Source organism: Pseudidiomarina xizangensis, from assembly GCF_052541995.1.
The window spans coordinates 1,203,934-1,319,276 of sequence record NZ_JBOBQA010000001.1 but is presented as its reverse complement, the minus strand read 5'-3'; the positions used below and the strand labels follow the sequence as shown (position 1 = coordinate 1,319,276).

Here is a 115,343-nt window from a genome sequence, read left to right as displayed (position 1 = left end):
GCTCATCATTACCACGGAAATAGCGAATCTCAAGCTCCGTTTCAGGAGTCGTAGTTGATATCAAGGCTAACCCGTCTGCCGCAGATGAAATCTGCTGGCCAGCGATTTCAACAATGTAATCCTCTGGTTTAAGCCCTGCGCGGTCTGCTGGGCTGTTGGGGTCAACACCGGTAATGAAAATTCCAGGTTGTTGGTATACCTGAGCGGCAGGAGTGTCGCCGGTATTGATGCCCAAATAACCTCGTACCACCTCACCTTCTTCAATCAGCGTTTTCATAATGCTGCGTGCCAACGAATAAGGTACTGCGAAATAGATACCTTCGACACCTTGCCCCGCTGGGCCGCGGAACTGTGCGTTGTTGATACCGACCAAGTATCCCTCGCTATTGACCAAAGCGCCACCAGAAGCCCCTTCATTAATGACAGCATCCATTTGCATCAGATCGGCATGACTATTGATCACGCCCATGCGCCCGCCAGATGCACTCACAATACCCTGGGTAATGGTTTGCCCAAGATTAAGTGGGTTGCCAATTGCCAGCACTACATCTCCGACATTTGAACGAAGCTGATTGTCCTGAGGAATGACGGGAAGGTTATCGAGTTCAATACGCAACACCGCAAGATCGGTGATGGGGTCGACCCCGATCACTTGCGCACTGGTACGGCGGCCGTCTTGCAACGCGATCTCGATGGAGCTGACGTTCGCTACGACATGCGCTGCGGTTAAGATATGTCCAACGTTGTCCATAATCACGCCTGAACCTAAGCGCAAAACTGTACTCGGACGGCGGCTATAATATGAGCCACGAGTTTCACTTAGACTATAAATATTAACGACCGCAGGTGCAGCCCGGTTAACTGCTTTTGCAAAGCTCATCGGTTGATTGCTTTGCTGCGGAGCAAGCTGCCAGTTCTTCAACAACGGCTGCAACCAAATGACCAATGCCGCAACCACCAAGCCAAGTAGAATTGAGCGTAAGAGATAACTAAACCAATTTTTGGGCTGGGTCGATCGCGTCATTTTTCTTCCATTAATGTGTTGAGCAGAGTTGATCAGGAGTTAGTGAATAAGCATACCACTTCTGAAAAAAAGAAGGCAGCTTTGTTAAGCTGCCTTTAGAACGTGCGCTGTGTAACTCATTTGGTCTAGAAGATATATGGGGTTAACCACCACGTAAAACAAGATACAAGGATGAATTACCGCGGCGAATATTCAGTGCTACAACTCCGCGCGCGCTGTCCAGAGCAGTTCTTAATTCACTCACCGATGCTACGGATTGACGGTTAACTGCCATGATAACGTCATCTTTACGCAGCCCGTAACGCGCGGCCATTGATCCCTCGACGAGGTCAGTAATCAGCACGCCACCGCCGTCGTTTGCCGCTAAGGTTGCGCCTTCCAGGGCAGGGTGCAAGTTAGCTGCCACAACTGCCGTTTCCTCAGCGCTCAAGGTGACAGCAAAATTACGTTCATCACCGTCGCGTAACACAGTTAACTCGATAGGTTTGCCAACTCCCATGGTTTTTACCCGAGCACTCAGGTCTGAGAAGCTTTTAACTTTCTCTCCGTCGACCGCAACGATCACGTCGCCCGACTGCAAACCTGCTTGGTCGGCTGCACTGTCAGGCAGAACTTCGGCAATAAAAGCACCTTGTTTGGCTTTTAAGTTCAAGGCTTCGGCAATATCTGCAGTCAGGTCATTGCCGCGAACACCTAACACACCGCGGCGCACTTCACCGAATTCAATCAGTTGCTGGACGAGTGCTAACATCATGTCTGAAGGAATGGCAAAACCGATACCAATGTTGCCGCCGTTAGGACCTAAAATAGCGGTATTGATACCGATCAGCTTGCCGTTCAGCGTTACCAGAGCACCACCAGAGTTACCGCTGTTTATCGCGGCGTCAGTTTGAATAAAGTTTTCGATTTCTTCGATACCCAAACCACTGCGGCCTAGCGCACTAACAATACCTGAGGTAACAGTCTGGCCAAGGCCGAAGGGGTTACCAATGGCCACTACAAAGTCACCGACACGCAGATCTGCCGAACTACCAATCTCGATTTCGGTAAGATCTTCACCATCTTTAATCTTTAGGAGAGCAATATCAGAGTTGGCGTCGGTACCTATAACTTCAGCATCAAATTGGGTGCCATCTTTTAAGGTAACCAAAATTTCCGAAGCGCCGTCGATAACATGATTATTAGTTACCACGTAACCTTTGTCTGCATCAATAATCACACCTGAACCCAAGCCGCGGAATGGCCGCTCTTGTACTTGCTCCCGTGGACTATTTGGGCCAAAGAAAAAACGGAACATATCGGGAACACGCTGCCGAACTTCGCGACTGCCTTTCACTGATATGTTGACGACTGCAGGAGTAACTTCTTCCAGCATAGGCGCCAATGTTGGCGTTTCATCCTTGTCACTAAAAAAAGGAATATTCGCCTGAGCGGGACTCAGTGCCAATAGACTTGTCAGGGTAATAACTGCAAAGAGTTTCATTCTCATAGGGTTCAGACTCCATTATTCAACACGACTTTATTCAACACAACGTTGCGTGCAAGTAAAGACCGACCCTATGGAAATAAGTTCAGCTTAGAGATGTTTCAAGATGTTTTTTGTTTTGACGACGAAAAAAGTCCACTCTTCTTGTCTGAATAGTCTTGAGGAGGTTGTTCCGCTGCTTCCTTCTTGGCCTGACGACTATCGTTCTGTAACTTGCTAGCCATACGCAGTTGGCGCATGGTGTCTTCAGCGAAGAACGGCAAACTTGGCTGTGTTTGTTCCTGTTGCAGCAATTCTGAACTGTGCTGCAAATAAGCTTTAAGCTTGTCTTGAGTCTCTTCGAGTTGCTCAACGAGCGCGCTGGCAGTGGAAAAGTGTTCTGCAACTTCTTGCTGATAAGCCGCTAACTGCTCGCGGCTTTGTTGTACTTCTGCAGTTAACCGCGCCTCGTCAGAGTGTTCTTTGAGCCAGTACCAGGCTACAAAAAAACCGAAAACAGCTCCTGCTAGCACTAACAGAATGCCAATGATTGCATCCATAAAAACTCCTTAAAAACACAATTCGCATGATAAACTAGTACCCCATAGCATAATGCAGAATAGGGTCGAAGTGGTAGTGACAACGCAAAACATCACCCCATTAAGTAAATACGAAGCCGATATAGCGAGTGGAGGATTCAGTCCTGACGCGGCGCAACGCCGCGCCGTTGAAGCGTTGCAGCGGTTATATGACGATTTAGTCAGTTATCGTGCGCAGCCGAAGGGTAGTTTTCTTTACAAGCTTAAAAGCCTTTTCGGCGCCACCAAACCGGCTCCCAAAGGGCTCTATTTTTGGGGTGGCGTAGGGCGTGGCAAAACCTATCTGGTGGATACTTTTTACGAAACTTTACCGTTTGAGGAAAAGTTACGCGTACATTTCCACCGGTTTATGCATCGCGTCCACAAAGAGTTAAAACAACTCAAAGGGCAGAGTGATCCGTTGCCGATTATCGCAGACAAACTGGCGAGTGAGACTCAGGTGATTTGTTTTGATGAGTTTTTCGTGCAAGACATCACCGACGCCATGATTCTTGGCACCTTAATGCAAGAACTCTTCAGTCGCGGAGTGGTGCTGGTAGCGACATCGAATATTGTGCCGGATGAGCTTTATCGTAATGGTCTGCAACGCCAACGTTTTCTTCCAGCGATCGCTTTAATCAATAAGCACTGTGAAGTGATCAACGTTGATAGCGGCATTGATTATCGCCTCCGCACCTTGAGCAAAGCAGAAATTTACCATGCGCCGCTGGATGATGAGGCAGACGCTAACCTACAACGCTACTTCACCGAGCTTGCTCCAGACCATTGCAGCCGCAACACTGATGGCACAATTCGAATTAATGGTCGTGATATCCCGGTTCGTCTCGAGTGCGATGATGTAGTGTTGTTTGAGTTCGAGGCTATTTGTGGTGGCCCACGCTCGCAAAACGATTATATTGAGCTGGCGCATCTGTATCACGCCGTACTCGTCAGCAATGTGCCGCAATTAGACGCAAATAAAGACGACGCCGCTCGCAGATTCATAGCCCTGGTTGATGAATTCTACGAACGCCGGGTAAAATTAATTTTATCTGCTGCGGTTCCATTAGAAAATATTTATGCTGAGGGTAGGCTAGAGTTTGAGTTCCGCCGTTGTATTTCACGACTGCAAGAAATGCAAAGCCACGACTATCTCGCGCAAGCGCACAAACCTTAGAAAGCAAAAGCGTTATTCGCTATTAGCTGTTTGATGTTAGTTGAAAGAACAAAAAGCAAAGCGCCTTTAACGAACATCGAACAGCAAATAGCCAACATCACTCTTGTTTTTCTGGTTGGTTTTCCCTATAATCCGCGCAGCCCACGTTACAGGTACAACTAACCAGTGAGTGGCGATGCCACAACGGTTGTTGTGGTTCGCGGGGAAGCCCGGAACTACTGTCGTGAACCTTTAATTAAGAGTATGTTTCAATGAAGACATTTGTTGCAAAACCAGAAACTGTACAACGTGACTGGTATATTATTGACGCCGAAGGTAAAACTTTAGGTCGTTTGGCGACTGAAGTCGCCCGCCGTTTACGCGGTAAACATAAGCCTGAGTACACGCCTCACGTCGACACTGGTGATTACATCATCATCGTTAACGCTGAGAAAGTGGCGGTTACTGGCCGTAAGGCACAGAACAAAATCTATTATTCACACTCTGGGTATCCAGGTGGTATCAAGGAAATCAGCTTCGAGAAGTTGATCGCCAAGGCACCAGAAATGGTCATTCAGAAAGCGGTGAAGGGTATGTTGCCTCGTGGTCCACTAGGTCGTGCCATGTTCCGTAAACTGAAAGTATATGCAGGCACTGAGCACAACCATGTTGCTCAACAGCCTAAACAACTTGAAATTTAAGACGGAGCACTAAGACAATGGCACAGAATCAATACTACGGTACTGGTCGTCGCAAAAGCTCAACTGCACGCGTTTTCTTGCGTCCGGGCAGCGGCAACATCAGCATCAACAACCGCACTTTAGAAGAATACTTTGGCCGTGAAACGGCACAAATGGTTGTTCGTCAACCGTTAGAGCTGGTCGACATGGTTGAGAAATTCGACTTATACATCACCGTTTCTGGTGGTGGTTCAAGTGGTCAAGCTGGCGCTGTGCGTCACGGTATCACTCGTGCGCTTATGCAATATGACGAAACTCTACGTGGCGACTTACGTCGTGCGGGTTATGTAACTCGTGACGCACGTGAGGTTGAACGTAAGAAAGTTGGCTTGCACAAAGCACGTAAACGTCCACAGTTCTCGAAGCGTTAATCTATCGTTCACGAAGCTGTACGTTACAGAAATACAAAACCCGGCCTTTGTGCCGGGTTTTTTGTGTTTATCCTTGTAAAAATCAGGGTATTTCTTTATCATCTGAAAGCATTTTTTTGCCGTTCCCCTGTGCCGGTCGGTGTAGGTGGATCTAAAGCAGCAGCTAATTACTGACTTCACGGCAATGTCCCGTGAAGCGTCCAAACTGGAGAGTAAGTGGATGAGCAATGCGCCTGTAGATAAAGGCCGCCGTCGTTTTCTGACTGTCGCAACCTCTGTGGTTGGTGCAGCAGGCGCGGTGGGTGTTGCTGTTCCTTTCATAGCGTCTTGGAACCCGAGTGCGAAAGCTAAAAACGCGGGTGCCCCTGTGGAAGTGAACATCGGAAAAGCCGAGCCGGGCCAATTGGTTCGCGTGGAATGGCGTGGTCAGCCTGTGTGGGTGGTGCGTCGGACGCCGGAAATGTTGGCGAGCCTTGAAGGCTTGGCAGATCAACTTCGTGACCCTAATTCAGAAGAGCCTCAACAGCCTGAGTATGCAGCAAATCTGTATCGCTCACGTAAAGAAGAGTTTTTCGTGGCAGTAGGTATTTGTACTCACTTGGGATGTTCACCGCAGTACTTGCAGGACGATTTCGCTGCGCAAGTTGAAGGTGTGAATGCCGGTTTCTTCTGTCCATGTCATGGGTCAAAGTTCGATATCGCTGGCCGTGTTTTCGAAGGTGTACCTGCACCTTACAATTTGGTTGTGCCTCCGCATTACTACATGAATGAAAACACCATCTTGATAGGCGAAGACGGGGAGCAAGCCTGATGAATAAGTTTATCGCATGGATTGACGAACGTATTCCGATGACCAAGACGTGGAACATCCACCTTGCGCAATATCCGGCTCCGAAAAACTTTAACTTTTGGTACTTGTTTGGCGTGCTCGCCATGTTGGTATTGGTTAACCAAATCCTGACTGGAATTTGGTTGACGATGAACTACGTGCCTTCTGCGGAGGGGGCGTTCGCTTCGGTTGAGTTCATCATGCGTGATATCGACTACGGTTGGTTATTACGTTATATGCACTCTACGGGGGCCTCAGCATTCTTTGTTGTGGTCTACCTGCACATGCTTCGCGGCATGATGTATGGCTCGTACCAGAAGCCACGCGAACTGCTGTGGGTCTTTGGTATGTTGATCTTCCTGGTATTGATGGCAGAAGCCTTTATGGGTTACCTGCTGCCATGGGGACAAATGTCCTACTGGGGTGCGCAGGTTATTATCTCGTTATTTGGTGCGATTCCGATTATCGGTGACGACTTGACGCTTTGGATTCGTGGTGACTACGTCATCTCGGGCGCGACATTGAACCGTTTCTTTGCTTTGCATGTCATTGCTTTGCCGCTGGTTTTGGTTATCTTGGTGTTCTTGCACATTGTTGCACTGCACGAAGTCGGCTCAAACAATCCAGAAGGTATCAACATCAAGAAGCCTAAGGGCTCGGTACCTGATGAAGAGAAGCCGAAATTCAAATTCCATGAGCGGTTTACCAAGAAATACGACATTGTCGATGCTTTCCCATTCTTCCCTTATTATGTGGTGAAAGATCTGGTTGGTATTGGTATTTTCTTGTTCTTCTTCTGCTACGTGATCTTCTTCGCGCCAGCTATGGGCGGCTTGTTCCTTGAGCCACCAAACTTTGAGCCAGCGAATTCGTTGAAAACCCCTGATCATATTGCACCGGTTTGGTACTTCACGCCGTTTTACGCAATATTACGGGCGGTACCAGAGAAGCTGCTTGGGGTCATTTTGATGTTCGGTTCGATTGCTGCGCTGTTCGTATTACCGTGGCTTGACCGGGCGAAAGTGCGTTCAATCCGTTATCGTAGCGGCTTCCACAAGCTTAATCTGACGGTGTTCGTGATTAGTTTTGTGGCACTGGGCTACTTGGGTCTGAAACCAGCAACGGAGGTGTATACCTTCTTTGCCCGAGTCTTCACCTTCTTGTACTTTGCGTTCTTTATTTTACTGTTCTTCTACAGTAAGAATGAAAACACGAAGCCAGTTCCAGAGAGGATTACTAAGTGATGAAACAGTTTCTTAAAACGACTCTGCTGGTAGCCGCAACCCTATGGTCAGTAGCAAGCTTTGCTGCTGACCCAACGGTACCACTTGATGAAGCTAAAGTTGATTTGCACAACAAAGCCTCGTTACAGCGTGGCGCGCAATTGTTTATGAACTATTGCCTTGGTTGTCACTCTATGGAGTATCAACGCTATAACCGCACTTTTGAAGACTTAGGTATTCCGGAAGATATTGGTCAAGCGAACCTTCAGTTTACTGGTGAGAAGATCGGTGACCTGATCACTAATGCGATGCCGGCGGAATCGGCAGGTAACTGGTTTGGTACTGCTGCACCTGATTTGACCCTGGTTTCCCGAGTGCGTGGTGCTGATTGGATTTACACTTATTTGCGTTCATTTTATGTGGATGAATCTCGTCCATTTGGTGTGAACAATGCAGTTTTCCCAAACGTGGGTATGCCTCATGTTTTGGAAGAATTGCAGGGTATCCCACGTAAGACTACCGAAAAACGAATGATCGACGGCGAGATGAAAGACGTTTACGTTGGAATAAAATCTGACGGCAGCGGAATGTTAAGTCCGTCTGAGTACGATCAAGCTATGCTCGATTTAACCAGTTTCTTGGTATATACCGGCGAACCGATGTTGCTTGAGCAGCGTCGTATGGGTTGGTATGTCTTCGGGTTCCTATTAGTCTTTACAATTTTTGCGTGGTTCTTGAAACGCGAATTCTTTAAAGACGTGAAGTAATGATGGAGAAAGACATGTCGGTTGCGGCAAATAAACGGTCAGTGATGACTTTATATTCGGGACGTAATGACTTACGTAGTCATCAGGCTCGAATCGTGTTGGCAGAAAAAGGCGTGGGTGTCGAAATCACCTACGTCGACAACGATCATATACCGGAAGATCTGTTGCAGCTCAATCCTTATCCGGATGCGTTGCCAACTTTGGTAGATCGTGAGTTGGTTCTGTACAACGCGCACATCATCATGGAGTACCTTGATGAACGTTTTCCGCATCCGCCATTGATGCCAGTGTATCCTGTTGCACGCGGTACAAGCCGCTTGATGATGTATCGTATCGAACGTGATTGGTATGCCCTTGCTGATGCTATCGTTAAAGGTGGTAAAGGTGTTGAGGCTGTGCGTCAAGAGTTGCGCGAGGGTATTCTGGCACTTGCGCCTATTTTTGCAGATACACCTTACTTTATGAGCGAAGAATTCACCTTGGTGGATTGCTACTTAGCACCGCTGTTGTGGCGTTTGCCGAGTTACGGAATTCAACTCGAAGGCGCTACAGCAAAAGCGGTAAAAGCCTACATGTTGCGTGTCTTTGAGCGTGATTCTTTCCAGGAGTCCCTCACGGATATCGAACGGGATCTAGGCCGGTGAGTGAGTTGACGGCAATGTCGGCACGTCGCCCGTACATGTTACGGGCGGTGTACGAGTGGTTGGTTGATAATCAATTAACACCCCACCTTGTTGTTGATGCGGAGTCACCCGGTTGTCAGGTGCCGCGTGAGTTTGTTCAAGACGGGCAAATTGTGCTCAATATCGCCCCAGGTGCTATCGACAATCTGCAATTGCTTAATGACTGTGTTGAATTTAACGCACGATTTTCGGGTAAACCTCAGCGCGTGTTTGTGCCGATGATCGCTGTGAGTGCGTTGTACGCTCGTGAGAACGGCGCAGGGACAATCTTTGAAGAGGAACCGCAGTTAGAAAATCAATCGCCAGAGCCGCCGCCAGAACCGCCAACTCCAGGCGGAAAAAAACGCCCCAGCCTCAAAGTTGTTAAATAAAACAGAAAAAGCGTTAACTTGTTTAAAGCCAACAGCGAAGGGCGCATAGCGAACATCGAGTTAACGGGTTTCGAAGGCGTCGATGACGCGTTTCACGCCGTTGGTATTACGGGCAATATCGATCGCCGCACCTGCCATATTTCGATCAACCAAGCCCATTAAAAAGACTTCACCATTCTCGGTGACAACTTTAATTTTATTGGCGTCGACAGTTTCATCAGTGACAAACTTGGCTTTGATCTTACTGGTTAGCCAACTGTCGTTACTAATAGTTTTCATACCAATGACAGGCGCGATTCTAAGTTCGTTGTGCACGCCTTGTACACCTTCAACAGCGCGGGTAATACTGGCAGCTAAGCCAGCCAGACTGGATTGCGAAACCTGACCAATCAACAATACTGAACGATTGAATGAGACCACTTGAATACGGGTTCCGGATAAACGGTCCTCGCTTTTCAGGCTGGTGATAACTTTAATTTCAATCGCCTGATCGTCGACCTGTGTGCCGACGGTACGTGAATCTGTAGCTGATGAAATGCCAATTGCAGTGGCGCCAACGAGAGCCGCTGCACAACCGGAAAGTCCAAGGATTGCGACAAAACTAAGAAGCGGTAGGCTTAATCTGTATTTCACGAATCGTCCTCCTGAGGAAAGATTTGCTGTTCGGCAAGACTGCATAACATGTTGACCAGCTGTAGTAGGTGTTCACTCACACGTGCGGCGTTGCGCGATGGTATACGTACTTCGACATCGTCGGGACCGAGCAAGCCGACGACATCCTGGTCGGCGTCATTGGTAAGCGCAATGATGAGCATATCACGGCTAAGAGCTGCTTCCATGGCTCGGCTTACACGCGGCGCCTCGGCGCCAGCGTTAAGTACCAGCAATAAATCACTGGGTTGTCCGACAGCGAGAATTTGTTGGGCAAAAATTCCTTCGTGATCACTCGCGCCATAGTCGGCGTGTAACGCGTTCACCGGAAAAGGCGGGCGCTCAAATTGCAACCCTGTCAGCATGATATGCGCGAAATGGCGCGCACTTGCATGGGCCATACTTTCGCCACAGCAATAGATTTTCTGGCCTCGTAATAAAGAGTCTACCAATAGCTCTGCGGCTCGCATTAAGGGCTCTTGCAGCTGATCTGCAGCGGCGATCTGGGTCTGGATGCATTCTGTGAAAATTGCTTTTACCGGCTCTTGCATACGTCCTCATTAAAAAGCATCTTGCAACCAATGCAGTTGCGAGGGTTGCTGACAAATCGCAATAACATCAAAGCGCAACCGGGTCTGATGTTCGTCAAGTTTGTGTGATAGTAAATAAAATTGAGCACTACGTCGAACCCGTTGACACTGTGCCGAAGTAATTTGCTCAACCACTGTGGCAAAATCTTCATTAGTTCGATATTTGACCTCGATAAATACCCAATGTTCACCGTCGCGCATGATGATATCGATTTCACCCAGATCACAGCGGAAGTTGCGTTCAACTAGCGTGAGCCCGTGCCGGGTTAAGTGTTCTACCGCTTGCTCTTCACCGGCGTTGCCCTGCGCTTTTGGTAGCATTTCAGTCGGCTACTGCGGCGGGTTTGACAATATGGCCGTCGTAACGCGCCCAATCGAGCTCGCGCGCGATACCGGTTGGCTGGCGCTGCAGATCCCCGGTTAATCCGGCAATGCGGAAACCAGGTAGTGCTTCCATCGTTGTTAGATTTTGGGTAAGTAACACAGCGTCGTGGCCAAATGCCGCAAGCCGTGCGAGATTATAATTCCAATGTCGGCGGATCTGTAAAAGCTCGCTTAACCTTGGGTATTCAGGATGATTAGGTAATAGCCAAGGAACCTCGGTAAAGCGCACGTCATCAAGATCATTTTCGCTGAGCTGATCACCGCGAATATGACTGGCAGAGGTAGCGAATACTGGAATAGGCGTCATGAATGGCGCGATATTTACGTCAATAAAAGGTTTTAATAAACGATTCTGTTCAATGGTACCGGGCAGGAAGATCGCATCAATATCGTCACGACTGCGCGCTTGCGCATCCACGAGTATTTTACCCGCGGTTATTTTAACTTCCCAAATCCGTGCTTCGCTTGCGGTAACCCCAAGTTTTTCCTGTACAACATTTTTCATATCGTCAGTGGTGCGATAGACCCCACTTTCGACTTTAGCATCGGGCTGTTTTGCGAGAAAGTAATCGCGGAAAACGTTAATCGCTTCTTGTCCGCGATTGCTGTCTGCTGCCAGAATTAACGGACGCTTCACACCGCGATCAACCAAAGTTTCTGCCACTTGGCGTATTTCCATTTCTGGCGCCAGTGCGTACCACAAATCGGGCTGTGCCATCAGTTGGTCAACAGTATTTAAAGCTATCCAGCGCACATTGGTGTTGGCCAAAGCGGCATTATCAATCTTCCCAATTTGTTCGCGCAGCAGCGGGCCGAGAAGTGTATCTGCTTGCAGTTTTTGCAGCTCTTCACCGAGGTTCGCATAATTGAAGGTTGAACTGTCGCGAACCGTAATCGAAAGTGACGGCTGGTCTTCTAAGGCCATCACCATACCATCAAGCACGGCTTGTCCTTGCTCAGCAAAAGGGCCAGAGAGCGGTAGTAGCACCAGTGCATGGTGCTCAGTTTCGGCGTGCTGGAGTTGTTCGCGTAGTTGAACCGCCAGCGCATTGGCTTCGTGCTTGGGATAACTTAATTGCCAGCCTTGAATGGCACTGGAGTCACTGGCGTCAGCTTGTAAATGGGCGGCGCGAAGTAAAGCCAACCAAGCTTCGGCATCGCCACCCGAAGCTGATAAATCTGAATGATGCTGTGCACTTCGTAAATACATCCAAGACCGATCGGGAGCTGTTTGTGCAGCCCCAAGAGCAAATAAGTCGAGTTGATATTGCGCAGCTTGTTGCGGGTGGTGCAGCTGCCAGGCTAAGTCGCGAGCAAAACGCAGCGCATCTACCTGTTGTTCGCTGTTCTGTCTTGCGTCACTTGCCAGCAGCTCAGTTAAGCCTTGTTGTGCTTCACGTAACTGCCCCTGACTGGCAAGCCACTGTAACGTAGAAAGTTTGTACTGGCGTTGCTGTGTTGGCGATAAGCTCGCTACCGAAGGCGCTAATTGACTTAGCAGCAATGCGCTGGTCTGCCACTGGTTCTCACGTTGCAGTCGTTGCACCTGAGTCAACAAATAGCGTCGTTGTGCAGCTGCACTCGGCTGCTCCGTCAGGTCTGTTAAAATCAGCTCTAAGGTTTGCGCCGTAACAGCAGCCTCTGGCTCGCTGAAATTAGGCACTTGTGTTTCAGCATCAGTTACGTTGTCAGCCCTGTTAGATGGCGTCGCGCAAGCCACCAAACTGCAAACAACGATGCACAGGGCTAACTTCTTTGGCACAATAGCAAGGTTCACCAATTTAACACTCACACTTGGTTCGACTGTAAAGGTTTAACATAGGCATACTATAAACCTAGCGGTGCAGTGACACAACGCAACAGAGTGAATCTTACAAGGGGTTAACATGCCGCAATCAGCACCAGGCATTCTTTATATTGTGCCTACACCCATTGGCAATCTTGGCGACTTATCGCCACGCGCGCAGCAAGTGCTGAGTTCGGTAGCAGCGATCGCTGCCGAAGATACCCGCCATAGCCGACAGCTATTACAGCAATTTGCGATTAAAAATGAGGTTTTTGCGCTGCATGAGCATAATGAGCGCGAACGCTCAAGCAAGGTCATTGAACGACTTGAAAGCGGTGATTCCATTGCTTTAATTAGCGACGCAGGTACGCCGTTAATCAGTGACCCTGGCTACGTGTTAGTACAGCAGTGTCGCTTGGCTGGGGTTAAAGTCATTGCCTTGCCAGGTCCTTGTGCAATCACTACAGCGCTATCGGCTGCGGGACTCCCTACAGATCGTTTTACGTTCGAAGGCTTTTTACCGGCGAAACCGCAACAACGGCGGAAAACACTCAACGCATTACTTGAAGAGCCCCGCACCATGGTGTTTTATGAATCACCACATCGTATCCTACATACATTGCAGGACTTACTCGAGGTCATAGGTGGCGACCGACCGTTAGTGCTCGCACGTGAGTTAACGAAGCAATTCGAGACCTATCTGAGCGGCAGCATCAGCGAGGTACTGCAGCAGGTTGAAGCTGACCGTAATCAACAACGTGGTGAGTTTGTGCTAGTACTAGCAGGAGCCCCAGTGCAAGAATCTGCGGCGGACGAACAGGCGGCGTTACGCACCGTGCAACTTTTGCGTAACCACCTGCCGTTAAAAAAAGCTGCTGCCTGCGCTGCCGAAATTCATGGTGTACGTAAAAACCAGTTGTACCAACTAGCGTTAGACGCCGATAACACGTAGAATGCGCCGCAGAGTTAGCCAGACAATCGCTGCTTGCGCAAGCAAGGGGAGGAAAGTCCGGGCTCCACAGGGCAGGGTGCCAGATAACGTCTGGGCGGCGCGAGCCGACGACCAGTGCAACAGAGAGTAAACCGCCGATGGCCTGCGTAAGCAGGATCAGGTAAGGGTGAAAGGGTGCGGTAAGAGCGCACCGCGCGGCTGGCAACAGTTCGTGGCACGGTAAACTCCACCCGGAGCAAGGTCAAATAGGGGTTCATTGGCGCGGCCCGCGTTGAACCCGGGTAGACTGCTTGAACGCTAGAGTGATTTAGCGGCTAGACGAATGATTGTCCACGACAGAACCCGGCTTATCGGCTAACTCGCTGATTAAAATGTTTGGTAAAGTCAATTAAGGTGTTCAGGCGCATACTTTGGCCGTAATAGAAACCCTGCTGGAAGTGACATTTTTTGCTTTGCAAGAATTCAACTTGGGCACGGGTTTCGACACCTTCGGCGACGACCTGCAAATCCAATGTGTGGGCAATTCGAATCAGTACCTCAACCAAAGCTTTTTGCTGTTTATTTTCCGGCACACCTTTCATAAACGCGCGATCAATTTTTATGACATCAATCGGATAAAAGCGCAAATAGTTCAGACTCGAATAACCGGTACCAAAGTCATCAATGGCCAAATGCACACCGGCACTGCGCAGTGTACGCAAACTTTCAACCTGGCGTTCTTGATTACGCATCAGCATCGACTCGGTGATTTCAAGCATCAAACTTTCGGGTGGCATGTTCGCCAACTCGAGCGCAGCGAGCCAATCGCCGGCAACATCTTTGTCGTTAAACTCACGCGGCGAGCGATTTACAGCTATGGTGAGATTCAATCCTGCGTCTTGCATGCGTTGCCAATCATGAATCACCTGCTTTAACACAAACTCACCTAACCAAACAATAGACCCGGTCTTCTCGGCGATAGGAATGAATTCACTCGGTGGAATTTCTCCGCGTTGCGGATGGTGCCATCGAATTAACGCTTCGCAACGGGTCAGCAAGCCAGTGGCTGTATCGATAACGGGCTGATATTCGACGTGGAATTGATCGGTCTCAAGCGCGTTAATCATCTGGTGGTGCAGAGCAATGTGTTGTTCGGTATTTTGCTTCAAATTTTCATCATAGAACGAAACTGACAACGACCCCGTCGATTTAGCAGCGTACATGGCTAGTTCTGAACACTTGATCAGTTGTTGTGCCTGCATCGCGTCATCAGGATACATGGCGATACCGACACTGGCGGTTACGTTAATATGATTCTGCTCGATATAGGCGGTATTGAGTAAGTCACTAACAATCGCTTTGGCGCGTTGTTCGGCCTGAGTACGCGTCTGCGTATCAGCGAGCACTACGGTGAACTCATCACCACCGACGCGGGCAAGTACATCATGCTTGCGCAATGAGTGACGAATTTGTTTGGCAACATGTTGCAATAGTGCATCACCAACGTCTTGACCGAGGGCATCGTTAATATCGCGCAGGTGATCTAAATCAAGCATAACCAGCGCAAACTGGCGCTGCTGCTGGTCGCAGTAATGAATACATCGCTCAAGTTGTTGTTGAAAGTAGTTGCGGTTTGCCAGCCCAGTTAGGGGATCAAAGCGTGCCTGATAACTAATGGTGTGCACGGCACGCCGTAACCGGTGTTGGGTTAAAATTAATGTGGCAAAGGCAGCAACGATAAGCCCAGTAAAAACCAGGCCAATTGACCAATATACAAGGAAGTTGTTTTGGTCATCAATCCAGCTGCCACGGCGTGGTGCAATAGCGAGTTCCCATTTGTCTCCGGGAACTTGCACATGCGTAATTAGCGGGTCGTGTTCAAGGACAACCGTATCGCCAGCGATTAATGCACCTCTACCGCTGAGTGATTTGCGATGAATTACCATGTGGTATTCGGGCTGGTCATAAAAAGCAATTTGGTTAAACAAGTGTTGATGATTAATGACCAACGAGGCAATGCCCCAAAAGTTACCATCCGCCTGAAAAATGGGTAACCGTGCAATAAAAGCGGTGCCGCCCTGTAGCAAGTCAACCGGACTACTCAAAATGATGTCGCGGCTACCAATGGCCTGTAGAATTTGATGATACTGGGCAGTCACGGTGCGGTAATCGAGTCCTAATAGTTGCTCGTTACCAACGAGTGGATAAATAAAGCTGATACGCAAATCAGGCGCTAGGGCAAGGTGGCTGATATCGAGATCAGTATCGAGAAACTCATCGATGATTTTCTGCAGTCGCATACGATCGGGAGTGTCCTGCCACAGAATCTCAGGTTTCAACGCCCGCAACACTAAAACGTTGGCTTGAATTCGCTGCTCTATACTCGATCGCATCGAACTCATGTGTTCAAATGCGCGGCGCTTTTCTGCTTCGCGTTCTTGTGAACGTTCGGTGTCGACAATTAGGTACACAGCAAAAACTAATGCCGATGCAATGAAAGCGAGAGCAAAAAAATCACGAAGCATACGCCACTTCGCCTGAACCGGCGTAACTGCTTGGGAATCTCTCCTTAAGTAGCTGATAAATTTACGCAATGTTTTAATTTTTTTTGTTAGCTGAGCTTGTTTTAGCATCTTCTAGCAGATTTCACGATGCGTCAACCCCTGTCGCATGTCGCAAACTCCCCTTTTTTCCTTGACAGTAGTAAAGATCGGCACCTAGACTGTCACATTGTGGGGATTTGTGGGTAATAGTGGATCAATTTTATGTTTCGTGGTGCAGCAGCATTAAGTCTAGATGACAAAGGCCGTCTTGCGATACCAGCAAAGTATCGTAAGAGTCTTATGCTTGATTGCGAAGGCCAAATGGTCTGTACTATCGATATCAAGCAGCCTTGCTTGCTGTTATACCCTTTGCCGGAATGGCAAATCATCGAACAAAAACTTACCACCTTATCCAGTATGAACCCCGCGGAGCGTCGTCTCCAACGTTTGCTGTTGGGCCACGCCGAAGATTGCCAGATGGACAAAAATGGCCGCATCTTGATCGCGCCAACTCTGCGTCAACACGCCGATTTGGATAAAAAGATCATGATCATCGGTCAGTTGAACAAGTTCGAACTCTGGTCAGACGCGGCATGGCAAGAACAGGTCGCTGCAGATATGGCAGCAGAACAACAAGACGATTTGGCACTCAGTGATCGACTACAAGACTTCTCATTATAATGACAAAAGCGCCGCAACATGTCTCGGTGCTGTTACAGGAGTCGATTGAGGCTCTTGCCATCAGGCCAGACGGAATTTATCTCGATGCCACCTTCGGAAGAGGGGGGCATTCACGTGCCATTTTGTCGCAACTTAATGATCAGGGCCGTTTAATCGCGCTCGACCGTGACCCCACCGCGATCGAAGCTGCTGAAGCTCTGTGTGATGACCCACGCTTTACCATTATCCACACCCCCTTTTCGCGTCTTGACGACGTACTGGACGCGCAGCAATTGCGCGGCAAACTTGATGGTATCTTATTTGACCTTGGCGTCTCATCCCCACAACTTGATGATGCTGAGCGCGGCTTTAGTTTTATGCGTGAAGGTCCTCTGGACATGCGTATGGATACCAGCAGCGGCGTGACTGCTGCCGAGTTTTTAAACACTGCTAGTGCTGATGAAATTGCGTTTGTTCTGCGAGAGTACGGCGAGGAACGTTTTGCATGGCGCATTGCTCAGGCAATCGTGCATCAGCGCGAAGATATGCCCTTGAGTAACACCAAGCAATTGGCGGATTTGATTGATAAGGCGGTACCGTTTAAAGACAAACATAAGCATCCGGCGACGCGGAGCTTCCAGGGCATTCGTATACATGTCAACGGCGAGCTAGAGGAGATTGCGCAGGCGTTAACCGCTGCAGTCAGTGGTCTGAAGCCACATGGACGATTGGCAGTGATTAGCTTCCATAGCCTCGAAGATCGTTTGGTTAAGCGCTTCTTACGGGCGGAGAGCAAAGGTAAAGCTATTCCACCGGGTTTACCTTTGCGCGACGATCAGATTGACCGCGGGCAGACCGTGAAGTTGATCGGCAAAGCAAACAAACCCAGCGCCGAAGAAACGCGTGAAAACCCTCGTGCGCGCAGTTCGGTGTTGCGGATTGCTGAGAGGTTAGCCTATGACCAGTAGCCGCGTACCAAGCTTGTTAACCGTGCTATTCAGCGACCTTCGGCAGCAGAAATTGGTGCTGTTGCTATTGAGCTGTATTTTAGCGACTGCGCTGGCGGTCATTTACATTGCCCACGCCAATCGTTTATTGACGATTGAACGTGATGAGCTGCTGTCGCAGCGCGATGAGATCGATATCGAGTGGCGCCATTTACAAATCGAGCAAACCGCTCTGACGGAACATAGTCGAGTTGAACGCATTGCCCGGCAGCGGCTTGGTATGGTGCGCCCGGAAGGTGAACAGGAGGTGCTGGTGCCATGGCAATAACACCTCGGAAACGTAATCAGAAAAAAGGCATACAGCCACATTTGGGACAGGGCCGCTTCTACTTTGCCTTGTTTATTGTCTTTGGCGTGTTCGCCAGTCTGATTGCGCGCGCGGCTTATATTCAGGTGATTGAGCCTGAGCAACTGATTTATGAAGGCGATCGGCGCTCGCTGCGAATGGACCCTACAACGGTGCAACGTGGGACCATTGTCGATCGGCATGGCCGGGACCTGGCGATCAGTGTACCGGTGCAAACGGTTTGGGCCGATCCACAACGGGTACATGAAGGCGAAGGCTTAGCGAATCGTGAGCGTTGGTTGGCATTGGCGGAGGTATTCCGCACCGATGTCGACAGCCTGATGAAGCGCGTCGACAATCCGAAACGCCGTTTTGTTTACCTTGAACGCAAGGTAACACCGGCGGTTGCGGATTATGTACGCCAACTGGGAATTCCAGGGGTGTACTTGAAAACTGAATCACGCCGGTTCTATCCGGTTGGTGAAATTACCGCTCATTTGGTTGGTTTCACTGATATTGATGGTACTGGTATTGAGGGGCTTGAAGCCGCTTATGACGAGGTTCTTACAGGGAAGCCGGGTGAACGGCTGTATCGCAAGGATGCACAAGGACGGGTTGTTGAGGAAGTGCGAGCCACCGCCGCAGAACAACCACAACAACTAACGCTTAGTATTGATCAACGTTTGCAATCCCTGGCCTATGCCGAGTTAAAAAAAGCCGTGCGCTATCATCAGGCAACCTCGGGTTCAGCAGTGATTGTTGATGTTGACACTGGCGAAGTGCTGGCGATGGTCAACAGCCCGTCCTTTAACCCGAATAACCGCACCGACTGGCAGCCGCATCGGATGCGCAATCGGGTGATTACCGATGCTTACGAACCAGGTTCGACGATGAAGCCGTTGGTGGTGTTAGCGGGTTTGGAATCAGGTGCGATTGAAGTCGACACGGTGATTGATACTAATCCAGGTTGGATGCGATTGGGCGGCCGGCGGGTTAGTGATCCAAGCAACCGCGGCGAGCAAAGCATTACCGAAGTTTTACAGAACTCCAGCAACATGGGCTCATCCAAGATTGCTCTACTGACTGGCGTGGAGCAGCTGCTTGCAACTTATGCGGCAGTGGGGCTCGGCAATGACACAGGTATTGGCATGATTGGTGAAAGTTACGGCGTGCTGCAGCACCGCACCCGTTGGTCCGATTTTGAAGTTGCGACCTTATCCTTTGGCTACGGACTAACGGCAACGACGTTGCAATTAGCACAAGCTTACACAGTAATCGCTAATGGCGGAGTTTTTCGGCCGTTGACGATTCAACGCCGGGCTGAGGGTGAACTCCCTCCCGGTCGCCAAGTGGTGTCGCGGGAAAATGCGGAAGCCGTATTGCTGATGTTAGAACAGGTCGTGGCCGATGGTAGCGCGAAAAATGCTCGGGTACCGGGCTACCGTGTTGCCGGTAAGACCGGCACCGCACGTAAAGCGATCGCTGGTGGTTACGGTGACGAATACGTGACCCTGTTCGCCGGGGTAGCGCCGGTCAGCGATCCACGTATTGCGGTGGTGGTTACTATCAACGAACCCAGTGGCGATGATTATTACGGTAGTACCGTATCGGCCCCTATTTTTGCAGAAATTGTTGGTGATGCCTTGCGCGCCATGAACGTGCCACCTGACCATCTAGAAGATACTCAATTACGCGTCGCGGGTTTCGGGGGTGGACAATGATTCATTTGCCGCATCTATTACCCGCTTACCCGTTGCCCTTACCCGATATCGCCATTGGTGGACTAAAGCTAGATAGTCGGCAAGTGGCAACGGGCGATGCTTTTGTGGCTGTACCTGGTTACCAGGTTGATGGCCGTGATTATATTGACGCCGCCATCGTCGCTGGTGCCAGTGTGGTGTTGTGTGAGTCCGATGGTGTTGACGTTGAGCAACAGGGTGACACGACGATCGTTGAAGTGCCGCAGCTAAAAGAACAACTGTCAAAAATTGCCGCACGTTTTTACGGCGAACCGGCACGCCACATACAAGTGGTAGGTGTGACCGGTACCAATGGCAAAACCTCAGTGACTTATCTGATTGCCCAGTTGCTGCAAACGCTTGGTGTTAAAACCGGCGTTATCGGCACCACTGGCAGCGGCTTTCCCGGGGCATTATTGCCGGAAACGCATACCACGCCAGACCCTATTGCAGTGCAACAGCGTTTGTCGACGTTGCGCGCCGAGGGTGCGGTCGTGGTGGCCATGGAAGTGTCTTCCCATGCGCTGGTACAACGTCGGGTTGAAGCGATTCCGTTTCGGGTCGGCGTAGCAACGAATATCAGCCGCGATCATTTGGACTACCACGGCACCATGGCTAACTACGCCGGGGCAAAGCGTCGGCTGTTTACCGAACTCGATACTGCCCAAGCGGTGATTAACGCAGATGATGCGGCTCTAAGTGCTTGGTTACCCGATCGCCCTGATGCGTGGCGGTTTAGTTTGCACCCACAGCAACACGAGCATGGAGTGTATGCAACGGCCATTCATTATGGTGATAGCGGTACCGATTTTACCCTCAATGCGCCTGCTGCCGGTGAGCGCGGTAACTATCCGGTAGCGTCACCGCTATTGGGCGAATTCAATGTCTACAATTTGTTGGCGGCAATCGTTACTGTGGCTCGTTTAGGTCACGGTTGGGCCGATATCTGTCAGGCGGTACGCAGTCTGCATCCGGTACCTGGTCGCATGGAAGCCTTTACCGAGCCAGGTCAGCCGTTGGTCATTGTTGATTATGCTCATACCCCTGACGCACTCCAGCAGGTGTTGACCGCAGTGCGCCGACATTGCCATGGCGAACTTTGGTGCCTGTTTGGTTGTGGTGGCGATCGCGATCGCGGCAAGCGTCCGCAAATGGGGGCGGTCGCGGCGCAATTTGCCGATCGCGTGGTGGTAACAGATGACAATCCGCGCACCGAAGAACCAACACAAATAGTGCGGGACATTCTGGCTGGAATTCCACAGCAAGACCATGTTGAAGTGCTTGCTGGACGGCAACAAGCCGTTACCGTGACCATTGCTAAGGCGCAGGCCAAAGATGTTGTGGTACTGGCGGGCAAAGGCCATGAAGATTATCAAGTGATCGGCCAACAGCGCGTGGCCTACGATGAACGCGCGTTGGTGGCGGAGCTGTTAGCGAGCCAAAAGGTGAGTGGGGGCTGTCATGATTAAAACCGATATGCAGTGGATCTGTCGTGCTGTTGATGGCCAGTTGTTTGGTGACAACTGCAGTATCGATGCGGTAAGCACCGATACTCGCAAGTTACCGGACGGCTGTTTGTTTATTGCTTTGCAAGGACCAAATTTTGACGCCCACGAATTCGCGGTGGATGCCGTAAGCAAAGGCGCGAAAGCCTTGTTGGTTGAACGTCATCTGCAGTTGCCTGCAGAACAACAAGTACCGCAAATTGTGGTGAAAGATACCCGTCATGCATTGGGCCAGCTCGGTGCTGCGGTAAAAGCCAGTGTGCAACCGAAAACCATCGCGATTACTGGCAGCAGCGGTAAAACCACAGTGAAAGAAATGCTGGCGGCAATTCTGCGCACTCAGGGCAACGTGCTTGCCACGGCTGGAAACTTTAATAATGACATCGGTGTGCCATTGACCTTGCTGCGCTTAGAGCCAAGTCACGATATCGCGATTATTGAGCTCGGTGCCAATCATTTGGGCGAAATCGCTTACACCACACGGTTAACCCAACCGGATGTCGCGATTATTAATAACGTTGCGCCCGCCCATGTCGAAGGGTTTGGCAGTGTGCACGGCGTGTTCCGGGCAAAATCTGAGATTTTTAAAGGTTTAAATGCGGATGGACTGGCACTCACGCCAACGCGTTCAGAGTTTGCGCCAAGTTGGCAGAAACAGATCAGCCATTGCCAGCACTTAACTTTTGGGCAGGATGCCAGCGCTGCCATCCGCGCCACCGGTGTGGTCCTGAACGAACAGGGTTGTGCAAGTTTTACTGTGCATCTTGCTAGCGAGCTGAGCGGTGCCGCGCAAACAGCCAAAATTCAGCTTAATCTGCCAGGTTTACATAACGTTGACAATGCGCTGGTAGCCATAGCTGCGGCGGTTGCGATAGGTTGTCCGCTCGCTGACGCCCAAGCTGCGCTTGCTGCACTGCAACCCGTTGCTGGTCGCATGCACGTACTGCCATTAAATGACCAAATCAAACTTATTGATGACAGTTATAACGCCAATGTCGGGTCGGTTAAGGCCGCTCTTGACATGCTCGCGGTATACCCGGGCTGGCGCATGATGGTGCTCGGCGATATGGGAGAGCTTGGTGAGCAGGCCCGTTATTACCACGAAGAGGTAGGGGCTTATGCTATCCAGGCTGGAATCGATAACCTCTATACCTTGGGTGTGCTCAGTCAAAGTGCCAGCGAAGTGTTTAATGGCCGTGGCGGTAAACATTTTTCTACCAAAGAGACCTTGGTCAACGCGATTATTGCAGTTGCACAGCAGGCCAACACGCCAATTACGATTTTAGTGAAAGGCTCGCGCAGTGCGCATATGGAGCAGGTGATTAGTGAGTTGCAAGCCCGCGCGGCGGAATTACACCCAAGCTTAAGCGAAGAAGGAAAACAAGCATGCTAGTTTGGCTTGCTGAATACTTAACCCAGTTTGCGACCGGTTTCAATGTCGTCTCTTACCTGACCATGCGCGCTATCTTGAGCGTGTTGACCGCATTGTTGATAGCACTGTGGATGGGACCGCGGTTGATTCGTTACTTGCAACGCTTACAAATCGGCCAAGCAGTGCGTGATGACGGACCGCAGTCGCACTTGAGCAAAGCGGGTACCCCGACCATGGGCGGAGTGTTGATCATTGCGGCTATCGTGCTATCAACCTTGCTGTGGGCGGATCTTTCTAATCGCTATGTGCAAGTGGTGCTTGGTGTGGTGATGGGTTTTGGTTTGGTTGGGTTCATCGACGACTACCGCAAAGTGGTGCAAAAGAATTCCCGTGGCCTACCAGCTAAGTGGAAATACTTCTGGCAGTCATTAATTGCCACAGTTGCAGCGGTATTTTTGTATGCCAATGCCACCGTTGGGGCAGAGACCCAGCTGCTGGTCCCGTTTTTCAAAGATGTGATGCCACAACTGGGCATACTTTACATTTTACTGGCTTATTTCGTGGTAGTTGGCACCAGTAACGCGGTCAATTTAACCGACGGCTTAGATGGTCTGGCGATTGTGCCCGTTATTATGGTTGCCGGGGCGTTAGGCATTTTTGCCTATGTGTCGGGAAACGTTAACTTTGCCGCTTATCTGAATATTCCGCACTTACCTTTGACTGGTGAGTTACTGGTGGTGTGCACCGCGATTTGCGGAGCGGGCTTAGGTTTCCTCTGGTTTAACACCTATCCGGCGCAAGTATTTATGGGCGATGTCGGGTCACTTACCCTAGGTGCCGCGTTAGGCATCATCGCGGTGATGGTACGCCAGGAACTTATTCTATTCATCATGGGCGGGGTGTTCGTGATGGAAACCGTGTCGGTGATGTTACAGGTAGGGTCGTTTAAATTGCGCGGTAAGCGCGTGTTCCGGATGGCCCCTATCCACCATCATTATGAATTGAAGGGTTGGCCAGAGCCACGCGTTATCGTGCGGTTCTGGATCTTGTCATTAGTGTTTGTGCTGATTGGTCTGGCGACCTTGAAGCTGCGTTAAGGAGAAAGCTTGAGTTACCTTGCTGCATTACGCAATTACGACGTTATCGGAGTGGTCGGACTCGGCCAGTCAGGACTCTCGTGCGTGCGTTTCTTGTTGCAACAAGGCATTCGGCCATTGGTGTTTGATACTCGCACTGAGCCGCCACACGCTAAGGCTTTGCAGGAACTTGACGACGCTATCGAACTGTTTAGTGGCGAACTCGATATTGGTGAACTGGCGGCCTGCGATTTACTGGTCGTTAGTCCGGGGTTGGATCTACGCTTACCAGCGTTGCAAATGGCCCACGATGCGGGGATCCCGTTGGTCGGTGATGGTGATCTTTTCGCCCAGTATGCGCAAGCTCCAGTGCTAGGAATTACCGGTTCAAATGGTAAATCAACGGTCACTAAGTTGGTCGGTGAATTGCTTGCGTACGCGGGCAAGAGAGTTGCGGTTGGTGGTAATATTGGCGTGCCGATGTTGGATGTGCTGGCGGACGACATCGAATTTTACGTGTTGGAACTGTCTAGCTTCCAGCTGGATAGCCTGCATGACCTGAAGCTACGCGCTGCGACCTTACTTAACATTAGCGATGACCATTTAGACCGTTACGCCGACCGACACGCTTACGCGCAAGCCAAGCAACATATTTACGAGCATGCAGATGTGGGTATTTGGAATCGTGATCAGCGCGCTACCGCACCACAAAAACTGGCGCTCGAGCAACAGATGAGCTTCGGCAGTGACGCTCCAGATGCAGAAGCGCCAGGCCTGTTCGGTTTGACCATGCATGATGACGAGTTACATATCAGCTTTGCTGAACAACCACTGATTGCTGCATCCGAGTTACAGTTGACAGGCCTTCATAATCTACTGAATGTGCAGGCGGCACTGGCTTTGGTGCACAGTGTGGAAATCGATCTGGCCAGCGTGCTACCAGCATTGCGTACTTTCAAAGCGCTACCTCATCGGTGTGAGTTGGTGGCTGAGCACAAAGGTGTGCGTTGGTTAAATGATTCGAAAGCGACCAACATTGGCGCCGCTGAAGCTGCGATTCAAGGTTTGCGGCCATTGGTGACTGGCAAATTGATACTGATTGCCGGGGGCGATGGTAAAGGCGCTGACTTCGCTACCTTCCGTAGCGCATTAGATCAAGTAGATGAGCTTATTGTACTGGGCCGTGATGCTGAACGAATTGCCCAGCATCATCTGCGAGTGACGCGGGTGCAGACGCTGGAACAAGCGGTGCAAGCTGCCGCGAAAGAAGCGATCCAAGGCAGCGCGGTGTTGCTTGCTCCGGCTTGCTCAAGTTTAGATATGTTTAGCAATTATCAAGACCGCGGCGAGCAATTTAAACGCGCGGTGCTGCGCCAAATCAAACCTAATGAAGCTACGGAGGTGACGCATGACTAGTGCAGCAGCGCTCCGTAGTAAAAAGCTACAAGAACAGAAAGCGCGCAACGAGCGTAACGAACAGCAACTTGAGTTGGGCATACAGGAACTTGCTGCCGCGCAATCGCCCTGGACACGGATTCGTGACTGGTGGTTGCCAGAACAAAGCATTTTGTATGACCGCGTGTTGTTATGGTTGGCTCTAGGCTTGCTGACCTTTGGCTTGGTAATGGTGAGCTCAGCGTCGTTTCCGGTTGCCGAGCGTTTAACCGATAATCCATTCCACTTTGTGATCCGCCATTGTATGTATCTGGTGCTAGGTATCGCGCTGTTAGCCACAGTGATACAGATACCGTCAGATTGGTGGTTTAAAGGTAGCGGTTTGTTATTACTTGGTGCTTTGGCGTCACTGATTTTGGTGTTGGTGGTCGGTCATGAAGTTAACGGCGCGCGACGCTGGATAAAAATTGGGCCCATGACTTTGCAGGTCGCTGAACTGGCGAAGCTGTTCTTTGTTATTTACCTTGGCAGCTACCTGACGCGGCGCATCGATCTGGTGCAAGAGAACTTGCGTGAATTCATTAAACCGCTGGTAGTGTTGTTTTTCTTCGCTGTGTTGTTGTTGATGCAGCCTGATTTTGGTTCGTTAGCGGTGATGGTCAGTATTGTGGTGGGCATGTTGTTTCTTGCCGGAGCGCGACTGTGGCAGTTCTTCGCGATTATGATTGTGTTGGCATTCGGCCTGACCTTACTGATCATCAAAGAGCCTTACCGGATGCAGCGGGTAACATCATTTCTGGATCCATGGCAGGACCCGTTCGGTAGTGGTTACCAACTTACTCAGTCATTAATGGCCTTTGGCCGCGGTGACTGGCTGGGCCAGGGGCTAGGCAATAGTATTCAAAAACTACAGTATCTGCCGGAAGCCCATACCGACTTTATTATGGCAGTGGTCGGCGAAGAGCTTGGTTTTATCGGCATCGTGGCGGTGCTACTTGCCGTATTCGGTATTGTTTTGCGGGCCTTGCTGATTGGGCGTCGCGGACTGCAAATTGACCAACGTTTCGGCGCTTTTGTCGCCTACGGAATTGGCATCTGGTTTGCCTTTCAGGCATTGGTGAATATAGGTGCTGCTGCCGGTATGTTACCCACCAAAGGCTTAACTCTGCCGTTGGTGTCTTATGGTGGCACTAGCTTGCTGGTCAGTTGTGTGGCTCTGGGGTTACTGCTGCGCGTTGATTATGAAATTCGGGTGGCGAGCGTGAAAGTTGCGCCACGTTCAGGGTTACGGCGTCGGAGGGCTACGACATGAGTCAAATTATGATCGCGGCCGCTGGTACTGGTGGGCATGTGTTTCCAGCTCTCGCAGTAGCTGAAAAATTGCGTGAGCGTGGCCATAGCATTATCTGGCTGGGTACCACAGAGCAGCGCCTCGAGGCGCAGGTTGTGCCTGCTGCTGGCTTTACGCTTGAGCAAATTTCAATGCAAGGTCTACGCGGCCACGGCTTTATGCGCAAACTGATGATGCCGTTGCGCATGCTGAAAGCGATTGGTCAGTGCCGCAGCCTATATCGCAAGCATGACATCCAATTGGTATTGAGTTTCGGTGGTTACGTCTGTGGCCCGGCAGGGCTCGCGGCGAAAGCTGCAGGAGTTCCATTGTTGGTACATGAGCAAAATGCAGTCGCGGGTTTGACCAATAAAATGTTGGCGCGCTTCGCCCAACACGTAATGGTGGGTTTTGCCGCCGCGCAACACCAGTTGCCGCAAGCTGAAGTAACAGGTAATCCGTTACGCGCCGACTGGCTTGCTGCGCAAGTTGAGGATAAAGCTCGACCCGACGGCCATCTGCGGCTGTTAGTGCTGGGGGGCAGTCTCGGTGCGCAAGCTTTGAATCAGGCGGTGCCGCAAGCTCTGGCAGAATTGAGTCAACGCGACAAACTTGAAGTACTGCATCAGTGCGGCAAGGGGCGGGTTGAGGAAGTTGAGCTTGCTTACCGTGAACGCGGTCTGGACCAGGTTGAAGTGGTTGAGTTTATTGACACCATGCACGCGGCGTATGCGCATGCAGACGTGGTGATTTGTCGCGCTGGCGCATTAACCGTCAGCGAGTTGGCCGTGGTGGCAACGCCGGCAATATTTGTGCCCTTGCCCCACGCGGTCGATGACCATCAAACCGCTAACGCCAATGAATTAGTCGGTGCTGGCGCTGGCGCATTGTTGCCGCAGCACGAGCTGGAACATATTCAACCGTTGGTCGAACTGCTCGAAGACTGGCTTGCGGAACCTGTGCAGTTACAACAAATGCGATCGCGTGCACAAGCAGTTGCGCGTCCAGATGCCACCGCTGTGGTGGTTGAGAGGTGTGAACAATGGCTATGAAGTCACCGCCATTTACCGTCGTTAGCGTGCCAGAGATGCGCCGTGTTCGCCGTATTCATTTTGTGGGTATCGGCGGTGCTGGGATGGGTGGTATTGCCGAAGTATTACTAAACCAGGGTTATGAAATTACCGGCTCTGACTTAGCTGAAAATGGAAATACTAAGCGCTTATGCAAGCTAGGCGCGACGATCTTTATCGGCCACGATGCAAGTCATATCGATGGCGCCGATGTGATTGTTGTGAGTTCAGCTATTGGCAACGAGAATGTGGAGCTAAACGCCGCTCAAGCAGCGTTTATTCCGCAAGTACGTCGGGCCGAAATGCTCGCTGAGTTGATGCGGTTTCGTCATGGAGTAGCTGTTGCGGGAACCCATGGTAAAACTACCACGACGTCGCTGTTGGCGAGTGTTTTTGCAGAAGCAGATTTGGATCCAACCTTTGTTATCGGCGGTTTATTGAATAGTGCCGGCAGCAATGCTCGACTTGGTTCAAGCAAGTATTTGATTGCCGAAGCTGATGAATCTGACGCGTCATTTTTGCACTTACAGCCCATGGTTGCGGTGGTGACCAATATGGAAGCCGATCACATGGATACCTATGGCGGTGACTTTAATCGGCTACTGGACACCTATATCGATTTTCTACATAACCTGCCGTTTTACGGATTAGCTGTGATGTGTGTCGATGATCCGGTTATCCGCGCGCTGTTACCGCGAGTTGGCCGGCAGTTCACGACTTATGGTTTTAGTGACGATGCCGATGTGCGCGGCGCTGATTACCGTCAGCAAGCTGGGCAAAGCCATTTTACTGTGCATCGCAAGGATAACGCCCCGTTAACCGTGACCGTGAATCTACCCGGACGCCACAACGTGCTCAATGCCCTTGCAGCTATTGCGGTTGCGAGTGATGAAGGCATCGCTGACGCAGCGATTCAACGAGCACTGGAAAAATTTGATGGTATTGGCCGGCGCTTTCAGTTGCTGGGGCAATACCCGAGCGAACGTGATGGGCAGCGCGGTGACGTGATGCTGGTTGATGATTATGGCCACCATCCGACCGAAGTTGCCGCAACTATTGCCGCAGCTCGCGCCGGTTGGCCTGAACATCGCCTGGTTATGGCGTTCCAACCGCACCGCTACTCGCGCACGCGTGACCTTTACGATGAATTTGTCTCGGTTTTAGCTGAGGTTGATGTGCTATTGCTACTTGATGTTTACAGCGCTGGCGAAGCTCCGGTGCAAGGTGCTGATAGTCACTCGTTGGCAAAATCGCTGCGCTTACGGGGCAAGGTCGAGCCGATTTATGTCGGTGACCGCGGTGAACTCATGAAGGTGCTGGCCGACGTGTTGCAACCGAATGACATGTTACTTGCCCAAGGCGCCGGAAATATTGGTGCCATTGCCAGTGACCTGGCGGCCACTGCATTGCAACCGAATGCGCTGCGCAGCGCGGGTAAAGCTTTTATGGAGGAGCAGGTATGAGCGAGTTTGGCAAAGTAGCGGTGTTGCTTGGCGGTGATTCCGCCGAGCGTGAGATCTCTTTACGATCGGGGCAAGCGGTAGTGAAGGCTTTGCGCAACGCTGGTGTTGATGCCCATCCGTTTGATCCGGCCCATAACCCTTTGGCGGAGCTGAAAGAGCAAGGCTTTGCGCGGGCATTTAATGTGTTACATGGTCGCGGCGGCGAAGACGGCACTATTCAAGGCGCGCTGCACTACTTGGGCGTTCCTTATACGGGCAGCGGTGTGCTGGCCTGTGCACTGGCGATGGACAAGGTAAAAACCAAGCAAGTATGGCAAGCCGCAGGTTTGCCGGTTGCACCGAGTATCGTGGTTTATCACGGCGAGGCCCTGTACTACCAAGCCCTGTTGGATGAGCTTGGTGGCAAGGTGATGGTGAAGCCAGCGCAAGAAGGTTCAAGTATCGGTATGAGTTCAGCAGCAAACGCGGAGCAACTTGAACTAGCCATTGCACTGGCATTTGAATTTGATCATGAGGTTTTGGTTGAGAGCTGGTTAACCGGCCCAGAATATACAGTGGCGTTGTTGGGTAATAAGGCATTGCCGGTAATTCGGCTGCAAACGCCGCACGAATTTTACGACTACGAGGCTAAGTATCAGGCTTCTGACACGCAATACTATTGTCCTGCAGATTTGCACGAAGTGGAAGAAAACGCCCTGCGGCAACTGGCTGAGGTAGCATTTCGTAGCTTGGGTGGTGAAGGCTGGGGACGTATTGATGTGATGTGCGACAAGGCCGGGAACTACCGTTTACTCGAAGCCAATATGGTACCGGGAATGACCGAAAAGAGTTTAGTGCCAATGGCGGCAAAAGCCGCCGGAATGAGTTTTGAGCAGTTAGTTGTGGCGATATTACGTCACAGCGAGGGTTAGTATGGCCGCCGCAGAACGCAAACAGAGCTGGCAGTTTTGGTCAGGACTTGTGTTCTTTTTAGTGGTAATTGCCAGCACCTTTAGCGGTATTGGCTGGCTGTATTACACCGCGATGGATGCCCAGGAAGTGCCGTTGAAGCGCTTGGTGGTGCAAGGTGAATTGGAGTACATAACGCCGAATGACGTGCGTGACACCTTACTTGGCGAACCGTTGGGAAGTTTTTTCTCGGCAGATGTGGATCAGATTCGCGCGCGGGTAGAGGCTATGCCTTGGGTGGCGAAAGCTTCGGTACGTAAAGAATGGCCCGACATATTGAAAGTGTTTGTAGTGGAGCAGCAACCGCTGGCCCACTGGAATGCGAATCAGCGCGATGACGCGTTGGTGAATCAGCAGGGAGAGGTGTTTTACGCCGATAAGTCCGTGCTGCAACAAGCGTTGCCTTACTTATCAGGACCGCAACATGCGGTTGCAGAAGCAGTAAAACAGTATCGGAATACCAGTGAGTTACTGGGCTTAAACGGTTTTCAGGTAAGTCAGTTAGAGCTCAGTGAACGCTTTGCGTTGGAGTTATTGCTAGTTGATGGCACCAACCTGCGCTTAGGACGCGAAGCTCTGCTCGAGCGGGTACAACGGTTTATTGACCTGTATCCGCAACTAAAAGAGCATCGCGATGCGCCAATGGATACGGTTGATTTACGTTATGACACGGGTGTCGCAGTACGTTGGCGCAACCCAGAAGAACAACAACAAGAGAGTTAATAGGCATGTCAAAAGCAGCAGAACGGAACATGGTCGTTGGCTTAGATATCGGTACAAGTAAAATTGTGGCGTTGATTGGCGAAGTCATGCCTGATGGAGAAATAAGTGTGATCGGCGTGGGCGCGGCGGCTGCACGCGGCATGGATAAAGGTGGGGTGAACGACCTGAACCTGGTAGTACAGTCAATTCAACGGGCAGTCGAAGAAGCTGAATTGATGGCCGATTGCCGTATTGCCTCGGTGTACCTGAACATCTCTGGACGTCACATTTCGTGCCAGAACGAAAGCGGTATGGTGCCAATTAATGAAGCGGAAGTGACCCAGGATGATGTTGATAGTGTGATTCACGCCGCGAAATCCGTACCCATTGCGCAGGAGCGCCGCATCCTGCACGTATTGCCACAAGAATTCGTGATCGATTCGCAAGAAAGCATTAAAAGTCCGATCGGTATGTCGGGTGTGCGCATGGAATCAAAAGTACACATTGTGACCTGCGCCAACGATATGGCGAAGAATATTGAAAAAGCCGTTGAGCGTTGTGGGTTTCGGGTCGACCGGCTGATTTTTTCGGCTTTAGCATCGAGCTACTCAGTGCTGACCGATGATGAAAAAGATTTAGGTGTAGCGCTGGTGGATATGGGTGCAGGCACTATTGATATCTGCATCTACACCGGTGGCGTATTGCGTCATACGGCGGTAATTCCGGCCGCTGGCAATCAGGTGACCAGTGATATCGCGAAGATTTTCCGCACGCCACTTAATCACGCGGAAGAAATTAAGACCAAATACGCATGCGCGCTGTGTCAGCTGGTAAGTAAGGATGACAACATTGAAGTGCCATCAGTAGGCGGTCGGCCGTCGCGGATAATGCAACGACATATTTTGGCCGAGGTGGTTGAACCACGCTACCAGGAGCTGTTTGAATTGATTCGTGATGAAATTAAACAAAGCGGGTTGGATGAGCAGATTGCTGCTGGCATCGTGTTAACCGGTGGCTGTGGTCGCATGGAAGGCGCTATCGAATTTGCTGAAGAAATATTTCAGATGCCCGTGCGCTTAGGCGAACCGTTGGGAATGCAAGGTTTGAGCGATTATGTGCAAGACCCAACGTACGCGACGGCCGTCGGATTACTCCGTTATGGCCAACAAGATCTACAAACGCGTCAGGACGAAGCGCGTGATAACAACGTGATCGGATTATGGAAACGTGTTCACGGTTGGTTTAAAGGTGAATTTTAATAAAAACAAGACTTTGGAAATTATTTTTGGGGTAGTACACTAAGCAGGTAAAAGGAGAAACAACATGTCTGAAGTATTCGAAGTAGTCGACAACTTTGACAGCGATGCCGTCATAAAAGTGATAGGCGTAGGTGGCGGTGGTGGTAATGCCGTCAAACACATGATCACAGAATCCATTGAAGGTGTGCAGTTCTTAGCTGCTAACACCGATGCGCAGTCTTTGCGTAACCACGGCGCCCACGTGACCATACAACTGGGCGATGACATCACCAAAGGACTCGGTGCTGGCGCCAACCCAGAAGTGGGCCGTCAGGCAGCAGAAGAGTCACGCGAAGAGATTAAAAAGCACTTACAAGGTGCTGACATGATCTTTATTGCTGCCGGCATGGGTGGCGGTACCGGTACTGGTGCTGCACCTGTGGTTGCAGAAGTAGCGCGTGAACTGGGTATTCTGACCGTGGCAGTGGTCACCAAACCTTTCCCGTTTGAAGGGCGTAAGCGAATGGCGATTGCCGACGAAGGTATCGCGCAGTTGGCGCGTAACGTTGACTCGTTAATTACTATTCCAAACGAGAAGTTGCTGAAGGTGTTGGGCAAAGGCACGAGCTTGTTGTCTGCGTTCAGCGAAGCCAATAACGTGTTACTTGGCGCAGTGCAAGGTATTGCCGACTTGATTACCCGTACCGGTTTGATCAATGTCGACTTTGCTGACGTAAGAGCTGTTATGCGTGAAATGGGTACTGCAATGATGGGTACCGGTGTTGCGCGCGGCGAAGAACGTGCCCAAGAAGCTGCTGAAATGGCGATTAACAGCCCGCTGTTGGAAGACATCGACTTGTCAGGTGCGCGCGGCGTGCTGGTCAACATCACTGCCGGTATGGACATGAGCATTGATGAGTTCGAAACCGTTGGTAACACGGTGAAAGCGTTCGCTTCAGAAAACGCCACTGTTATTGTGGGTACGGTCATCGATCCAGAAATGTCGGAAGAGATGCGCGTGACCGTGGTAGCGACTGGTATTGGTGCTGAACGTAAGCCGGATATTTCACTGGTCAACAATCCTGGCCGTGAAAAACCGCGTGAAGCAGGTTATGGACGTTCCGCCGGCTACCAAGGTGGTGGTGCAGCAACCGCTCGTGTACTTGACGAAGATACCGAAGAGCTGGAACAGGAAGATTATGAAGTTCAGGCTGAGAAGCCGACAGCGAAACCACAAGCGCAAGGGAACAAAGATATGGATTATCTTGATATCCCAGCGTTTTTACGTCGTCAAGTAGACTAAGAATGCGTAAGAAATAGGTAAAACGGTGTAGAAAATTGCGGAAAATGCAATTTTTAGGTAAACTATTGCGTCTTTTACTAGTCAGACGACAAGTGAGAATGAGATCGAATGATGAAACAACGCACGATTAAACAGCCTATTGCGACCACAGGTGTGGGTTTGCATAAAGGCAATAAGGTTCAATTGACTCTGCGTCCGGCACCGGCGAATACCGGTCTGGTGTTTCGCCGTGTTGATTTGAAACCTGCCGTGGATATTCGTGCCAATGCTGAATTGGTGCGCGATACCCGTATGTGTACGTGTTTGATCAACGATGACAACATTCGCGTTTCTACGGTCGAGCATTTGCTTGCCGCAGTTGCCGCAATGGGCATCGATAATCTCATTATTGAAGTCGACAGCCATGAGATTCCAATCATGGACGGTAGCTCGCATCCTTTCATTTACCTGCTGCAAAGTGCGGGCATCGAAGAACAGGGCGCAGCGAAAAAGTTTATCCGAATTAAGCAACCGGTTCGGGTTGAAGAAGATGACAAATGGGCGGAACTACTACCCCACGACGGCTTCCGCATCGATTTTGCCATCGACTTCGACCATCCGGCCATTGCTGACACCAAGCAAGCCGTAAGTATGGACTTCAGCACGTCCAGCTTTATGAAAGAGATCAGCCGTGCGCGTACTTTTGGCTTTATGAAAGACATCGAGTTCTTACGCGCTAATAACCTTGCGCTAGGCGGTAGCTTTGATAATGCTGTGGTGTTGGATGAGTTCCGTATTCTTAACAGCGACGGTTTGCGCTACGACGACGAGTTTGTGAAGCACAAGATGCTGGATGCGGTGGGCGACCTTTACATGGGTGGCCACGCTATTTTAGGGCACTTACGTGCGTTCAAATCAGGCCATGCTTTGAATAACCAGTTGCTGCGCGAAGTTTTACAGCATCAAGAAGCATGGGAATTCGTCACTTTCGAAGACGAAGCCTCCGACGCTCCAATCGCGTTCGCCAACCCAGTTACCGCATAATTTTCGGCCACCCGTCGCTAACTTCTATTTGTGTCGGATAACGTAGCCCGTAATTCTATTACGGGTCCAATCCGCAGCAAGCTCGGTGTACATAGCAACCTATATTAGTGCCGGATAACTCCCCCGTAGTAGAACTACGGGCTACTGTATTTGTCTGCTAAAGCAAGTAGCTGCGAGCGCAGTGGCTCGTCACATAATTCAGCTTGTTCACGTAGTTTGCGCACGGTATCTGACTCTTTAACCGCGACTTTTGCCGGTGCTGGCGTGGTATCTGTAGACTTCACATTACGACTTGGACGAATACGGATCTCAAGGGATGTTACCGTAGCCATAGCATGCGTTTGAAAATACGTTATAATGCGCCCTTGTTCAGTTTTTAGACGTTGCGCAACCGCAGCGGAAGAAACCTGTAAAATTAGGGACGGTGGGCGCACCGCAAGGACCTCACAATGAGGCAATAGCTGCTGTAACGGCTGTTTTTCGAAACAGTCGCGTAATAGCTGTTGCCAGCGTTGGTGTTGCTCGGTAAAGTCAGCAAACTGTTGTAACCGCTGACTACCTAGCAATTGATCCAGTTTCTTCGGTCGGCGACGTGGCATAGCCCAACTAAAAGTTTTAGCAACGAGAGGTTGCATGAGTTTAACAGTCTTCTATAAAGGCGCCAAAGTTAAATTTGGTATGCGCTTGAGCCGGCGGCGATTAGCTTCGTTGGTCGGCATCATGGTGCTTGGCGCGCTGGTCGTTGCGCAGCCCTGGAACAGTGTAGCTAGTATTGATCCTGCTGAAGTGCGAAGCAAAATAACTGCTGAGCAAGTAGCCCTTGCGGCGCAGTCCGCAGCGGTACAGCAGATCAAAGCCGACACGGAAAAGAAACTTACCGCTATGACTATGCAACTGGGTGAGATGCGGGCGAAATTGCGCAGCCTCGACCAACTCGCTGGGCGTTTAGCGCAAGCTGCTGAGATTGACGCCAGCGAGCTGGCGCCGGGCGAGCAAGATCTGCTGGCCATGGGTGGCCCCGAAGTGTCGATTCTAGATGCTCCAAAGTCAGGCCCAAGTGAGGTTATGGCGCAATTAGACCTAGTAATATCCGAGCTGGAAGACAAACAAAAACAGCTGGCACTACTTGAATCTGTGCTAATGAGTCATCATATCTCTGCAGAGAGCTTTGTTGCCGGGCGACCGGTGGACGATGGTTGGCTGAGTTCGCATTATGGGGTACGCAAAGACCCATTTAACGGTACGCCAACCATGCATAACGGTATTGATTTCGCGAATTTGGCGGACGATGCCGGTGTTTTCGCAACAGGTGCGGGCGTGGTGACCTGGTCGGGTGAGCGGTACGGTTATGGAAAACTGGTCGAGATTGACCACGGTGGCGGTTTAAAAACGCGCTACGGCCATTGTGCCGAACTCTTAGTCAAAGAGGGTGACGTTGTAACGCGCGGCCAACAAATCGCGAAACTGGGCAGTACAGGGCGCTCAACCGGGCCTCATGTGCATTACGAGGTGCTACGCAACGAGCGCCATATCGACCCCAGCAAGTACGTTTATCGTGATGCCCGATAGGGTATCACTGTCATTTAAATACAGGATTAAATAATCACATGTTTGGTAGTCTTTTCCGCAAAGTATTTGGTAGTCGCAACGACCGCATCCTTAAGGGGCTGCAGAAGCCAGTTAATGCGATCAATGCCTTAGAGCCAGAATTTGAAGCACTCAGCGATAGCGAACTCAAACAAAAAACCGCTGAATTCAAACAACGTCTGGGCAATGGTGAAACCCTTGATGATATCTTGAACGAAGCTTTTGCTACGGTGCGTGAGGCCAGTAAGCGGGTCTACAACATGCGTCATTTCGATGTGCAATTAGTCGGCGGGATGATCCTTAACGACAACCGCATTGCGGAAATGCGTACTGGTGAAGGTAAAACCCTAACTGCAACGCTTTCAGCCTACTTGAATGCTCTATCTGGCGATGGTGTGCACATCGTGACCGTGAACGACTACCTCGCGCGTCGTGATGCGGAAACCAACCGCCCGCTATTTGAATTTCTTGATATGACCGTGGCGTTTAATATTCCCGGCATGCCACACCAAGAGAAACAGCAGGCTTACCAAGCTGACATTACTTACGGAACCAACAACGAATTTGGTTTCGATTATTTGCGTGACAATATGGCGTTTTCGCCGAAAGAGCGGGTGCAGCGTAAGCTTAACTACGCCATCGTGGATGAGGTCGATTCGATCTTAATCGATGAAGCACGTACGCCATTGGTGATTTCCGGCGCAGCGGAAGACAGTTCTGAACTGTACATGAAAATGAATGAAATCGTGCCGTTATTGGTTCGCGCCGAAGAAGAAGATACGGAAGAAAAACGCGGCGAAGGCGATTTCACTATTGATGAGAAAGCCAAGCAGTTGCACTTGACCGAAAATGGTCAGGAACACGTCGAAGTGATTTTGAAAGAACGTGGCATGCTTGAGGAAGCTGACTCGCTGTATTCAGCCGCCAATATTACCTTGCTACACCACGTGAATGCAGCATTGCGTGCGCATCACCTGTTCCAAAAAGACGTTGATTATATTGTTAAAGACGATCAAATCGTGATTGTTGATGAACACACGGGTCGTACCATGGAAGGGCGACGCTGGTCAGAAGGTCTGCACCAAGCGATGGAAGCCAAAGAAGGGGTGAAGATCCAAAACGAAAACCAGACGCTGGCATCCATTACCTTTCAGAATTATTTCCGCTTGTACGACAAGCTTGCCGGTATGACCGGTACAGCCGATACCGAAGCTTTCGAGTTCCAATCAATTTATGGGCTCGAAACCGTGGTTATTCCAACCAATCGACCGATGGTTCGTGATGACCGTCCGGATTTGATTTTCATCAGCGCTGAAGAGAAATTTGAAGCTATCGTCGCAGACATCGAAGAATGTCGCGAGAAGATGCAACCTGCACTCGTGGGTACTATTTCGATTGAAAGTTCAGAGCTGTTATCAAATTTCTTGCAGAAGAAAAAAATTCCTCACGAAGTTCTGAATGCCAAATTCCACGCTAAAGAGGCTGAAATCGTAGCCCAGGCAGGTATGCCAGGCGCGATTACCATTGCTACCAATATGGCTGGTCGTGGTACCGACATCGTGTTAGGTGGTAATTTGCAGGTTGAAATTGAGAATTTGGACGATCCAAGTCAAGAAACCATCGACCAAGTAAAAGCCGACTGGCAAGACCGTCATAATGCAGTGGTGGCAGCGGGAGGTTTGCATATTATTGGTACCGAACGTCACGAATCACGCCGTATCGACAACCAGCTACGCGGACGTTCAGGGCGTCAGGGTGACCCGGGCTCATCACGTTTTTACTTGTCACTGGAAGATAGCTTGATGCGTATTTTCGCGTCAGATCGCATGGCCGGATTAATGAAACGCCTGGGCATGAAACGTGGCGAAGCGATTGAGCATCCATGGGTCACGCGGGCGATCGAAAATGCGCAGCGTAAAGTTGAAGGTCGCAATTTCGATATGCGTAAAGCGTTGTTGGAATTCGATGATGTTGCCAATGACCAACGTAAAGTGGTGTACGAACAGCGTAATGAGCTGCTTGATGAAGGTGATATCTCCGAAACCGTACAAGTGATTCGCGGTGATGTTATTGATCAAGTGATCAGCGAGTATATTCCGCCGCAGTCACTGGAAGAACTATGGAACGTGCAAGGTCTTGAAGATCGTCTGCGTTCCGATTTTGATTTGCCACTGCCGATTCAAACATGGTTAGACGAAGACGATAACCTCCACGAAGAAAACCTGCGTGAGAAGATTAACGAAGAACTAGAAAAAGCTTACGCTGCGAAAGAAGAGCAAGTAGGTAAAGAAGTTCTACGTCAGTTCGAAAAAGCGATTATGCTGCAAAGCCTCGATTCCCATTGGAAAGAGCACTTGGCAGCGATGGATCACTTACGTCAGGGGATCAATCTGCGTAGTTACGCCCAGAAGAACCCGAAGCAAGAGTACAAGCGTGAAGCGTTTGAGTTGTTCACCGAAATGCTGGAAGCGCTGAAACTTGATGTGGTGACCATTCTTAGCAAAGTGCGGGTGCGCGCGGAAGAAGACGTTGAAGCGGTTGAACAGAAGCGTCGTGAAGCTGCTGCGCGTCAGCAGCAAGAGTTTAAGCATGAAAGTGCCAGTGCGACCGCGTCGGCTGATACTCAGGCGGCACCTTCACCACAAGCGGCACCGCCAGCTCCTGCGCAAGCCGGGCCACGCGTTGGTCGTAACGAGCCTTGTCCATGTGGTTCTGGTAAGAAATACAAGCATTGCCATGGTAAGCTCTGATCCGGTTCACGTTGCCGTCGGCGTAATTGAAAATGCCGACGGTGACGTGTTCATTAGTAAACGTCACAAAGATCTCCACCAAGGCGAGAAATGGGAATTCCCTGGCGGCAAAGTTGAAGCCGGAGAGACCGTTTACGATGCGCTGGTGCGCGAATTGCAGGAAGAGTGCAACATTCGCGTAGAGTCAGCCTCGCCGCTGACGGTGATCAACCACGCCTATAACGATAAACGCGTCGTATTGGACGTCTGGCGGGTTACTGCGTTTACTGGCGACGTGAGTCAGTGTGACGGTCAAGAATGGCTGTGGGTGCCGGTATACGCGCTGGGCGCCTATCAATTCCCCGAAGCTAATGAAGCCATCATTGAATTGCTGGAAAATCCCCTTTAAGGGCAGAGTGCCAGTTCGAATTCGACATCGTTTTCGAATGAGGCTTTGCCTTGCTGGGGTACGCTACTTAAAAAACGAATGCTAAAACGTTGCTTGTGACCGCTAATTACTGGATAGGCGGGGACGTCTGCCGGCACGCGGATGCGCAAAAGGCTTAATGGCTCTGTGCTTTCCTGCAATAAACCTCCTTCCGCAACCACCCGTTGAAAATGCGCCTGACCGCGCAGCAATTCAAGTTCTAATTCCAGGCCATTAAACAAGACTGAAAATTCGTGCCACCAGCGCTGGCAATCTTCATCGCGCTTGGCTTGTGACTGATGCAGCCAGAAATGCAGTTGGGGCACGTCGAAGTTACAGGTGCCGCCGGGCATACCAAAACGCTGGCGGGTGACACTGAGCAGACGGTCTTGCTTCAGGTGACTACCAATACGAGTCAGCGGCTGAATCGACTTGATGGCGTCTTGTACCCGGGTCGCCAAAGCTTGCACCTGCTCCTGATTAACATCCGGATGTTGCGCCCATATTTGTATTTGCGCGCGCCGGCGGTCGAGATCTTTTTGCACATCAGTACGCACATCGCTGCGTTCGCAGAGCTCTAAAATAGCGAACAACGCATCAAAATAGCGCGAGTAATTGGTGGCGTCGACGGTTTGCTCAGGTTTGAGTAACTGTTTGAGGTGTTCGAGACGCAGGTAAGTACGTACCCGCTCATGTAACGGATATTCGTATTTAATTGTGGCACCTTCATATTTTTCGGTCATCGGCTCTATGATAGCGGCTTCGGCGACCGTTGCAACGTCTTGAAACAAGTCTGATTGGTAACTCATCTCAGCTCTCCGGCGGTTGGTCGGGTTGATGTTGCTTGGTGGTAGCTGCGGATGCCGCCAATTCGAGGTAATGTTGATGCAGTTTTGCCACCTGCGGCGCCAGTGCGTTAACTGCGGCGTCGTTATCGATTACGTCATCTGCCGCGGCCAGACGTTCCTCGCGACTTGCTTGCACCGCTAGAATTTGTTCAATCTGTTCGGCACTAACGTTGTCACGTTTTAATGTGCGCTGGCGTTGGGTTTGTTCGCTAACATCGACCAACAACACCCTATCGCAGAACTTAGTGAGATTGTTTTCCACCAGCAAAGGGGCAGAGAGAATAACGTAGGGTGAGTCAGCAGCCTGCAGTTGCTGGATAATTTGTTCGCGAATCAAAGGGTGGGTGAGGTCGTTAAGCCACTGCTTTTCGTTAGGTTCAGAGAAGATCTTTTCGCGCAGCCAAGTGCGGTTGAGCGTTCCGTCATGTTGTAGCGCTTGTACACCGTAACGCGCACTCACCGCTGCTAATGCCGGGGTACCCCGGTCGACAATGTGTCGCGCGATAACATCGGCATCGACAACCTGAATGGCATGATCGGCAAATAGGTCAGAGACGGTGGTTTTACCCGAACCAATACCGCCTGTTAAGCCAAGAACCCACATTAGATGCGCACCAAGCCCCAATACCAGTGAAGCAAGGGTTCGCCCCATAACAGCGCGATGACGCCACCTAGAATCAAGAACGGCCCGAACGGAATGGGTTGGCCCCGCTTATTGCGTTGAATGAGTTGTAACGTGATACCAATCACAGCACCACTGAACGCTGCGGCCAGTACAATAACCGGTAATAACTGGTAACCGGCCCAGGCACCAAACGCAGCCAGCAGCTTAAAGTCGCCATAACCCATGCCTTCCTTGCCGGTAAGCAACTTAAACGCCCAGTAGACCGACCACAGGAAGAGGTAACCACCTATAGCACCAATTACTGCATCGGACAGACTCACAGGGCCCCCCGTCCAGGCCACAAACAAGCCTAACCAAAGCGTGAAGTAGGTCAGCTGGTCAGGTAATAGCATGTGATCGTAATCGATGAAAAACATGGCTATCAGTAACGCCGCAAACACCATGTAATAAAAAGCGGGCCAACCAGCACCATAAAACCAGGCAATACTCGCAAATACGACCCCGGTGAGAATCTCGATCGCCGGATAACGCAAAGATATCGGAGCTTTACAGTGACGACATTTGGCTTTCAACACTAACCAACTGATAACCGGAATATTGTCATACCATTTGATTGGATGCTTGCATTTGGGGCAGTGAGAGCCAGGCGTCGAAATGTTAAAGATTTCGGGTTTTGAATCTGTTGTTGACGTTGCGCTGCTAGTCTCGCCCTCAAGAAATACTGAGCATTCTTTTTGCCACTGCCGTTGCATCATTACTGGTAAGCGACCAATGATAACGTTTAAGAAGCTGCCGACCACCGAGCCAAGTACGAGTCCGAGAAACAAAGTGAGATGGCTGTACGCCGGGTACAGCTCTTGAATTTGTTCAGGCATTAACCGACCACCGCGCCGAGGTTAAAGATCGGCAAGTACATGGCAATAATTAAGCCGCCCACAAGTACCCCGATGACCACCATAATCATTGGTTCCAGCAACGCAGTGAGGTTATCGACCAAGTCATCAACCTCACGCTCATAAACATCAGCAACTTTTGACAGCATGTCATCCAGTGAACCTGCTTCCTCACCAATGTAGACCATTTGCGTCGCCATAGTAGGGAAGATATCCGCGCTCATCATCGCGGTATGCATTTGCATACCTGAGGTAACGTCATCCTGAATCCGATAAATGGCATCGCGATACACTGAGTTGCCGGAAGCACCTGCAGCAGATTCCAGCGCACTTATAAGCGGCACGCCTGCGGCAAAAGTCGTGGAAAGGGTACGGGCGAAGCGCGCGACGGCAGCTTTGTCGAGGATCATGCCTACCACTGGTATTTTTAACGAGAAAGCCTGAATTTTGTCTCTGAACTTTTCGCTCTTCACCATGGCTCGTGCAAATAGCCAACCGAAAATGAAAAACCCCGCAATGACATAAATGGCATAAGCTTGCATAATTTCAGAAAGATTAACGACGAACTGAGTCATGGCCGGAAGTTCAGCACCGAAATCCGCAAAAACGCTTTCGAATTGAGGTACTACATAGACAAGTAAGATCATGGTTACCGCAATAGCGACGACAATGACTGCGGATGGATAGACTAAGGCTTTTTTTATCTTCGCCTTTAGAGCCTCTGATTTCTCGCGATAAGTTGCAATACGATCATAAATGGCTTCAAGCGAACCCGATTCTTCACCAGAGTTTACGAGATCACAATATAAAGGGTCAAAGACTTCTGGGTGCTTGCGCAGTGATGCGGCGAGTGGAGAGCCGGATCCTACATCTTCTGCAATGGTAAGCATAAGATTGCGAACTTTGACATGATCTGTACCCTTGGCGACCATTTCAAGGCCCTGCAATAAGGGCACGCCTGCCTCAAGCATGGTTGCGATTTGGCGAGTAAATAGCGCGATATCGCTACCTTTAATTTTTTTAGTGCCAAAAAGGGGTTTAGCTTTTTTCTTTACTGAGCGAGGATTGATGCCTTGGTCACGCAGTCGTGCGCGGACTTCTTTTTCATTATCACCCCGCATCAGGCCTTTAACTTTTTTGCCTCTGCGATTAAGTCCTTGCCACTGGAACTCGCTCAAGTCTTCTATTTTTTTACTTTTTTTAGCTGCAGTTGCCATAGCCAACCCTTAGTTGCTGCTGACGCGATTTGCCTCCGCCAGACTTGTGGTGCCGTCAGCGACTTTTTCTAGTGCGGACTGTCGTAATGAATTATAGCCTTCTTTTCGTGCTTGCCGAGCAATTTGTATTGAGCCTGCACTGGACATAATAAGTTCTTGAATAGCTGGAGTCACTGGCATAACTTCGTAAATACCTGTACGCCCTTTATAACCATTAGTACATTGCTCACAACCAACAGGTTTGTGAATCGTTAGATTAGGGATTTGCTCTTCGGTAAAACCTTGGCGAATAAGTTCTTCCTTTGGGATTTCCTCAGGCTCTTTGCATTCGCCACACAGTCTGCGAGCAAGTCGTTGCGCAATAATTAAGGAGACCGAGCCAGCAATGTTGTACGACGGCACGCCCATATTCATCAAACGCGTTAAGGTTTCAGCGGCCGAGTTGGTGTGCAGTGTCGACATCACCAAGTGACCAGTTTGCGCCGCCTTAATGGCGATTTCTGCAGTTTCCAAATCGCGGATCTCACCAACCATGACCACGTCGGGGTCCTGCCGCAAAAATGAGCGTAAAGCATCAGCAAAGGTAAGACCTGCCTTGACGTTAATCTGGACCTGGTTAATACCATAAAGGTTAATCTCAACTGGATCCTCAGCGGTAGAAATATTGACTTCAGCCGTATTAAGAATATTCAGACCAGTGTAAAGCGACACGGTTTTACCAGAACCTGTCGGGCCGGTAACCAAGATCATACCCTGGGGTCTAGTTAGGGCTTCTTCATAAAGACGCTGTTGTTCTGGTGCATAACCTAATGACTCTATACCCATCATTGCGGCCGCGGAATCCAGAATACGCAGGACAATTTTTTCGCCATACATTGTTGGTAGCGAGCTAACACGAAAGTCGATAGCTCTATTCTTGGATAATCTAAGCTTGATGCGGCCATCTTGCGGTAGTCGACGTTCGGCAATATCGAGTTGCGACATAACTTTTAGACGGGCTGAAATTCTCGCTGATAAGGCAAAAGGTGGACGCGCAATTTCATGTAATACACCATCAATACGGAAGCGGATGCGGTATTCACCCTCGTACGGTTCAAAGTGTAAATCCGAGGCACCGCGCTTGATGGCATCAAGCAACATTTTGTTGATGTAAATAACGATAGGGGCATCATTTTTGCCATCGACATTGACCGCGCCATGCTCTTCGCGCACCTCACCTTCGGCATCGATTTCCCGGAGTTCTTTTTCATCCTGCTCGGTAACACCGAGCATCGAACTTTCGTTTTCTAACAACTTATCAATGAGCTTTTGTAGTTTATCTTCCTGAACCAGCACAGCTTCAGACTGCAACCGGGTGCGGAATTGAAATTCGTCCAGAGTTTCAATTCGGGTAGGGTCGGATACAGCGATATAAAGCACATTGCCACGCTGGTACAACGGCACCGCATGGTTTTTACGTATCAAACGCTCATTGATAAAATGTTGGGGAATAAGATCTGCGTTGAAGGTGTCGAGATCTAGCCAAGGGCAGTTGGACTCTTGGTAACAGAATGCTGCTAGCTCGTCTGGCTGTATCAGTTTGCGATCAAGCAGGATGCTGGTAAAGGGTAGTTTTGTTTCCCATGCATATTCACTACAACTTTTCAGTTGCGCTTCAGGAATCCGTCTGTCGCGTAAAAGAAGTGCTGCAAGGGAATGATGAAGCATATTATAACTACTCTAAAGAAGCAGGTCAGAAAGACAGAGGGAGAGAGTTTTAATACATCTCCCCCTCTAGACATTAAGAATGATCTATTAAATATCTTCCGTTTCTTAAGTCATAGGAGTTGTGGCGTTAATGGCTGCTGAACATCCGTCAACTCGCGAGTCTGCTCCATTATCACTGCATTCTAAAATCCAGTTAATGACCGATCCGTTACCTTTGGTTGGAACTAAGCGAACATTTATTGCCGTACCACCTGTGGCTGCTGTGGCATCCAGAGTTGCGGTAATCACTCCGTCGGTGACAGAAGCAGAGGTAAGTCCATTTATGTCATCGGCAGCAACAATAGCTGAAGGAACTTTAGTCGGAGTTCCTGCTGTTGTGCTATCACAACTAGCTAAGCTGCCATTTTGTTGGTAACAAAGAGAGACTGCGGTTTTGTAGGACGACAATGCTGAAATGCCGGTTGCAGCCTTAGCACGCTGCGTATAGTCAGAATAAAGTGGAATGGCGACGGCCGCCAAGATGCCGATGATCGCAACAACGATCATCAATTCGATTAGGGTGAAACCTTTTTGTACTTGCGCTTTCATGTCAAATCTCCCGAAAGGTACGGTAAGTAAAGTTATTATTGTTGTACGGTGTGGCATTCCCTTGTTGGTAGTACACACACCAACAACAAACTCTGCATCAGCCGAAAGACTGTGGTTGCGCCTGCGACCGTTAAGCCGAAAAGCCACTCCATCCACCAGACTTTAGCCTGCAGCCCCGCTATCCGCCAGTACCTTTAATCTATTAAAGGTCGAACAAGGCACCGGTGGGACCGGAGGTTTTGCGTCACCGCCTCTCAACGGTTTTGCCTTTTAAGCAATTGCCTGGCATTCCACAGACTAGGTCTGCGGTTTGCGCACTGCACCTTAAACATAGCAGATGTAAGGGAATCGTCAATACTTATACATCTGAAATACGCAGGGAAAGATCTACGGCTCGTATGTGCTTGGTGAGTGCTCCAGAAGAAATGTAATCAATTCCAGTGCTTACCAGCGTTTTGAGCTGCTCCCGAATAACGTTTCCTGACACTTCAATCCGAACATTTTTTGACCTTGACTTAACAGCAGTATGAATATCCTCATAACTAAAGTTGTCTAGCATGATAATATCAGCGCCTGCATTCATGGCGATTTCATATTCTTCGAGGCTTTCCACCTCTACTTCGATGGTTTTTCCTGGATTTAGGCGCTGCGCTTCAGCGACAGCAGCAGCAATCGAGCCGCAGGCCATGATGTGATTTTCTTTTATCAGGTAGGCATCGTACAAACCAACCCGATGATTACTGCCGCCGCCACAGACGACGGCATATTTGAGTGCGGTGCGCAGACCGGGAATGGTCTTGCGGGTGTCGAGCAGCTTGGTTGAGGAACCAGCGAGCAGTTCGACATAGCTTGCGGTGGTGGTCGCCACTCCAGATAGCGTCTGCAAAAAGTTAAGTGCAGTGCGCTCTCCAGTAAGCATCGTGCGGGCGGGGCCATGCAGTTCGCATAACAAGCTGTTCGCGCTAACCCGCTCACCGTCGGCTATATGCCAGTTGACTTGCACATCACCACCGAGCTGGGCAAAAACCTCATCGACCCAAGCGGTACCACAGATCACCGCGTCTTCGCGGGTAATGATGCGCCCCTGCGCCTGCTGTGAAGCCGGGATAAGCTGAGCAGTGATATCGAGGTCGCCATTGACACCATTTAAGTCTTCGGTGAGGGCGCGAGCGACCATTTGCTGACGGTCGGCGGCGAGAAGTTCAGGCTGTACCCGTGTATCCATTAGTTGGCGCTCGTTGTGGTCATCAGTGAAAGAGCTTATTGTAATGGCTCGCAGCGGGGGTGACAATGGTTAAGCAAGTGAACAAAATAACGGAAGGCGAAATGATCAAGGACGGTAACTACCTAACAGCAGAACAAAAATTATCGCCGCATCATGATGAGCGTAACGATCCGACTGACATCAGTGTGCTGGTGGTTCATGGCATTAGCTTGCCAGCAGGGGAGTTCGGGCAGCCCTACATTGATCAACTGTTTATGGGCACCATTGATACCAATGCGCACCCGACATTTGACGTGTTAGAGGGCTTGCAGGTTTCGGCGCACATGGTAATTTATCGCGACGGACGCATGGTTCAGTACGTACCCTTTCACTTGCGTGCCTGGCATGCGGGCAGATCGCATTATTGTGGGCGCAAAGGCTGTAATGATTTTGCGATCGGAATTGAGCTTGAGGGAACGGACACCGAGCCCTACACTAAAGAGCAGTACCAACAACTGGCCAAAGTGGCGACGGCATTAGTACAGCACTATGCAGCACTGACGCCGCAACGAATCGTTGGTCATCAGCACATTGCGCCCGTACGCAAGACCGACCCAGGTCCGGCATTCGATTGGCAGCACTTTAAACAGCTGGTCGACGAACAGCTGTATAACGAGGAAATTTAAATGCAATTACTGGCGATTTTATTGGCGTACTCATTAGAACGTTCGGTAACTCTAAGTCGCAACTTGCACTGGCGTCGCATCGTGTTGCGATGGCAACAATGGCAGGTAAAGAAGACCCAGATGGGGAGCGACAGTCAAGAAAAAATCGCCGAATGGCGACAGCATTTGATCGGTGAAGTCGTATGGGCGGTATTGCCCGCTTTGATCGTGACCTTCGTTGTTGTGTTGGTCGACTCGTTCCTACTTTCTTTCGTCATTGGCGTGCTGGCCTTACTTGCGAGCATGCAATGCGGGCAGGCGCGCGCCGCTTACAAAGCTTATTTAGAAGCGGCAAATAGTGGTGACACTGGTGCCACGGCTGAACAGTTACGACAAATACGCCGTGCAGCAGGCTGCCATGAAGCCGCGCCAGTTCACGACCTATTGTTATGGATCCACTTACGTTATTACTTCGCGCCGCTGCTTTATTATGTACTGTTTGGGATTTTCGGGGTATTGGTTTACGCCACGCTGCGCGATATGAAGAATCCAAGAAACCAAGCATGGTCGCAACTGCAACTGGTGGTGCATTGGCTTCCCACGCGCATGATGAGCTTTGGCTTTTTGATGGTCGGTAATTTCGGCAAAGCGTTACCAGTCTGGCTCAGCTCGGTCGGCAACACGCCGCAGAACAACTTTGAGGCCTTGAGTAAAGTGGCGAATGCGGCAGAACAACTGGAGCCCAGCCACGACGATGATATCACCTCAACTGCTCTGACCACTGTTGCGCTAATGAAGCGTAACCTTCTGTTTTTCATCGTCTTACTTGCAGTAATGACCATCGCCGGCTGGTTCTAATTAATTAATGTTTGGGTTCAAGGGCAAACTAGTCTAAAATACGTTTGGTAAGACCAATGCACCAGTAGGGCGGGTTCGCTGTTGGTTCTTGGTAGCCCGTAGTTCTACTACGGGGGAAGTTATCAGGCATCGCGGAAGCTGCTGGTTGGACCCGTAGTAGAACTACGGGCTACCAACAGAGAACGTACGAACAACGAGCAGCGTACGAACAGAGAGGCGAAGCCGAACGTACGGACAACGCTCTTAAAGGTTTTAAATAAATGGCTTTTCAACGCATACAACCGACTAAGCTATCTGACGTCATCATGCAACGTATCGAAGTGATGATTGTGGACGGCACCCTAGAAGCTGGCGCGCGCTTGCCGTCAGAACGGGATCTTGCGCATCAGTTTTCAGTGTCGCGACCGAGTTTGCGTGAAGCTATTCAAAAGTTAGAAGCGCGTGGTTTACTTGAGCGACGTCAAGGCGGCGGCACTTATATTTGCGATAACATGCAAAAGCGCGTGGCGGAACCACTCCTGGAACTGTTAACACAGCACCCTGAATCGCAGTTCGACCTGCTAGAGTTTCGCCACGCGCTCGAGGGCATCTCGTCTTACTATGCGGCTATGCGTGGCACGCCGACAGATATTGCGCGCATTGCAGAGAGCTTTGCGGCGATTAAACAGGACGACCAGGCGGAGCTTACCGCACAAGCGCAAGCACTCAACGAATTCAACCTGCGTATCTGCGAAGCATCGCATAATGTGATCCTCTTGCACTTGGTGCGGAGTATGCAGCCACTGTTACAGAAAAATATTCAGCAAAACTTGCAACACCTGTCGCATAAGGCAGGCGTCATGCAACAACTTCACGAACACCGGCAGCACATTGTCACTGCCATTTCAGCTGGCGAGCCAGAACAAGCGCGCGAAGCTTGTCACCAACTGCTAGCCTATATTGAACACGCGTTACTGACTTCGAATCGTGAGCAATCACGGATTCAGCGGTCATTACGCCGAACGTAAACAGGGTAAGGATAAAGTATGACTGACCATTTGAAAGACGACATTGATCCACAGGAAACACGCGAGTGGCTTGACTCCCTCGAAGTCGTGTTAGAAGAAGATGGCCCGGAGCGTGGTCATTTCCTGATGGAATCATTGATTGAGAAAGCGCGTCGTAGCGGGGCTTACCTACCGTACGCGGCGACCACAGCTTACTTAAATACGATTCCGGCCAGTCAAGAGCCGACCATGCCAGGCGACCAGAGTATGGAAGCCCGTATTCGTTCGGCCATTCGTTGGAACGCGTTGGCGATGGTGCTGCGAGCATCCAAGAAAGAGCTTGATCTTGGTGGACATATTTCTAGTTTTGCGTCATCTGCGATGCTTTATGATGTCGGCTTTAACCATTTTTTCCGTGCTCCGACCGATAAAGACGGCGGCGATTTTCTGTTTATTCAGGGCCATGCATCGCCGGGGATTTACGGCCGCGCCTTTTTAGAAGGCCGCATCAGCGAAGATCAGCTGAACAATTTTCGCCAGGAAGTCGACGGTGAAGGCGTAAGTTCTTATCCACACCCGAAATTAATGCCAGATTTTTGGCAGTTCCCAACTGTATCTATGGGTTTAGGTCCAATTCAGGCTATCTATCAGGCGCGTTACCTGAAGTACCTGACCGACCGTGGTATTAAAGATTGTTCAAATCAGCGCGTTTACTGTTTTTTAGGTGATGGCGAAGTGGACGAGCCAGAAAGCCTGGGTGCAATTGGCCTTGCCACCCGTGAAGGCCTGGATAATCTGACCTTCATTGTGAACTGTAACTTGCAGCGTCTCGACGGTCCGGTGCGTGGTAATGGCAAAATCATTCAGGAACTCGAAGGCACTTTCCGCGGCGCCGGCTGGGAAGTGATTAAGGTGATTTGGGGTCGCTACTGGGATCCGTTGTTGTATCGCGATACTGAAGGCAAGCTTGCGCAAATTATGCAAGACAGCGTTGACGGTGAGTATCAGAACTACAAAGCCAAGGGCGGCGCTTATACCCGTGAGCACTTCTTCGGCAAAACTGAAGAAACCAAGGAAATGGTCGCCAACCTGTCTGATGAAGACATTTGGCGCTTGAACCGTGGTGGTCACGACCCGGTGAAAGTCTATACGGCTTATCATAAAGCGGTAAATACCAAAGGTCGGCCACAGGTGATTCTGGCGAAAACCGTTAAAGGTTACGGCATGGGCTCAGCTGGCGAAGGTAAGAACATCGCTCACCAGGTGAAGAAAATGGACATGGAAGCGATCAAACACTTCCGTGACCGCTTCAATATTCCGATTAAAGACAGCGAGTTAGAAGACATTCCATTGTACAAATTCCCAGACGACAGTCCGGAAATGAAGTACATGCGGGAGCGTCGTGAGTCGTTGGGCGGCTACATGCCAGTGCGTCGTTCGAAAACAGACGTCGAGCTGGAAATGCCAGCACTCAAAGCTTTTGACTCAGTACTGAAAGGCTCCGGCGACCGTGAGATATCCACCACCATGGCTTTTGTGCGGGTGCTGAATTCACTGTTGAAAGACAAGAAGATCGGCAAGCGCATTGTGCCAATTATTCCTGACGAAGCCCGTACCTTTGGGATGGAAGGTTTGTTCCGTCAAGTTGGTATTTACTCCAGCCAAGGCCAGAAATACGAGCCGCAAGACGCAGACCAAGTCGCCTATTATCGTGAAGATAAAGAAGGCCAGGTATTGCAGGAAGGTATCAACGAACTTGGCGCTATGGCTTCATGGGTCGCGGCAGCGACCAGCTATTCGACCAACAACGAGCCGATGATTCCGTTCTACATTTATTACTCCATGTTCGGTTTCCAACGTGTCGGTGATTTGGTTTGGGCTGCCGGTGATAGCCAGGCGCGTGGTTTCTTAATCGGTGGTACCGCCGGTCGCACTACGCTGAACGGTGAGGGTTTGCAGCATCAGGATGGCAGCAGCCACTTGTTGTTCAATACGGTGCCAAACTGTGTGACTTATGACCCAACCTTCGGTTACGAGGTTGCGGTTATCGTGCAAGACGGCCTACGCCGCATGTATGGCGAGCAAGAGAACGTATTCTATTACCTGACGGTAATGAACGAAAACTACCAGCAGCCAGAAATGCCGGAAGGTGTCGAAGAAGGCATCATCAAGGGTATGTACGAACTGGAAGAGCACAAAGCCAAGAGCTCCAAGGGTCAGGTACAGTTACTCGGTTCAGGAACCATTTTGCAGCAGGTTCGTAAAGCCGCGCTTATCTTGCTGGAGCAGTTTAACGTATCGTCGAAAGTCTACAGTGCGACCTCGTTTAACGAACTTGCCCGCGACGGCATGGACGTCGATCGCCACAACATGTTGAACCCGACGAAGAAAGCCGAAGAAGCTTACGTCACCAAGTTGCTGGCGAAAGCCAAAGGGCCAACTATTGCAGCGACGGATTATCAGAAGCTTTATGCTGACCAAATCCGTGCCTGGGTACCAACGCCATACCGAGTGCTAGGTACCGATGGTTTTGGTCGTTCAGACAGCCGCGAAAACTTGCGTCGCCACTTTGAAGTGAGCGCTGAGTACATTGTGGTTGCAGCCTTGGCAGAACTTGCCAAAGCAGGGGATATCGATAGCAAGGTGGTGGCGAAAGCCATTAAAGATTTCGATATCGATACCAACAAACTCAACCCACTGTACGCGTAAGCGACGGGAGCGGAGACAAACATGGCAGATGCAAAAGAAGTGCTCGTCCCCGATGTGGGCGGCGAAGAAGTCGAAGTTATTGAAATTATAGTGAGCAAAGGCGATAGCGTTGACGCTGAAGATGGTTTGATCACCGTCGAAAGCGACAAAGCATCAATGGATATTCCAGCGCCTTTTGCTGGCACCGTGAGTGAAATCAAGGTCAGCGTTGGCGACAAGATCAGTGAAGGCGACTTGATCGCGCTGCTCGAAGCTGCCGGCGATTCGGACGATTCGGACGATGATGTAGCCCGCAGTTCTACTGCGGGGAAATCCTCCGACGACACCAATGGCGATTCCGACACCAATGGCGATTCCGACGATGACGACTCCGACGACGATTCCGACGAAGATAAAGAAGGGTCAGCCCCTAAAGGGTCTGACCCTGATGGCGACACCGAAGTCATCGACGTTAAAGTACCTGACATCGGCGACGACGGCGAAGTTGACGTCATCGAAGTGCTGGTAAGCGTTGGCGATACCATCGAAAAAGAAGACGGCTTAATCACGCTGGAAACCGATAAAGCAACAATGGATGTACCAAGCCCAGAAGGGGGTACAGTAAAATCCGTTGAAGTCAGCACCGGCGACAAAGTGAAAGAAGGCTCGCTGGTAATTACGTTAGAAGTAGCCCGTAGTTCTACTACGGGGGATGCTTCAGGCGACGGGAAGTCTGGCGACGAAAAGTCTGATGATAAACAGGCTGACGACAAAAAGTCTTCTGACGAAGATAAAGAAGGGTCAGCCCCTAAAGGGTCTGACCCTAGTGACCCAGCAGACGACCAAGGCCGGATAACGGCGTCAGGTGAGCGCAAAGCGCCGCCAGTGCCTGACCATCCGCTGGATAAGAAAGGTAAAGCAGAAGGTTTAGCCTACGCTTCGCCTGGCGTACGTCGTCTGGCCCGCGAGTTTGGTGTCGATCTGAATCAGGTCAATGGTTCTGGCCGCAAAGACCGTATTCTCAAAGAAGACGTGCAAGAGTACGTGAAGTATGAACTGTCACGTCCGAAAGCGACGTCTTCAGGCAGCACCTCACAAGGCGCTGGTGGCTTGCAGGTCATTGCACCGCCAAAAATCGACTTCAGCAAGTTTGGCGAAGTAGAAAAAGTACCGATGTCTCGTATTCAGAAGATTTCCGGTCCGAACCTGCATCGCAACTGGGTGACCATCCCACACGTCACGCAATTTGATGAAGCGGATATCACCGAAATGGAAAACTTCCGTAAGCAGGAAAACAAACTGCAGGAGAAGAAGAAAGACGGCGTGAAGATCACCCCATTGGTGTTTATCATGAAAGCAGTTGCCAAAGCGCTGCAGGAGTATCCGCAATTTAACTCGTCGCTGCATGAAGATGGCGAGCACCTGATCATGAAGAAATACATCAATATCGGGATTGCGGTGGATACCCCTGGAGGTCTGGTGGTACCGGTTATTCGTGACGTCGACAAGAAGGGCATTTACGAGCTTTCCGAAGAGCTACTTGACGTCAGCGCACGTGCGCGTGACGGCAAGCTGAAAGCGCAGGACCTGCAAGGCGGCTGTTTCTCAATTTCTAGTCTGGGTGGTATTGGTGGTACGGCGTTTACTCCGATCGTCAATGCGCCAGATGTCGCTATCCTTGGTGTTTCGAAAAGTGAAATGAAACCAAAATGGAACGGCAGCGAATTTGAACCGCGTTTGATGTTGCCAACCAGCTTGTCTTACGATCATCGTGTCATTGACGGTGCGGTTGCAGCGCGTTTTAGTGTGTATCTGTGCAACGTGTTGTCAGATATCCGCAAGATGATTCTATAAATTAAACAAATGGCGGTGGGGCTGCTATAATGCGCCCCGCGCGAAAGTTAACTGAATTCAACGAAATTCTACGAAAGTAAGAGGTCGTCATGAGCAAAGAAATTAATGCCAAAGTGGTCGTACTCGGTGCAGGCCCTGGTGGTTACTCAGCAGCCTTCCGTGCTGCCGATTTAGGTTTGGAAACAGTACTTGTTGAGCGTTACAGCACTCTTGGTGGCGTCTGCCTGAACGTGGGTTGTATCCCATCAAAAGCCTTGCTGCACCTTGCTAAGCACATCGAAGATGCCAAGCACATGGATGCCGAAGGCGTTGAATTTGGTGAGCCAAAAATAGACCTCGACAAAATCCGTAAGCACAAAGAGAAAGTTGTCGGTCAGCTGACCGGCGGTCTTGGCCAGATGTCGAAAATGCGTAAAGTGAAAGTCGTTACCGGTAAGGGCGAGTTCGCCAGCGACAAGCAGCTGAAAGTAAAAGATGACGACGGCAATGAAACCGTTGTTAACTTTGAACATGCAATTATTGCCACCGGCTCACAATCGATCAAATTACCTTTCGTACCTCATGACGACGAGCGCATTTGGGATTCTACTGACGCGTTAGAACTGCCATTCGTACCTGACCGTATGTTGGTGCTTGGTGGCGGTATTATCGGTCTGGAAATGGGCTGTGTTTACAGCGCCTTGGGTTCGAAAATTGATGTCGTCGAAATGACCGAACAGCTGATCCCACCAGCAGATAAAGACATCATTAAGCCTTTCACTAAGTCAATGAAGAACAAGTTCGACAACGTCATGCTGAACACCAAAGCCGCGAAAGTCGAAGCCAAAAAAGACGGAATTTACGTGACCTTTGAGGGCGACAATGCACCTGACAAGCCGGTGAAGTATGATGCTGTTTTGGTTGCTGTTGGCCGGGCGCCAAACGGTAAAAAAATTGCTGCCGATAAAGCCGGCGTGAACGTAACAGACCGCGGCTTCATTGAAGTTGACAAGCAAATGCGCACCAACGTGAAGAATATTTTTGCGATTGGCGACTTGGTTGGCCAACCAATGCTGGCACACAAAGCCGTACACGAAGGCCACGTTGCCGCAGAAGTTATTTCTGGCCAGAAACACTACTTCGATCCGAAAGTGATTCCGTCGATTGCTTACACAGATCCAGAAGTGGCGTGGGCCGGTCTGACCGAGAAAGAAGCCAAAGAGCAAGGTATTGAATACGATACTGCTGTATTCCCTTGGTCAGCTTCTGGCCGTGCTATAGCACAAGGCGCAACGGACGGCATAACCAAGTTGTTGTTCGACAAGAACAACCGCATCATCGGTGGCGCTGTGGTAGGTTCTAACGGTGGTGAACTGATGGGCGAAATCTGTCTCGCTATCGAAATGGGTTGTGACGCGGAAGACATCGCACTCACCATCCATGCTCACCCAACTCTGCACGAATCTGTAGGCCTGGCAGCTGAAGTGTTTGAAGGCTCAATCACCGACCTGCCAAACAAAAAAGCGAAGAAGAAGTAGCCCGTAATTCTATTACGGGTCCAATCCTCGTACACCACGGTGATTGGATAAGCACCTCGATGGTTGAATAACTACAGCCACTGGGATACTTCGAACAAACACCGCGATGGCTCAGCCGCCGCGGTGTTTTTTGTATGTATTCCAACCCTCACTTGTACGCCCGAGAAGAAAAATATACAATCTAAATCCAACATAAAAAACACATGGAGTTTGAAGGTGAACTATTCAGGGAGTCAGTTATTTAACACAGGATGTTTGCTACTTAGTTTGATTACCTTCCCATCGTTTGCGCTGCAAGTGGACGCCGTACAGCCATCGTCTGATCATTTAATTGTCTGTGATTCAGGTATTGATGCTACTCGTTGCCAAAGTTTTACCGATCAGCAACTGGTTGAAAGTGTGCGCGTCAGGTATGGCGATGCCGAACTGGGGAGTTGTAGTTTCAACTGCTCAGAACCTTCCCCCGCGATACCATCGTTGCGGGTGCCGATATTGATTCTTGATATAGATAATGAACAAGCCTATCGAAAGGAGGTTATTCGCGTCGAAATTTCGGGTCAAAGCACTTATTCTGTTTGGGATAAACTTGTCTTAGATTCCGACTTAGCACTGCTTACAAAAACCGTTGATGCGGTGGAGGCATTCGATGCATTATCGATGAAGCTATCCTTTGTTCAGGACAACAGCTCATCAGAATTTAAGAATAGTTGGGGGGAAATGCCCTCGGAACTTGGAATGTCTTATGGAACTGTCAGTGACGCTGTTCTTAACAGATTAGGAAATTGTCAGACAGCTTATTCCTGGTACGATCAGCGGCTGGCCGATGAAACGCTACCATTTTGCAGTGCGTTTGTGACTCGACAACTTGATCGTATGTTTGCTGAAGCGCGAGCAAGTCGCAATTGGCTTGATCATCTGGTTGAGGTTGTCAGAGATTGGCAAATGGCAGTAAATCCATTATTTATTTCCATAAGTGTGCCGCAAGCTGATCATTTGGTTCAACGATTTCAGTTTGCAGATGGCTCACTACTTGTCATTGAAATTGAGCCGAGTGATGAAGGGAGCCCTTCAATTGCGGTTAACAAAACGAAGTCGCGAACGAGTACCGGCGAATCTTTTGAGAACTTTTCCGCACGGTTGGCAAACCTAGGTAGTGGTTCACAACTTAACCTGTCGTCTGGTGAGGCATTTGGTCTATTTGGAACCTTTGATTGTCGACATCAATTGCTAAACGCGGGCGTATTTCAAAGGTTTCGTGTCGAGATCCTTGCTGTCGATAGTGAAGGCAAACCCACCCGGGTTAATTTTGTATTGCTCTCACAAGAGTCACTCGTTGAAGAACAATTTGTGTGTGAAGCATTTTAATTTGATTTAACTGACGCGCTGCGGCCGGCTCACCTCTAGGTCGCAGCTTCTTCAACATTGCGGCCAAATCTCACGCACCGCGGTGTTTTTTGTTGGTCATCAGCTCATCTGCGGCTTGCGCTAAAAAATCGGATCGATCTTTGTACTCAGAGTGGACCTGTACGAATGAATCTACTCGCGTCAAAAGTGTTTCAGGAAGCGTAATATTGATACGCTTTTGCCGCACGCGCAAAGAGTCAATGGGCACCTCTAAAGCCAGCCACTCCAGACACTCCGGGTTGTCCTCGCGGTAATTCGCTAAATCAATCTCTAAAGCACTCAGCAAATGTCCATCGCGCAACGCTTCTTCGACCATCGTTAAAATAGCTTCTTTGGCTCTAAAAATGATGTCATCGCGCTTATTAGCGGCAGAAGCACATACCATGCCCAACTTTTCAAAAGCTGGCACGATAATACCCCAGGCTTCGTTTTCATTCTTTGGCGCTTCAATCCCAACTAAAAATAACATATTGCACCCTTACCTTGTCGGACAAACGTGCATCTATGACTCTTTAAAAGTCGAATAAGCTCGCGTGACTGCATGCTATTCCCTTAGATTTAATTATTTATACACACACGTGTGTAACATGTCAATATCGAGTTAAGCGTCTTGTAACCTAAGTCAAAAAGACATTTATCTGCGACACCGAGCATAGCATTCCAGTTGTATAGCTGCGGCGCATCCCGTAAGGTAACGAGGTGCTTCGCAGCAAGACTTGTTAACAAAAGAAAGGAGCGAGTTATGGCGAATGAAGGTTATCATGAACCCTACGAACTTTTGTCGGACGAAACCCGTGACATGCACCGAGCCATCATTTCTCTTATGGAAGAGCTGGAAGCTGTTGATTGGTACAACCAACGCATTGATGTTTGCAAAGATGACGAGCTCAGGAAAATACTGATTCACAATCGTGATGAAGAGAAAGAACATGCAGCAATGACGCTGGAATGGATTCGGCGCAGCGATAAGAAGTTTGATGAACAATTGAAAGACTACCTATTCACCGACGACGTGATAGGACATTAACAACTTAAAAAGCGATGTTAGCTATTCGCTGTTCGCTGTTTGGAAACCAAGGTTTAAACCAACAGCGAACAGCGAATAGCGAGCATCGTTCTTGAATTTTATGAGGAATTTATGCGTAAAGTGAGTACTTTGGCCCTAAGCGTGGCCCTTGCCCTTGGCGTTGCAGCATGTTCGCCGCAGCAAAACCAAACCGAAACTGCCAGCGAGCAGTCTGCTGAACAAACACAACAGCAACTATCTTCCGGCCTGGACATGAATGACTTCAACACTGAAGTACGTCCACAAGACGATCTTTTCACTTATGTGAACGGTGGTTGGGTAGAGAAGACTGAAATTCCTGCGGACCGTTCGCGGGTAGGCTCATTCAATGAGCTGCGTGACGAAAATCAGGAGCGCCTGCGGAAAATTATTGAAGAAGCTGCTGCTAAATCACCTGAGCCAGGCTCAAATGCCGATAAAATTGGTGATTTCTTCAATAGCTTTATGGACGTTGAACGTCTGAATAATCTTAGTTATCAGCCAATCGCTGGTGACTTAGAGGCGATCAGCAAGCTACAGAATCACGACCAGGTGGCTGCACATTTTGCTCAACTCTCGCGCTTAGGCGTTAGCTCGCCTTTTGGTTTCTACGTTTACGCCGACGCGAAAAATCCTGACGTCAACACCATGTACATGTCGCAAGCAGGCCTGGGCTTACCCGACCGTGATTACTATCTGAAAGACGAAGAGAAATTTGTCGAAATTCGTGCCGCGTACGAATCGTACATCGCCGATATGTTGACCTTAGTTGGTTATGAAGCGGAAACGGCCGCGACAGCAGCTGAGAAGGTGCTTGAGCTTGAAACCAAACTGGCCGAAGTGCAATGGAGCCGGGTTGAGAGCCGTAATGCTGACAAAACCTACAACAAAAAGACCATGGATGAGATTCAGGAGCTGGTTGGTAGCTTTAACTTAGGTGCCTTTACCGAAGCTGCTGGTATTGCGAATGTGCAAGAAGCGGTGGTTCGCCAGCCTTCATACTTTGAAGACTTCGGTGGCATGTTTGCAGATGTACCGCTGGACACCTGGCAGGATTACATGAGCTTGCGCCTGGTCAGCAACTTTGCCAATGCGTTAAGTGAAGAGATTAATGACCGCCAGTTTGCGTTCTACGGCAAAGTATTGCGTGGTACGCCAGAGCAGGAACCGCGTTGGAAGCGTGGTGTTGATGCGGCTGATAGCGCTTTAGGTGAAGTGCTTGGTCAGCTTTACGTAGCCGAATACTTCCCGCCAGAAGCGAAAGATCGGATGGAGACTCTGGTCGACAACCTGATCAAAGCTTACGGCGAGTCGATTAAAGAACTCGAGTGGATGAGCGAAGAAACCAAGCAAAAAGCTTTGGAAAAACTCAGTAAGTTCACCCCGTATATCGGCTATCCAAGTGAATGGCGTGATTATTCGGCGTTGGTTGTGGCTGAAGACGATCTGATTGGTAACTACAAGCGCTCGGCTGAATTTGATTATCAGGAAGACATCAGCAAAATCGGTGAACCGGTGAAAGCTGAAGACTGGGGTATGACACCGCAGACGGTAAACGCGTATTACAGCCCTGTGCGTAATGAGATCGTGTTCCCGGCGGGTATTTTGCAACCACCATTTTTCGATATGAACGCTGAAGATGCAGTGAATTACGGCGGTATCGGTGCGGTGATCGGTCACGAAATCGGTCACGGCTTTGATGATCAAGGTTCAAAATACGATGGTGATGGAAACCTGCAAAGCTGGTGGACGGACGCTGACCGTGCCGCCTTCGATGAGCGTGGAGCGCAGTTAGCTGAGCAATACGGTACTTATGAACCTATCGAAGGTGTGTTTGTAAACGGTAAATTGACCTTGGGTGAAAACATTGGCGATTTAGCCGGTTTGACGATCGGTTACCGTGCTTATGTTGATTCGCTGAATGGCGAGCCATCGCCGGTACTTGATGGTTTTACTGGTGAGCAACGCGTGTTCCTGGGTTGGGCGCAAGTCTGGCAAACCAAGCAACGCGACGAATACACCCGTAACCAGGTATTGAGTGATCCACACTCGCCTGCATACTACCGGGTGAACGGTACCGTAGTGAACGTACCCGCGTTTTATGAAGCCTTTGATGTCAAGCCAGGTGATGATCTGTACTTGCCGCCAGAAGAACGCGTGACGATCTGGTAAGAAATAGGTTAGACTGTCGTCATGAAAGCATTTCTTTGGTTGATTATTGTCTCTTTGTTGCTGGTGCCGCTCGCGGCGCCGGTGACTGCTGCGTTTGCCGCTACGGCTGACACAGTAGTGGCTGAGACAACTGTCAGCCATCATGCCGACATGGCGGCGGATCACGCCTGCTGTGATGAGTCAGCTGCGGTGCAAGCAGCATCGTTCGCTGACTCTATGTTTGCACAGAAAATGGAATGCGATGGTAGTTGTGGCGATTGCCAACACCATTGTGGTGCCAGCGCACTCGCGTTGTTGCCAAGTTTTAGTTCAGCCGCACCTGTGAGTGAACAGGGGCAATGGCTACTCCCTTCTCGCGATTTGTTAACCCGTCAGGATCGTCACGACCGTCCCCCTATGCCTGCAACCAGCTGATTAAACCTTTTTCAGTTTTTATTGCAGGAGTAAGTTATGTTTTTACAACGTTTTGTCGTGGCTTTTATTGCCCTTGTTCTTATGGTTTCTGCCGTCCCGGCACAAGATCATAGTGATCATTCCGAGCAACAACAGCAGAATGAATTAACCGCTCAAACCGAACAGACCCCCGCCGAACGGCAGCTAAACGGTGCTGCTGCTATCGAGTATGTGTGTCCGATGCATAGTCATATTGTGCGTGATGAACCAGGTACCTGTCCTATCTGTGGCATGGATCTTGAGCCGCAGCAGCCGGTGGAAGAGATTCTGGTGCAAGTTAGCGGGCAGATGCAGCAAAACTTGGGGATCACCACGGCGACTGTTGCACCGACAACTTTATGGCGTTACCTACCCACGCTGGCTACCGTGCAATGGAACGACAACGCGCGCTGGCATTTACATTCGCGGGCGTCAGGTTGGCTGGAAGAGTTGTTCGTACGCAGCGAGGGCACGCAAGTGCAGGTCGGCGATCCTCTTTACAGTATTTATAGCAGAGAGCTGGTGGTCGCCCAACAAGACTTCTTGCAAACTCTGGACACCATCAATGGATTATCCGCGCAGCAACGGCAGCGGCTGATCCGGGATGGTCGCTTACGGTTGGAACTTCTCGGTTTAACGGCTGAGCAAGTGAAGAGCATCGAACAAAGTGGTGAAATTCTTTACCGCGTGCCGGTGTATGCAAAGCACGCCGGAGTGGTTACAGCGTTGAGTGTAGCTGAGGGGATGTACGTCGAACCTGGTGTTGAGCTGATGACGGTGACCGGTGCTGACAGTGTCTGGTTGATTGCTGACGTACCAGAGCGTTATGCCGGATGGATGCGCCCGCAAGCGCCGGTCGATGTGACCTTACCGGCCGCTGGTCTGAATGCCTATGAAACCGAAATTGATTACATCTACCCAGCGCTGGACCCGGTCGCGAAGACCCAGCGGGTGCGGATTAAGCTACCGCAAAATATAGATGCCGGAAGTCTGCATGTTGGTATGCAAGCGCAAGTCGAGCTTTACGGTGGAGCGAAACGCGATGTATTGGCGGTGCCGATTAGTGCATTAATCATGACGGGTACCACTAATCGGGTGATCGTACAAACTGACGATCAGACCTTCGAACAACGCGATGTCCATGTCGGTCTGATCGTTGATGATGAAGCGGAAATCATGCATGGCTTAACCGCCGGCGAACGCGTGGTCACTTCAGGTCAGTTCTTGCTCGATTCTGAGGCAAGCCTTAAAGGCAGTCGGCTGAAAGGCAGCAGTGGAGGCGGTCATGCTCACTAATGTCATTGACTGGAGTTTGCGTAATCGCATACTTGTTCTTATTGCTGCGCTGTTAGCCGCTTGGTTCGGTTGGCGGGCGATGATCAGTACCCCCTTGGATGCCATTCCAGATTTATCCGACGTACAGGTTATTGTCAAGACACCTTATCCGGGACAAGCTCCGCAATTGGTGGAAGAACAGGTGACCTGGCCCTTGGCGAACTTGATGTTAGCCGTGCCGGGTTCAACGCAAGTGCGGGGTTATTCGTTTTTTGGTGATTCGTATCTGTACATACTGTTCGAAGAAGGCACCGATATTTATTGGGCCCGTAGCCGCGTACTTGAATATTTAAATCAAGCCAGTGAGCGTTTACCAACTGGGGTGACCCCACGTCTTGGCCCCGATGCCAGCGGCGTCGGTTGGGTATTCCAATATGCGTTGGTGGATCGTAGCGGCGAGCATCACCTTGGTGAACTCACCAGTTTGCAGGATTGGTTCCTGAAGCAAGAACTGCAAAGCGTTGAAGGGGTGTCTGAGGTGGCGACTGTCGGTGGTATGGTGCAAGCCTATCAGGTGGTAGTAGAGCCCCGTCGATTGCAGACCTATGGCCTTACTTTAGAACAAATTCAGGCAACCATAGTCGCCGCCAACCAGGAAGTCGGTGGTGGCATTGTCGAAATGGCCGAAGCTGAGTACATGGTTCGCGGCACAGGTTATATTCAGTCGCTGGAAGATTTACGCACATTACCACTGCCGGTGCAAAGCGCTGCCGGCACCAATATTACTTTGGCTGATGTGGCAACAGTGCGCCGCGGACCGGAAAGCCGCCGCGGCATTGCTGAGCTGAACGGTGAAGGCGAAGTGGTCGGTGGCATCGTGGTGATGCGCCACGGCGAAAATGCCCTCGCCACCATCGATCGCGTGCGCGACAAATTAAAAAGCCTGCAGCAGGGGCTGCCCCCTGGGGTCGAAATCGTACCGACGTACGACCGCTCTGACTTAATCCACCGGGCAGTGGATAATCTGACCACCAAGTTGATCGAAGAAATGGGCTTCGTGGCGTTAATTACCATTTTGTTTTTGCTGCATATTCGTTCCGCTATGGTGGCTATTATCACTTTGCCATTAGCGGTATTGATGAGCTTTATCGTGATGCGTTCATTGGGTATCAATGCCAACATTATGAGTTTAGGGGGGATTGCTATCGCGATTGGTGCGTTGGTGGATGCCGCCATTGTCATGGTGGAAAATGCACACAAGCATCTTGAGCACTATCGCGATAAACATGGTGAGGAACCGAAGGGCGTGGCCCATTGGCAGCTGATTCGTAATGCCACGGTGGAAGTTGGCCCGGCGCTGTTCTTGTCATTGCTGATTATCACCTTAAGTTTCGTACCGGTGTTCTCGCTGGAAGCCCAGGAAGGACGCTTGTTCGCGCCACTGGCGTACACCAAAACCTTCGCTATGGCAGCGGCAGCATTGTTAGCCATTACCCTGGTGCCGGTACTGATGGGCTACTTTGTGCGTGGCAAAATTATCAGCGAGCAACGTAACCCGCTAACCCGCGGTTTGATTTGGGTTTACCGACCGTTACTGCATGGTGTGCTGGCATGGCCTAAGTTGACCGTCGTGATCGCAGTGATGGTTGCGGTGAGCGGCTATTACCCGTTAACCAAAATGGGTAGCGAGTTTATGCCCACCATGCAGGAAGGTGATTTGCTCTACATGCCGACCACCTTACCGGGTATCAGTCCTGGTGCAGTGGGTGAGTTGTTGCAGCGTACGGACCGCTTGATCAAGCAAGTACCGGAAGTTGAGCGGGTGTTTGGTAAAACCGGACGGGCAGATACAGCGACGGATCCGGCTCCTCTGACCATGCTCGAAACCACCATTCAGTTGAAACCTGAAAGTGAGTGGCGTGAAGGCATGACCTTGCAGAAGATCATTGCACAGTTGGACGCTACGGTGCGCGTACCCGGCATTACCAATGCCTGGGTGCAACCGATAAAAACCCGCATTGATATGCTCTCGACTGGACTTAAAACGCCGTTGGGACTGAAAATTGCGGGTCCAGAGTTGGCGGCGATTCAACAAATCGGTAGTGAGCTCGAGGAACGCTTAAACAATGTTCCCGGCGTCGCTTCGGTATTTGCTGAACGCCCGGCTTCAGGGCGTTACCTGGAGATCCGGCCGCGTCTTGATGAAGCGGCGCGCTATGGTATTAATCAGGCAGCGATTCAACGGGCGATTAAGTTTGCTATTGGTGGCGCGCAGATTGCTGAAACCGTAGAAGGTACTGAACGCTACCCGATCACGTTGCGCTACCCGCGCGAATTGCGGGATCACGTTGAGCAACTCAAACAACTGCCCATTGCCAGTGCCAGTGGTACCTGGGTGACCTTAGAACAGGTTGCGGATATCGAAGTTACCGTTGGCCCGGCAATGATCCGCAGCGAAAATGCGCGACCTACGGGTTGGGTGTTTATCGATGTTGACGCCAATGTTGCCGTGGGTGACGTGATTGCTGCGGCGGAGCCGCTACTTGCTGACTATGAGCTGCCGCCGCGCTATTCGTTATCGTGGTCGGGGCAATACGAATCGATGCAACGGGTAGAGGCGAAATTAACGCAAGTGGTCCCGGTGACCCTGGCGGTGATCTTGATCTTGCTGTATTTCACTTTCCGCTCGTTTAAACAAGCGGCATTGATTATGGCCACATTACCTTTAGCTTTGACCGGTAGTCTGTGGTTCATTTGGTGGCTCGACTATAACTTGTCGATAGCAGTCATGGTGGGCATGATTGCGTTAGCTGGAGTTGCCGCCGAGTTCGGTGTGGTGATGTTGTTGTATCTCAACAATGCCTGGAAGGACCGTAAGCAACGCACTCGTGCGACACTTTATGACGCGATAGAGGAAGGTGCAGTGCTGCGTGTGCGGCCAAAAGCCATGACAGTGATCACCATCATAGCCGGTTTGCTACCCATCATGCTCACTCAAGGTACGGGGAGCGAGGTGATGCAACGCATTGCAGCACCGATGATTGGCGGTATGATATTGGCGCCATTGTTGTCGTTATTACTGTTGCCAGCGGTGTATCTACTTTGGCACCGCCGGCACCTGAATTAGTCGTAGCTATGTGGTACGCGCATCACCAGCGCGTACATCACTGGCACGACAATCAGCGTAAGCAAGGTGGCAAAGCCCAGGCCGAACATAATGACCACTGCCATGCTGACAAAGAAAGCATCAAATAACAGCGGCACCATGCCCAAAATCGTGGTGACCGCTGCCATCATTACCGGCCGTACGCGGCTGACTGCAGCATCTTCGAGCGCTTGCAGTGCGACTTTACCAGAGGCCAGCTCGACGCGAATCTGTTCGAGCAGCACCACGCCGTTTTTGATCAGCATCCCCGATAAACTTAAGAAACCGAGCAAGGCCATGAAGCCGAAAGGTTGTCCCGATAGAGCAAGCCCCAGGGTGACGCCGATAACACTTAGCGGCACCGTAGTCCACAGCACACCGGCCTGACGAATTGAGCTAAATAACAGTACAGTGATGATGAACATCACCACAAAAGCTAACGGCAGAGCCTGAAACACTGCCCCGGTCGCCTTTTTCGAAGCCTCATGCTCACCTCCCCATTGCAGCTCGTAGCCCATCGGGCGTTCAATAGCTTCGATAGCTGGGCGTATGCGTTCCAGCACCATTGCCGCAGTTTCCTCACCAAAGATATCGTGGTCGGCCATAACAGTTAGGGTGCGTTTGCGATCGCGGCGCAGAATCAGGTTATCTTCGGCAACCAAATTCATGTCACTGACCACCTGTGCCAAAGGAATATGTTGTTGTAACGCTTGTGAGTAGATTTGCAGTTCATGCCAATCGGAAATTTCGCGGCGCTCGGCAATAGGTGCACGTACTACAATCGGCATCAACACAGTGCCATCGCGAAAGAGCCCCACAGTTTGGCCACTGAAGTTACGTTTTAGCACGTCATTGACGTCGGCTTTGGTGACCCCAAGTCGACGTGCGGCGGGTTCATTGAAAACCGGTTGTAGTACCTTGGTACGCTGACGCCAGTCATTGCGTAAATTGCGAATACCGGCGTCTTTCGCCATAATCGCTTCGGCTTGTGCCGCTAACCGATGCAGTATCAAAGGGTCAGGGCCGCTAAAACGCGCCTCAATCTTAGCTGTTTGCGATGGGCCCATTTCGATCGGCTTCATTTTAAACTGCAGATCAGGCTGATGCTGGCGTAGGTAATTTCCCAAACCTTCGTGGACTGGGGCTAACGCCTCGTTCGATGCCGCACGCAGTATGATTTGACCGTAGCTTTCGTACGACTTCTCCACCATATACGTCAGCGTGAAACGCGGCGCACCGCGGCCAATCGTGCTTGCGACATAGTCCAACTGTGGGTAGGTGTCTTGCAGATAACTTTCTAGCTCAGCAACCTGCCTTGCTGTCGCCCGAATGTCGGTGCCCTGCGGATACCACACATCGACAAACAACATTGGTGTGGTCGAAGGCGGAAAGAACGATTGTTTGATGGTGGTGAATCCACCAACAGCAACAATCAGCAGCACCAACATGGCCAGCATGGTGATCTTGCGCCACTTCAGAAACCTTTGCAGCAGTCGGCGATAGCCATGGAAAAACCAGTGCTGATACACATGATCGTCGTCTTCGGGTTGTTCTTTGGCGCTTTTCGCCCGCGCATCGCGGCGATACAAAATATTGCCCAGAAAGGGCGTCAGCGTGATCGCAGTAAACCAACTTAGGAATAATGAAATAAACAGCACCCAGAACAGTGAGTTGGCATACTCGCCGCTAGCATCTTTGGAGAGCCCAATTGGCGCAAAGGCGATGACAGCAACAGCGGTGGCGCCAAGTAACGGCCAAATATTTTGTTGCACTATGACGCTCGCAGCTTGTAACCGCGACAAGCCACGTCGCACGCCAACCAGCATGCCCTCGGCAATAACAATAGCGTTATCGACCAGCATGCCGAGGGCGATAATCAATGCGCCAAGTGATACCCGTTGTAGCTGAATGTCCAACAGGTACATGAAGATAAAGCTACCCAGCACGGTAATGAGCAAAACACTGCCGATCAGTACACCGCTGCGCAATCCCATGGTGAGGAGCAGAGCGATCACGACAATGGCTACCGCCTCAGCTAGGTTAAGCAAGAAACTTTGTACCGACACCTCGACTTCAGCGGGCTGATTGTAGATGTAGTGCACGTCAATACCAATCGGCTGGGCATATTTCAACTCTGCCAAGCGTTGCTCAACGCGTTTACCCACCTCCACTACGTTTACGTCAGGTCCAAACGAGATGCCTAACCAGAGTGAGCGCTCACCGTTGTAGCGCACGAGATGTTCTGGCACCTCGCGATAGTCACGCGTTACCGTGGCGACGTCACGCAACAAGATGCGTTCGTCGGCACCGGGATTGCTGATCATCAGGTTGGCGAGGTCTGCAACTTTGTCGAACTCGCCGGTGGTGTGCAAACGAATGCGTTCATCTCCACTTAACACCCGGCCGGCATCTGAGACTACATTTTGTGTTTGCAGTAAATTCACTACCTGCTGCGGTGGAATATTGAGGTTAGCGAGCTTGCTGCGGGAAACCTCGACAATGACTTGTTCCTGTTGCTCGCCATCGACCAGAACTTTACCGACGCCTTCAACCAGCACCAGTTCGCGGCGCAGAAAGTCGGTGTAATCTTTGATGTCTTCATAGCTGTAACCACTTCCGGTAACAGCCAGCATAATGCCGTAGACGTCGGCAAAATCATCCCGCACCATAGGTTGCTGGGCGCCGGGCGGTAAACGCCGGGTCACATCGTTTACCTTGCGTCTTAACTCGTCCCAAATCTGGGGCATGTCATCGGCGCGGAGGGTGGTTTTCATGTCGATGGTGATTTGGCTGAGACCGGGTTGGGAAATCGAGCTGATGTGGTCGATATTGCCGAGTTCCTGAATGGCATTTTCCAGCCGATAGGTGACTTCCTCTTCAACCTGTTGCGCCGAAGCACCGGGGTACGCGGTAATCACCATGGCCTTTTTCAAAGTGAACTCAGGATCTTCAAGACGACCAATGTTGGTGAGCGCTAACACACCACCTACGAAAAGAAGAATCAGAACTAGCCAGCTGGTGGTGCTACGACGAATACTAAAACGAGCGATATCCATTACAAACCCCGTTCCTTAATCCAGGGGCGAACCTGCTGGCCTTCTTTGAGTGCATGCACGCCTGCAACTACGATTTGTTCATCCGTGCTAAGCCCAGCAATGATTTCGACACTGGCATCCGTCATACGTCCGATCGTAACTTCACGTTGAGATACCGTGCCTTGCGCGATCTTTGTTGTGGACGAAGGCGTAAATACCCAAACCCGTTGGCTAGAATTTACTGGTGTGGAGGTATCAGAAAACACCGCCGACGTGGGTATTAACACCCCTTGGGTTGGCTGTGTCGCCACGGCATAGGAGTCGACCCGGACCGTCGCTGACATTCCTGGCAGCACATTAAACTGCTCTGGGGTCGGCATAGTAAATACCACCTTATAGGTGTTGGTGGCCGGATCGGCTGTGGTATCCCATTCTTTTAATTTGGCGCGGAAATTCTGTTCTGGCGCTGAGGCGAAAATAACGTCCGGCTGGTAGTCGAGCTGGCGCTGCACTCGGGCAAACAACTGTTCTGGTACCCGAATACTCACGTCGATGGCATCCGCCATTTGTAAGGTAGCGATGGGCCGTTGCGGTTGCACAGTCTCAAAAGCCTCAACAAAAACATGCGCAATGGTACCGACAAAAGGTGCGCGCAATTCGGTGTAACGTAGATTTGCTTTAGCGGTTTCTAAATTTGCTCGTGCAACCTCCAGGTTAGCCTTGGTTTCGTCGAACTGCTGGCGTGAAATTACGCCCTGTTCAACCAGGCTCTCAGTGCGTTGGAACTGCGCTCGGGCAAGTTCATACCGAGCCTGCGCCTGATCTAGTACCAATTGATAGTCAGTAGGGTCTAATTTGGCGATCAATTCGCCCTGATCTACAGCCGTCCCGGGTCTAATCGGAAACGCGCTGATCTCACCGCCAACCCGAAACGCCAATTGTGCTACCTGAGCGGCTTCAATTACTGCAGGAAACTCACGAAAGCGCTGCTCGGTAAGACTACCGACTTTATGTAACTTCACCGGTTGCACCACGGCCTCAGCTTGTTGCTGTGCAGGCGCGCCATCGCAACCTACAAACATACTCAGCGACAGTGCGAGCATGAAACTTTGCCACTTGTACATCGTTACCTCTTCGCTAATAACCTATTTATTCAACTTGCATAAAGTGTAGACTTAAAATATATAAAGTAATACTGAATAAAAATTAAAAACAAGATAAGAAAATCTAAACATAAAGCGTTGTTCGCTATTCCCTGTTCGATGTTGGTTTAAACACACAACGAATCGCGAACATCCAACAACGGGTTCATGGGGTGAGATGAAACTGAATCAATTGGAGATGCTGGTGCATCTTGCTGAAACCGGATCCGTGCAGGGCGTTGCGGAATGTATGCATCGTACTCAGGCGGCGGTGAGTATGGCGCTGAAGCATCTGGAAGAAGATGCTGGCTTTGCGCTTTTTGATCGCACTGGCTACCGTTTGACGCTTACGGCGCGGGGTCGGCAGTTTTTGCGGCAGGCACGCGAAGTCATTCGTCAGCAGCAGCGCCTGCAGTCGTTAGCCGCGCAATTGCAAACTGGTGCGGAACCACAGTTACGTATCGCTTATGACTACACCTGCGCGCCATCCGTACTGTTCCCTGCTATGCATGCGGTGCAAGCAGAGTATCCAGCCACAGAGCTACTACTAAGTGGTGATTCGCAGCTGCGGGTGTTAAGAAAGATAAGCAGTGGCGAAGCTGAACTGGCGTTATCGCCATGGCTGCCAATTTTTCGACAACACGGTGATTTTGAGACTATACGGGTGCGACCCTTTGAGTTGCTCGTGGTGTGCGCCCCGGAGTTGTTAGCAGGACGGGATATTAGCCAATTGCAACGGCATGATTTGCTCGAACTACCTATGTTGATCCCACAGAATCAGGATGTCGGTATCGACCTTGACGCTATTATTCGCATGCCAGGCAAGCAGCGTATTCGGGTCAATGATTCGATTACCCAGCGCGAGTTATTACTGGCCGGTATGGGTTGGGGCATTATTCCCGGAGATCTGGTCGGGGATGCGCTGCAGCGTAAAGCCTTGCAGCGCATCGACATCCCCGGCTTCATCAATAATGTGAACTTAGAGATACACTTGGTACGATCGGCCGAACGGATAGCGGGCCCGGCGGAAGAGCTTATCTGGCGCTCCTTTGCTGTTCGCTGTTCGATTTAAACCAACAGCGAGTAGCAAAGATCGCCTTTTTGCATTCACGACATTTATGCCAGAGATTACCTTTTATGCGGTCGTATGAATTTTAATTAGGTCGCAAACCCCCTATAATTGCGCCACTTTTTTCATCCGCATAGCAAAGTAGAGGTAATCTGTGCTGCAAGACTATCGTAAGCATGTTGAAGAGCGCGCCGCTGAAGGTATCCCACCTAAACCATTAACCGCAGAACAAGTCGCTGATTTGGTCGGATTATTGAAGAACCCACCGGCCGGCGAAGCAGAGTTCCTGGTTGAGCTGTTGTCGGAGCGTGTACCTCCTGGAGTTGATGAGGCTGCCTATGTCAAAGCTGGTTTCTTGTCTGCGTTGGTTAAGGGCGAAGTATCCAGCCCGGTTATCAGCAAGCAGGACGCAGTAAAACTGCTTGGTAATATGCATGGCGGTTACAACATCGTGACGCTGGTCGACTTGTTAGATGATGCTGAGCTGGGCGAACTCGCTGCCTACGAGCTGAAGCACACCTTGTTGATGTTCGATGCTTTCCACGATGTTGAAGAGAAAATGAAAGCTGGCAACGCGCTGGCAAAAGAAGTGGTTGAATCGTGGGCTAATGCCGAATGGTTCACCAGCCGTAATGAAATGCCCGAGCAAATCAAAACGACGGTGTTCAAAGTTACTGGCGAAACCAATACCGACGACTTGTCACCAGCACCTGATGCCTGGTCACGTCCGGACATTCCTTTGCACGCTAAAGCGATGTACAAAATGCCACGTGAAGGTGTCACTGACGCAGCGAAACAGATCGAAGAACTGAAAGCCAAAGGTCACCCGATTGCCTTCGTGGGTGACGTGGTCGGCACAGGCTCTTCACGTAAATCAGCGACCAACTCGGTGCTGTGGTTCATTGGTGAAGACATGCCTGGGACGCCTAACAAGCGTGCTGGCGGTATCTGTATTGGAAGCAAAGTTGCACCGATCTTCTTCAACACGATGAAAGACGCGGGTGCGTTGGTGTTTGAAGCTGACGTTGAAAAAATGGATATGGGTGATGTGATCACCATTTATCCTTATGCCGGTAAAATTGAAAACGAAGCGGGCGATGTCATTGCTGAGTACAATTACGCTTCACGCGTCATTCTTGACGAAGTGCGTGCTGGTGGCCGTATTAACCTGATCATCGGTCGTGGTCTGACGGAAAAAGCCCGCGAATCATTAGGTCTGGGTCGTTCTGAGTTATTCCTGAAACCAGAGCAGCCTGCTGATAGCGGCAAAGGCTTTACCTTAGCGCAGAAGATGGTTGGTAAAGCTTGTGGTATGGACGGCGTACGTCCAGGCACCTATTGTGAGCCGAAGATGACCACCGTAGGTTCACAGGACACCACCGGTCCTATGACCCGTGACGAGCTGAAGGATCTGGCGTGTCTGGGTTTTACTGCTGATTTAACTATGCAGTCGTTCTGTCATACCGCAGCTTATCCCAAGCCTGTTGATATCGACACACAACACACTCTGCCAGACTTCATCATGAACCGTGGCGGTGTGTCATTGCGTCCGGGTGACGGTATCATCCACAGCTGGCTGAACCGTATGTTGTTGCCTGATACCGTGGGTACCGGCGGCGATTCGCATACGCGGTTCCCGTTGGGTATTTCCTTCCCTGCAGGTTCAGGGTTGGTCGCTTTTGCTGCCGCGACAGGCGTCATGCCGTTGGATATGCCTGAGTCAGTATTGGTGCGTTTCAAAGGTGAAATGCAACCTGGTATTACGCTGCGTGATTTGGTTCATGCGATTCCGGCGTTCGCAATTAAAGAAGGCCTGCTGACCGTTGAAAAACGCGGCAAGAAGAATGCCTTCTCTGGTCGTATTCTGGAAATCGAAGGCCTGGATCACCTGACCGTCGAGCAAGCGTTCGAGTTATCAGACGCATCTGCTGAGCGTTCTGCTGCGGGTTGTACCATCAACTTGTCAGAAGAATCAGTGGCGGAATACCTGCGTTCTAACATCACTATGTTGCGTTGGATGATTAACGAAGGTTACGGTGATGTGCGTACCCTTGAGCGTCGTGCACGTAAAATGGAAGACTGGCTGGCGAACCCTTCGTTAATGCGTGCTGATGCCGATGCTGAATACGCTGAAGTCATTGAGATCGATTTAGCGGAAATTGGTGAACCTATCGTTTGTTGCCCGAACGATCCAGACGATGCCAAGTTCTTGAGCCAGGTTGCTGGCAATAAGGTGGACGAAGTATTTATCGGTTCGTGTATGACCAACATCGGTCACTTCCGTGCAGCAGGTAAGTTGCTGGAGAAAAATACTGCGGAGCTGAACACGCGTTTGTGGATTGCGCCGCCGACCAAAATGGACGAAGCGCAGCTGCGTGAAGAGGGGTATTACAACATCTACGCTAACAACGGTGTGCGTACGGAAATGCCAGGTTGTTCATTGTGCATGGGTAACCAGGCACGGGTAGAACCGGGCGCTACCGTGTTGTCGACTTCAACGCGTAACTTCCCGAACCGCTTGGGTGATGGTGCCAATGTTTACCTGACCTCTGCGGAACTTGCTGCGGTAGGTGCTATTTTAGGTAAGTTACCAACACCAGCTGAGTATTTGGAGTACGCATCAGACATCAACTCGATGGCCGGTGAAGTTTACAAGTACCTCAACTTCGACCAGATGGACGCTTTCCGCGCCGCCGAAACCGCCGCCAAAGCCAACATCATCCCCACCATCGAAGTCGCCTAACCCCAGAAGGGGCAGCCCTTACATTGTAAAGACGAATTAAAAAGGAGGGGCTGCCCCTCCTTTTTTGTGTCCGCTATTCCAGCAGGGGCTGCCCCTTTTATTTTTTTTACAAAAGTATCCGTTAAAGCTGAGTAAGGCGGAGGTCTTTTTCGCCAGTGTACAAAGTAGTTAAAATTGAACTAAAAAATAGAGTATTAAGTGATTCATTAATGAGTTCAGTATGAACGAAATTAGACTTCGAATTTAACTCAATAAAGAATGCACTGTTCATTCGTTTGAATAGTAAATCTATTCCTAGCAGGCCATAGTGCACCGGCGAGCTCGCGGCGATCATCTCATCCAGTACTGGTTTTAGTTTCTGCAGTTGCTGCTGAATACTGAGTAGCTTTTTCTCTGCTTCAGGTAGTTCTGTTATTCGCTTCATCTTAATAGGACTATCTGGTTGATGATAGCCACGATGGTCAACTTGTATGGCAAAATCGACACTCTTCTCATCGTAAGGAGTGCCGTGAATCATCACGAAGCCATCATCGAAAACGTATAATTGTTTATTATGAATGAACACATAAGCACGCGCTGTATACTTGCGGCCTTCGTAGAGTTCTATGCCGTCAACTTGCTCTTGAATAAAATGAAACTTCGGAAGGTCCAGGCTCTTGAGCGTGTCGTTGGTGTGCCAAGTGATGCCTCGACCACCGGTCAGGTGGGTTGGTTTTACGAACCAAATAGCATCATCTTTGGGATGACTAGCGAGCGCGTCAGCGACGGAAAAATAACTTTTGGGAAAAACATCAGTGATACCAAACTTTTCAATTTTCTCAGCAATATAGCCCTTATTTTCAAAGCGTTGTATGGTCTTGTAATCAAGCAGCTGAAAGTGGTGGGACGTAATTTCTGTGTTTATACCGTAATAGTTATCCCAATAACTAAATGGTCGTAATCGCCGATAAGGCAGCAATTTACCACTGATGCGTTTAAAGGCGGCGTGTATATTGCAGCTGGCACGGTTCGTTATAATTTCGGGTCTAACGACCATAAGTTAAATCTCATGTAGAAACAGCAAGATGCTAGCATGGCGATACATAATATCTTACGCTTTATGTTGACAACTTGTGAGTATGCCGTAAGTCTAAAGCAAACATAAATTGAATAAAAAGGAAATTAATGATGGAACCTGTGCAAGAAACAACTGTGGTTATTGGACCAAGCCAAGAGGATCGTACCTATGCGATGTTGTTACACCTCTCGCAGTTTGCTGGCTATTTGATTCCATTTGCTGGACTTATCGTTCCCTTGGTTATGTGGTTAATGAAAAAAGATACTAACCCCTATATCGATGCTCACGGGAAAGTCGTTTTTAACTGGATTATTTCAGCATTTATCTGGGGCATTATCGGCGTAATATTGAGCTTTGTGATTATAGGATTTTTCTTACTGATCGCATTAGCAATTTGCCACATTATTTTCGCTATAATCGGTGCTGTACGTGCGAACGATGGCATTATTCAAAACTATCCACTTACGATTAAATTTTTCAAAGTCTAATAACAAATATCAGAGGGGGGCTGCCCCTCTTGATGTTCAGACATAAAAAAAGGAGGGGCTGCCCCTCCTTTTTAATTCGTCTTTACAATGTAAGGGCTGCCCCTTCTAAAGTTGTGAGTCGATCCAGGTGCGGATTTCCTGCTCGAGAACATCCAGCGGGATGCTACCGTTCTTGAGGACTTGGTAGTGAAATTCGCGCAGGTCGAACTTGCCGCCCAAAGCCGTTTCGGCCTCGGCGCGCAATGAGCGGATCAACATTTCCCCAAGTTTGTAGGACAATGCCTGCCCAGGCCAGGTGATATAGCGATCAATCTCGGTGCGTACGTTATGTAAGCTCAGCGCGGTATTCGCAGCCATGAACTCCATAGCCCTGGCGCGGCTCCAGCCCATGGAGTGCATGCCAGTGTCGACCACCAGGCGGGCTGCGCGCCACATTTCGTAGCTTAAGCGACCGAAATTGCTGTAAGGGTCCTGATAAAATCCAGCTTCCAAACCGAGCCATTCTGAATACAGGCCCCAACCTTCACCGAAGGCTGAAATATAAGTACGTTGGCGGTAGGAGGGTACACCTTCCATTTCTCGTGCCAACGCGCCCTGTAAGTGATGACCAGGAACAGCTTCGTGCAAGGTTAAAGCTTCAAGTTGATAAAGTGGCCGGCGATCGAGTGCGTAGGTGTTGACCCAATAGAAGCTGGCGCGATCATCGCGTGACGTACCAGCATAACGACCTGTGGTGTACTTGGGCGCAATCTCTGCGGGTACTGGTGCGACACCATAGGGCTGGCGCGGTAAATGCTTAAAGAACTTGGGCAATTCACCATCCATACGTTTGGCGATGTAGGAAGCTTCTTTCAACAGCTGTTCCGCAGAAGTTGGATAGAAACGCGGATCGGTACGTAAGAATTCGACAAATTCGTCAAAACTTCCGTCAAAGCCAGAATTCTCAATTACCACAGCCATTTCGTTACGGATGCGCGCGACTTCCGCCAGACCTTTGGCGTGGATCTCGGCTGGAGTCAGCGCTAACGTGGTGAAATGCTCGATTCTGTTTTGGTAATACGCATCACCATTCGGCAGCGCGCTGGCACCCACTGACTCACGACAGTTAGGTAAGTACTCCATCACCATAAAATCGAAGTAGCTTTGGTACGCTGGTATCACCTCATCGTCAATGACTTGTGCTGCTTCAGCCTGCAGTGACGCCCATTGGTCATCTTCGATAAATGCTGGCTGTTGCAGCAGCGGTTCAAAGAAAACGCTCTGCACAGGGTCTTGCACGATAAAAGCAGCAATGCTGTCTTCAAATCCCATCATCGCCGCTTGTGGCTGGGTGTAGCCTTCGTCCAGAGCGCGTTCGAGCCATGCGGTCTGCTCGTCCATATAACGCGGAATTGTCGCCAGTTTGGCGACATAGTTCTGGAAATCTTCGTAGCTACGCAAGGCTGTATTGCGCACCATGAATGACAAGGAACTGTGAAACCCGCCTTCGGCATTTAGTGGCATGTAATGCTCTTTAAAGTCGTAGGCGTCGACATCATTTTTGAGTCGATAGGTAAGCATGCGCCAATTGATATAGTCTTGGCGCGACAAAGCATCGACATCAACGCTCTGCAGTTCGTTGAGCCATGCACGCTGCTGTTCAGCACGGGCGGCGACGGCTGCTGCGGTCATATTCGGTAGCTCAGCGTCGAGGTCTTCACTACCCACAGGATTCTGTATGCCTTCCCAAATCCGCTCCGCCATTGTGGTAAAACGTTGGTCTTCACTTGCAACTGCACCGGTCTCTGCGGCTGCAGCAGACGCATCAGTACCTGAGGTCGTGGCGCAGCCACCTAAAAGCACGGCCAGCGAGGCCGCTATTAAAGTAGTTGTAAATCGCTGTGGTAGTCCCATAATAACTCCGCTTAAATGCTCATTTTTTTAGATAAACTTTGCTAAACTGACAAGCATTGTATGCCAGTTGGTTAGCAGCGCAAGGTGGTTGCGACCAAGCTGCATGGTTTTCCGAGCAAGTACCGATAAAAATAACGACTACATACCGGTGAGGGTACGCATGGCACAAGCGCAAAAAGGCATCTTCGCAGAGCCAAATTTGCATGGCTTAACACTATCGTTAAACGTGATGACAGATGATGTGGAGAGTGTGCGTCGTAAGTTAGCCCGAATTCCAGCTTTGCTCAATGAGCTTGATGAACGTTTTTCCGAAGCTTTACTTAGCGGTTACGTCGCTATTGGCAGTGATTATTGGGATCTTCTTTATCCGCAGCAGCGGCCCTCGCAACTGGGTCACTTCCCTGATTTACGTGACGGTGATCGGCAGGCGCCGCGTGAGCCGGTGGACCTATTACTAACGGTGCGCTCTGATCGCTTCGACGTGAATTATCACAGTGCCCGCGCGTTGCTCGAGTGGCTCGGACATGACGTTGAACTGACCGAGCAATTACCAACCTTTCGATTTATGGATGGCCGCGATCTTACCGGCTTCATCGATGCTCCCGAGAATCCGCGTGGCATCCGCCGGCGGCAACTGGCATTGATTCACGCGGACGATGATCCGGTGTTCGCCGGCGGTAGTTATTTGTACGTGCAAAAGTTCCGCCATGACTTGCGCCGCTGGGAACAACTTACGCAAGAAATGCAGGAGTTTGTGATCGGGCGTAAGAAGCTCACGGGAGAGCGCATTAGTGAAACCGTACTGCAAATGGTCTCGCATACGCAAAAAGCTAAACTCCAGAATGAGCAGGAACAACCATTAAGGATGTTGCGGCAGAACATGCCCTGGGGGGATATGCGTGAGCAGGGCTTGCTAGCGATGTACTTTTCGGGACACTCACGAGACGTATTGCAATGGTTGAAGCAGCGCTATATCGCCGATGAAAATGGTGATTACGATCCCTTGCTGGATTACACCGAAGCGGTTAGTAACGCCGCATTTTTCGCCCCCTCAGTCGACTTCCTTACACAGTAGCCCGTAGTTCTACTACGGGTAAAACCTGCCGTCACCACCCATTGTTATGCCGTCACCACCCATTGTTATGCCGGCACCACCCATTGTTATGCCGGCACCACCCATTGTTATGCCGGCACCACCCATTGTTATGCCGGCACCGGTAGACACTGCTCACTTTTATAGTTGCACCCGTAGTAGAACTACGGGCTACAGCTACACTACATTTTCAAACAGTTCTGTGACTTTCTGCAGAGTGAAGTCGATATCAGCAACCTTCACCGGCGCGATAAAAATTGTGTCGTCGCCAGCAATAGTACCGAGCACGCCTTCCTTTTGTCCGACCGAATCAAGCAAACGCGCAATCAGTTGGGCAGCGCCGGGCGAGGTACGGATGATTACCATGACGTCATTATGCTGGATATCCAGAACCAGTTGCGATAACGGCGCACGGGTTGACGGAATGCCGAGTTCGGCAGGTAAGCAGTAAACCATCTCTTGACGCGCATTACGGGTGCGAACAGCACCATACTTGCTAAGCAAACGCGACACTTTGGATTGACTGATGTTATCAAAGCCACGCTCCTTCATGGCATCAACAATGTCACTTTGCGAGCCATAACGTTCTTCTTTCAATAGCCCTTTAAAGATATCGATCATCGCATCTGGTTTCGCTTGAGTCATGGTGCAAGGTGGCCTCTTGAGTTCATTTCGATAACCTAGGTAAGCGCAAGCCAACCCTTTGAAAGGTCAGTCTATCGCAAAACCCCGAAAACGCCTAGCCAGCCGCCTCTCGGTTGTAATTTGGACGGTTTTGGAGTACTCTCTCGGCATCAAAATTTCCCTAACAACTGGATGGAGTCTGAGATGAAAGTTGCAGTTTTAGGTGCAGCTGGCGGTATCGGCCAAGCACTATCATTACTTTTGAAAACCCAATTACCTGCTGGATCTGAGTTGGCGCTGTACGATGTTGCGCCGGTAGTACCAGGCGTTGCTGTTGATCTCAGCCACATCCCTACTGCAGTCAACGTAAAAGGCTACGCTAAAGACGACCTGGCGCCCGCGTTGGTCGGTGCGGATATCGTTTTGATTCCTGCTGGCGTACCACGTAAACCTGGCATGGATCGTTCAGACTTGTTTAATATCAACGCAGGCATCGTGGTAAATTTGATTGAAGCGATTGCCGATAACTGCCCAGACGCAGCGATTGGTATTATCACTAACCCAGTAAACACGACTGTTGCTATCGCCAAGCGGGTGCTGGAGCAGAAAGGCGTTTACAACAAAAACAAATTGTTTGGTGTTACCACGCTTGACGTGATCCGTTCGGAAACCTTCGTGGCGGAAATTCACGGTAAGAACCCTACTGAAGTTCAGGTTCCAGTGATTGGTGGCCATAGCGGTACCACAATTCTGCCATTGTTGTCGCAGACAGGTCTGGATTTCTCTGACGAGCAAATCGAGCAACTCACTCACCGCATTCAAAACGCCGGTACTGAAGTTGTTGAAGCAAAAGCCGGTGGCGGTTCTGCAACCCTGTCTATGGGTCAGGCTGCAGCACGTTTTTGCTTGTCATTAGTGAAAGCCTTGCAAGGCGACGACAGCGTAGTTGAATGCACTTACGTTGAAACTGATGGTAAAGATGCGTTGTTCTTTGCTCACCCGGTACGTTTAGGGCCTAACGGCGTAGAAGAAATTCTCCCTTACGGTCAATTAAGTGCGTTTGAGGAAAAAGCCAAGGCAGCAATGCTTGACGGTTTGAAAGGCGACATCCAATCCGGTTTGGATTTCGTAAAATAAAGCGTATTAAAGCGCATTGCAAAGCACCGTCGTTGGAGAACATCCAATGCGGTGCTTTTTTGTTTGGGGGCGATCAATGAAACTTCATTTACCGTTACGGGTGGCGACGTTGTGGCCTTTGCTGACTTTAACGGTACTTATGTTGGCTATAATGCTGCTGCCATCCGCTTGGCAAGAGCAGCTGGTCATGTCGCGCAGTTCTCTGGAACAAGGCGGCTGGTGGCAACTCGCTAGTTCGCAGTTGGTGCACCACAGCTGGTCACATTTTGGCGTTAATCTGGCAGGACTATTGCTGTGGTGGCTGCTCTATGCTGAATCACTAGAGGTAAAATTCTGGTGGATAGGGTTTTTCTTAATGCTACTTACGAGCAGTACAGCGCAATGGCTGTTTGATCCTTCTGTGCAATTTTATGCTGGATTTTCCGGGACTCTGTACGGGTTATTCACCTGGGGAGCAATACGTGATTGTTTGGAACGTCGTTGGACGGGCGCCATCATCCTCGCAGGAATTATTTTTAAACTAATCTGGGACGCTACCACGCAGCAAAGTGCGGGAGGAATCGCCGTAGTTGCACATTTAGGAGGAGTCATTGCTGCGGTTATTTTCGCCATTTGTCATTATACCTACTCACGATTAAGTGTAGACTTTCGTCGATAAACGACATTAATTGCTTGTTTTTTCACCTTTGTTGGCTTATGAATAGTTATACTATGAGTAAAATCATAGATCAAAAATAATACTAACAACAAGGGAGAAAACTATGGGTACATCAACTTTAACCCATTATAAGTCACCGCTGGCGTTAGCCATCCAGTTGGCAGTTTTAGCCATTGGCGCCAGTTCTATTCTTAGCTCAAATGTGTACGCGCAAACCTCGCCAACCGACGAATCTGAAGAACAACAAGTCAAGGCTGATGAACGTATTGCGGTTGTCGGAACGCGTTCAGCGCCTAGGTCCGTTGGCGAGTCAGCGGTGCCACTGGATATCATCGGTGCTGACGAACTTCTTGATCAGGGCTCAACTGACTTGATGAATATGATGAGCACGGTCGTGCCGTCATTTAATGTCAACGACCAACCTATCAATGACGCATCGACACTGGTTCGCCCGGCAAACTTGCGGGGCTTGGCCTCGGATCACACCTTAGTGCTTTGGAATGGTAAACGCCGTCATCGTAGTGCGGTCATTACCTTCCTGGGTGGTGGACTATCCGACGGTGCACAAGGGCCTGATATTTCAACGCTACCTGCTATTGCGTTGAAGCAGGTTGAAGTATTACGTGATGGTGCGGCGGCGCAGTATGGCTCTGATGCCATAGCCGGGGTTATCAACTTTGTCTTAAAAGATGCATCAGAAGGTGGTGCTGCAGAGGCGCGTTATGGAACCACCGCGGAAGGTGATGGGGATATGTTCCAAGTTGGCGCCAATATTGGTATGCCACTTTCAGAAAAAGGCTTTGCCAATTTTAGCATGGAATACAAAACTGCTGACCCCACCAGCCGCAGTGTACAGCGTGATGACGCCGCAGCGCTGATTAGCGCAGGCAATAGCTTTGTCGAAGACCCCGCGCAAATTTGGGGTACTCCGGAAATTAAATATGACCTTAAATTCCTCGGTAATTTTGGTGTCGATTTAGGTAACCAAAACGAAGCCTATCTTTATGCAAATTATGCCGAGCGGGAAATCGAAGGTGGTTTCTATTATCGGAACCCACACACGCGTGGCGGCGTTTATGATGGCGGCACCGATGGCGATGGAAATCACTTATTACTTGTTGGTGATCTTGACGGCGTCGGTACTGGTATTGATTGCCCACAAGTACGGATTGGCGATAATGTGCTCGAAAGCCCGAACTATCAACTTATTGCAGATAATTCCACAGCCGTCGGCGCGAATTGTTTTGCGTTTAATGAAATGAATCCGGGTGGGTTCACACCGCGCTTCGGCGGTATTGTCACTGACGCAGCATTTGTTGCCGGAACACGTGGTTATTGGCCGGATGACTGGGCCTATGATGTGAGTATTGGGGTTGGCTATTCGCGTATCGAATACCTTATCAGTAATACGGTGAATCCAAGTTTAGGTCCAGATACTCCGACGAGTTTTGAGCCTGGAGCAGCCAGTCAGTTGGAGAAAAATTTCAATTTTGATGTTAGTAAACCCATAGATCTAGATGGTTTTTACGATCCGATCAATTTTGCAGCGGGTATCGAATACCGCCGCGAAACCTTTAAACAAGAAATCGGCGACCCAGCTTCGTTTGCGGTCGGTCCGTTAGCCTTTGACCCTGCTACAGGAACCTCGCAAGGGTTTGGTATCGGTTCCAATGGTTTCCCTGGAATCAAACCTGAAGCTGCCGGTGAATGGAGTCGCGGTAACTGGGCGTTGTATATGGATGCGGAAACTCACCTGAGTATGGATTTCATGGTTGGCGTTGCGGTTCGTTATGAGGACTTTACCGATTTTGGTGAAACCCTGAACGGTAAGCTTTCAGCACGCTGGCAAATGAGCGATTACTGGGCGCTGCGCGGTGCTGTCAGTACTGGCTTTAAGGCACCGACGGTCGGTCAAAGTAATGTCGTTAACGTGACCACAGCCTTCGTGGGTAATGAGTTACAAGATCAAGCCCTGTTGCCACCAACAAATCCGATTGCAGCGTTAAAAGGTGGTCAACCGTTGGAGCCTGAGAAATCCACTTCTTATAGTTTGGGTTTAGTCGGTGAATTCGACAATGGTTTGTACTTAACTATTGATTATTTCAATGTCGAAGTAAGCGATCGACTAAGTCGGACTTCCGCGATTCCGCTGACTCCAGCTGACATTCAAGCCTTATTGGAATTAGGAATTCGTGACGCAACGTCTTACAGTAGTGTGGTGTATTTTGCTAATGACTTTCAAACTACAACTCAGGGCATTGATGTTGTCGCCAATTACGGCCATGACCTGTGGCAAGGTGACATGAAGTATTCACTGGCGTACAACTGGACGGATACCACAGTGGATGAATTTAACCCGGCATTCCTGAACCTTGCCAAGGTGCAAATGTTAGAAGACAACCTGCCAGCGCACCGAGCTACAGTAACCTTTGATTGGGAAAAGGATGCTATTGATACGTTAGTTCGGATCAACTACTTCGGCGAGTACTATGAGGACCATGTTGATGCTGGTGGTGGCTTGGATATCTTTGCGGGTGCAGAAACCACTGTTGATTTTGAAGTTGGTTACAGCTTCAACGAAGGTTGGAAGCTTGCCGGCGGTGCTAAAAATCTGTTTGATGAACGTCCTGATATCAATCCATATTCCGGCTTAGTAGGTTCAAAATACCCACCAACATCGCCAATGGGCGTGAACGGCGGATTTTATTACGCACGGATACAATACCTGTTTTAACAAAAGAACTTGATATTTCGGCAAGGGCGGGGTCGACCCCGCCCTTTTTTCTTTGTAAAATCTTTACTTCAAACCATAGCTAGCGTTGCAGAATGAAGTTATCTGAAATTAATGCGTTAATGGCCGCCGACATGAACGGTGTTAACCAACTGATCGGGGCTGAACTACAATCAGATGTTGCCCTAATTAATCAGCTTGGCCTGTACATTGTTAACAGTGGCGGCAAGCGTTTGCGACCCTTGCTCGCAGTGACCGCAGCGCGTGCCGTTGGCTATCGGGGCCAGGGGCATTTGACACTCGCCACCATCATCGAATTCATTCACACCGCGACCTTACTCCACGATGACGTGGTCGATGCATCGGAATTACGGCGTGGGCAGGAAACTGCCAATGCTGTATTCGGCAACGAAGCTAGCGTATTGGTAGGAGACTTTCTTTACACTCGTGCCTTTCAGTTGATGGTGACGCTGGATTCGATGAAAGTGATGAAGATTTTAGCTGATGCCACAAATATTATTTCTGAAGGCGAAGTGTTACAGCTAATGAACTGCAACGACCCGGACACCACCGAAGAAAGTTATTTCGGTGTGATTTACGGCAAAACCGGCAAGCTGTTCGAGGCAGCCACTCAGTTAGGAGCTGTGCTGGCTGAGCAGTCACTGGAGATGGAAGATACCTTAGCAGCTTATGGTCGTCATCTCGGCACCGCCTTCCAGTTGGTCGATGATCTACTTGATTACACCGCCGACAGTGAGGTTATGGGCAAGCAAGCGGGTGATGATTTGGCCGAAGGTAAACCGACTTTACCGTTGTTGTACGCGATGTGGCACGGCAATGAGCAAGAAGCTAGCTTGATTCGCAAGACGATAGAGCAGGGCGATGGGCGCCAACATTTACAAACGATTTTGCAAGCGATGCAACGCACCGGTGCTTTAGATTACACCCGCGATCGCGCCTTGGTTGAGGCTAAGCTAGCCCAACAGCAGCTGGCGACGCTGCCGCCATCTAAACACCGTGACGCTTTGCATGCACTCGCCGACATCGCTGTCGATCGCTTGGCCTAAAAGCAAACAGCAAACATCGCTTTTTACTCTTTACTCAGGCGGGGAGTTTATATATAATTCGCGCCCTGATTTAAATCTAACGTGCCCATAAGGGTGAATCGGAGAAAACTATGTACGCAGTATTCCAAAGTGGCGGTAAGCAGCACCGTGTGACTGAAGGCCAAATCGTCCGCCTGGAAAAGCTGGAAGCAGCCACCGGTGAAGTGGTTGAGTTCGACGAGGTATTAATGATGTCGAACGGCGATGACGTGAAAATCGGCGCGCCTTTTGTTTCTGGTGGATCCGTAAAAGCGGAAGTCGTCAACCATGGTCGTGCTGACAAAGTGAACATTATTAAGTTCCGCCGTCGTAAGCACCACATGAAACATCAAGGTCATCGTCAGTGGTTCACTGAAGTGAAGATCACTGGTTTTAACGGTTAATTAAGGAGTAACGACACATGGCACACAAAAAAGCTGGTGGTTCAACCAAGAACGGTCGTGACTCAGAGAGTAAACGTCTGGGTGTAAAACGCTTCGGTGGTGAGTCAGTTTTAGCTGGTAGCATCATCGTTCGTCAACGTGGTACTCGATTCCACGCTGGTGATAATGTCGGTATTGGTCGCGACCACACTTTATTCGCGCTTAGCGACGGTAAAGTTTCTTTTGCGGAGAAAGGTCCTAAAAACCGCAAATTCGTTAGCATCGTTACTGACTAATTCAGGCGAGTTAACGCAAAACATAGAAACCCCGTCCTGTGTGGCGGGGTTTTTTTATAGTGGCAGGTAAAAAGTATGAAGTTTGTAGATGAAGCTGACATTCGAGTTGAAGCGGGCGACGGCGGTAACGGCGTAGTAAGTTTTCGACGCGAAAAATATATCCCCAAAGGTGGCCCCGACGGTGGTGACGGTGGCGATGGCGGCGATGTTTATCTAGAAGCCGACGAAAACCTGAACACACTTATCGATTACCGCTTCGAGCGCATCCACCGTGCGCAACGCGGACAAAATGGTATGGGTAAAAACTGTACCGGTAAACGCGGCGAAGACATCGTCTTGAAAGTACCTGTCGGTACCCGTGCCACAGATGAAGAAACCGGCGAAGTGTTGAGTGACTTAACTCGCCACGGCATGTGCCGGATGGTTGCCAAAGGTGGATTTCATGGCCTTGGTAACGCGCGCTTTAAAAGCAGTACGAACCGTGCGCCACGGCAGAAAACCATGGGCACGCCAGGTGAGATCCGTAGTCTCAAACTAGAATTGATGTTGCTTGCCGACGTCGGCCTGTTAGGCATGCCAAATGCTGGGAAGTCGACGTTCATTCGTTCGGTGTCCGCTGCGAAACCGAAAGTCGCCGACTATCCGTTTACTACCTTGGTTCCTAACCTCGGTGTAGTGCGCCCGGTGCATCATGCCAGCTTTGTGATAGCCGATATTCCCGGGCTAATTGAGGGTGCTGCTGAAGGGGCAGGCTTAGGTATTCAGTTTCTGAAACACCTCGAGCGCTGCGGGCTATTGTTGCATCTTGTCGATTTAGCACCTTATGATGGTACTGATCCAGCAACACAAGCAATGACCATTGTCAGTGAGCTGGAAAAATACAGTCCGAAACTCGCGTCTAAACCACGTTGGTTGGTGGTCAACAAGGTTGACCTGCTGACTGACGAAGAAGTTGAAGAGCGTATTGCCGAACTGACTGAAGCACTGGAATGGGAAGGTCCGGTGTATCAGATTTCCGCGCTAAGCGGCAAAGGTACCGAGCAGCTCTGTAAAGAAATCATGAGCTACCTGGAACAATTACCTAAAGCGTCAGCGGAAGAGCAAGCGCAAGCCGCAACCGAGTTTAAATGGGACAACTATCATCAAGAGCAGCTGGAAGCTTATGATGAAGACGATGATGATGACGACGACGACGACGACGATTACGACGTCGAAGTGGTTTATCAGAAGTAAAAAAACGTTAATTGCTGTTTGATGTTAGTTTTAAACCAACAGCGAATAGCGAACAGCGAAGAACGCTCTGGGGTTTTTTATGCGGATTGCTTTGATTGCGGCGATGGCTCGTGACCGAGTTATTGGTAACCATGGTGACATGCCGTGGCACCTGCCAGCCGAACTTGAACACTTTAAACGCGTCACTATGGGTAAGCCTGTAGCGATGGGACGCAGCACTTTCGAATCCATTGGTCGGCCGTTACCGGGTCGAACCAATATCGTTTTAAGCCGTAAGTATCAACAGCCTCACACCGATGAGCAAGGCGTCATTTGGGTGAGCGACACTGAGCAAGCTGTTGCGGCAGCGGGCGAATCTGACGAGCTGATGGTAATTGGCGGTGGGCAGGTTTACCAAGAGTTTCTACCCCATGCCGGGCGTTTATATTTGACGCAGATTGATGTTGCGGTTGAAGGTGACACCTGGTTTCCCGATTTCCAGGCGCTGGCTGACTGGGAATTAAAAGAACAAGTCGAGCATCCCGCTGATGCTAACAACCCGCATGCCTTCACCACTCAAGTGTTTGAGCGCGTAAATAAATTGTAATTAAGGTTTAATTTCTTAACAATTTATTCCGTTGTAAGCCCTGAATTAGCAGGGTAGGATAAATCGCAGTGAGATTAATTGGGGTTTTTCGATGTTGAAAACGGTTACATCATGGCTTACTGCGACGATCGCAGCTACTGTCTTGATTCCGCTCATGCAACCGGTCGCCGCGCAGTCGTACTTTGAGTCAGAAGAAGTCGCATTGATCTTCTGTTCTTATGTGCGTGACAACGATACGGTGCGCCTGCAGCGTAAACTCCGCGATCTACGTATTCGCCTTCGCGATGTTTACTCCCATATCCGCTGTAATAACGCCACATTGATTCAGTTCGCAGTGAAAAGTAACGCCAATGACATTGGTAGTTTTATTGCCCGCAGCGTAAGCGCCGACGATATTCAGGCAACCGGCGATTATAAATGGCTACACGAACATGACCTTATGCAAACGCCTATAGGGCAAATCCTAGCGCGGCGTTTTGAGCAATAGCTCTGGTATGCCACATTTCTTTACAGTTTTCCCTCTTTCAGAAGTACCCTCGAACGTTTAGACTGACTGCATTCGTTACAAATGGATAACATTGCATGAAAACCTTCATTGCACCTATTTTTTTGGCTCTTGGGCTTACGACTTTCGTGGTGCAGGCGCAAGATCAACTGACAGCTGATGTCGCGCCACAAGTTGAGCTAGAACAGTGTTATTTAAAAGGTATCGCTGAGCAGCTGCGTTGCGGTACGTTGCAGGTTCCAGAAAACTATGCTGAACCCGACGGTAAAACCATTAGTATTAATTTCGCGGTGCTACCTGCGGTGCGAGAAAGTAAGCAAAATGATCCATTATTGATTCTGGCCGGTGGACCAGGACAAGCAGCCACCGAGCTGGCGAATATGATTGAGCAAGCTTTCCAAAGCGTTCGCCAGCAACGTGATATTTTGTTAATTGATCAGCGTGGCACGGGTAAGTCACATCCGCTCAGTTGCTCCATGAGTCATGTTGAAGAGCTAGTGAAAACCGATGAAGCCATCGATCTAGCCGAGGTGGCCGCGCAATGTTTAGCTAAATTCGAAGACACGGATCTCACGCAATATCATAGCGTAAATGCCATTCGTGATTTTGAAGCTGTTCGTGCAGCGCTGGGTTACCAGCAAGTTAATCTTTACGGCGGTTCTTACGGTTCCCGCGCGGGTTTGATTTACATGCGTGAAGCGCCTGAATCAGTACGCTCGGCGGTGCTCGATGCGGTGGCGCCAGTGCAAGTGGTAGTAGGTCCATTCGGCCGCCATGGCGCTGAATCCTTTGCGCGATTGGTGCAGCGCTGTGCCGCATCGCAGGTGTGTAACAGCACTTTCCCCGGCTTAGGTGCGACCTACACTGAATTAATGGCGCAACTGGAAGCAAATCCGGTGCCATTGACTGTCCGTGATCCGCTTACCAATGAACCCATCGAGATTCTAGTCACGGCGGGTCGTTTTAGTTCTGTTATGCGAGTAGGCCTCTACCATCCAACTACGCGACAAATGTTGCCGTATGTTATCGAGCGCACCGCTAACGGCGATTACACTCCGTTAACAGGCTTATTTGGTAGTACCATGGCGCAATCCGAGCTTTATATGGGGCTGACCCTCAGCGTACTGTGCAGCGAGGACTTATCGCGTGTAACCCCAGAGCTGCTGGCTGCAGATGGTGACAACACTTTCATTGGTAGCCGCACCGGTGATGCTTTTATTGATATGTGCTCGGTCTGGCCGCAACAACAGCGCCCAGATGCATGGTTTGAACCGGTAAATAGCGCGATTCCAACCTTGTTGCTGTCGGGCGATCTTGACCCGGTTACACCTCCCGCATGGGGAGATATGGCAGCTGAGACGCTAAGCAATAGCCGGCATCTTATTGCGCCTCAGGGCGCACACACGATAGTCGGACATACCTGTGCAAACAAACTGGCTAGCCAGTTTATCAAAGATTTAGATCTGGAAGCATTGGATGCTAGCTGTCTCACTAAACAGCGTCCGCAACCTTTTATTCTTAATAGTAACGGTAAAGGATTATAAGAGAGCCACTATGATCGAAGTAAAATCATTACAAAAATCCTTCGGTAAAGTTACGGCTCTAAATGGTCTGACATTTAGTGCGCCGGAAGGACAAATTACCGGACTTTTGGGTCCCAATGGAGCTGGAAAAACCACCTGTTTGCGGACCATTTACGGATTATTGAAAGCGGACACTGGCGAAGCCTTAATTGATGGTATAGATGCCAATATTGACCCGCTTGCGGTACGCCGCAAAATAGGCATCTTTCCCGATAAATTTGGTCTCTACGAGCGTTTGACTGCGCGGGAACAAATCGCTTATTTTGCCACTTTGCATGGTCTCGACGGCGAGCCTGGAGCTGCAGCTGTCGAAAACGTGATTTGTCGACTTGAAATGGACGCTATTGCCGATCGACGGGCGACGGGCTTCTCGCAAGGACAACGGATGAAAGTTGCGTTAGCTCAGGCCATAGTGCATCGGCCAAAGCATCTTATTCTCGATGAGCCAAGTCGCGGGTTGGACGTTATGAGCACGCGAATTTTACGGGACTTATTGCGTGAGTTACGTGACCAGGGCACCAGTATTTTATTTTCAAGTCACGTGATGCAGGAAGTCGCTGCATTATGTGACCAAGTGGTGGTGGTTGCAGCCGGCAAGGTCGCAGCGCAAGGTACACCTACGGAGCTATGTGAGCAAACTGGCGAAGATGCATTAGAAGAAGCATTCGTTAAGATCATTGGCACCGACGAGGGTATTGCAGCATGAAATCACCAATAACTATTGTTATGCGTAAGGAATTGAAAGACGCTTTACGCGATAAGCGCTCGGTAATGGCCGCAATGTCTTACGCATTTTTTGGGCCGTTATTGATGGCAGTGGCCTTTTATGTGCTCATTAGCCAACTTACCGACACCAGCGATGTAAAGATTGATATCGAAGGTGCTGAGCATGCCCCAGCATTTGTCGCTCACCTGGAGCGTCGTGGTATTGCTGAGCGAGATGAACCCTGGCCGGCGGGACAGCAACCAATCACCTTGACGATTGCTCCTGACTGGGAAGATGCGATAGCTAACGCGCAACCCGCAAAAGTAACGTTGACGGCAGATTTCTCGTCGCAGAAGCAACGTACTGACATTCGCCGGGTTGAAAGTGCAGTAGAGAACTACACTGCACAGCTTAGCTATATTCGATTGCAAATGCGCGGTATCGATCCACGAATTACTCAAGGTGTTGATTTGGTCAAACACGACACTGCAACTAAAGGTTCAAAAGCTGCCATTTTGCTCGGAAGTGTGCTGATCTTTATTTTACTGTCAGTGTTCTTCTCTGGCATGAATGTGGCCATCGATATCAGCGCCGGTGAGCGTGAGCGTAATTCATTGGAGTTGCTGCTGTCGCAACCGCTGACCACTAATCAATTGGTGTGGGGTAAAGCACTGGCAGCATCAGCTTTTGCGATGTTTGGTGGGTTTTTAAGTGCGATACTTATTCCGTTTATTTTCAAACTATTACCGTTACATGAAATTGGAATTAGCATCGCTTTAGCCTGGCCTATGATTCTACTCATTGTTGCCTTGCTGGTGCCCTTGGCGTTACTTGCAACCGCATTACAGCTTTTTGTCTCGTTCCGCGCGAAAAGCTTCAAAGAAGCGCAAACTTACATTTCGTTGCTGCTTATGGCACCCATGTTAGTGGTGTTTGGGGTCGAGTTTGCACGGGTAAAGAACCAATTGTTGTATTATTTGCCACTAACCGGGCAGCATCAAGCATTGCTCGATATCATTAAGGGTGAGTCTTTACAATGGGGAGCGATGGCGGTAAGTGCCGTTGCAACTGTGCTGGTTTCAATGCTGTTGCTGCGCCTGATTAGCCGCATGCTAAGTAGTGAAAAAGTGGTGTTCGGTCTTTAAGCCAAGCTATTACAAGCTGCGCCATCGAGCCAGCTGGTAAAAGGCCCATTGGCCGAGGCGACGAAAGTGGGGAAGAGGAAACCTGGGTAACGGCGATTGATAAAACGGAAGTGGTGGTAACTCTTCTCCCATCGCCAGTTCTGCCAGTCGTTGCCCAGCAATTTGAGTGAAGGTCACACCAGCACCGCAATACCCCATACTGGTGTAGACCCCTTCAGCCGGGCTATAAATTCTCGGATAATCGTCAAGCGCCACACTGACCCAACCACTCCAGTAGTACTCCGCAGGCTCACTGGTTAAGCGCCGCAAGGCAGGGAAACTGCCGCGTAATGCTTGCAGTAAGTGATTCGCGTAGCGCGGATGTTGTGCATCTTTGCCGTGAATTGCGCCGCGACCACCGAATAACAATCGGCCATCGGGTAACAAGCGGTAGTAGTATTTTAAGGTACGTGTATCCATCACCAGCTCGGTACTTGAAATTCCAATTGCCTGGCGTTCGTCAGCAGTTAACGGACGGGTGACAATCACACTGGAGAGTACCGGAAGCGAACGGCCGTGAATACTAGGGTGTAAATGATTCGGCGTATAACCGTTGCTGGCAATTACGATCTTAGGCGCACAAATACGACCTTTGCCTGTGTGCAGACGATGTAATCCACCCACTTGGTCCCAGTTCTTTACGGGCGCATTTTCAACCAAGGTCACACCGGCCTTACTCGCTTGGCGTGCGATACTGGCAGTCAGTAGCACGGGGTTCAATCCGAAACTTTGCGGGTAATGGATGGCAGCATGAGCTTGTGGGCTATGAATACGTGCCTGGGTAGCTTCCGCATCAAGCCAGCGCGTGTCGGGCTGGTATCGCTTTAGCGTTTGATAGGTACTGCGCAGTGCTGCTACGGCACCAGGTTGATGTGCGATTTTTAGGTAACCACCGCGTTGCACTTGTAATTGTTGCGGGCAGTGTTGCAGATGCTGTTCCAGTCGCTCGAAGGCGCGCTGATACTCCGCTTGAATTGCTCGTGTAACCTCTTCGCCAACATGTTTTTGCCATTCAGCGTAGCCGCGACGACCGGTACCAGGCATGGCAAAGCCGGCATTACGAGTGGAACAGCCCCACCCTATTTGGTTTGCCTCGACCACCACGACCTGTTGCTTAAAACGCTGTGCCAGTTCGAGAGCGGTATTGAGTCCGGTATACCCGGCGCCAATCACAACACAGTCGGCGTGTTCTGGCAGAATCGCTGACGGGGTGGGTAAATTGGACTGTGTGGTCGCCTGCCAATAACTACGAGCGTGCGGTTGCGCAGGGCCAGGGCAATGATCAACAAGCGGGTCGTACATAAGTTCGGATCAGTTCAGTTAGCGATCGAAGCGTAGTACCATTTCTCCGGCCGTGCAATGGCAAACACCATCGCACACGGGGCAGTGGTAACCACCATGGATCGAGAGTTCATACCAGCGGCCAGGATGTTGTTGGATCATCTCACCACCGCAGCGCGTAAAATAAGAGTATGCACTATTATTTGGACTTTGCATCCAAATGTGAGCCAGACCAGCTTTACAGCCAAGTTGTTGCGCTGCTGCGGTCGAGCGCTCCAGTAAACCTCGACCGATGCCAAGACCCCGGCTAATTTCAGCGACCGCGGAACATTTAAAATAGCACATTTGTGCTTTAGGTACCGGCCAGGCGTCCGGCGTGCAATAGTCATCGATACCCCATTCGCCGGGTGCGAAGGTCAGGCGAATACCAGCCAGTTCACCGTCGACAAATGCCAGCCAATTGAGATTTACGCCATCCTTTTGACCACGTTGCACGTAGTCCGCCAAACTCTCTTCGGTTAGATAGTTTTCACCATGAACCCGATTACCTAATTCAATAACGGCCGCGTGATCGGCGGCCGTTAGTTCGCGGTAGGTGACTACCGGTTGTTTTTGCGTCATAGGTGACACCATTAGTAGCGGTATTCGTCGGTTTTGTATGGGCCATCGACGTCTACATGAATGTAATCAGCTTGCTGCTGCGTCAGTTTAGTCATAACAGCACCGAAGCCTTGCACCATGTAACGCGCAACTTCTTCATCAAGTTGTTTCGGCAGCACTTCGACGCGTAGCTTGTCAGTTTTTTCTGATGCTGACAAGTCAGCAAACTTCTCCGCAAACAAATGTAGCTGCGCGAGTACTTGGTTTGCGAATGAACCATCCATGATACGACTTGGATGTCCAGTTGCGTTACCAAGGTTCACCAATCGGCCCTCAGATAGTAAAAGCAAGTAGTCGTTCTCATCATCGCTGCGATGAATCATGTGTACTTGCGGCTTCACTTCGTCCCAACGCCAGTTTTTACGCATAAAGGCGGTGTCGATTTCATTATCGAAGTGACCGATATTACACACTACTGCAGTAGCTTTAAGCGCTGTCAGCATGTGTTGATCGCAGACGTTGACGTTACCCGTGGTGGTGACGATCAGGTCGATGGTTTGCAGCAGACCTTTATTAATGCCGCCGGCTTCACCGGTGTTTACGCCGTTAAGATAGGGCGATACCACTTCGTAACCGTCCATGCAGGCCTGCATCGCACAGATCGGGTCAATTTCGGCAATACGTACAATCATACCTTCCTGACGCAAACTTGCTGCCGAACCTTTACCGACATCACCATAACCAATGACCAAGGCTTTCTTGCCTGACAAGAGGTGGTCAGTGGCGCGCTTAATCGCATCGTTTAATGAGTGACGACAACCGTATTTATTGTCGTTTTTCGACTTAGTTACTGAGTCATTGACGTTAATCGCAGGCACTTTCAAAGTACCGTGCTTCAGCATTTCCAGCAGGCGATGCACACCGGTTGTGGTCTCTTCAGTAATGCCGTGTACCTTATCCAGCATTTGTGGGTACTTATCGTGAATTAACAAGGTTAAGTCACCGCCATCATCAAGAATCATGTTGGCATCCCACAAATCACCGTCTTTATGACAGGTTTGTTCCAGACACCACTCGTATTCTTCTTCGGTTTCACCTTTCCAGGCAAATACCGGCACACCGGCAGCGGCCATCGCTGCTGCAGCGTGGTCCTGGGTTGAGAATATATTGCACGATGACCAGCGCACTTCGGCACCCAGTTCAAGTAAGGTCTCAATCAGTACCGCCGTCTGAATGGTCATGTGAATACAACCAATGATGCGGGCGCCTTGTAGCGGCTTTTGGTCTGCATATTTGCGGCGAATAGTCATCAATGCCGGCATTTCTGATTCGGCAATGGAAATTTCTTTACGGCCCCAATCGGCCAGGCTGATATCTGCAACTTTGTAATCTGTCATAAAAACCTCAATGCGTTATTCGCTGTTCGTTGTTGGTTTAAACAAACAGCCAACAGCGAACATCGTAATTGTAGTTAATTGAATTCAGGTTCGTGCTGTAGTTTGATCAGCAACTGCTGCTGCTGATCAAGACTCAAGCGGGGACCAAAACTTGCTACCACAGCCGCCGCTGCATGGCTTGCCAACAAACCACAGGCAGCCAATGAATAGCCGCGTATCAAGCCAAACATCATAGCGCCAGCGAACATGTCACCAGCACCGTTGGTATCAATGGCTTCGACGGGTATCCCTGGCACTGCTACTTGGCGGCTACCGTCGCCGACTAATGCGCCGTCTTTACCTAAAGTGATGGCAACTAGCTTGGCATGGCGTTGCAACTGTTGCAATGCCGCTTGTACGTCGTCGGTGCCCGTTAAGATCCGTGCTTCTTCCTGATTACAAAACATGACATCGACGCCACCAGTAAGAATTTCATCGAGACCTTCGCGGAAGTATTTCACCATGGCTGGATCCGAGCACGTCATGGCGATCTTGGTATTATTGGCACGAGCGATTTGTTTGGCGCGGGCAATTGCTTGCCGCGCCACCGGAGACGTTACCAAATAACCTTCAATGTAAAGGTAGTCAGCGCGCGCGATGGCGTCTTCATCGAGTTCGGCGGCACTTAAGTCGGCGGTGATACCAAGGTAAGTACGCATGGTACGCTCGGCATCAGGGGTGACCATAACCAGACAACGGCCGGTTTTACCCTGGTGCTTTTGGTTACCGGTGTTAGTGGTAATGCCGACGCGTTGCATGTCGTCGCAGTAAAACTGGCCGGCCTGGTCGTCAGCAACTTTACAGCAATAAAATGCTTTGCCGCCGAATTGGCTGAAGCCAACCAGTGAGTTGGCAGCTGAACCGCCGCCAGACTGCTTCTTGAGCTCGCCGCGTTTGGTAAGTTCGGCGATTAACCGTTCCTGTTCAGCATCTTCGATCAAGGTCATCATGCCTTTCTCGATTTTGTGCTGCTGTAAAAATTGGTCCGTGACTTCAAACTCTTGGTCGACCAGCGCGTTGCCGATGCCGACAATATCAATTGAATCCATGCGATACTCTGGTAGTAGTTTCTAAAACAAAAAAATCCGGCCGCTAAGTATACAGCAGCCGGATCTTGAGGTCGATTAATTAGGCCTGAAAGCCGCCCGGAATACCTTTAGTGGTGATACTGACTGCATCATGGGCATGCAATGATTCATAATGATTGACCCGCACCCAGAAGTCTGAGAATGCCGTCTGTTGATTCAGTGCATGCTGCAGGCGCCGTGCAGCGTCTTCACAGAACATGAGGTTCTGACCGTTCAAGCGCGCAAATTCTTGTTCATCTTCACGTTTTACCGCTGCTTGCACTGGGGTCTGTAAGGCATCTTCAATAGAGTCAATCAAGGCAATGATTGGCAACTCAGAAATTTGCTCACCCATGACTACTTTCACTTCAGCGATTGAGCGCTGACTGTGCGGCGTGGCGACGATACCTTGGGTGGTGCCTAACCAACGGTGGACCATTTCAGCATCAACATCGGCCTCAGTACCAAATTGATTAGCAAAGGCTTCTTGAATCAGTTGCCGCGCCAACGCAGCTGAGCATGGACAGGTTGACGAGTAGGGAACATCGACTGCAAGCTGCAAATAGAGTTTGCCATGGTCATAACGGCCAATCACGGTAACCGGATAAGCTTTCCAACCAGGTTTTTTACTGATCAACGCTTTACGACGTAGGTGATAATCAAAGCTAAATTTAACATAAGCTTGATCTGATAAGCCTTCGTGACTATCAATAAAGTCATGCAACAATTTACTGAGTGATTGGTGTGACAACACGTTATTGTTGGATAGATCCTCCAACAATAAATAGAGTCGTGACATGTGGATGCCTTTTGCTTCTGGATCTTTCAGGTTCACAAAAGCATCGACCAGCGCGCTTACTGGACGCTCTGGTTCATTGGCTGCGCCAACAACCAATGGCATCTCGATATTACTCATGCCGACCCAATCAAGTGCGCCTTCGGTTTGCGCTTTGGTTTGATTGGCGATATCTGGCATCATTGTCGGTGTAGCTGTTGGCATGCGAATACGGCTCCAAACATTGCAGTTAGTACATATAGTACAGATGTTCCCAAAAATGGGGCGATAGTATACAAGATTTAACCTGTTTACGGTAGTTTGCCATAACGGGTTCAATTTCGAAGGAAACTTTTTCGATTGCCGCTATCGATTTGGCACAAGGAAAGCAGGTTATGCTAGACAAAGAGCTACTGGAACAGTACGCGGAGCTTATGGGCAATGACGGGGTGCAGGATATGTACGCGACCTTTGCGGATAATATTGGCGGTTACCTAAACCATTTAGAGTGGTTATTGAAACAACGCGAGGAAAAAGAGTTCCGCAATCAGGCGCATCGCATTAAAGGAGCTTGTCGTTCAGTTGGTTTACGGCAGCTAGCAGAACGAATGGAACGTCTTGAACGCGATCCTTGGCAATGGGAAGAAGCAGTTGATGAGGTGGTGCAATGGAAGGCTGAGCGTCCTATGCACCAACATCAAATCGAGGCTTGGTTAAACGCTCGGCGAATTGAGTGAAGGTTGGTCAAGGTGTCGAACATTGACATCACCGACAAAACGGTAACCTTCGCCATGAATCGTAGTAATCAGATTAGGTGATTGACTGTCTGCTTCAAAATGACGACGAATGCGGCGGATAGCGACATCTACAGTACGATCATTTGGGCGTAACTCGCGGTCGAGCATTTTCTTGACCAAGGTTTCGCGGTCAAGAATCTTGCCAGGATTGGTCAGGAATAACTCCATTGCGCGGTATTCGCTTTTCGGCAAACGAAACATTTTACCATCGGGCGAAAACAGACAACGACTGTCGCTTTCTAAGCGCCAGTTATTGAATTCATAAACAATGCTATCGTGACCGATGGCTTTTTGTTGACTCTTAATGGCTTCGATGCGGCGATAAAGATTGCGCACACGCATTAACAACTCTTTCGGGTTGTAAGGCTTGATAATGTAGTCGTCAGCACCGAGTTCCAGTGCGAGTAAACGGTCTTCTTCGGCATCTCGACCAGTTAAGAAGATTAACCCGACATTTTCGTTCTCACGAAAACTTTCGGCAAGTTCGATGCCGCTCTTACCCGGGAGATTGACATCCATGATAACCAGGTCGACTTGCTGACGGGCCATAATGCGTTGCATTTGCATGCCATCAGCAGCATCGTAGACGTCGTAGCCTTCCTGCTGAAATAAGCGTGTAAGGGTATTACGGGTGACGACTTCATCTTCTACGATTAGTAATCTAGCGCTCATATTGATTGATCCGTTCGTCGTTAACATATGTTGAAATCTGGTGTAGACCGCAAGTGTAGCACGAGATTCTAATAAGTGCGTAAAAATCCTGCAAGCCTTGTCAGTGGTTTATACGTTAAGCAGCAATATTTATAAGAAACTCGGTATAACGTCCTGCTTTTGACTCAACTTCGATGCTTCCATCTAAGGCTTGCGTTACTAAGTTGTAGACTAAGTGTAAGCCAAGTCCGGTTGAGCCTTGTCGACGTCGACTGGTAATGAAGGGGTCGAAGATGCGTCGACCGAGTTGCTCAGGGATACCGCTACCGTTGTCACGATAGCGAATTTGGACGCGTTGTTCGGTAATTCGTTCAACCTGAATGGTTATCTTCCCATGTACGCGTTCGAGAAAGCCGTGTATAGCGGAATTTTGTAGTAGTTGGGTGACAACATGCAAGAGCGGACCTGATCGACAATTGATGTGTAAGTCACGTGGACAGTCGATAGCAATCTCAATGGAAGCGAGTTCTGGGAAGCGATTCTGAGCCGATTTTACCGTTGACTCGCAAAAATCATAAATAGCGATATCTCGCGTCTCTTCAGCGAATTGGTCCATCGCCAGTTGGCGGAATTGGTTGATAAGATCAGCGGTACGCTCTATGTTGCGCTGGATCAGACCCAAATTATCGCCGCTGGCCTCCATAAAACGTTCGAAATCTTCTCGCGACATAGTGCTATTTTCAAATTTTTCCTGCATGAACTCTAGCTTGTCCTGCAGAATCGAAGTCGAGGTGATGACTAAACCTACTGGGGTATTAATCTCGTGGGCTACGCCAGCAATCAAATCACCGAGCGAAGACATTTTTTCACTTTCGATGAGCTGGCGCTGAAACTGATGAAGTTTCTCAAGCGTCGCCATCAGTTCTTCATTCGACTCACGTAATGCATTGGTGCGTTGCTGAACCTGTCGCTCGAGTTCAGTATTGAGATCATTCGCTTGCCGTTCGGCTTGTTGTTGTCGTTCAAGATGCTGTTCGACGCGGCCAAGCATAGTATTAAAGGCAATGCCGAGTTGTTGTAGTTCCAATAAATTTGATTCTGGCAATTGCATCGAGTAATCGCGATTGCGACTGATGCGCTGGATGATGCCGACCGCTTGGTCCAATTGCCGCATCAAACGGCTACGCACATGAATGGAAACAAGCCACGCAAAGAGGCCAGCTATCACAATAATGGCACTGGCAGTAAAAAATATTTTCCAGCTGTTGGAGATAATAGTAGCGCGGCTTATTCGCAAATAGACGAAACCAAGAACCTCATCGTCGATAGTCACCGGCTGCGCGACTTCAATATAAGTTGAGCGACTGCGAACTCCGCTAAACTCATCAAGTAATTCAGTACGCGCCGGAATGGGTGCTAAACCTTCACTGTTATAACTAGCAAAATAGCTTAAGCGGTAGCTGTCGGCTATTGAATCGCGTTCGTAGACATGCACATGCTGCAAGAATGGCGTTAGCTTAAAATAACTCAGATAATTACGTAGGCCCTCGGCGTCATCAAACAGCAGGTAGCGGCTGGTCGCCTCGGCGACCACTTTGGCGACATCTTGCGCGCGAAACTCGGCACTCTCGTTCATCTGCTTGACGTAAGTTAAGCTTAAAATAAGCGCTGTGAATGTACAGAGTAGCACGGCAGCACTCACCACCAGCCAAGTGATGCCCTGACGAATGGAGCCCGTGCGGATCATCTACGGCGTCCCCGTTTGGGAGCTCGTTGCACCTTATTGACTGCACGGTAGACGGCAAATTTATTATCTGTGGTAATACGGTCACAGTGTCCGAAACTTTCTTCAATGAGCTCCGGCCAGGCTAAAAAGCGATTGGCAACTAACCACAATTGGCCATTCGGCGTTAAATGTTCGCGGGCATTGCGCAGAAATTGTTGACCAATACTGTAATCCGTCGCTTGCCCGGTATGAAACGGTGGATGGCTAACAATAAAGTCGTATTTCGGTAAATCAGCGCCGAGGTGGTCCTCGGCTATAAGTTCACCCTGCAGGTGATTAAGCTCGAGTGTCGCCGCGCAGGCGGCCAGCGCCATCGCATTGACATCAAGATAAGTCATTTTCAAATCAGGCTGTTGCAGCTGTAGCGACACTCCGAGCACCCCGTTACCACAGGCGAAGTCAAGCACTGAGCCTTTCTTGAATGACGGTAGATGCGCTAATAGCATGGTACTTCCGAGGTCAATTTTCGGGTACGCAAACACCCCCGGATAGGTAACCACCTGAGCAGGGGCAGCCCCATCTTTTGGCGGTGTAAACACTTGCCGGAAGTCATCGAGTTGGCATGTTTCTGAAGTTGCGGTCAGCGTCGTGACAAGAAGTGTTGAATGGTTACCATTGGCAACTTTCTGAGCAGCGCTGTAGCCCTCACCGAGTTGTTTATGGATACTCTTGATGCCACTGCGATTATCGCCGACCAGCCAAACGGGGGCATCTTTCGGCAGACAAGTCGCGAGCTGCCGAAGTATATAGTCGGTCAGTTTCTTTTCTTTCGGTAACCAAATCAGTGCGGCATCAAACTGTCCTGCCGGGGGCGTGGTACCAAACTGATGCTCACTACCCAGCTGACTCCAACCGCGAAACCAACCTGCGTGTAGATGCCAGCCACCGGCGACGGAGAACTCATGACGCCACTCGTGATCCGGCGGGTTAACCACCAATAATGCTTGGCTATTGATGTGATCTGCCTGTCGAACGATAAGCTGTGAGGGAGAACTAAGTGATTTTAATGACTTCATTTATACGGGTTTACCATCGTAGGCTTCACTAAATACATCAACACTTGATGAGGCTTCACCAAACACGTCATCATCATATTGCGCCACATTAAATAAGGCTTCGCCTTCGTTGGCGACCGGAATATTGCTAATACCAATTACAATGCCGTTATAGGGACTGTGCAACGGATGCATAATATCACCGTGCGGATTTACCGTCTGTGCGATAACCTGGCCTTTTTGAATCGTTTCGCCTAGTTGTACTTGTGGCACGACTAGGCCGTCATGGTCATTGCGGATCCAGGCACTGCGATGCGCGACCACGGGCGTGACTTTCTTCCGTGTGCGGCGGCCTTTGAGCATCTTTAAGCGCTTCATGACGTTTTCCACACCAATAACACCAGATTTGATCGCAGCGTAATCGAAACGCAGTGCTTCTCCGGCTTCGTACAGGATCAATGGAATACCCAATTCTGTGGCCAGCGAACGGAGCGAGCCATCGCGCTCTTTCGAATGCAAAATCACCGGCGAGTTAAAAGCGTGAGCCATTTCTAGTGCCTCACTATTATCGGTGTCGACGCGGATTTGCGGCAGATTACTGCGGTGAATTGCGCCAGTATGCAAATCAATAATGTGCGTTGCACTTTGCACCAATGTTTCGTTGAAAAGGTAGGCGAGACGACTACCTAAAGCACCCCGTTCAGAGCCCGGGAAACAGCGGTTTAAATCGCGGCGGTCAGGCAAGTACCTTGATTGCTGAATAAACCCAAACACGTTTACCACTGGCACCACAATGAGTGTGCCGCTTAATTCGTCAGGGTCTGTTTGGCTGATCAAACGCCGGCAGATCTCAATACCGTTCAGTTCATCACCGTGTATAGCAGCGCAAACCAACAGCACGGGCCCCGGTTTTAGTCCATGAAATACTTCGGCATGGAGGTCCATCGGCGTATCGTTGTACAACCTCGCGGCAGGAATTTTAATGCTATGCCGTGAGCCTGGGGTGATTTTCTGCCCCGCAAGTTTAAACGAAACTGGTTTTTTCACCTTTAACCTTTTCCTTTGGTGCGCGTGCGATGCGCTTTAGCAGTGTTCTCGATAAAGCTAATGATCTGACTGGCCACATCTTTTTCAGTTGCCAATTCAATACCTTCCAGACCTGGTGAGGAGTTTACTTCCATCACCAGAGGACCATGGTTGGAACGCAGGATATCAACCCCGGCGACATTCAAGCCCATGGTTTTTGCTGCTTTTATCGCTGTCGCGCGCTCGGCAGGAGTCAATTTGACTAGTCGCGCTGAGCCACCACGATGAAGATTGGAGCGGAACTCGCCTGGCTTGGCTTGACGCTTCATGGCAGCGATAACTTTGTCGCCAATAACCAGACAGCGAATATCCGCACCACCGGCTTCTTTGATAAATTCTTGCACCATAATGTGCGATTTAAGTCCCATGAAAGCTTCAATAACACTTTCAGCGGCTTGGCGGGTTTCGGCAAGTACCACACCGATACCTTGGGTACCTTCCAGCAATTTGATCACCAGAGGTGCACCACCGACCATCTCAATGAGGTCAGGAACATCATGCGGCTGACTGGCAAAACCGGTAATCGGCAGGCCAATTCCTTTACGACTTAGCAGCTGTAACGATCGCAGCTTGTCACGGCTACGAGATATCGCGACGGACTCATTTAGCGGGTAGGTTCCGATCATCTCGAATTGGCGTAATACGGCGGTGCCGAAGAACGTAATCGACGCGCCAATGCGCGGAATGACCGCATCGTAAAAAGGTAAAACCTTACCCTTCATGTGAATCGAAGACTCACGTGCATTAATGTTCATGTAGCAGCGCAACGGGTCCAACACCTCTACGGTGTGACCGCGAGATTCAGCCGCTTCAATTAAACGACGCGTGGAGTAGAGTTTTGCATTTCGCGATAGAATCGCAATTTTCATGAGCTGACTCCTTCAGATTCAGGTTGCTGTTTACCTAACAGATAAGACGCGTCAGGGTTGACTAAAAAATGTCGGCGCATAGCCTGGCGACCGAGTAGCATGCGAAATTTCATGCTATCCCGATTGGTTAAGGTCAACTCGACAGCTTGCTCGAATTTGCCTACGACCAGCGTAGTTTTTATGACATAACGCAATTCGGTATGACCGCCGGAGTCGGTGACTTCGCGTTGGTCATGAATTTTTGTTTCACAACTATGTTCACGCATTGACCCCTGTTCAGGATGGATCCAAATGCGCAACCAGTTTTCGCCATTTCGGGCAAATGGTTCGAGTTTGAATGCATGGAGGCAGGACGTTCTAGCGCCGGTATCCACTTTCATTTTGATCGCATTAATGCCGAGCTCTGGGAGTGCTCCCCATTCGCGCCAGCCAAGTGTTTGCATGGACAATGATACTCCAATTATAAAGAGTTTATACTCTGCAAGAATATAGACGCTGCAGTGAAACAGCAAGCGTTACAGCTGGTCGACGTTGTGCCGATGGCTTTGCGCTTCGCGCAGCCACTGGCAAAATTCCGCTAAAGGACGATCGAGCGCACTGGCAGGAACATACAAGTCGTAACCAAGGAGATCGCGTAGTTGTTCACTGCGCACGGCGAATAACGCTTGCACCCCTCGATACACTTTCCCACTGGCGGTTTTATAACTGCTGGGAATGTCATAGTAAGGGGTGTAATCGTCGGCGTCTGGCAGCTCACGGCGTAATGCTGCAGCTAGCAAGTGTCGCTGTTCACTGACCAAATGAACGGCCAGCCGCGGCGAAATGGTATCGAGTATCGGTTCAATATCCTTTAAGCGGAAGCCAATATAAGGAAGCTCTTCTAACTCGGTACCACGGTGGGTACGCGGAATATCGAAACGGATCAGGTTGTCCCATTCAAAGTGCCAGTTACCACGCCGGTGTTCGTAACGTATTTCGCGCGGCGAAATTAGCAAGCTCACCGGCGGTTCAACCAGCTTAGCTATACCAAGCAGGAATAACGCAGCACTGGCAATATACATTAACCCCCAAGCGGCTTGAGGCAGTTCGAAACCGGCCAGGTAGAGGAATACATTGAGCGCAAACACCACGACTCCGAATACGCAAAAGGTAAGTGCGTCGCGTCGTGCACTGGGTTGAACGCTGAGTTGGTGGTTGGTCATGTTAATCCCGAAGTTGACTCATCATGTTTTGCTATTCGTTGCTATCTAAGTCGAACGTGCGTTGAATAATGGCCGAGGTAAAAGCCGTCTTTAGGTAGAAACCACGTGGCAAAGTCTGGATGATCTCACCTCCGGGGCCGACAGCATCGGTTAATACCCGACTATTTGCCGCCTTGGGGCGCAATTGCAAAACCTCGCCTTGATGCGCAGTAATCTGCTCGACACCACCCATAGCGATTTTATCCATGTGCTCCTGCCAATCGGCTTTAAGCTGAGTTTCCTCATTTGCATTGGGCTGCCATAAAAACGCAGTGCCTACGGTACGCTCCGCGAGAGGTACCTCTCGGCGGCCATCAATAGGTATCCACAACACACATTGTAACTTATTACGGACGTTGCTAGCTTCCCAGCTTAGTCCAGTAACATCAAGTAACGGCGTGGTACAAACAAAGGTCGTCTCGAGCGGTCGACCGCGCGCATCGAGTGGAATGGTTTTTAGTTCAACACCCAGTTCCGGGAAGTCTTGTAAAGCTTGTGAGCCGGCACTTGCGCCTAACGCGGCCTCTAATAATTGCCCAACCCAGCCTTTATGCCGCCGCAAATCCGCAGGAACCTGCATTGCCTGGGTGCGGGCAAGATCGGCGAAACTCTGCCCAGCAAGGGAACTGGCAGCGTTAAATAGGGTGCGTAAGTCGCTCATGAAGCTCCTTAATAGTGGACAGTACTTTCTTTCAGGCGTCGATTATGGAAAAATCGAAGACAGAAGTCGAATTTAAGAGGATGCCCGCGTGATAGACGCAGAAGGATTCCGCGCAAATGTTGGAATCATTATCTGTAATGATCAGGGACAAGTATTTTGGGCGCGTCGATTTGGGCAACATAGCTGGCAGTTTCCGCAAGGTGGGATTGATGATGGTGAAACGCCAGAACAGACCATGTATCGGGAATTGTGGGAAGAAGTCGGGCTAAAACCCGAACAAGTGGAGATCGTTTATACCAGTCGTCACTGGTTCCGTTACCGCTTGCCGAAACGTCTCGTTCGACGCGAACAACGTCCCACGTGTATTGGTCAAAAGCAGAAATGGTTTTTGCTGCGCTTAACCTGCAAAGAGCAAGATGTAAATGTTCTTTGTTCGTCGCATCCGGAGTTTGATGACTGGCGTTGGGTCAGTTATTGGTACCCGGTGCGGCAAGTCGTGTCGTTTAAAAAGGATGTTTATCGACGCGTAATGAAAGAGTTTGCGCCCATAGTGATGCCGACCAACACCCCCCAAGGGCGGCCTGGCGGGAAGCGCCAGCGCGGACCACGACGGAAACGCTAATATGCTGCGAGTATTGCAACGCATTGTTGAAGCTGTGAATCAGGCGCCAGACTTTGAGCTGGCGTTACAGACCATGGTGCGACAAGTCAAAGAAGCGTTGCATACGGATTCCTGCACGGTCTATCTCGCAGATCACGAGCAACAGCAATTCGCTCTGGCCGCGACCGATGGTTTAAAACTCAACTCCGAACACCCTATTCATGTACCTTTTGGCGAAGGTGTCATTTCCCTGGCCGCACAACGTGAAGAACCGCTTAATATCGCCAACGCAAGTCAACACCCTAAGTTTTTAACCCTTGATGAGGTGGATGAAACTCGCTACAACGCTATGCTGGCAGCGCCAGTAATCCATCGTCGCCGAGTACTTGGTGTGTTAGCGGTTCAACAAGAGCATGACCGCGCCTTTACGCGAGACGAAGAAGCCTTTGTGGTGACCTTAGCGGCGCAGCTGGCGGTAGTTATTGCTCATGCTGAAGCTAAAGGCTTTTTGCGCACCACGAAGCAGTCCCCCTGGCTGCAGACCATTAAAGGGCTTGCGGCCGCACCGGGCGTTGCCATCGGTCAAGCTTATGTGGTGAAACCACGCGCCCGGTTAAGTGAAGTTACGCCGAAGAAATCAGATAAGCCGGAACATGAGATTCGGCGTTTTCGGTCTGCAGTGGCTCATACCAGACAAGAATTGCTCGATTTAAGTGAAAGTATGAGAGGTCAAATCGCCGACGAAACCCTGGCGATTTTTGATGTGTATCATGCAATGTTGGACTCGACCAATTTGGGTCAGGAAGTCGAGCAGACGATTAACGATGGCTGGCGGGCGCAAACCGCATTGAAGATTGTGGTCGAGAACCTGGTCAATCAGTTTGAGAGCCTGGATGATGAGTACATTCGTGAACGCGCCAGCGACGTGCGCGATCTCGGGCAACGCATTTTATCGCACCTGAAAGACAAAACACGTGAGCAACTTGAACCACCAGCAGAGTGTATTTTGGTGGCGCACGAAGTGACCGCAACAATGTTGGCTGAACTGCCCAATACCGAGATTCTGGGTATGGTGTCAATCCGCGGTTCCGGCAATTCTCACGCTGCCATTATGGCGCGGAGTATGGGTATTCCGGCGGTACTTGGGGCTGATGATATCGAGCTGAATGAGCTTGATGGCGAGACCATGATTGTCGATGGTTACAATGGCGATGTGTTCGTTGATCCACCGCTGCAAGTCGAAAATGAATACCGTCAGTTAGCCGAGGAAGAATTTGAACTGCGCGAAAAAGTTGAGCAGGCGCGTGGTAAACCCGTTGAAACCTTAGACGGTGTTCGTCTGACATTACAACTTAATGTCGGTTTGAACACCGAACGCGATTGGCTGAAAGAGCTCGACATTCAAAGTGTCGGTCTGTATCGCTCGGAAATCCCGTTTATGATGCGTGAGCGGCTACCGACCGAAGATGAACAAGTCGAACTTTACACGCAAATTCTCGAGCAGTTTCGCGCTGGGACTGTGGTCATGCGGACACTCGATGTGGGTGGTGATAAACCCTTACCCTACTTACCGATGTCCGAGGAAAACCCCTTCCTCGGTTGGCGCGGGATCCGCTTAACACTCGATCACCCGGAAATTTTTCTGGTACAAATACGTGCCATGTTACGCGCTGCAGTAGGGCGTAATAATCTTCATATTCTGCTGCCGATGATCACCAGTGCCGACGAGGTCGATGAAGCTGCGCGGATGGTGAAACAGGCGTATCATGAAGTTGCAGAAGAATCGAATGGCCATGATCGCACGCAATTGATGCCACCGAAGCTAGGGGTAATGATTGAAGTTCCTGCCATGATCTATCATATGCATACCATTGTCGATAAAGTCGATTTTTTCTCTGTTGGTAGCAATGACTTAACTCAGTATATGTTGGCCGTGGATCGCAATAATCAGCGTGTGGCTAGTTTGTACGATGCGTTTCATCCGGCGGTATTACATGCCTTACAACAAATTGTCCGCCGTGCCAACGAACTGGATAAACCGGTGTCGGTGTGTGGCGAACTTGCAGGTGAGCCGGGCGGTGCATTGTTGTTGTTGGCCATGGGCTATAGAACCCTCAGTATGAACAGCTACAACATCGATCGAATTCGTTGGATTATCAGGCATATTACCGCCGCCGATCTGGATGCGATGCTGGAGCAAGCGTTAAAAGCGCGTTCACCCAAGGAGGTAAGGCAAATTGTGACCTTGACCCTGGAAGAAGCAGGGCTGGGCGGTTTTGTGCGTGCCGGCGGGTAAGTGTCGGAACAATTCTACTTGGTAAATTAAGGAGTCAGGGTGCTCATCACAGGCTGGTTATGGTGTTTAGCCGGAGGCGTGATTGCTGGCTTGTTGGCCGGTATGTTAGGTATTGGTGGCGGCCTGGTCATTGTTCCCTTACTGATTTACTTGTTGCCAGTGCTTGGGGTTCCACCTGAATTAGTGGTGCAAATGGCGGTGGCGACGAGTTTGGCCACCATTGTCATGACCACACTGAGTTCTGCCCGGTCACACTATCGTCATGGCCAAATCAGTTGGTTCTGGGTGCGTCGATTAATTCCGGGTCTTATGTTGGGCGCCATCTTCGGCGCGTGGCTGGCGACACAACTGAAACCCGAGTGGTTGCAACGTATTTTTTCTGCGGTACTGTTGATACTATCCATTCGAATGCTGGTACCCCAGCGTACGGGTGAGCCGGTAACGGATGTTTCGAAGCGCTTAATGGGCGTGATCAGTGCGTTCGTAGGAAGCTTATCCGCTTTGGTTGGAATTGGCGGCGGCTCGCTTACAGTTCCTCTTTTACAACGACTAAGGGTGCCGATTCGGCAGGCGATTGCGGTGTCTTCGGTGGGAAGTTTAAGTATCGGCATTAGTGCCGTATTGGCGTTTATTGTGTTGGGCCAACAGATGGAATCAAATGAAGGCCTACTGGGTTATGTACACGGCCCGGCATGGATGGCGATTTCCATTACCTCGGTACTTTGTGCGCCACTAGGAGCAGCTTTGACGCAGCGCATACCGGTCAAACGCCTGCAACAAGGCTTTGCGGCCTTTTTAGTGCTGGTATCTATCGAATTATTCATAGGATAAAACATGCAAACTGAGTTTATGATGCATCCGAGTATCGACCCGGTGATTTTCGGTATTGGGCCACTAGCTCTGCGTTGGTATGGTTTAATGTATCTGTTCGGGCTTGCCTTTGCCTATTTTTGGGGGAAGCGCCAATGCCAAATGCCACATTACGCAGTAATAGGATGGACCGAGAAACGTTTCAGTGATCTATTGTTTTGGGGCTTCATGGGAGTCATCTTAGGCGGTCGTATCGGCTACGTGTTGTTTTATCAGTTTGATTACTTTGCCGAGAATCCGCTGTATTTATTTGATATGGCAAACGGCGGAATGTCGTTTCATGGCGGCTTACTGGGTGTGGTCACAGTGTTGGCGATATTCTCGCGCAACACCAAAATTAACTTTCTGCAGGTTGGCGATTTCGTTGCACCGCTGGTGCCTATGGGGCTGTGTTTTGGCCGTATTGGTAACTTCCTGAATGGTGAATTATGGGGCCGTGTGACTGACGTACCATGGGCGATGATCTTCCCTGTGGCCGGGCCGGATCCACGTCATCCTTCACAGCTCTACCAAGCGGCACTGGAAGGGTTACTGTTATTTATTGTTTTAGCTTTATTCAGTCGCAAACCGAGACCGATGGGCGCAGTCAGTGGTCTCTTTCTGGTCGGTTATGGTATCGCACGCTTCGTCGTCGAGTTCTACCGCGAACCTGATGCGCACTTAGGTTTATTAGGTATGGGCTGGTCGATGGGGCAGTGGCTATCGGCGCCAATGGTGTTGGGCGGCATCCTGTTAATGCTCTGGGCCTACAAGTATAACACTGCAGCCAGCAAAGGAGGTTCCGCATGAATCAGTATTTAAAGCTTTGCCAACGTATTGTTGATCAAGGTGTGTGGGTGACCAATGAACGCACCGGTAAACGCTGTTTGACGGTAATTAATGCTGATCTCGAATACGATGTGGCTGGCAATGCGTTTCCTTTGATCACGACCCGTAAAAGCTACTGGAAAGCAGCGATTGCCGAGTTCTTAGGCTACATTCGTGGTTACGATAACGCCGCAGACTTTCGTGCGCTAGGGTGCAAAACCTGGGACGCGAACGCCAACTTAAATGAAGCTTGGTTACAAAACTCACATCGTCAGGGTGAAGATGATATGGGCCGGGTTTATGGAGTGCAAGGGCGCAGCTGGGCGAAGCCCGATGGCGGGCATGTCGATCAATTGCGCAAGGTGGTGGATAATTTGGCACGCGGCGTTGACGATCGCGGTGAAATTATCAGCTTTTATAACCCCGGCGAGTTCCACATGGGCTGTCTACGGCCTTGTATGCATACGCACAATTTTTCCTTGCTCGGCGATACGTTGTACCTGACCAGTTACCAGCGTTCATGCGATGTACCTTTGGGGCTAAATTTTAATCAGGTGCAGGTATTTACCTTTTTGGCGTTGATGGCGCAAATCACGGGACATAAAGCAGGCAAAGCCTATCACAAGATAGTGAATGCTCACATTTATGAAGATCAGCTGGAGTTGATGCGCGATGTGCAACTCAAACGCGAGCCTTTCGATGCACCCCAACTAGAGATTAATCCAGCGATCACATCGCTGGAAGATCTGGAAACCTGGGTCACGCTCGACGACTTCAAAGTACACAACTACCAACACCACGACCCCATCGCTTACCCGTTTAGCGTTTAGGTACTTAAACCTTATGGCCGACGAACGATTTTCAGGTATAGAGCGCGTCTATGGCGCGGATCAATTTGCCCGCTTTCAGCAGCATCACGTGGCCGTGATTGGCCTTGGTGGTGTAGGGTCCTGGGCGGTGGAGGCGCTGGCGCGTTCAGGCGTGGGCGGAATTACACTGATTGATCTGGATGATGTTTGCCTGACCAATATTAACCGTCAACTGCCGGCAATGACCAGCACCGTTGGGCAACTGAAAACCGAGGTGCTGGCGCAGCGGGTGGGTGACATTAATCCTGACTGCGGCGTGCGAGTGATTGATGACTTTCTGGCGCTGGAAAACCTCGATGATTATCTCGGTCAACCGGTGACAGCGGTACTGGATGCAGTAGATAGTGTGCAGGTAAAAGCTGCTTTGATTGCCTGGTGCAAGCGCCGTAAACTGCCACTGGTGACCTGTGGTGGCGCTGGGGGGCAGGTTGACCCGGCTAAAGTGACCTCTGCGGACCTTGCCAAAGCTTCGCAAGACCCATTGTTGGCCAAGGTGCGCTCGATGTTGCGGCGGGATTATAACTTTTCGCGCAATCCAAGTCGCAATTTCGGTGTTAAGGCGGTGTATTCGACGGAACAGTTGCGTTATCCGACGGGTGACGGCTGTTGGGGGCATGCAAAACCGGGTGCTGGCTCGATGCGGATGGACTGCAGCACAGGGTTTGGCGCGGCCATGCCGGTCACCTGTACCTTCGCGATGCATGCGGTGGCGCTATTATTAGAAAAATTGGAACGCACATGAAACTCTATATGTTTTACATCGGTGGCTCTGCGCCGGGCGCAAATATTGAAGTACATGATGTCCGTTTTGTTGCTGGCGCGTCGGTCGAAGACTGCTATCCAGCGCTGCGCAAAAACTGGTATGGCACCTTGAAAGGTTTGCACCTCGATAGTTATGTGCATATTCACCATGTCGATGGTTATCGTATTGAACTGCGACAGGAACCGAGCGCCCACGCGGAAAAACTCTGGTTCGTTAATTTCGGTGGGTATTACCCTGAGCGTCTGGCGGAGTTCCATGATTTCACTTTGGCAGTCGCGCAAAGTGCCGACGAGGCTAAGCGCGTTGGCTACCAGCGGCTGCTCACCGATAGCATCCAACCGCACAAAGATGATCTTTACGACGTTGATAATTGTCTGAACGTCGATTTATTGGAAGGTTGGTACGTGCATCTGGTGAAAGATGGCGAGCAGCAGCCGTTGGTTCCCGACTGGTCAGGTTACGAGGTCATTGCTTAGGTGCTTTAGGTGGTAAGTAATGCTTAACTCTTAATTGCGTCGACCACGGCGCGCAGGCCATTACGGCGTGAGACACTGACGAGATCTTGCAAGCCTAGCGCCTGTAACAAGGCGTCCAGCTCGAAGTGGGCGACCTGTTCAACTGATGCGTGATGCAGGGCCCGGTAAATTAAAGCCAGTAGTCCTTTAACGACACGAGACGCCGAGTCCAACTGCAGTTCCAGTTGACCGTTCTGCCAGCATGACAGGAGCCAGACTTTGGCTTCGCAGCCGTGGACTTCGTTTTCCGGCACGCGCGCCTCAGTAGGGAAGGCAGGCAGCCGGCTGGCTTGTTCAATCAGGAACTTAAGTCGTTGAGGCTGTTGTTGAGCCTGGTGTTGCAACGCCGACAGATCAGCTTCAGTTAATTTTCCGTACACCATCTGTAGACACCATGAAAGCTCTAAAAATTGCGCCCAGACAAGGCAAAAGATGCGTCAATAGTATCATTTTTGCCGCGAAAAATGTTAATCTTGGGCAGTCTAAGTTAAAACGTGAATCCAAATAACGTAACAGGAACCACAACATGAAAATAGTAGTGGCGGTCAAACGCGTCATTGATTACAACGTCAAGGTGCGGGTCAAAGCTGACCAATCTGACGTTGATCTGGCCAATGTGAAAATGGCCCTGAACCCGTTCTGTGAAATCGCGGTTGAGGAAGCAGTGCGACTGAAAGAGCAAGGCATCGCTGAAGAAGTGGTGGTTGTGTCTATCGGTCCGAAGGCAGTACAAGAGCAATTACGCACGGCGTTGGCATTAGGCGCTGATCGCGCGATCCAGGTCGAAACTGACGACATGCCTGATTCACTTGCTGTGGCTAAGCTACTGAAAGGTGTGGTTGAGAAAGAACAACCCAACCTGGTGATTCTTGGTAAGCAGGCAATTGATTCAGACAACAACCAAACCGGTCAGATGCTCGGCGCATTGACAGGTATGCCGCAGGGCACTTTTGCTTCAAAAGTTGATGTTGCCGAGGGTAGCGTGAGTGTCACGCGTGAGGTCGACGGTGGCTTGCAAACCGTTAAACTGAGCCTGCCAGCGATAGTAACTACCGACTTACGCTTGAATGAGCCGCGTTACGCGTCATTGCCAAATATTATGAAGGCCAAACGTAAGCCGCTCGACGTCACCACAGCAGATGAGCTGGGCGTGAGTGTGAGCCGCACTGTCAAATTACTTAAAGTTGAGTCGCCCGCAGAACGCAGTGCCGGTGTGATAGTTTCTGATGTTGCGGAGTTGGTCGACAAACTGAAGAACGAGGCTAAAGTCATATGAGCATCTTAGTCATTGCCGAACACGACAATAAAGAATTAAGCACCGCGACCTTAAAAACTTTAGCAGCTGCGCAACAAATGGGTGGTGATGTAGAGGTGTTGGTTGCTGGTCACGACTGCAAAACAGTTGCTGAAGAAGTAGCGCAAGCTGAAGGCGTTAGCAAAGTTCGCCTAGCTGACAACGCTGCTTACGCGCACTTTTTAGCTGAAAATCTTGGCGCACTGGTTGCTGAGTTAGGTAAAGATTACAGTCACATCGTCGCTGCTGCGACCACGACGGGTAAAAACTTTATGCCGCGCGTGGCTGCGTTGCTTGATGTTGCGCAAGTTTCTGACATCATCGCCGTTGAAAGCGCTGATACCTTTAAGCGTCCAATTTATGCTGGTAATGCAATTGCGACGGTGCAATCAGAAGACACTATCAAAGTCATCACGGTGCGTGCCACAGCTTTTGATGCTGTCGCTGCAGAAGGTGGTAGTGCGTCAGTAGAAGCCATCGATACAGTTATCGATAACGATAAATCTGAGTTTGTCGGCGAACAGCTGGCAGAATCAGAGCGTCCGGATTTGACCTCTGCAAGGGTGGTTATTTCCGGCGGTCGTGGTATGCAAAACGGCGAAAACTTCCATTTACTAGAAAAAGTAGCTGACAAGTTGGGTGCTGCAGTGGGTGCATCACGTGCTGCGGTCGATGCTGGCTTTGTGCCGAATGATATGCAGGTTGGACAAACTGGTAAAATTGTCGCACCGGAACTCTACATCGCAGTAGGTATCAGTGGCGCAATTCAACACCTGGCCGGGATGAAAGACTCGAAGATCATCGTCGCAATTAATAAAGATGAAGAAGCACCGATTTTCCAAGTGGCCGACTATGGTTTGGTCGCTGACTTGTTTGATGTGCTACCGGAGCTGGATAAAGCATTGTAATCCGCTGTCGAACCTTGATTAATGAGAAGCCCGCACTTGGTTGTGGGCTTTTTTATTTGCTAAACTTTTTTTTAACAAACAGCTATTTTATACGAGTGGATTGGAAATATTTTTCTTGAAAATTCTCTGGTTACGTTTAACTTGAATAGCAGTTCCTGCTCGTTCTTGCAGGCCAACCGTCCGTTTGCTGCAATAAACGGAAGCTATACGAAATTATACGAAGCTATACACTGGAGAACAATAAAAATGAAAAAATCTTACCTACTTGGGCTAACTCTGGGTTTGGGGTTGTTGACCTTGCCTGGTGCAAGTTCAGCTCAAGAAGCAACTCGGACAATCGAATTTAATGGTGATATCACCTTTTACCACGACGCCCTGTCCCCTTACTCAATCGAGTCGTATCAGCTGGTTATTGACATTGATGAAACTGCTACGCCTACAAGTTCATCCCCGACGTATTTCTCGTTTGGAAGTGATTACGTGCTAAACGCATCAGTGTCGTTCTATGACGCACTGGGTGAGGAAGTTCTATTACCAGTGGTACTTGAGTTTAGCGGAGTTGAGGGTATGTATGGTAGTACTACCCTTGCTACTGGGCCGAGTTCAGAATACTTTAATTTCAACTTTTATGGCTCAACCCCGAGTGGCATGGGAGATATCTATTTTTACATTCAGGGTAGCCCAGGATCTATATACTCAGTCTTTTCGGAATCCCCGACCTTTGTGGCTGCGCCGCAAAACGTGACGATGTATATGCACTTTCTTGCTGCTGGTGAAACCTGGTTCCATGATGACCCAGCAGGGAATCTACTTGGCGTCTTAGATGTCGTGCAAGATCTAGACTTGGACGGGGTCGCTGATGATATCGATTCGTGCCCATCGTCTCTAATGGGTGAAACCGTGATCTTTAATGATTGGTATGACTCCGGTGTACCTAATTACGTGGATGAAAGTGGTTGTACTGTGATGGACCACTACGCGGTTTGTACGGCTGAAGCAGCCGAGCAACCAACGTCGATTTGGGGCGGGTTCCAGCAAGTGTACAGCGGCCCAAGCTACTGTGAAAAGCAAGTCGCTTATGGGCTCGTTCAAGATGGCGTAATTACCTACGGTGAAGCCCGTAGCTTACGTAATGCGTTGTATCAATCGTATTAGGTTTGGTCTTCGCTAGCAGGTTCTGGCGATGACGATTTAGAAGCAAGCCCCGATAGCTATCGGGGCTTTTTTATAGTGGAGTTCAAGGAAAAGTTGCTCAAAAGTTTCATTCACATTTAAATGGCAAGAACTATAACTCTAACTAATAGGGGAAGCAGGCATGCGCACCGTAACCTTGATCAGCTCATTAAAGGTCTTAGCTTTAACTTCTTTGTTATCTGTTTCGGCAACACAGGCTGCTGAAGAGTCCATCGTGATAAAGGGTGAACTTACGTTTTCCAGTTTGCCTATGTTAGGTGAATACCAAGGGGTATTGGCAGAGCCGCTACATTTTACCGCGACCGTAGTGGAAGATGCTGCGCTAGCCGCGAGTGAAGTTGTGTTGGGTTATTCACAAGAATACGTGAATGCAACGCGCGAACTGCAGATGCAAATTAGCACTGCAGCAGGCGATATTCTTTACGATGAGCTGATAACGGTTGATGAACTGGCTAACGCCGCGTTCATTGAAGCCTACTCTCTTTTTGTCTATGGCAATGCCGCACAAGCAACGAACTATGACAGTGGCAGCGCTTTGTGGGCGATAATCTCAGGTGGTGAACAGCGGTTTGTAGATCGCGAGATTAACTTGGGTGCAGATTTATTATCTCGTGGTGTTGGTGCTGGAGTTCCAGCCGGGGTTGAAAACCTATTTGCTGACACGAGCAGTTATCCGGTGCTGGTAACTGGCAATTACGTTTACTCATTTCTGTATTATGATAACTCGATAAACAACCTTTCCGGTGACGGCTACCAAGGCATCGTGCAAGGTTATGCAACAAGTATCTCTTATGGTGATACTGACGCGGATGGTGATGGTATTGATGATGCAACAGATAGCTGTCCAGCGTCAGATACCAGCGCGACAGTAGTTTTTAATGGAGTTGATTCTGAGGTGGTGAATTTCGTTGGAGCTGATGGTTGCACCTTGGCCGATACCTTGGCACGGTGTGAGCAGCAAAGTAGTTGCAGCATGAAACTGATCCAAAATTTACGGAAAACTGGTGATCTGAGTATTCCGGAAGCTAACGCGCTGCGGCAAGCAAGCCAGATCGGTTACCATTCCAACCGCCCGCGTTAATCTGCGGGCTATAAGTAACCAAAAGATTACAAATATATACATGTTTAATACGGTTGTTTAGACTTCGTTGATCCCCTATTTTGGTTGTGCACTCGCATTGGTTCCTTGGGTACCAACCTCATTAGAATTAAAAATAGGTGAACAGCATGAGATTAGTAAGAAAAGCAGTTTTTGCATTGCCGGCGTTGGCACTGGCGTCGGTGGTTAGCACAACAGCACTCGCTCAGCAGTCTGGACAGCAGATAGTTGTCATTGAAGGCCTTCTTTTTGACACAAGTATTCCCGCTCTAGTTGAGTATGAGCCACCGCTCGAGTTTAGAGCCGAAGTTGGTGAGAATCTTGATACGGCATCTCCGGTGTCTGAAGGTGGAGAGAACGGAGCCATATATAAAGAATCAACTTTTAGAATTTCTGTGCAAGTGTTCCGCTCGGAAGGTGAGGTTGTTTTTGAGCAAGAACTAACTACCCCAACCCCTGGTGATTTTACTGATTTTGGTCAAATTGCACTTTTTTCTTTTGGCATGGCGAGTGAGCAAGAGTTTGAGTCCGATCCGGGCAGCGCGTTTTGGGGATTAGCATCTATCAATGATTTTGGGTATGTGGCACATGAAGTTAGGCTCGGTGGTGGATTTTATGTAGAGGGACGAGAGGGTCCTATGGGTGAAGAATCACCAGGTGAGCTTACTGTAGTGTCTCCAGATTCATTATTTGTCGAGACAACCTACTATCCCATGTTGCGCACCGGTGAAACTTCTTACCCCTTTTCATTCAGAAGTATTGTAGTAGGCGACTCTATTGGTGTGTTAAGCAATGAGGGAAGTACCTCGTACCAAGAGGGCTATATGAACGGTATGGCAACCAATATTAGCTATGCTGATCTTGATTCTGATGGTGATGGAATTGCGGATGCGGTGGACAAGTGCTCGCCATCGGTGCTAACCGAGAATGTTGAATTTGGCGGGATTGATACTGGGGTGATGAACGCGACCGGCGACGACGGTTGTACACTGATGGACCGTTACGCCAAATGTAAAGCCGATGCCGAAGAACAAAGTTCTCCACTGGGCCTGTTCCAACCAGTTTACAGCGGTCCTAGTTACTGTGAGAAGCAAGTCGCTTATCAGGCTGTTAGTGAAGGTCTGATTGGTTATGGTGACGCCCGCGTGCTACGTACTGAACTTTACAACTTCTATCGTAATGGCGGGGACTATTAATAAGCTCGGGTGAGTTCACTCGATGACTTCGTGAAATGTTTTATGAAGAGGGGCACCTACGGGGCCCCTCTTTTCGCTGAAAGGGGTCCGCAGTCCATTAGAGAAAAGGCGGGGATCTCATAATGTTGCTTTGGTTCGATTTTTCTCAATACACCACTTGCATATTTGCAACTCATCGGACATGATTGAGCTTATAACATCCTAGTGGGATTAGGTGGCTAACATGAAAAGAAGAACAACTATGCTTAAAAAATTACCTCTCGCTACAGCTATAGCGCTGGCATTCGCAGGAAGTGCAGGGGCCCACGCAGAAGAATTTGAAGTGGGTGATTTCCGCGTTAAGTTTGATTCAATTATTTCTTACGGTGCTGCATGGCGTA

Annotated in this window: 105 protein-coding genes, 1 other RNA gene, 1 pseudogene and 1 riboswitch (2 of these 108 only partly in view); of the genes and pseudogenes, 71 read left to right on the top strand and 36 right to left on the bottom strand. The window is 50.0% G+C overall.

The features are described 5' to 3' along the window. The 3 genes from ACQ5ES_RS06380 to ACQ5ES_RS06370 form a co-directional block, all read right to left on the bottom strand. On the bottom strand, positions 1-1,024 hold the 5' portion of the coding sequence (locus ACQ5ES_RS06380; RefSeq protein WP_445015097.1) for a trypsin-like peptidase domain-containing protein. 38 nt of this gene lie to the left of the window's left edge; the window shows 1,024 of its 1,062 coding nt (coding positions 1-1,024); its start codon is at positions 1,022-1,024; its stop codon lies beyond the left edge, outside the window. Positions 1,025-1,166: 142 nt separating this feature from the next. Continuing rightward, complete coding sequence (locus ACQ5ES_RS06375) at positions 1,167-2,513, bottom strand: DegQ family serine endoprotease (protein ID WP_445015096.1); 1,347 nt, start codon at positions 2,511-2,513, stop codon at positions 1,167-1,169. 98 nt (positions 2,514-2,611) lie between these two features. Continuing rightward, positions 2,612-3,049, bottom strand: coding sequence for a Z-ring associated ZapG family protein (locus ACQ5ES_RS06370; RefSeq protein WP_445015095.1), 438 nt, complete (start codon positions 3,047-3,049; stop codon positions 2,612-2,614). A 52-nt stretch (positions 3,050-3,101) separates the two neighbouring features. Between ACQ5ES_RS06370 and zapE the strand changes: the two genes are divergently transcribed. The 8 genes from zapE (at position 3,102) to ACQ5ES_RS06330 (ending at position 9,207) form a co-directional block, all read left to right on the top strand. After that, the gene (gene zapE, locus ACQ5ES_RS06365; protein ID WP_445015094.1) at positions 3,102-4,244 is read left to right on the top strand and encodes a cell division protein ZapE; all 1,143 of its coding nucleotides are present in this window, start codon (positions 3,102-3,104) and stop codon (positions 4,242-4,244) included. Positions 4,245-4,495: 251 nt separating this feature from the next. After that, positions 4,496-4,924 (top strand): 50S ribosomal protein L13, encoded by a 429-nt coding sequence (rplM, locus tag ACQ5ES_RS06360; protein ID WP_445015093.1) that lies wholly within the window; start codon positions 4,496-4,498, stop codon positions 4,922-4,924. Positions 4,925-4,941: 17 nt separating this feature from the next. Continuing rightward, positions 4,942-5,334 (top strand): 30S ribosomal protein S9, encoded by a 393-nt coding sequence (gene rpsI / locus ACQ5ES_RS06355; protein WP_445015092.1) that lies wholly within the window; start codon positions 4,942-4,944, stop codon positions 5,332-5,334. A 220-nt stretch (positions 5,335-5,554) separates the two neighbouring features. After that, a complete protein-coding gene (gene petA, locus ACQ5ES_RS06350) occupies positions 5,555-6,145 on the top strand; it encodes a ubiquinol-cytochrome c reductase iron-sulfur subunit (RefSeq protein ID WP_445015091.1) in 591 nt (196 codons plus the stop codon). Then, complete coding sequence (locus ACQ5ES_RS06345) at positions 6,145-7,407, top strand: cytochrome b (RefSeq protein WP_445015090.1); 1,263 nt, start codon at positions 6,145-6,147, stop codon at positions 7,405-7,407. Before petA ends, ACQ5ES_RS06345 begins: the two co-directional genes overlap by 1 nt. Then, positions 7,407-8,153 (top strand): cytochrome c1, encoded by a 747-nt coding sequence (locus tag ACQ5ES_RS06340; RefSeq protein ID WP_445015412.1) that lies wholly within the window; start codon positions 7,407-7,409, stop codon positions 8,151-8,153. Before ACQ5ES_RS06345 ends, ACQ5ES_RS06340 begins: the two co-directional genes overlap by 1 nt. 14 nt (positions 8,154-8,167) lie before the next feature. Next, a complete protein-coding gene (gene sspA, locus ACQ5ES_RS06335) occupies positions 8,168-8,797 on the top strand; it encodes a stringent starvation protein SspA (RefSeq protein WP_445015089.1) in 630 nt (209 codons plus the stop codon). A gap of 5 nt (positions 8,798-8,802) precedes the next feature. Then, positions 8,803-9,207: a ClpXP protease specificity-enhancing factor gene (locus tag ACQ5ES_RS06330; protein ID WP_445015410.1), complete on the top strand. Its 405-nt coding sequence runs from the start codon at positions 8,803-8,805 to the stop codon at positions 9,205-9,207. Between the two features lie 60 nt (positions 9,208-9,267). Here ACQ5ES_RS06330 and dolP read toward each other — a convergent pair whose 3' ends face one another. The 4 genes from dolP to ACQ5ES_RS06310 are packed head-to-tail and all read right to left on the bottom strand — an operon-like array spanning position 9,268 to position 12,624. Further along, positions 9,268-9,840: a division/outer membrane stress-associated lipid-binding lipoprotein gene (gene dolP, locus ACQ5ES_RS06325; protein ID WP_445015088.1), complete on the bottom strand. Its 573-nt coding sequence runs from the start codon at positions 9,838-9,840 to the stop codon at positions 9,268-9,270. Then, complete coding sequence (locus ACQ5ES_RS06320) at positions 9,837-10,409, bottom strand: SIS domain-containing protein (RefSeq protein ID WP_445015087.1); 573 nt, start codon at positions 10,407-10,409, stop codon at positions 9,837-9,839. The genes dolP and ACQ5ES_RS06320 overlap by 4 nt, the downstream gene beginning before the upstream one ends. A gap of 9 nt (positions 10,410-10,418) precedes the next feature. Further along, entirely contained in the window at positions 10,419-10,769 is a 351-nt protein-coding gene (locus ACQ5ES_RS06315) for a YraN family protein (RefSeq protein WP_445015086.1), read from the bottom strand. Between the two features lies 1 nt (position 10,770). After that, positions 10,771-12,624 carry a penicillin-binding protein activator gene (locus ACQ5ES_RS06310; protein WP_445015085.1) on the bottom strand — a complete coding sequence of 618 codons (1,854 nt, stop codon included), beginning with the start codon at positions 12,622-12,624 and terminating at the stop codon, positions 10,771-10,773. A gap of 94 nt (positions 12,625-12,718) precedes the next feature. On the opposite strand from ACQ5ES_RS06310, the gene rsmI reads away from it, so the two are divergent. Continuing rightward, entirely contained in the window at positions 12,719-13,570 is an 852-nt protein-coding gene (gene rsmI / locus ACQ5ES_RS06305) for a 16S rRNA (cytidine(1402)-2'-O)-methyltransferase (RefSeq protein WP_445015084.1), read from the top strand. 10 nt (positions 13,571-13,580) lie between these two features. Beyond that, positions 13,581-13,936: RNase P RNA component class A (rnpB, locus tag ACQ5ES_RS06300), an RNA gene on the top strand. A gap of 104 nt (positions 13,937-14,040) precedes the next feature. Here rnpB and ACQ5ES_RS06295 read toward each other — a convergent pair. Further along, a pseudogene (locus tag ACQ5ES_RS06295) lies at positions 14,041-15,849 on the bottom strand (putative bifunctional diguanylate cyclase/phosphodiesterase); the annotation flags it as partial. A gap of 465 nt (positions 15,850-16,314) precedes the next feature. Between ACQ5ES_RS06295 and mraZ the strand changes: the two are divergent. The 16 genes from mraZ to lpxC all read left to right on the top strand — a co-directional run bounded on the left by mraZ (position 16,315) and on the right by lpxC (position 34,209). Continuing rightward, positions 16,315-16,773 (top strand): division/cell wall cluster transcriptional repressor MraZ, encoded by a 459-nt coding sequence (gene mraZ, locus ACQ5ES_RS06290; RefSeq protein ID WP_126763691.1) that lies wholly within the window; start codon positions 16,315-16,317, stop codon positions 16,771-16,773. Further along, complete coding sequence (rsmH, locus tag ACQ5ES_RS06285) at positions 16,770-17,720, top strand: 16S rRNA (cytosine(1402)-N(4))-methyltransferase RsmH (RefSeq protein ID WP_445015408.1); 951 nt, start codon at positions 16,770-16,772, stop codon at positions 17,718-17,720. Before mraZ ends, rsmH begins: the two co-directional genes overlap by 4 nt. Then, entirely contained in the window at positions 17,710-18,027 is a 318-nt protein-coding gene (ftsL, locus tag ACQ5ES_RS06280; RefSeq protein ID WP_445015083.1) for a cell division protein FtsL, read from the top strand. The genes rsmH and ftsL overlap by 11 nt, the downstream gene beginning before the upstream one ends. Next, a complete protein-coding gene (locus tag ACQ5ES_RS06275; RefSeq protein WP_445015082.1) occupies positions 18,018-19,766 on the top strand; it encodes a peptidoglycan D,D-transpeptidase FtsI family protein in 1,749 nt (582 codons plus the stop codon). Before ftsL ends, ACQ5ES_RS06275 begins: the two co-directional genes overlap by 10 nt. Beyond that, a complete protein-coding gene (gene murE / locus ACQ5ES_RS06270) occupies positions 19,763-21,253 on the top strand; it encodes a UDP-N-acetylmuramoyl-L-alanyl-D-glutamate--2,6-diaminopimelate ligase (RefSeq protein ID WP_445015081.1) in 1,491 nt (496 codons plus the stop codon). Before ACQ5ES_RS06275 ends, murE begins: the two co-directional genes overlap by 4 nt. After that, entirely contained in the window at positions 21,246-22,682 is a 1,437-nt protein-coding gene (locus tag ACQ5ES_RS06265; RefSeq protein ID WP_445015080.1) for a UDP-N-acetylmuramoyl-tripeptide--D-alanyl-D-alanine ligase, read from the top strand. The genes murE and ACQ5ES_RS06265 overlap by 8 nt, the downstream gene beginning before the upstream one ends. Continuing rightward, positions 22,676-23,758 carry a phospho-N-acetylmuramoyl-pentapeptide-transferase gene (gene mraY, locus ACQ5ES_RS06260; RefSeq protein WP_445015079.1) on the top strand — a complete coding sequence of 361 codons (1,083 nt, stop codon included), beginning with the start codon at positions 22,676-22,678 and terminating at the stop codon, positions 23,756-23,758. Before ACQ5ES_RS06265 ends, mraY begins: the two co-directional genes overlap by 7 nt. 9 nt (positions 23,759-23,767) lie before the next feature. Next, positions 23,768-25,153, top strand: coding sequence for a UDP-N-acetylmuramoyl-L-alanine--D-glutamate ligase (gene murD, locus ACQ5ES_RS06255; RefSeq protein ID WP_445015078.1), 1,386 nt, complete (start codon positions 23,768-23,770; stop codon positions 25,151-25,153). Continuing rightward, positions 25,146-26,444, top strand: coding sequence for a cell division protein FtsW (ftsW, locus tag ACQ5ES_RS06250; protein WP_445015077.1), 1,299 nt, complete (start codon positions 25,146-25,148; stop codon positions 26,442-26,444). Before murD ends, ftsW begins: the two co-directional genes overlap by 8 nt. Further along, a complete protein-coding gene (gene murG, locus ACQ5ES_RS06245; protein ID WP_445015076.1) occupies positions 26,441-27,514 on the top strand; it encodes an undecaprenyldiphospho-muramoylpentapeptide beta-N-acetylglucosaminyltransferase in 1,074 nt (357 codons plus the stop codon). The genes ftsW and murG overlap by 4 nt, the downstream gene beginning before the upstream one ends. Further along, positions 27,511-28,995, top strand: coding sequence for a UDP-N-acetylmuramate--L-alanine ligase (gene murC, locus ACQ5ES_RS06240; RefSeq protein ID WP_445015406.1), 1,485 nt, complete (start codon positions 27,511-27,513; stop codon positions 28,993-28,995). Before murG ends, murC begins: the two co-directional genes overlap by 4 nt. Next, positions 28,992-29,906, top strand: a complete 915-nt coding sequence (locus ACQ5ES_RS06235) for a D-alanine--D-alanine ligase (protein WP_445015075.1) — start codon at positions 28,992-28,994, stop codon at positions 29,904-29,906. Before murC ends, ACQ5ES_RS06235 begins: the two co-directional genes overlap by 4 nt. A gap of 1 nt (position 29,907) precedes the next feature. Continuing rightward, complete coding sequence (locus ACQ5ES_RS06230; RefSeq protein ID WP_445015074.1) at positions 29,908-30,666, top strand: cell division protein FtsQ/DivIB; 759 nt, start codon at positions 29,908-29,910, stop codon at positions 30,664-30,666. Positions 30,667-30,671: 5 nt separating this feature from the next. After that, positions 30,672-31,904: a cell division protein FtsA gene (gene ftsA / locus ACQ5ES_RS06225; protein ID WP_445015073.1), complete on the top strand. Its 1,233-nt coding sequence runs from the start codon at positions 30,672-30,674 to the stop codon at positions 31,902-31,904. A 64-nt stretch (positions 31,905-31,968) separates the two neighbouring features. After that, positions 31,969-33,186 carry a cell division protein FtsZ gene (gene ftsZ / locus ACQ5ES_RS06220; protein ID WP_445015072.1) on the top strand — a complete coding sequence of 406 codons (1,218 nt, stop codon included), beginning with the start codon at positions 31,969-31,971 and terminating at the stop codon, positions 33,184-33,186. Positions 33,187-33,294: 108 nt separating this feature from the next. Beyond that, positions 33,295-34,209, top strand: a complete 915-nt coding sequence (gene lpxC / locus ACQ5ES_RS06215) for a UDP-3-O-acyl-N-acetylglucosamine deacetylase (RefSeq protein ID WP_445015071.1) — start codon at positions 33,295-33,297, stop codon at positions 34,207-34,209. Positions 34,210-34,343: 134 nt separating this feature from the next. Here lpxC and ACQ5ES_RS06210 read toward each other — a convergent pair whose 3' ends face one another. Next, positions 34,344-34,808, bottom strand: coding sequence for a DciA family protein (locus tag ACQ5ES_RS06210; RefSeq protein ID WP_445015070.1), 465 nt, complete (start codon positions 34,806-34,808; stop codon positions 34,344-34,346). 34 nt (positions 34,809-34,842) lie between these two features. Here ACQ5ES_RS06210 and ACQ5ES_RS06205 point away from each other — a divergent pair, with 34 nt between their 5' ends. From ACQ5ES_RS06205 to mutT, 3 genes are read left to right on the top strand one after another with little or no spacing between them, the layout of a single operon-like run. Continuing rightward, complete coding sequence (locus ACQ5ES_RS06205) at positions 34,843-35,778, top strand: peptidoglycan DD-metalloendopeptidase family protein (protein WP_445015069.1); 936 nt, start codon at positions 34,843-34,845, stop codon at positions 35,776-35,778. Between the two features lie 38 nt (positions 35,779-35,816). Next, positions 35,817-38,546, top strand: coding sequence for a preprotein translocase subunit SecA (gene secA, locus ACQ5ES_RS06200; RefSeq protein WP_445015068.1), 2,730 nt, complete (start codon positions 35,817-35,819; stop codon positions 38,544-38,546). Continuing rightward, on the top strand, positions 38,533-38,934 hold the full coding sequence (gene mutT, locus ACQ5ES_RS06195; protein WP_445015067.1) for an 8-oxo-dGTP diphosphatase MutT: 402 nt from the start codon (positions 38,533-38,535) through the stop codon (positions 38,932-38,934). The genes secA and mutT overlap by 14 nt, the downstream gene beginning before the upstream one ends. Here the strand turns inward: mutT and zapD are convergent. From zapD to nadC, 7 genes are all read right to left on the bottom strand, one after another. Next, positions 38,931-39,761, bottom strand: coding sequence for a cell division protein ZapD (zapD, locus tag ACQ5ES_RS06190; RefSeq protein WP_445015066.1), 831 nt, complete (start codon positions 39,759-39,761; stop codon positions 38,931-38,933). The two genes, mutT and zapD, sit on opposite strands and share 4 nt — an antisense overlap. Position 39,762: 1 nt before the next feature. Next, on the bottom strand, positions 39,763-40,404 hold the full coding sequence (gene coaE, locus ACQ5ES_RS06185; protein WP_445015065.1) for a dephospho-CoA kinase: 642 nt from the start codon (positions 40,402-40,404) through the stop codon (positions 39,763-39,765). Beyond that, positions 40,404-41,300 (bottom strand): prepilin peptidase, encoded by an 897-nt coding sequence (locus tag ACQ5ES_RS06180; protein WP_445015064.1) that lies wholly within the window; start codon positions 41,298-41,300, stop codon positions 40,404-40,406. Before ACQ5ES_RS06180 ends, coaE begins: the two co-directional genes overlap by 1 nt. Continuing rightward, on the bottom strand, positions 41,300-42,535 hold the full coding sequence (locus tag ACQ5ES_RS06175; RefSeq protein WP_445015063.1) for a type II secretion system F family protein: 1,236 nt from the start codon (positions 42,533-42,535) through the stop codon (positions 41,300-41,302). The genes ACQ5ES_RS06180 and ACQ5ES_RS06175 overlap by 1 nt, the downstream gene beginning before the upstream one ends. Before the next feature lie 9 nt (positions 42,536-42,544). Continuing rightward, positions 42,545-44,242, bottom strand: coding sequence for a type IV-A pilus assembly ATPase PilB (pilB, locus tag ACQ5ES_RS06170; RefSeq protein ID WP_445015062.1), 1,698 nt, complete (start codon positions 44,240-44,242; stop codon positions 42,545-42,547). Positions 44,243-44,347: 105 nt separating this feature from the next. Then, complete coding sequence (locus ACQ5ES_RS06165) at positions 44,348-44,830, bottom strand: pilin (protein WP_445015061.1); 483 nt, start codon at positions 44,828-44,830, stop codon at positions 44,348-44,350. Positions 44,831-44,995: 165 nt separating this feature from the next. Next, a riboswitch (cyclic di-GMP riboswitch) is annotated at positions 44,996-45,108 on the bottom strand. A gap of 80 nt (positions 45,109-45,188) precedes the next feature. Beyond that, positions 45,189-46,055 carry a carboxylating nicotinate-nucleotide diphosphorylase gene (gene nadC, locus ACQ5ES_RS06160; RefSeq protein WP_445015060.1) on the bottom strand — a complete coding sequence of 289 codons (867 nt, stop codon included), beginning with the start codon at positions 46,053-46,055 and terminating at the stop codon, positions 45,189-45,191. A 101-nt stretch (positions 46,056-46,156) separates the two neighbouring features. Here nadC and ampD point away from each other — a divergent pair, with 101 nt between their 5' ends. From ampD to ACQ5ES_RS06125, 7 genes are all read left to right on the top strand, one after another. Then, positions 46,157-46,720: a 1,6-anhydro-N-acetylmuramyl-L-alanine amidase AmpD gene (gene ampD / locus ACQ5ES_RS06155; protein WP_445015404.1), complete on the top strand. Its 564-nt coding sequence runs from the start codon at positions 46,157-46,159 to the stop codon at positions 46,718-46,720. After that, on the top strand, positions 46,721-47,557 hold the full coding sequence (gene ampE, locus ACQ5ES_RS06150; RefSeq protein WP_445015059.1) for a regulatory signaling modulator protein AmpE: 837 nt from the start codon (positions 46,721-46,723) through the stop codon (positions 47,555-47,557). A gap of 260 nt (positions 47,558-47,817) precedes the next feature. After that, complete coding sequence (gene pdhR, locus ACQ5ES_RS06145; RefSeq protein WP_445015058.1) at positions 47,818-48,564, top strand: pyruvate dehydrogenase complex transcriptional repressor PdhR; 747 nt, start codon at positions 47,818-47,820, stop codon at positions 48,562-48,564. Between the two features lie 18 nt (positions 48,565-48,582). After that, positions 48,583-51,252 carry a pyruvate dehydrogenase (acetyl-transferring), homodimeric type gene (gene aceE / locus ACQ5ES_RS06140; RefSeq protein WP_445015057.1) on the top strand — a complete coding sequence of 890 codons (2,670 nt, stop codon included), beginning with the start codon at positions 48,583-48,585 and terminating at the stop codon, positions 51,250-51,252. A 21-nt stretch (positions 51,253-51,273) separates the two neighbouring features. Next, positions 51,274-53,085: a dihydrolipoyllysine-residue acetyltransferase gene (aceF, locus tag ACQ5ES_RS06135; RefSeq protein ID WP_445015056.1), complete on the top strand. Its 1,812-nt coding sequence runs from the start codon at positions 51,274-51,276 to the stop codon at positions 53,083-53,085. A gap of 89 nt (positions 53,086-53,174) precedes the next feature. Next, positions 53,175-54,602, top strand: coding sequence for a dihydrolipoyl dehydrogenase (gene lpdA, locus ACQ5ES_RS06130; RefSeq protein ID WP_445015055.1), 1,428 nt, complete (start codon positions 53,175-53,177; stop codon positions 54,600-54,602). Positions 54,603-54,665: 63 nt separating this feature from the next. Further along, positions 54,666-55,967: a hypothetical protein gene (locus ACQ5ES_RS06125; protein WP_445015054.1), complete on the top strand. Its 1,302-nt coding sequence runs from the start codon at positions 54,666-54,668 to the stop codon at positions 55,965-55,967. Positions 55,968-56,037: 70 nt separating this feature from the next. On the opposite strand, the gene ACQ5ES_RS06120 is transcribed toward ACQ5ES_RS06125, so the two are convergent. Continuing rightward, positions 56,038-56,475 carry a type II toxin-antitoxin system HicB family antitoxin gene (locus ACQ5ES_RS06120; RefSeq protein WP_445015053.1) on the bottom strand — a complete coding sequence of 146 codons (438 nt, stop codon included), beginning with the start codon at positions 56,473-56,475 and terminating at the stop codon, positions 56,038-56,040. Positions 56,476-56,748: 273 nt separating this feature from the next. Between ACQ5ES_RS06120 and ACQ5ES_RS06115 the strand changes: the two genes are divergently transcribed. From ACQ5ES_RS06115 to ACQ5ES_RS06095, 5 genes are all read left to right on the top strand, one after another. Further along, a complete protein-coding gene (locus tag ACQ5ES_RS06115) occupies positions 56,749-57,033 on the top strand; it encodes an encapsulin-associated ferritin-like protein (RefSeq protein WP_445015052.1) in 285 nt (94 codons plus the stop codon). A gap of 111 nt (positions 57,034-57,144) precedes the next feature. Beyond that, the gene (locus ACQ5ES_RS06110) at positions 57,145-59,223 is read left to right on the top strand and encodes a M13 family metallopeptidase (RefSeq protein WP_445015051.1); all 2,079 of its coding nucleotides are present in this window, start codon (positions 57,145-57,147) and stop codon (positions 59,221-59,223) included. Between the two features lie 21 nt (positions 59,224-59,244). Beyond that, a complete protein-coding gene (locus ACQ5ES_RS06105) occupies positions 59,245-59,637 on the top strand; it encodes a hypothetical protein (RefSeq protein WP_445015050.1) in 393 nt (130 codons plus the stop codon). Positions 59,638-59,673: 36 nt separating this feature from the next. Beyond that, entirely contained in the window at positions 59,674-60,951 is a 1,278-nt protein-coding gene (locus tag ACQ5ES_RS06100) for an efflux RND transporter periplasmic adaptor subunit (RefSeq protein WP_445015049.1), read from the top strand. After that, complete coding sequence (locus ACQ5ES_RS06095) at positions 60,941-64,057, top strand: efflux RND transporter permease subunit (RefSeq protein ID WP_445015048.1); 3,117 nt, start codon at positions 60,941-60,943, stop codon at positions 64,055-64,057. The genes ACQ5ES_RS06100 and ACQ5ES_RS06095 overlap by 11 nt, the downstream gene beginning before the upstream one ends. Here the strand turns inward: ACQ5ES_RS06095 and ACQ5ES_RS06090 are convergent. After that, positions 64,054-67,131, bottom strand: coding sequence for an efflux RND transporter permease subunit (locus tag ACQ5ES_RS06090; RefSeq protein WP_445015047.1), 3,078 nt, complete (start codon positions 67,129-67,131; stop codon positions 64,054-64,056). The genes ACQ5ES_RS06095 and ACQ5ES_RS06090 overlap by 4 nt on opposite strands. After that, a complete protein-coding gene (locus tag ACQ5ES_RS06085) occupies positions 67,131-68,234 on the bottom strand; it encodes an efflux RND transporter periplasmic adaptor subunit (RefSeq protein ID WP_445015046.1) in 1,104 nt (367 codons plus the stop codon). Before ACQ5ES_RS06085 ends, ACQ5ES_RS06090 begins: the two co-directional genes overlap by 1 nt. Before the next feature lie 196 nt (positions 68,235-68,430). Between ACQ5ES_RS06085 and ACQ5ES_RS06080 the strand changes: the two genes are divergently transcribed. Next, positions 68,431-69,324, top strand: a complete 894-nt coding sequence (locus tag ACQ5ES_RS06080; RefSeq protein WP_445015045.1) for a LysR family transcriptional regulator — start codon at positions 68,431-68,433, stop codon at positions 69,322-69,324. A 151-nt stretch (positions 69,325-69,475) separates the two neighbouring features. Then, positions 69,476-72,064: a bifunctional aconitate hydratase 2/2-methylisocitrate dehydratase gene (gene acnB / locus ACQ5ES_RS06075; RefSeq protein WP_445015044.1), complete on the top strand. Its 2,589-nt coding sequence runs from the start codon at positions 69,476-69,478 to the stop codon at positions 72,062-72,064. A 121-nt stretch (positions 72,065-72,185) separates the two neighbouring features. Here acnB and ACQ5ES_RS06070 read toward each other — a convergent pair whose 3' ends face one another. Beyond that, on the bottom strand, positions 72,186-73,100 hold the full coding sequence (locus tag ACQ5ES_RS06070; protein WP_445015043.1) for a hypothetical protein: 915 nt from the start codon (positions 73,098-73,100) through the stop codon (positions 72,186-72,188). A 128-nt stretch (positions 73,101-73,228) separates the two neighbouring features. Between ACQ5ES_RS06070 and ACQ5ES_RS06065 the strand changes: the two genes are divergently transcribed. Continuing rightward, positions 73,229-73,609, top strand: coding sequence for a DUF4870 domain-containing protein (locus tag ACQ5ES_RS06065; RefSeq protein WP_445015042.1), 381 nt, complete (start codon positions 73,229-73,231; stop codon positions 73,607-73,609). A 105-nt stretch (positions 73,610-73,714) separates the two neighbouring features. Here the strand turns inward: ACQ5ES_RS06065 and ACQ5ES_RS06060 are convergent, their stop codons facing one another. After that, positions 73,715-75,502 (bottom strand): DUF885 domain-containing protein, encoded by a 1,788-nt coding sequence (locus ACQ5ES_RS06060; protein WP_445015041.1) that lies wholly within the window; start codon positions 75,500-75,502, stop codon positions 73,715-73,717. Between the two features lie 160 nt (positions 75,503-75,662). On the opposite strand from ACQ5ES_RS06060, the gene ACQ5ES_RS06055 reads away from it, so the two are divergent. Further along, complete coding sequence (locus ACQ5ES_RS06055; RefSeq protein ID WP_445015040.1) at positions 75,663-76,577, top strand: Dyp-type peroxidase; 915 nt, start codon at positions 75,663-75,665, stop codon at positions 76,575-76,577. A 195-nt stretch (positions 76,578-76,772) separates the two neighbouring features. On the opposite strand, the gene argR is transcribed toward ACQ5ES_RS06055, so the two are convergent. After that, positions 76,773-77,240 (bottom strand): transcriptional regulator ArgR, encoded by a 468-nt coding sequence (gene argR / locus ACQ5ES_RS06050; protein ID WP_445015039.1) that lies wholly within the window; start codon positions 77,238-77,240, stop codon positions 76,773-76,775. 183 nt (positions 77,241-77,423) lie between these two features. Here argR and mdh point away from each other — a divergent pair, with 183 nt between their 5' ends. The 12 genes from mdh to ACQ5ES_RS05990 all read left to right on the top strand — a co-directional run bounded on the left by mdh (position 77,424) and on the right by ACQ5ES_RS05990 (position 89,267). Next, a complete protein-coding gene (gene mdh / locus ACQ5ES_RS06045; protein ID WP_445015038.1) occupies positions 77,424-78,356 on the top strand; it encodes a malate dehydrogenase in 933 nt (310 codons plus the stop codon). A 76-nt stretch (positions 78,357-78,432) separates the two neighbouring features. Next, complete coding sequence (gene rrtA / locus ACQ5ES_RS06040; RefSeq protein WP_445015037.1) at positions 78,433-79,014, top strand: rhombosortase; 582 nt, start codon at positions 78,433-78,435, stop codon at positions 79,012-79,014. Between the two features lie 103 nt (positions 79,015-79,117). Next, positions 79,118-81,748, top strand: coding sequence for a TonB-dependent receptor plug domain-containing protein (locus ACQ5ES_RS06035; protein WP_445015036.1), 2,631 nt, complete (start codon positions 79,118-79,120; stop codon positions 81,746-81,748). 92 nt (positions 81,749-81,840) lie between these two features. Then, positions 81,841-82,812 (top strand): octaprenyl diphosphate synthase, encoded by a 972-nt coding sequence (ispB, locus tag ACQ5ES_RS06030; RefSeq protein WP_445015035.1) that lies wholly within the window; start codon positions 81,841-81,843, stop codon positions 82,810-82,812. 110 nt (positions 82,813-82,922) lie between these two features. Then, positions 82,923-83,234, top strand: a complete 312-nt coding sequence (gene rplU, locus ACQ5ES_RS06025; RefSeq protein ID WP_445015034.1) for a 50S ribosomal protein L21 — start codon at positions 82,923-82,925, stop codon at positions 83,232-83,234. 17 nt (positions 83,235-83,251) lie between these two features. Then, positions 83,252-83,509: a 50S ribosomal protein L27 gene (gene rpmA / locus ACQ5ES_RS06020; protein ID WP_445015033.1), complete on the top strand. Its 258-nt coding sequence runs from the start codon at positions 83,252-83,254 to the stop codon at positions 83,507-83,509. A gap of 75 nt (positions 83,510-83,584) precedes the next feature. Then, positions 83,585-84,742 carry an Obg family GTPase CgtA gene (cgtA, locus tag ACQ5ES_RS06015; protein ID WP_445015032.1) on the top strand — a complete coding sequence of 386 codons (1,158 nt, stop codon included), beginning with the start codon at positions 83,585-83,587 and terminating at the stop codon, positions 84,740-84,742. Positions 84,743-84,821: 79 nt separating this feature from the next. Then, positions 84,822-85,328 (top strand): type 3 dihydrofolate reductase, encoded by a 507-nt coding sequence (gene folA, locus ACQ5ES_RS06010; RefSeq protein ID WP_445015031.1) that lies wholly within the window; start codon positions 84,822-84,824, stop codon positions 85,326-85,328. Positions 85,329-85,419: 91 nt separating this feature from the next. Continuing rightward, positions 85,420-85,815, top strand: a complete 396-nt coding sequence (locus tag ACQ5ES_RS06005; protein WP_445015030.1) for a DUF3718 domain-containing protein — start codon at positions 85,420-85,422, stop codon at positions 85,813-85,815. Positions 85,816-85,910: 95 nt separating this feature from the next. Next, positions 85,911-87,377, top strand: a complete 1,467-nt coding sequence (locus ACQ5ES_RS06000) for an alpha/beta hydrolase (protein ID WP_445015029.1) — start codon at positions 85,911-85,913, stop codon at positions 87,375-87,377. 10 nt (positions 87,378-87,387) lie between these two features. Beyond that, on the top strand, positions 87,388-88,122 hold the full coding sequence (locus ACQ5ES_RS05995) for an ABC transporter ATP-binding protein (protein ID WP_445015028.1): 735 nt from the start codon (positions 87,388-87,390) through the stop codon (positions 88,120-88,122). Then, complete coding sequence (locus ACQ5ES_RS05990) at positions 88,119-89,267, top strand: ABC transporter permease (RefSeq protein ID WP_445015027.1); 1,149 nt, start codon at positions 88,119-88,121, stop codon at positions 89,265-89,267. The genes ACQ5ES_RS05995 and ACQ5ES_RS05990 overlap by 4 nt, the downstream gene beginning before the upstream one ends. Before the next feature lie 9 nt (positions 89,268-89,276). On the opposite strand, the gene ACQ5ES_RS05985 is transcribed toward ACQ5ES_RS05990, so the two are convergent. The 5 genes from ACQ5ES_RS05985 to folE2 form a co-directional block, all read right to left on the bottom strand. After that, positions 89,277-90,608 carry an NAD(P)/FAD-dependent oxidoreductase gene (locus tag ACQ5ES_RS05985; protein WP_445015026.1) on the bottom strand — a complete coding sequence of 444 codons (1,332 nt, stop codon included), beginning with the start codon at positions 90,606-90,608 and terminating at the stop codon, positions 89,277-89,279. Positions 90,609-90,626: 18 nt separating this feature from the next. After that, on the bottom strand, positions 90,627-91,208 hold the full coding sequence (locus ACQ5ES_RS05980) for a GNAT family N-acetyltransferase (RefSeq protein WP_445015025.1): 582 nt from the start codon (positions 91,206-91,208) through the stop codon (positions 90,627-90,629). A gap of 11 nt (positions 91,209-91,219) precedes the next feature. After that, positions 91,220-92,584, bottom strand: coding sequence for an adenosylhomocysteinase (ahcY, locus tag ACQ5ES_RS05975; RefSeq protein WP_445015024.1), 1,365 nt, complete (start codon positions 92,582-92,584; stop codon positions 91,220-91,222). Positions 92,585-92,658: 74 nt separating this feature from the next. Further along, a complete protein-coding gene (locus ACQ5ES_RS05970) occupies positions 92,659-93,672 on the bottom strand; it encodes an adenosine kinase (protein ID WP_445015023.1) in 1,014 nt (337 codons plus the stop codon). Between the two features lie 79 nt (positions 93,673-93,751). Continuing rightward, complete coding sequence (folE2, locus tag ACQ5ES_RS05965) at positions 93,752-94,690, bottom strand: GTP cyclohydrolase FolE2 (protein WP_445015022.1); 939 nt, start codon at positions 94,688-94,690, stop codon at positions 93,752-93,754. A gap of 170 nt (positions 94,691-94,860) precedes the next feature. On the opposite strand from folE2, the gene ACQ5ES_RS05960 reads away from it, so the two are divergent. Continuing rightward, positions 94,861-95,202, top strand: a complete 342-nt coding sequence (locus ACQ5ES_RS05960; protein WP_445015021.1) for an Hpt domain-containing protein — start codon at positions 94,861-94,863, stop codon at positions 95,200-95,202. Here the strand turns inward: ACQ5ES_RS05960 and ACQ5ES_RS05955 are convergent. The 8 genes from ACQ5ES_RS05955 to mutH all read right to left on the bottom strand — a co-directional run bounded on the left by ACQ5ES_RS05955 (position 95,179) and on the right by mutH (position 102,551). Further along, the gene (locus ACQ5ES_RS05955; RefSeq protein WP_445015020.1) at positions 95,179-95,934 is read right to left on the bottom strand and encodes a response regulator; all 756 of its coding nucleotides are present in this window, start codon (positions 95,932-95,934) and stop codon (positions 95,179-95,181) included. The genes ACQ5ES_RS05960 and ACQ5ES_RS05955 overlap by 24 nt on opposite strands. Positions 95,935-96,049: 115 nt before the next feature. After that, positions 96,050-97,660 (bottom strand): sensor histidine kinase, encoded by a 1,611-nt coding sequence (locus ACQ5ES_RS05950; protein WP_445015019.1) that lies wholly within the window; start codon positions 97,658-97,660, stop codon positions 96,050-96,052. Then, entirely contained in the window at positions 97,657-98,715 is a 1,059-nt protein-coding gene (locus ACQ5ES_RS05945) for a class I SAM-dependent methyltransferase (RefSeq protein WP_445015018.1), read from the bottom strand. The genes ACQ5ES_RS05950 and ACQ5ES_RS05945 overlap by 4 nt, the downstream gene beginning before the upstream one ends. Beyond that, complete coding sequence (locus ACQ5ES_RS05940) at positions 98,716-99,741, bottom strand: succinylglutamate desuccinylase/aspartoacylase family protein (RefSeq protein WP_445015017.1); 1,026 nt, start codon at positions 99,739-99,741, stop codon at positions 98,716-98,718. A 2-nt stretch (positions 99,742-99,743) separates the two neighbouring features. Beyond that, entirely contained in the window at positions 99,744-100,649 is a 906-nt protein-coding gene (gene rimK, locus ACQ5ES_RS05935; RefSeq protein WP_445015016.1) for a 30S ribosomal protein S6--L-glutamate ligase, read from the bottom strand. Beyond that, a complete protein-coding gene (locus ACQ5ES_RS05930) occupies positions 100,646-101,092 on the bottom strand; it encodes an ATP-dependent zinc protease family protein (RefSeq protein ID WP_445015015.1) in 447 nt (148 codons plus the stop codon). Before ACQ5ES_RS05930 ends, rimK begins: the two co-directional genes overlap by 4 nt. A 72-nt stretch (positions 101,093-101,164) precedes the next feature. Then, positions 101,165-101,851 carry a DUF2982 domain-containing protein gene (locus tag ACQ5ES_RS05925; RefSeq protein ID WP_445015014.1) on the bottom strand — a complete coding sequence of 229 codons (687 nt, stop codon included), beginning with the start codon at positions 101,849-101,851 and terminating at the stop codon, positions 101,165-101,167. Between the two features lie 31 nt (positions 101,852-101,882). After that, complete coding sequence (mutH, locus tag ACQ5ES_RS05920; protein WP_445015013.1) at positions 101,883-102,551, bottom strand: DNA mismatch repair endonuclease MutH; 669 nt, start codon at positions 102,549-102,551, stop codon at positions 101,883-101,885. 88 nt (positions 102,552-102,639) lie between these two features. Between mutH and rppH the strand changes: the two genes are divergently transcribed. Genes rppH through ACQ5ES_RS05885 form a run of 7 tightly spaced genes read left to right on the top strand, consistent with a single transcriptional unit; the run spans position 102,640 to position 109,233 of the window. After that, positions 102,640-103,173 (top strand): RNA pyrophosphohydrolase, encoded by a 534-nt coding sequence (gene rppH, locus ACQ5ES_RS05915; protein WP_445015012.1) that lies wholly within the window; start codon positions 102,640-102,642, stop codon positions 103,171-103,173. 1 nt (position 103,174) lies between these two features. Next, positions 103,175-105,448: a phosphoenolpyruvate--protein phosphotransferase gene (gene ptsP, locus ACQ5ES_RS05910; RefSeq protein WP_445015011.1), complete on the top strand. Its 2,274-nt coding sequence runs from the start codon at positions 103,175-103,177 to the stop codon at positions 105,446-105,448. Between the two features lie 39 nt (positions 105,449-105,487). Further along, positions 105,488-106,279, top strand: coding sequence for a sulfite exporter TauE/SafE family protein (locus ACQ5ES_RS05905; protein WP_445015010.1), 792 nt, complete (start codon positions 105,488-105,490; stop codon positions 106,277-106,279). 3 nt (positions 106,280-106,282) lie between these two features. Beyond that, positions 106,283-107,107, top strand: coding sequence for a prolipoprotein diacylglyceryl transferase (gene lgt, locus ACQ5ES_RS05900; protein WP_445015009.1), 825 nt, complete (start codon positions 106,283-106,285; stop codon positions 107,105-107,107). After that, positions 107,104-107,955: a thymidylate synthase gene (locus ACQ5ES_RS05895; protein WP_445015008.1), complete on the top strand. Its 852-nt coding sequence runs from the start codon at positions 107,104-107,106 to the stop codon at positions 107,953-107,955. Before lgt ends, ACQ5ES_RS05895 begins: the two co-directional genes overlap by 4 nt. A 13-nt stretch (positions 107,956-107,968) precedes the next feature. Next, complete coding sequence (gene tcdA / locus ACQ5ES_RS05890) at positions 107,969-108,736, top strand: tRNA cyclic N6-threonylcarbamoyladenosine(37) synthase TcdA (protein WP_445015007.1); 768 nt, start codon at positions 107,969-107,971, stop codon at positions 108,734-108,736. Next, a complete protein-coding gene (locus ACQ5ES_RS05885) occupies positions 108,733-109,233 on the top strand; it encodes a DUF1543 domain-containing protein (RefSeq protein WP_445015006.1) in 501 nt (166 codons plus the stop codon). The genes tcdA and ACQ5ES_RS05885 overlap by 4 nt, the downstream gene beginning before the upstream one ends. Before the next feature lie 23 nt (positions 109,234-109,256). Here ACQ5ES_RS05885 and ACQ5ES_RS05880 read toward each other — a convergent pair whose 3' ends face one another. Continuing rightward, a complete protein-coding gene (locus ACQ5ES_RS05880) occupies positions 109,257-109,655 on the bottom strand; it encodes a SufE family protein (protein ID WP_445015005.1) in 399 nt (132 codons plus the stop codon). Positions 109,656-109,798: 143 nt separating this feature from the next. Here ACQ5ES_RS05880 and ACQ5ES_RS05875 point away from each other — a divergent pair, with 143 nt between their 5' ends. From ACQ5ES_RS05875 to ACQ5ES_RS05850, 6 genes are all read left to right on the top strand, one after another. Continuing rightward, positions 109,799-110,548, top strand: a complete 750-nt coding sequence (locus tag ACQ5ES_RS05875) for an electron transfer flavoprotein subunit beta/FixA family protein (RefSeq protein ID WP_445015004.1) — start codon at positions 109,799-109,801, stop codon at positions 110,546-110,548. Beyond that, complete coding sequence (locus tag ACQ5ES_RS05870; RefSeq protein ID WP_445015003.1) at positions 110,545-111,474, top strand: electron transfer flavoprotein subunit alpha/FixB family protein; 930 nt, start codon at positions 110,545-110,547, stop codon at positions 111,472-111,474. The genes ACQ5ES_RS05875 and ACQ5ES_RS05870 overlap by 4 nt, the downstream gene beginning before the upstream one ends. A 246-nt stretch (positions 111,475-111,720) precedes the next feature. Beyond that, entirely contained in the window at positions 111,721-112,629 is a 909-nt protein-coding gene (locus ACQ5ES_RS05865; protein ID WP_445015002.1) for a hypothetical protein, read from the top strand. Between the two features lie 160 nt (positions 112,630-112,789). Then, positions 112,790-113,749 (top strand): hypothetical protein, encoded by a 960-nt coding sequence (locus tag ACQ5ES_RS05860; protein ID WP_445015001.1) that lies wholly within the window; start codon positions 112,790-112,792, stop codon positions 113,747-113,749. 146 nt (positions 113,750-113,895) lie between these two features. After that, positions 113,896-114,963 carry a hypothetical protein gene (locus tag ACQ5ES_RS05855; RefSeq protein WP_445015000.1) on the top strand — a complete coding sequence of 356 codons (1,068 nt, stop codon included), beginning with the start codon at positions 113,896-113,898 and terminating at the stop codon, positions 114,961-114,963. Between the two features lie 223 nt (positions 114,964-115,186). After that, positions 115,187-115,343: the beginning of a DUF1302 domain-containing protein gene (locus tag ACQ5ES_RS05850; RefSeq protein ID WP_445014999.1), read on the top strand. It continues 1,688 nt past the right edge of the window; the window shows 157 of its 1,845 coding nt (coding positions 1-157); its start codon is at positions 115,187-115,189; its stop codon lies beyond the right edge, outside the window.

Coding starts and splice junctions, on each gene's coding strand:
- ACQ5ES_RS06375 (WP_445015096.1), bottom strand. CDS start 2,513: ATGAGAATGAAACTCTTTGCAGTTATTACCCTGACAAGTCTATTGGCA.
- ACQ5ES_RS06370 (WP_445015095.1), bottom strand. CDS start 3,049: ATGGATGCAATCATTGGCATTCTGTTAGTGCTAGCAGGAGCTGTTTTC.
- zapE (WP_445015094.1), top strand. CDS start 3,102: ATGCAGAATAGGGTCGAAGTGGTAGTGACAACGCAAAACATCACCCCA.
- rplM (WP_445015093.1), top strand. CDS start 4,496: ATGAAGACATTTGTTGCAAAACCAGAAACTGTACAACGTGACTGGTAT.
- rpsI (WP_445015092.1), top strand. CDS start 4,942: ATGGCACAGAATCAATACTACGGTACTGGTCGTCGCAAAAGCTCAACT.
- petA (WP_445015091.1), top strand. CDS start 5,555: ATGAGCAATGCGCCTGTAGATAAAGGCCGCCGTCGTTTTCTGACTGTC.
- ACQ5ES_RS06345 (WP_445015090.1), top strand. CDS start 6,145: ATGAATAAGTTTATCGCATGGATTGACGAACGTATTCCGATGACCAAG.
- ACQ5ES_RS06340 (WP_445015412.1), top strand. CDS start 7,407: ATGAAACAGTTTCTTAAAACGACTCTGCTGGTAGCCGCAACCCTATGG.
- sspA (WP_445015089.1), top strand. CDS start 8,168: ATGTCGGTTGCGGCAAATAAACGGTCAGTGATGACTTTATATTCGGGA.
- ACQ5ES_RS06320 (WP_445015087.1), bottom strand. CDS start 10,409: ATGCAAGAGCCGGTAAAAGCAATTTTCACAGAATGCATCCAGACCCAG.
- ACQ5ES_RS06315 (WP_445015086.1), bottom strand. CDS start 10,769: ATGCTACCAAAAGCGCAGGGCAACGCCGGTGAAGAGCAAGCGGTAGAA.
- rsmI (WP_445015084.1), top strand. CDS start 12,719: ATGCCGCAATCAGCACCAGGCATTCTTTATATTGTGCCTACACCCATT.
- mraZ (WP_126763691.1), top strand. CDS start 16,315: ATGTTTCGTGGTGCAGCAGCATTAAGTCTAGATGACAAAGGCCGTCTT.
- ftsL (WP_445015083.1), top strand. CDS start 17,710: ATGACCAGTAGCCGCGTACCAAGCTTGTTAACCGTGCTATTCAGCGAC.
- ACQ5ES_RS06275 (WP_445015082.1), top strand. CDS start 18,018: ATGGCAATAACACCTCGGAAACGTAATCAGAAAAAAGGCATACAGCCA.
- murE (WP_445015081.1), top strand. CDS start 19,763: ATGATTCATTTGCCGCATCTATTACCCGCTTACCCGTTGCCCTTACCC.
- ACQ5ES_RS06265 (WP_445015080.1), top strand. CDS start 21,246: ATGATTAAAACCGATATGCAGTGGATCTGTCGTGCTGTTGATGGCCAG.
- mraY (WP_445015079.1), top strand. CDS start 22,676: ATGCTAGTTTGGCTTGCTGAATACTTAACCCAGTTTGCGACCGGTTTC.
- ftsW (WP_445015077.1), top strand. CDS start 25,146: ATGACTAGTGCAGCAGCGCTCCGTAGTAAAAAGCTACAAGAACAGAAA.
- murG (WP_445015076.1), top strand. CDS start 26,441: ATGAGTCAAATTATGATCGCGGCCGCTGGTACTGGTGGGCATGTGTTT.
- murC (WP_445015406.1), top strand. CDS start 27,511: ATGAAGTCACCGCCATTTACCGTCGTTAGCGTGCCAGAGATGCGCCGT.
- ACQ5ES_RS06235 (WP_445015075.1), top strand. CDS start 28,992: ATGAGCGAGTTTGGCAAAGTAGCGGTGTTGCTTGGCGGTGATTCCGCC.
- ACQ5ES_RS06230 (WP_445015074.1), top strand. CDS start 29,908: ATGGCCGCCGCAGAACGCAAACAGAGCTGGCAGTTTTGGTCAGGACTT.
- ftsA (WP_445015073.1), top strand. CDS start 30,672: ATGTCAAAAGCAGCAGAACGGAACATGGTCGTTGGCTTAGATATCGGT.
- ftsZ (WP_445015072.1), top strand. CDS start 31,969: ATGTCTGAAGTATTCGAAGTAGTCGACAACTTTGACAGCGATGCCGTC.
- lpxC (WP_445015071.1), top strand. CDS start 33,295: ATGATGAAACAACGCACGATTAAACAGCCTATTGCGACCACAGGTGTG.
- ACQ5ES_RS06210 (WP_445015070.1), bottom strand. CDS start 34,808: ATGCCACGTCGCCGACCGAAGAAACTGGATCAATTGCTAGGTAGTCAG.
- ACQ5ES_RS06205 (WP_445015069.1), top strand. CDS start 34,843: ATGAGTTTAACAGTCTTCTATAAAGGCGCCAAAGTTAAATTTGGTATG.
- secA (WP_445015068.1), top strand. CDS start 35,817: ATGTTTGGTAGTCTTTTCCGCAAAGTATTTGGTAGTCGCAACGACCGC.
- mutT (WP_445015067.1), top strand. CDS start 38,533: ATGGTAAGCTCTGATCCGGTTCACGTTGCCGTCGGCGTAATTGAAAAT.
- zapD (WP_445015066.1), bottom strand. CDS start 39,761: ATGAGTTACCAATCAGACTTGTTTCAAGACGTTGCAACGGTCGCCGAA.
- coaE (WP_445015065.1), bottom strand. CDS start 40,404: ATGTGGGTTCTTGGCTTAACAGGCGGTATTGGTTCGGGTAAAACCACC.
- ACQ5ES_RS06180 (WP_445015064.1), bottom strand. CDS start 41,300: ATGCCTGAACAAATTCAAGAGCTGTACCCGGCGTACAGCCATCTCACT.
- ACQ5ES_RS06175 (WP_445015063.1), bottom strand. CDS start 42,535: ATGGCAACTGCAGCTAAAAAAAGTAAAAAAATAGAAGACTTGAGCGAG.
- pilB (WP_445015062.1), bottom strand. CDS start 44,242: ATGCTTCATCATTCCCTTGCAGCACTTCTTTTACGCGACAGACGGATT.
- ACQ5ES_RS06165 (WP_445015061.1), bottom strand. CDS start 44,830: ATGAAAGCGCAAGTACAAAAAGGTTTCACCCTAATCGAATTGATGATC.
- nadC (WP_445015060.1), bottom strand. CDS start 46,055: ATGGATACACGGGTACAGCCTGAACTTCTCGCCGCCGACCGTCAGCAA.
- ampD (WP_445015404.1), top strand. CDS start 46,157: ATGATCAAGGACGGTAACTACCTAACAGCAGAACAAAAATTATCGCCG.
- ampE (WP_445015059.1), top strand. CDS start 46,721: ATGCAATTACTGGCGATTTTATTGGCGTACTCATTAGAACGTTCGGTA.
- pdhR (WP_445015058.1), top strand. CDS start 47,818: ATGGCTTTTCAACGCATACAACCGACTAAGCTATCTGACGTCATCATG.
- aceE (WP_445015057.1), top strand. CDS start 48,583: ATGACTGACCATTTGAAAGACGACATTGATCCACAGGAAACACGCGAG.
- aceF (WP_445015056.1), top strand. CDS start 51,274: ATGGCAGATGCAAAAGAAGTGCTCGTCCCCGATGTGGGCGGCGAAGAA.
- lpdA (WP_445015055.1), top strand. CDS start 53,175: ATGAGCAAAGAAATTAATGCCAAAGTGGTCGTACTCGGTGCAGGCCCT.
- ACQ5ES_RS06120 (WP_445015053.1), bottom strand. CDS start 56,475: ATGTTATTTTTAGTTGGGATTGAAGCGCCAAAGAATGAAAACGAAGCC.
- ACQ5ES_RS06115 (WP_445015052.1), top strand. CDS start 56,749: ATGGCGAATGAAGGTTATCATGAACCCTACGAACTTTTGTCGGACGAA.
- ACQ5ES_RS06110 (WP_445015051.1), top strand. CDS start 57,145: ATGCGTAAAGTGAGTACTTTGGCCCTAAGCGTGGCCCTTGCCCTTGGC.
- ACQ5ES_RS06105 (WP_445015050.1), top strand. CDS start 59,245: ATGAAAGCATTTCTTTGGTTGATTATTGTCTCTTTGTTGCTGGTGCCG.
- ACQ5ES_RS06100 (WP_445015049.1), top strand. CDS start 59,674: ATGTTTTTACAACGTTTTGTCGTGGCTTTTATTGCCCTTGTTCTTATG.
- ACQ5ES_RS06095 (WP_445015048.1), top strand. CDS start 60,941: ATGCTCACTAATGTCATTGACTGGAGTTTGCGTAATCGCATACTTGTT.
- ACQ5ES_RS06090 (WP_445015047.1), bottom strand. CDS start 67,131: ATGGATATCGCTCGTTTTAGTATTCGTCGTAGCACCACCAGCTGGCTA.
- ACQ5ES_RS06085 (WP_445015046.1), bottom strand. CDS start 68,234: ATGTACAAGTGGCAAAGTTTCATGCTCGCACTGTCGCTGAGTATGTTT.
- ACQ5ES_RS06080 (WP_445015045.1), top strand. CDS start 68,431: ATGAAACTGAATCAATTGGAGATGCTGGTGCATCTTGCTGAAACCGGA.
- ACQ5ES_RS06070 (WP_445015043.1), bottom strand. CDS start 73,100: ATGGTCGTTAGACCCGAAATTATAACGAACCGTGCCAGCTGCAATATA.
- ACQ5ES_RS06065 (WP_445015042.1), top strand. CDS start 73,229: ATGATGGAACCTGTGCAAGAAACAACTGTGGTTATTGGACCAAGCCAA.
- ACQ5ES_RS06060 (WP_445015041.1), bottom strand. CDS start 75,502: ATGGGACTACCACAGCGATTTACAACTACTTTAATAGCGGCCTCGCTG.
- ACQ5ES_RS06055 (WP_445015040.1), top strand. CDS start 75,663: ATGGCACAAGCGCAAAAAGGCATCTTCGCAGAGCCAAATTTGCATGGC.
- argR (WP_445015039.1), bottom strand. CDS start 77,240: ATGACTCAAGCGAAACCAGATGCGATGATCGATATCTTTAAAGGGCTA.
- mdh (WP_445015038.1), top strand. CDS start 77,424: ATGAAAGTTGCAGTTTTAGGTGCAGCTGGCGGTATCGGCCAAGCACTA.
- rrtA (WP_445015037.1), top strand. CDS start 78,433: ATGAAACTTCATTTACCGTTACGGGTGGCGACGTTGTGGCCTTTGCTG.
- ACQ5ES_RS06035 (WP_445015036.1), top strand. CDS start 79,118: ATGGGTACATCAACTTTAACCCATTATAAGTCACCGCTGGCGTTAGCC.
- ispB (WP_445015035.1), top strand. CDS start 81,841: ATGAAGTTATCTGAAATTAATGCGTTAATGGCCGCCGACATGAACGGT.
- rplU (WP_445015034.1), top strand. CDS start 82,923: ATGTACGCAGTATTCCAAAGTGGCGGTAAGCAGCACCGTGTGACTGAA.
- rpmA (WP_445015033.1), top strand. CDS start 83,252: ATGGCACACAAAAAAGCTGGTGGTTCAACCAAGAACGGTCGTGACTCA.
- cgtA (WP_445015032.1), top strand. CDS start 83,585: ATGAAGTTTGTAGATGAAGCTGACATTCGAGTTGAAGCGGGCGACGGC.
- folA (WP_445015031.1), top strand. CDS start 84,822: ATGCGGATTGCTTTGATTGCGGCGATGGCTCGTGACCGAGTTATTGGT.
- ACQ5ES_RS06005 (WP_445015030.1), top strand. CDS start 85,420: ATGTTGAAAACGGTTACATCATGGCTTACTGCGACGATCGCAGCTACT.
- ACQ5ES_RS06000 (WP_445015029.1), top strand. CDS start 85,911: ATGAAAACCTTCATTGCACCTATTTTTTTGGCTCTTGGGCTTACGACT.
- ACQ5ES_RS05995 (WP_445015028.1), top strand. CDS start 87,388: ATGATCGAAGTAAAATCATTACAAAAATCCTTCGGTAAAGTTACGGCT.
- ACQ5ES_RS05990 (WP_445015027.1), top strand. CDS start 88,119: ATGAAATCACCAATAACTATTGTTATGCGTAAGGAATTGAAAGACGCT.
- ACQ5ES_RS05985 (WP_445015026.1), bottom strand. CDS start 90,608: ATGTACGACCCGCTTGTTGATCATTGCCCTGGCCCTGCGCAACCGCAC.
- ACQ5ES_RS05980 (WP_445015025.1), bottom strand. CDS start 91,208: ATGACGCAAAAACAACCGGTAGTCACCTACCGCGAACTAACGGCCGCC.
- ahcY (WP_445015024.1), bottom strand. CDS start 92,584: ATGACAGATTACAAAGTTGCAGATATCAGCCTGGCCGATTGGGGCCGT.
- ACQ5ES_RS05970 (WP_445015023.1), bottom strand. CDS start 93,672: ATGGATTCAATTGATATTGTCGGCATCGGCAACGCGCTGGTCGACCAA.
- folE2 (WP_445015022.1), bottom strand. CDS start 94,690: ATGCCAACAGCTACACCGACAATGATGCCAGATATCGCCAATCAAACC.
- ACQ5ES_RS05960 (WP_445015021.1), top strand. CDS start 94,861: ATGCTAGACAAAGAGCTACTGGAACAGTACGCGGAGCTTATGGGCAAT.
- ACQ5ES_RS05955 (WP_445015020.1), bottom strand. CDS start 95,934: ATGAGCGCTAGATTACTAATCGTAGAAGATGAAGTCGTCACCCGTAAT.
- ACQ5ES_RS05950 (WP_445015019.1), bottom strand. CDS start 97,660: ATGATCCGCACGGGCTCCATTCGTCAGGGCATCACTTGGCTGGTGGTG.
- ACQ5ES_RS05945 (WP_445015018.1), bottom strand. CDS start 98,715: ATGAAGTCATTAAAATCACTTAGTTCTCCCTCACAGCTTATCGTTCGA.
- rimK (WP_445015016.1), bottom strand. CDS start 100,649: ATGAAAATTGCGATTCTATCGCGAAATGCAAAACTCTACTCCACGCGT.
- ACQ5ES_RS05930 (WP_445015015.1), bottom strand. CDS start 101,092: ATGCAAACACTTGGCTGGCGCGAATGGGGAGCACTCCCAGAGCTCGGC.
- ACQ5ES_RS05925 (WP_445015014.1), bottom strand. CDS start 101,851: ATGACCAACCACCAACTCAGCGTTCAACCCAGTGCACGACGCGACGCA.
- mutH (WP_445015013.1), bottom strand. CDS start 102,551: ATGAGCGACTTACGCACCCTATTTAACGCTGCCAGTTCCCTTGCTGGG.
- ptsP (WP_445015011.1), top strand. CDS start 103,175: ATGCTGCGAGTATTGCAACGCATTGTTGAAGCTGTGAATCAGGCGCCA.
- lgt (WP_445015009.1), top strand. CDS start 106,283: ATGCAAACTGAGTTTATGATGCATCCGAGTATCGACCCGGTGATTTTC.
- ACQ5ES_RS05895 (WP_445015008.1), top strand. CDS start 107,104: ATGAATCAGTATTTAAAGCTTTGCCAACGTATTGTTGATCAAGGTGTG.
- tcdA (WP_445015007.1), top strand. CDS start 107,969: ATGGCCGACGAACGATTTTCAGGTATAGAGCGCGTCTATGGCGCGGAT.
- ACQ5ES_RS05885 (WP_445015006.1), top strand. CDS start 108,733: ATGAAACTCTATATGTTTTACATCGGTGGCTCTGCGCCGGGCGCAAAT.
- ACQ5ES_RS05880 (WP_445015005.1), bottom strand. CDS start 109,655: ATGGTGTACGGAAAATTAACTGAAGCTGATCTGTCGGCGTTGCAACAC.
- ACQ5ES_RS05875 (WP_445015004.1), top strand. CDS start 109,799: ATGAAAATAGTAGTGGCGGTCAAACGCGTCATTGATTACAACGTCAAG.
- ACQ5ES_RS05870 (WP_445015003.1), top strand. CDS start 110,545: ATGAGCATCTTAGTCATTGCCGAACACGACAATAAAGAATTAAGCACC.
- ACQ5ES_RS05865 (WP_445015002.1), top strand. CDS start 111,721: ATGAAAAAATCTTACCTACTTGGGCTAACTCTGGGTTTGGGGTTGTTG.
- ACQ5ES_RS05860 (WP_445015001.1), top strand. CDS start 112,790: ATGCGCACCGTAACCTTGATCAGCTCATTAAAGGTCTTAGCTTTAACT.
- ACQ5ES_RS05855 (WP_445015000.1), top strand. CDS start 113,896: ATGAGATTAGTAAGAAAAGCAGTTTTTGCATTGCCGGCGTTGGCACTG.